Raw genomic sequence first — 110,616 nt, 5'->3', positions numbered from 1 at the left:
CAGTGGACCCATGCCCGCCGATCCCGCCCGCCGCAGCCAGGAGTCCTGGCGGGCGATCCTCGACGCCGCGTACGCCCTGTTCGTGGAGGGCGGCTACCAGTCGGTCACCATGGGCGGCATCGCCGCCAGGGCGGGCGTGGGCAGGCAGACGCTCTACCGGTGGTGGCCTTCGAAGGCGGCGATCGTCTTCGAGGCGTTCCTCGACAAGGTGAGCATCGGCCCGCTCCCCGCCGACGGCCCCCTTCCCGCCGACGGCCCTCTCCCCGCCGACGGCGACCTCGCCACCGGCGACCTCGCCACGCTCCTGCGCGCCTACGCGCACGGATTCCTCACCCTGTACGTGGACGGGGCCGGGGGAAGCCGGCTACGGGAACTGATCGGCGCCGCGCAGACCGACCCCGACCTGGCCCGCGCCATGGCGGAGCAGTGGTTCGAGCCCCGGCGGGCACCCGTGCGAGAGGCGCTGCGCGAGGCGCAGCGGGCCGGGGCCGTCCGCGCCGACGTCGATCCGGACACGGCTCTCGACCTCGTCTTCGCGCCGCTCCACTATCGGCTGCTGGTGTCGGGGCAGCCCCTCGACGCCGCGTACGCCGATGCCGTCGTCGACCTCTGCCTCCACGCGCTGCGCTATATCGCGTCGGACACCACGGCCAGCAGGCCCTCGAAATCGTCGTTGCAGGGGCCGCAGGCGCGCAGGTGAACGGCGATCCCCGGGTAGCGCCGCCGCGCGTCGTCCGGGTCCCGGGCCACTAGTTCGACGTACACGTGGAGCAGGTCCAGCGCCTTGTCGCAGCCCACGTCGCGCGGGTCGGTACGCAGGAACCGGTCCAGCTCGTCCAAACCGTTCATGACCGCCTCGCAGTGCCGATGTCCAGGAAGCCTTGGGCGACGAGCGCGGCGCGCAGCTTGCGCCTGACGTCGAACATCGCCTTGTAGATCGCGTTGCGGTTCGTGCCCAGTTCGACGGCCACAGCGTCCGACGGGACGCCCTGCAGCACGATCGTGACGAAGATGTGGCGCTGCCGTTCGGTGAGCTCCTCATCCACGGCCCGGCGCAGCGCGTCGACCAGGTCACGCCACTCGGAGCGTTCGGCCGGGTCGAACTCGAACCGGTCGGGCAGGCGCTCCCAGTCCTCGCCCTCCAGCGGCACCCCCGGATCACGCCAGAAGTGGCGGCCGAGCTTGGCCGACACCTCCAGGACGGCGAACTTGTAGGCCCAGGTGGTGAACCGGCTCTCACCGCGGAACTGACCGAGCTTCGCGATGACGGCCAGCAGGGCGTCGGCTGCGGCCTGGTGCGCCATGTCGTCCAGCTCGGGTCCGGACAGGCGCAGTCGCGGGGCACGCCTGCGCACCTCGTTGCCCGCCACGCGCAGCAGGATCGCGTGCAGCCGTTCCACGGCCGCCTCCCGCTCCGCTCCGGCGCCGCCGAGCGTACGCAGCCACTCGGCCGACTCGGCATCGGCAGAGGCGAGGGTGGCCTGGTGTTGCCCGAGGCCGTGATCGGCCGCCATACGTCCGATGCTATTCGCCCGAACTCGTGAGGTAAGACCTCGCCCCGTGGTGACGCGAAGACAGTGACAACCCGAAATCGATACGACAGGGGGATCGAACATGACGCTGCTCAACCCTGGTGACCGTTTTCCCGATCTGGACGTGACCCTTATCGACGGCGAGACCCTGCGCCTGCCCGACGCGCTGGCCGGAAGCTTCGGCGTCGTGCTCTTCTACCGGGGTTCGTGGTGCCCCTACTGCAAGGCGCAGCTGCGCGCCTTCCAGCGGTCGCTGGACGCCCTGGGCGGTGTCGAGGCCAAGGTGGTGGCCCTGTCGGTGGACGACGAGGCCACGACGAAGGACCTGGTCACCACGCTCCGGCTGGACTTCCCGGTCGGCCACAGCGCCGACCCGGACCTGCTGGCCCGCACGACCGGCGCCTTCGTCAACGACGACCCCCGGTACGTCCAGTCGACCGGCTTCGTGCTCGACCCCGCCGGGCGGGTCGTCGTCAGCGTCTACTCCAGCGGCGCGATCGGCCGCCTCGTGCCCGACGACGTCGTCGGCCTGATCCGCTACATCAAGGAGCACTCGCCCGCCGCCTGACCTGCCACCCATGGCGGCAGGAGAGACAGAGACCCGGGCAGGCCGGACCGCCACCGGCCTGCCCGGCCGGGCCTCTCAACCGATCGTGACGTCCGAGATGTCGATCGTGATGGGAGCCCAGGAGAGGTCCGCCGTGCGGTCCTCGTTGCGCCGGTGGATGTGCCGCTTGACCGGAACGGGAATGCCGTCCACCACCTCGTGCGCCCGGATGTAGTGCGCCGTCTCCGACCCGCCGGTCACGTCGGGCTGGTAGTCCATCCGCCGCAGCAGCCCGGAGTCGTCGTAGTAGTAGAGCTGCGTCGCGTTGTGCGTGTGGATCGACGGCGGATAGGTGACGCTCAGCACCCGCCACTTCTCGCCGTTCTCGGTCCACGGCTCCACCTCGTGCGCCTCGACCCCCGGCCAGGTGAAGACGTACGGCTCGACGAGGTAGTGCCAGAGGGCGTAGCTGCGGAAATACGCGACCTGACCCACGTTCCACTGCGTGTCCCGCGTGTGGCCGTCGAAGGTGGACCTCGGCTCGGGCAGATCGGCCAGCACCTCGCCGTCCGGGCCGGTGACGGTCACCCGGTCCGCCTCGCGGTCGTACACGACCGTACGGCCGGTCTCGGGGCGGCGATGGACGATGCGCTCCTTCTGGAGGCTCACCTCCACCAGGTCGTCGCCGGCGAAGCCGGGCTGACCCTTGAACTCCCAGAAGGGACCACCGGCGGTGATGCGCGCGGTGAGAATCGACAGGTTCTTCCAGCGTTCGAGTCCGCCGTGCGCCTCCATGACGCGGGCGAGCAGTGCGTCCATCTCTAACTCCTAACTTCACACTGATTGCTCCTAAAGTAGGACCAGTTGCTCCTAGAGTAAAGTTGACCTGTGTCACAGCGAAGCTATGGGGACGGATGCGGCGCCGCCCTGGCGCTCGACGTCGTCGGCGAGCGTTGGGCCCTGCACATCGTGCGGGAGCTGGTCTTCGGCCCGAAGAGGTTTCGCGACCTGCGCAACGCCCTCCCCAACGCCAGCCAGAACGTGCTCAGCCAGCGCCTGCGCGAGCTGGAGAACGAAGGGGTGGTCCGCCGGGTGGAGCTCGGGCCGCCGGTCAGCGCCCGGGGCTACGAACTGACCGACAGCGGCCGGGAGCTCGAACCGGTGCTGATCGAGCTGGCCCGCTGGGGCGCGCGCCGGGCGACACTGGGCGGCGCCGAGATGAGCACCGACGCGTTCATGCTGCTGCTCAAGGTTTTCTACCGGCCGCCCGCCCCGGACACACCGTCCCTGACGGTCCGGCTGGTCGCGGGCGTCGACGCGTTCGACATCATGGCCACGCCGTCCGGGGTGAGCGTGGCCCGCGGCGGACACTCGCAGGCGCACGCGACGGTGCGCGCCGACGTCCGTACGCTGCGGGCCCTGATCTTCACCGGCCTCACGGTGGCGGAGGCGGCCGACGCCGGCGACGTGCTGGTGACCGGTGACACCGACGCGGCCCAGCGGTTCTTCCGGCTTTTCGACAAGGGCCGCTAACGGAGCTGCCGGACCGGGGCGGCGGTTTCCACGGCAGTGCCGTCGGCGGTGGCGGTCACCCGGTGGACAGCGGCGCCGGGCACCCGCGAGACGGCCTCGGTGAGGACTCCGTCGGTGAAGAGGGCGGCCACTCCGTCATCGAGAGCCCAGCCGCCCGGCAGGCTGCCGTCGGCCACCGCGTTCAGGAAGGCAGGCCGCCGGTCGGCCTCCCCGTCGTAGTGGGGGCAGAAGCTTCCGCCGATGAGTCCCAGACCGTCCAGCAGAGGGCTCACCGGGCCGAACGAGTCGGTGAGGCAGGCGTCGAACCAGCAGGCCGCACCCGCGCTGATTCCGCAGAGCAGCACCCCGGCCTCGTACGCCTCGCGCAGCACCTCGTCCAACCCGTGCAGGCGCCAGACGGCGATCAGGTTGGCGGTGTTGCCGCCCCCGACGTACACCACGTCCTGCGACAGGATCAGGGCGCGCAGGTCGCGGTGCTCGCGGCGGAACAGCGAGAGGTGAGTGGGCAGGCAGTCACGGGAGGAGAAAGCGGCGTAGAAGCGGTCGACGTAACCCGCCGAGTCGCCACTGGCCGTCGGAACAAAACAGACCTTCGGGCGCTGCTTGCCCGTGGTCGCGAGGACGAAGTCGTCCAGCAGGGTGTCGGGGTCGTCGGAGAAGCCGCCGCCGAGCAGGACGATTCTTCGGGGGTGAGGCATGAGGCAGTGCTCCTTGTCCTCATCGAGAGCTGACCGGCGGCAACGCCCGCACCTGCGAGCCGAGAGGCGTGGCAGGGGGTGGTATTTCGATTGACACCCGCGCGGGCCCGTGTGGAGGGTGGTGGGGTGTCCGATGATCTCCCGCTGGACGTACGCGCGGCATTCGGGGTTCCGTCCGGCCCCGCGCGGCTGTTGCCCGGAGGTGGCGGCACCTGCTGGCAGGCGGGTGAGCTGGTGCTCAAGCCCGCCCCGCGTCCGGCGGTGGCGTCATGGCTGGCCGAGGTGTTCGCCGATCTGCGCGGTCCGGGTTTCCGGGTGCCCCGGCCCGTACGCGCGGCCGACGGCTCATGGGTCGCCGGCGGATGGGCGGCGTGGACCGTTGTCGAGGGCGAACCCGATCCCGTGACGCGCTGGCCGGAGCTCGTCGCGGCCGGCCGGGCCTTCCACGCGGCCCTCGCCGGCGTCCCCGCCCCGAGCTGGCTGGGGCGCGGCAGAAACCGCTGGGCGGTGGCCGAGCGGGTGGCATGGGACCAGGCCGAGGTCGAGCCGGCGCCGGAACTGTCGGATCTGGTGGAGGCCCTGCGCGCCGCCACCCGGCCGGTACGGCTGCCCAGCCAGCTCGTGCACTGTGACATCGCGGGCAACGTGCTGTTCGCGGATGGGCAGCCGCCCGCGGTCATCGACTTCTCACCCAGCTGGCGACCAACGGGCTACGCCTTGGCGGTCGCCGCCGTGGACCTGCTGGCCTGGTCGGCCGCACCGCCCGGCATCCTCGACGAACTGGACGGCGAGGACGACATCGACCAACTGCTGCTGCGCGCCCTGATATGGCGCCTGGTCACCGAGTCGCTCGGCCGGCCGGACCCGGACAGCAGGCAGGCGGTCCGCCGCGCCAACGAACCGGTGGTCGAACTGCTGCTGTCACGCGTGTCCGGCCGGCCCATGACCACCGGACCGGCAACCGACGCCGACATCGCCGCCTCGGTCGGCCGCGCGCTGGGCTGCGAGATCACTGGTCTGCGACCGGTCACGGGCGGGCATTCCGTGGCGCGAATCGCCGACCGTGCCGATGACGGTTCCGTATTCGTCAAAGCCGCCGCACCCGCCGAACTTGTCGTGGAGTCGGCGGTGTACGAGGCCCTCGGTGACCACCCGTTCCTGCCGCGGCTGCTGGCGAGCACCCGCGAGCCGATGCCGATGCTCGTGCTGGAAATGCTGGAGCAGGACCACTGGGTCCGCGAGTGGACCGCACCCCTGGTCGCGGCCACCAGGAAGCTGCTCCACGAGGTGCACACGCTGCCCGCGCCGTCCGGCGTACCGGTGTTGCGGGAGATGGCCAATCCCTGGGAGGCCATCGCCGCCGACCCGGCCCGCCTGCTGCGCATGGGCGTATGTTCACGCCGGTGGCTGGCCGAACACCTGGACACGCTCCATGCCGCCGCCGCCGAGGCACCCGTCGAGGGGGACAGCCTGATCCACCGTGACGTACGCGCGGCCAACCTCTGGTGGCATGACGGCCGCTTGGTGCTGGCCGACTGGGCGTCGGCGGCGATCAGCGATCCCTGGCTCGACCACCATCTGTGGCTCGTCGCCCTGCACGCCGAAGGCGGCCCCGCACCGGACACCGACCAGGGCCCGCACGCCACGGCCCACGCCGCGCTGATCGCCGGGCAACAACCCCTGCTCTCCCCGGCGCGCGACGCCAACCCGGCCCTGTTCGACCAACGCCGGCGCCACCTCACCGTCGCCCTCTCCTGGGCCGCCCGCCTCCTGCACATCCCACCCCCACAACCACCGGCCTGACACGCAATGCCGAACCGGGCCGGGTTGGCCGGCTGAGGTCAGGCCGGCCGGGCCGATCTGTCCCACCTACACATCGGAAGGACATCCGCAATGCTCGACTTCGAGGCGACCTCCGGCGGCGTGCCGCTTGACGCGCTCGCCGTCCCCCGCAGGTCGGGCACCGAGCCCTTCACACAGGCCGGGGCTGCGGCAGGTGCCGTCCTGACCGACTTCTGGGCGTGGGCATGCTCCGACCTGATGAGCAATCGACTGCGCGGGGTCCTCGCCGAGTACATCGTTGCGTTGGCCATGGGTGCCGGCGATGGTGTTCGCACGGAGTGGGATGCGGTCGACCTGCGGCTGCCCGGCGGGCTGGACATCGAGGTCAAATCGGCGGCTTACGTACAGTCGTGGAGTCAGCAGCGGCTGTCGCGCATCGAGTTCAATGTCGCCCCCGCCAAGGGATGGGATGCCCGGACGAACACTGCGGCGACGGTGCCACACCGTCCAAGCCGGGTCTACGTCTTCTGCCTCCTGCACCACACCGATAAGGCGACGGTCAACCCGCTCGACCTGGACCAGTGGGAGTTCTACGTCACCCCGACCACGATGCTGGACGCCGCGTTGGGCACCCAGGCACGGGTGTCACTGGCGCGGCTGCAGACCATCACCCCGAGTTCCGTGACGTTCGGCGAGCTCGCAGCCCGCATCACGGAGTGCATGGAGGGTTGAAACGCGACGGGCCGGCCTGTCCCGTATCTAGTCGTCTATCTCGTTGGATGGACTGACGATTGAGCCCTTGCCCGGCTTGGTCGTGATCAAGCCTCTCTGCCCCTACCTTTTTGAATACGTCTGATCGAGATGTGAGGCGAAGGTGGCGCCTCGCCTTCAGGCCCCAGCCGTCGCAGGCTGTCCACCAAAGCTGATGCTCGTGGAACGGACGGCAGGCCAGCGGTCCCTGGGCGGGGAACTGACCCAAGCTGATCGTCCGCCATGGCAGACCATAGGCCAGTACGTGTCAGAGGGGAAGATCTTGGCTCTACCGAAAGTGAGCCACCACTACTGATCATTGGTGCTCCAGGGTTGTCGATCGTCCGACGGCACGCTGAAGCCGACGCCGGAGCTGGAGGCGGGCTCGTCAGCCGGCAGAGGTCTATTCTGACGACGAGGCGCAACCGAATCCGCCAGCCGCGGTCGTAGGAAGTCGGCCCCACCCATGTCGGACCTTTGACCTGCGGTTTCAGGGTGCGAAGGGTTCCGTCATGGCGGTAGCGTGCAGGCGTAACAGCTTGGAGGTCAACGATGCCCACCCCGCATCAAGACAACGAGGCACTGATTCCCCGCCCGCCACTTACCACCGCCGCCCTCAGGGCAGCAGTCGCCCAGATCGCTCCCGCATATCTCAACCAGTTCGTCGACCACCTCGATCAGGCGACAGAGCAGGCGGCGCGCCAGAGCACCGTGGCACCTCTGCAGAACTTCATACAGCAGTGGGGTGAGTTCGTGGCGATACACCGTCGTCCCGCCCTAGCGGCCCGCCTCCGCGCGTTGGAGACGGAAGTCGCCGCCGCGACCGACAGGACCAAACTGGACAGAGCCCTGGCCGAGATCAACGAGATCACAGCGTCCGCACGCCAAGAGGCAGTTGGTGACTGACGCCTGGACCTGGGAGTACAACCCCGACGCCGAGCATGTCATTGCCGGGTTTCCCCCGACCGTCATCCTCGAGGTCGAGCGGCTTGCCGACCAACTCGCAATCCTCGGAAGGGATGCGGTCCATGCCGGTAGAGGCCCGTTGCATGGTGGAGGCCTTCGGACACTCGATCTGTACGGGAGCAATCGTCAAGACCTGTGGATCACGAGTTCCTAAGCAGCTGCTGGTGAGGGCTGATCGTCGGGGCGTTCGACGAGCTTGCCGTTGACGAAGGTGGCCCCGGCGCGGACCAGGGCGACGAGGTGGGGGGCGTTGACCGCGCGCCAGCGGGCCTGGGCTGACTCGATCAGCTTGAACGCCATGGCCAGCCCGGCCGCCCGTGAACCGGGGCCTTTGGTGACCTTGGTGCGGTGCCGCACGGTGGCGAACGTCGACTCGATGGGGTTGGTCGTGCGCAGATGCACCCAATGCTCGGCTGGGAAGTCGTAGAACGCTAGCAACTCGTCCACGTCGTCGACGACCTTGGCCACGGCCTTGCCGTACTTGGCCCCGTAAGCGGCCTGGAACGCCTTCACCGCCGCCAGGGCGTGGTCTTTGTCCTCGGCGTTCCAGATCTCCGCCAACGCCTTCTTCGCGCCGCTCTGTGCGGACTTCGGCATGGCTCCCAGCACGTTGGCGATTTTGTGAAACCAGCACCTTTGAGCCCTGGCCTGCGGGAACACCTCACCGAGGGCGGCCCAGAACCCCAGTGCGCCGTCCCCGACGGCCAGCACCGGCGCGCGCATTCCCCGCCGTTTGCAGTCGCGCAGCAGGTCGGCCCACGACTCGGTCGACTCGCGGTAGCCGTCGGACAGCGCGATGAGCTCCTTGCGGCCGTCGGCGCGCACGCCGATCATCACCAGCAGGCACAAACGGTGCTCCTCCAGGCGGACGTTGACGTGCACCCCGTCGGCCCACAGGTAGACGTAGTCCACGCCCGACAGGTCACGGTCGGCGAAGGCGCGCTGTTCGGCCTTCCACTGCTCGGTCAGCTTCGTGATGACCGGCGCCGACAGGCCGGCGGCCGAGCCGAGGAACTGCCCCAGCGCTGGGACGAAGTCACCGGAGGACAGGCCGTGCAGGTAGAGCAAGGGCAGCACTTCGGTGATCTTCGGTGTCTTGCGCGCCCAGGGCGGCAGGATCGCCGAGGAGAAGCGCTTGCGCTCGCCGGTGACCTCATCGACGCGCCTGTCGTTGACCCTGGGCGCCTTGACCTCGATCGCGCCGGCCGCGGTGAGCACCTCGCGCGCCTGGTGGTAGCCGTTACGCACGACCAGACGGCGCCCATCGTCGTCACGCTGATCGGCGAACTGGGCGATATAGGCGTCGACTTCGGCTTTGAGCGCTTCGGCGAGCATCCTGCGGGCGCCTTCCCGGACGATCTCGTCGATCAGGGAGGAGGAGACCGGGGCGTCTGCGGTACGGCGGTCGCCGTCAGCGGGGTCAGGGACTACGGTGAGCACGGGTGTGCCTTCCCGACCGACGTTGGCGCGTCGGTCATGCATGAGACCTACATGATCATCGGGAAGGTACACCCCTTCCCTGAAGATCCACAGGTTCTAAGCATTGCTCCTTGCGACATCACGAGAGCGGAGAGCGTGGGATTCGAACCCACGAGACCGGTCACCCGGCCTAGCGGTTTTCAAGACCGCCGCCATCGTCCACTAGGCGAGCTCTCCCCTGCGCTCCGTGCTGGAACGCCACGCAGCAGCCTAGTCTCTCACTCCCTCGTACGTGACCGCGACCGTGAAAGAGATCATCCGTGCTCGCTCACAGGTGGTCCGGGATCTCCGAGAACCTGGGCGCGGCCAGCGCGTGTGGCCCGGCGAAGCCGTCGCCCACGGAGGCCGCGAGGCGGAGGTAGGCGTCCCTGGTGGCCTGCTGCAGGCGGTCCAGGTCGATCTCCGCGCCCTCCTCCAGGTGGGCGTCGTACGGCACCCGCACCACGGTGCGACAGCGGGCGGCGAAGTGGGCCTCCAGCTTGTCGAGGTCCACTGTGGACTTCGACCGCGGCCGTACGCTGCAGAGCACCACGGTGGCGGCCCGCACGAGGTCGCCGTAGTGGTGCGCCTCCAGCCAGTCCAGTGTGGCCGAGGCCGCCCTGGCGCCGTCCACGGACGGCGAGCTGACGAGCACGATCTGGTCGGCCATGCCGAGCACACCCGACATTGCGGAGTGCAGGAGGCCGGTGCCGCAGTCGGTGATGCAGATGGAGTAGAAGTTCTCCAGCACGTTCGCCACCGCGTGGTAGTCCTTGGCGCTGAACGCCTCCGACACCGACGGGTCGCGGTCCGACGCCAGGATCTCCAGCCGCGAGGGCGTCTGCGAGGTGAAGGCCCGGATGTCCACGTATCGCTTGATCTGCGCCCGCTCGTTCAGCAGGTCGCGTACGGTGGCCGCGGTCTCCAGCTCGACCTTGTCGGAGAGCGTTCCACGGTCGGGGTTGGCGTCGACCGCGATGACCCGGTCGCCGCGCACCTGCGCGAGCGTGGCGCCGAGCCCGACGGTCGTCGTGGTCTTGCCCACCCCGCCCTTGAGGCTGAGCACGGCGACCCGGTGGTGACCGGTGGCGACGGGCGTGCGGGCGCGCTGCACGAGTTCACGACGCCGCCGCACCTCCGGGGCCTCACCCGGCTTGATCAGCCCGGCGGACGCCTTGTAGACCAGCCGCCGCCAGCCCGTCGCGGGAGCGTTCCGCCGCCCCCGCAGCAGGGTGACCGGGTCGAGGCTGTCGGCGGTCGGCTTCGAGCCGGCCGACTTCCCCGTCGTACGCGCGGGCGAGCTGAAGGCGGAGACGGGAGCCGGCCGGCGCGGGGCCTGGTACGCCTCCCGCTCCGCCACCGCGTCGCGTTCCACGGGCGGCGTCTCCACCGGCGCGGAGGCGCGCTCGGGCGCGGGCTGCGGCGCCGGTGCGGGCTGCGGTGACGGCATCTGCGCCGGTGCGGGCGGGGGCGGAGGTGCCGCCGCCGCGACCGGCCCCGGCTCGTACGGCTTTCGCTCCTCGGCGGCCAACTCCTCCCGCAGCGAGCCGGTGAAGCGGTCGTCGGCGAAGTCCGGCACGGCCTCGGCCCGTGGGGGGCCGAACGGAGACGGGATCTCCGGCGGCGCGGGCGGCTCCTCCGGCTCGTCGGAAACGGCGGGATCCTGCTGGGCCGCCGGCACCGGCACGGCCGGCTCCAGCCAGCCCCGCAGCGGCTCCTTGGTGGACGACGTGCCGGAGACGGACTCGCCGCCAGTGAACGCACCGAGATTCTTGTAGGCGTCGGTGTCCGCCGGGGAGCCCGGGAAGGAACCACTGAAGAGAGGTGTGGTGAAGGACGATGCACCACCCGGCTGGGAGTGGCCGTCGTCCTCCGCCTGCGGCTGGTCGTCGCCCGGCGTCTCGTTCGAGATCTCCTCTGAGGACTCCGATTCCGAGCCCGGAGAAGCGTCGGAAGACCTCGGCGAGGACGACTCCGCAGACCGGTCCGGCACCTGCTCGGAGTCCGACGCCGCCCCGAAACCGGCCGCCCCGGAACCGAAGGACGGGGCCTTCACCGGTCCCGTCGAGGTGGCGGACTCCTCGGCCCTCGTCCCCGGCGGCGTGCCGAACGCGGTGGACGACTCGGCCGGGGCGCTCTCACGCGTGTCCGCAGGCGAGGACGTAGGGGACGCAGCCGAGGACGCGGGCCTGGTCACGAAGGCCGTCGTGTCACTCAGATTCGTCGTCTCACCGAAGCCCGGGTCGCGGAAGCCCGGGTCGCGGAAGCCCGCGTCACCGAAGCCCGCGTCACCGAAGCCAGGGGTGCCCACGCCAGGGTCGCGCAGGCCCGCGTCACCGAACTTCGTGTCGCCGAAGCGCGCAGTGTCGCCGAACCCCGAGTCACCAAACCCCGGCTCGCCAAACCCCGGCTCGCCAAAGCCCAGGTCGCGGAAGCTGGTCTCGCTTCCATACCCGACCCCAAATTCGGACTTTTTGCCGCTTTCATACCCAAAGCGGTCCGAATAGTCAGGATCGAAGAGGGGGTCTCGGACGGGACCGGTGGACGACGACTCGGACGTCTGCACGTCCTCCTGCGCCGGAGCGCCATAGCCGGAGCCGGCAGCGCTGTCGGCCGCGCCGCGGAGCAGGCCGCCGGACGCGGGCTCGGCCGGTACGAGACTCCACGGGTCGGCCGGGTACGGCGAGGCGGGCTCGGGCTCGGCGGCCGGTGGCGGCGTTGGAGAGGCGAGCGTGGCCGAGGTGACCGCGCTGACCGCTATCTCCACCTCGTCGGGCATTTCCTTGATCGCGTCAAGCCATGCCAGCTGGTCTTCGAGAGAATGGGGATCCTCACGATCATGTCTCGCCACCGTGTACCCCCTCGGGCTGGGCTAATGGGGTAGCAAACACATTGCAGATTAGCGCCACGTAATACGGTGAATGCGGGCAACCGCCGAGTTCTCCGCCACGCTACTTTAGGTCACATGCGTGCGATCGTGATTTCCGAACCCGGCGGACCCGAGGTTTTGGCCTGGCAGGAAGTGCCCGACCCGCGTCCCGGCCCAGGTGAGGTGCTCATCGAGGTCGCCGCCTCGGCCGTCAACCGGGCGGATCTGCTCCAGCGGCGCGGTCTCTACCCGCCGCCGCCCGGAGCCTCCGAGATCCCGGGGCTCGAGTGCTCCGGCACGATCATCGAGGTCGGCGAGAACGTCCCGCATCTCGCGCCCGGCGACCGCGTCTGCGCCCTGCTGGCCGGCGGCGGGTACGCCGAACGGGTGGCGGTGCCCTGGCAGCAGGTGATGCCGGTGCCGGAGGGCGTCACGCTGGACGAGGCCGCCGGTCTCCCCGAGGTCGCCTGCACGGTCTGGTCGAACGTCTTCATGACCGCCCGCCTCCGGAAGGGCGAGACCCTGCTCGTCCACGGCGGCGCGAGCGGCATCGGCACGATGGCCATCCAGCTCGCCAAGGCGTTCGGCTCCCGCGTGCTCGTGACGGCCGGCTCCGCGGACAAGCTCGCGCGCTGCCGCGAGCTCGGCGCGGACGACGGCGTCAACTATCGCGAGGAGGACTTCGCCGAGCGGTTCAAGGGGCAGGCCGACGTCATCCTCGACATCATCGGCGCGAAGTATCTGGCCGGGAACCTGCGCGCCCTCGCGACCGGCGGCCGCCTGGTCGTGATCGGCCTGCAGGGCGGCGCGAAGGGCGAGCTCGACCTCGGCACGCTGCTCGCCAAGCGGGCCTCGATCCACGCGACCGGGCTGCGCACCCGCCCGGTGGACGACAAGGGCGCGATCTGCCGGGGCGTGGTCGACAACGTGTGGCCGCTCGTCGCCGCCGGTGCCGTACGGCCCGTGGTGCACGAGCGGATCCCGCTCGACCAGGCGGCCCGCGCTCACCAGATGCTCGAAGAGGGTGAACACATCGGAAAGCTGCTGCTGGTCAGGTGAGTTAAGTTGATGGGGTGAGCACGGTGTGCCCCGGCGAATCAGGAGTTGTAAACGATCGATGAACGCAGACGAGAGCACGCCGCAGATCGTGGTCGTTGGGCCGCAGGGCCTTTCGGTCTCCGGCGGCAACGGTAAGGGCGAGCACGAGGAGCGGTCCGTCGCCGATCTGGTGGAGCAGCCCGCCAAGGTGATGCGGATCGGCAGCATGATCCGCCAGCTGCTGGAGGAGGTGCGGGCGGCTCCCCTCGACGACGCCAGCCGCAAGCGGCTCAAGGACATCCACCAGAGTTCGATCAAGGAGCTTGAGGAGGGCCTGGCCCCCGAGCTGGTGGAGGAGCTGGAACGGCTGTCCCTGCCGTTCAGCGACGAGAACGAGACCCCGCCGAGCGACGCGGAGCTGAGGGTCGCGCACGCCCAGCTCGTCGGCTGGCTTGAGGGCCTGTTCCACGGCATCCAGACCACGCTGTTCGCGCAGCAGATGGCCGCTCGCGCGCAGCTGGAGCAGATGCGCCGCGCGCTCCCCGGCGGCATGACCCAGGGCGGGCAGGACGACCAGGGCCACCGCGCGGGCGGCCCCTACCTGTAAACCCCGAAACCCGTAGAACCCGGAAAGCCCCGGAGACCCCGCAAAACCCCGAACACGGACCCCGGCACCAACCCCAGGCGCCAAGCGACTCAGAACAGGGTCTCCAGCACGACCGCCACACCGTCGTCGTTGTTGGCCGCCGTCACGTGATCGACGGCGGCCAGCACGTCGCGGTGGGCGTTCGCCACGGCGTACGACGTGCCGGCCCAGGTCAGCATCGGCAGGTCGTTCGGCATGTCGCCGAAGGCGACCACCTCCGCGGGCTTGATCCCCATCTCCTCGGCCAGCGTGGCCAGCGCCGTGGCCTTGGTCACACCGCGCGCGCTCATCTCGATCAGCGCACGGCCGCTGGAGTGGGTCGGGGTCACGAGGTCGCCGACGATCTCCAGCACCCCCTGGTGCAGCTCGTCGGGGTCCATCGAGGGGTGCTGCGCGAGCAGCTTGACGCACGGCTGGGACGTCAGCGCCGCGACGGCCACGATCTGCCTGTACGACAGCTCCCGGGCGTCCCAGCGCCCCAGCACGTAGGCGGCCTCGTGCGCGAAGCCCCCTTCGTACTCGACGGAGAACCTGAGGCCGGGCACCTGCCGCCGCAGCCGGGCGACGCACTCTTCGAGCACGTCGGCGGCGATCAGACGCGACTCGATGATCTCCTCGGTGTGGAGGTCGTACACGAGCGCGCCGTTCGCGCAGATCGCCAGCCCCCGGTGCCGTACGGCTCCCGCGACGTTGTACATCCAGCGGGGCGGCCGGCCGGTCACGAAGACGAGGGCCCCACCGGCCTCTTCCACGCGGGCGAAAGCGGCGGCGGTACGCGGAGAGATCGTTCCGTCGGTGCGCAGCGCGGTGCCGTCGAGGTCCGTGGCGACGAGGCGGGGGCAGGTCATGACAGGTTCCAGTGTGCACCGAAACATGCCGTGCCATGCCCTCTGCCACACGCGGGGCGAGAAACTTCGCCCGGACGTGGAACACCAACGGGCTACATAGTGTTAGATGTGAAGGCGTTGTATTAGCTGTTCCCGTAGCGAAAACCAGTTTGACTGTATGAGCCACCCGGGGAGCTGTGCGACACACCCGGGGTCCACGAGGTGTGGTCCCCAAGATTCACTTCCTTAGGGAGAGCAGTAATGGCTCAGGGAACCGTCAAGTGGTTCAACGCTGAGAAGGGCTTCGGCTTCATCGCACCGGACGGCGGCGAGCCCGACGTGTTCGTGCACTTCTCCGCGATCACTGGCAGCGGCTACCGCAACCTCGAGGACGGCCAGCGGGTCGAGTTCGAGGTCATCGCTGGTCCGAAGGGTCCGCAGGCGTCGAACGTCCGGGGCATCTGACCTGACTTGACGAAGGCGGGGTTCGCGTCGGCGAGCCCCGCCTTTCGCATGCCCGGGGTCTACGGCCATTAGGACGTGAGCAGACCCCCTGAAGACCGGGCGCATGAAAGTTTCACGCCGGGGCTCTTCTCGGCACCTGGACGTCGTCCGAACCGGGAGATTTACATCACATCTAACGGTCCTGCCGTCAAAAGTTGCAGATTGTACTTTTGCCGGACAACAGTCCGCTGCCCGGTCGCCGCGTGAACCCGCCGCAGAACGTCGTCATGAGACACGAAGACCTCCGCACGTGACACGTACGGAGGCCCTCGATCGAAGGGTCTAGCGGGAGAGCGGCTCCAGGACGTCGAGCCCCACGTAGGGCCGCAACGCCTTGGGGACGACCACCGAACCGTCGGCCTGCTGGTGGTTCTCCAGGATCGCCACGATCCAGCGGGTGGTCGCCAGCGTGCCGTTGAGGGTGGCCACGTGCTGCGGCTTGCCCTCCTCGTCGCGGTAGCGCACCTTCAGCCGGCGGGCCTGGTAGTCGGTGCAGTTGGAGGTCGAGGTGAGCTCGCGGTAGCGGCCCTGCGTGGGCACCCAGCCCTCGCAGTCATACTTGCGCGCCGCCGACGAGCCGAGGTCGCCGCCCGCCACGTCGATCACGCGGTAGGGGATCTCGACCTTCTCCAGCATCTCCTTCTCCCAGGCGAGGAGCCGCAGGTGCTCCTCGTGCGCCTCCTCGGGACGGCAGTAGGAGAACATCTCCACCTTGTCGAACTGGTGGACGCGGATGATGCCCCGGGTGTCCTTGCCGTACGACCCGGCCTCGCGGCGGAAGCAGGACGACCACCCGGCGTAGCGCATCGGCAGCGCCGACCGGTCGAGGATCTCGTCGGAGTGGTAGGCCGCCAGCGGCACCTCGCTGGTGCCGACGAGATAGAGGTCGTCGGCCTCAAGCCGGTAGACCTCGCTCGCGTGGGCGCCGAGGAAGCCGGTGCCGGCCATCGCCTCGGGCTTGACCAGCACGGGCGTGATCATCGGCGTGAAGCCGGCCTCGACGGCCTGCTGGATCGCCATGTTGAGCAGCCCGAGCTGCAGCCGCGCGCCGACGCCCTTGAGGAAGAAGAACCGGGCGCCGGACACCTTGGCCCCGCGCTCGGTGTCGATCGCGCCGAGCAGCTCGCCCAGCTCGACGTGGTCGCGGGGCTCGAAGTCGAAGACCGGCTTCTCGCCGACCTCCTCAAGCACGACGTAGTCGTCCTCGCCGCCGGGGGGCGCGCCCTCTTCGACGATGTTCGGGACGGTCATGAGCAGCTCGTCGAGCTCGCTCGCCAGCGCGGCGGCCTCGGTCTCGGCCGCCTTCACCTGCGCGGCCAGTTCCTTCGCACGGTCGAGCAGCGCCTGGCGCTCGTCCCCGGACGCGCGGGACACCGACTTGCCGATGCTCTTCTGCTCGGCGCGCAGCGACTCGAAGGTGTTGAGCGCGGATCGGCGGCGCTCGTCGAGCGACAGCAGGGTCTCCACGACCGAATCGTCCTCGCCGCGGACGCGCTGCGACGCCCGGAGCCGGTCAGGGTCCTCACGAAGGGTACGCAGGTCAATCACGGCTCACAGGCTACCGGAGCCGGTGCGGCTCCCGCCCGTCAAGCGAGCCCGGCGCGGATCTTTGCGAGCCATTCCGCGGCCTCGGCGAAGTCGGCGTCGGCCGTACCCGCCTTGACCTGCGTCACAACCCGGTCGGCCCGCGGATAGCTGCCGAGGAAACGCAGATCGTCGCAGAGCCGGTGGAGACCGGAGACGGCCTCCCCGACCCGGGCGTCGGCGATGTGACCCTCGAAGTCGAAGTGGAAGAAGTAGCGGCCGATGCCGTCGCCGGTGGGGCGCGACTCGATGCGGGTCAGGTTGACCCCGCGCACCGCGAACTCGCTCAGCATCTCAAGCAGCGCGCCCGGGTGGTCGTCGCGCAGGAAGGCCACGAGCGAGGTGCGGTCGGCGCCGGTCGGCGCGGGCAGATGGCCGGGGCGGTTCACCTTGATGAACCGGGTGACGGTGTCGGAGCGGTCGCCGATGTTCGAGGCGATCGCGTCGAGCCCGTAGTACTCCCCGGCGATGGCCGGGCTGATCGCCGCGTCGTACGGAGACCCGGGAGAGGCGACCTCCTGCGCGGCGGCGGCCGTCGACGAGGCCGCGATCACCACGGCGCCGGGCATCTCGCGCTCGATGAACCCACGGCACTGGGTGTGCGCCGCCGGGTGGGTGAGGACCCGCTTGATCTGGGCCAGCTCCGTGCCGGGCCGTACCAGAAGGGAGAACTCGACCGGAAGCAGCCACTCGCCGGTGATGTGGAGCGGCCTCCCCCCGGCCAGCTCGTCGAGGGTCTGCGTGATCGCCCCCTCCACCGAGTTTTCCAGCGGGACCACCGCGCCGTCCGCCTCGCCGTCGCGGGCGGCGTCGAGCGCGGCTCCCACGTTGGCGCAGGGCAGGCGCTCGGCATCCGGCTCCAGGAGTCGCAGGGCCGCCTCACAGAAGGTGCCCTGAGGCCCCAGGTACGCGAGCTTCGACATGTCCTCAAGGGTATCCACAGGTAGGCGTGGCGGAGATGCGAAGACACCCCTGCGGTTACAGGCTTTCGCCCATGAACCCGCCGTACCGCCTGCTCAGGGGGCGTACGGCCCCTCGTCCGGCCCCACCTCCGGCCCGGCCGCTCAGCGCGGGAGGCGTTGCGGCTCGGCCTCCGGCCCGATGCCGAGCCGGGCGGCCCGCACGGCGTGCTCCTCCTCCGGCGACAGCGGCTGCAGCCCCTTCCCCCCGCGTACGGCACGGGCGTACGTGCGGGTCTCGGTGCGTCCGTTGATGGACGTCAGCACGACGCCGTCGCCGAAGCCGTTGATGAGCGCGAGCGAGAACGACAGCCTGCCGGTCATCTCGTCGAGCGCGTCATAGCGATAGAGCGCCACGTCGCGGATGGCCCTGCTGTCCACCGGGCCGTCGGCGGCCCGCCGGTCGAGGGCGTCCAGGCACACCCCCACGGAACGGCGGGCGGTGCGCAGCGCGATCAGGCCGACGGCCACGCCGGTCACTCCCGCCAGCACAGCCACTATCTCCACAACGGTAACCAGCACGGCACCGAGCGTAATGTTTTGGTCAACTCGCCGCAGCGGGAACGGCGACAGCGGCCCGCCGCCGGGGCAGCCACGAGCCGAGGAGCCAGACCAGGCCGATCGCGCCGAGCCCGAAGGCGTTCTGCACGATCTTGCCCACGACCGGGCTGAGCACGGGGATCTCCAGCGCCTTGAGCGTCACCCCCCACCACGGTATGGGCAGCACGTAGTAGAGCCATACGCCCACCGCGACCAGCAGCCTGACCCGGTCGCGCCCCGACCCGGCGAGGGCCGCGAGCACGACCACGACCCAGGCGATGTGGTGGATCCAGGCCACCGGCGAGAGCAGCACCGCCATCAGCCCGGTGAGCGCCACCGCCGTCATCATGTCGCCGTCCAGGTGTGCCCGGCGGGCGCGGCGGAAGCCGTACCAGCCGATCACGGCGACGGCGGCGAGCCAGATCACGGTGGTCAGCCGGCCGGGCAGGTAGAGCCGCAGCAGCATGCCGCGCAGCGACTGGTTGGTGGTGGCGGCGTTCGCGCCCAGGCGCTCGGAGTCGAGCAGCGCCCCGAACCAGAAGTCCCGGGCGTCGTCGAACATCACCAGGAACGGCAGCAGCGTGAGCAGGGCCGCCGTGAACACCGCCATGCACAGGGCCCGGCGCTGCGCTGTGCTTCCGTGGCGCTGCCTTGTGTCCCCCTCCCGGGCGGGGAAGGCGGTGATCGCCAGATAGACGAGGAACACCCCGGGGGTGAGCTTCACCGCCGTGGCGAGGCCGATCAGCATGCCGCGCGGCCACCACGGTCTGCGCGCCACGCAGTCGAGCAGGCACAACGCCATGAGGAACAGGTCCACCTGACCGAACCTGAACTGGTCCCTGATCGGCATGAGATAGGTGCACGCGGCGGACAGCACCGCGAACACCAGCGGCGCGGCCAGGGGCCCGCGCAGGCGGCCCAAGAAAGAGCCGCCCAGGAAAGAGCCGCTCAGAAAAGAGCCGCCCAGGAAAGAGTCACGCAGGAAGGAGCCGCTCACGCCGCCCGGGGCGGCGTCGCGTACGCCGTCCAGGAAGGCGCGGAAGGCGTGCCGGACCGTCACGGCGAGCACGGTGACGAGAGCGATCGTCCACACCCACTGCGCGACCGGCCACGACATCATGGCGAGCGGCACCGCCAGCATCGCGGCCACCGGCGGATAGGTGAACGGCAGCAGTTGGGGAGCCGGCGTGATCACGTCATAGACGGGCAGGCCCTGCAGCAGTGCCCAGCCACCCGTACGGTAGACGTCCAGGTCCACCAGACGCTGGTCCTCGGGATTGGTCAGCCAGTAGGCGATGAGCGGCGACGCCGCGGCGGCCAGTGCCACCAGGGCGAGCGCCCACGCCCACGCGGGCCGCCGGGCCCCGGCTATCCGGCCAGTCGTCATGACCAGGCAGGCTACCGTGGACCGTGTCCGCACCGTTATCGATCATGAGGGAGCGCGGAACAGTGCGTGGCAGGCCCGCGAGGCTCCTCGCGTCCATCCTGGTGCTCGTCGTGGCGGCCCTCGTCCTGCCCGTCGCCCCCGCGTCGGCCGTACGGCAGGCCGCCCCGGTGACGGGCCGGGTGGTGGTGATCGGGGTGCCCGGCCTGCGCTGGGACGATCTCGACGCGCGGCGGACCCCCGCGCTGTGGGGGCTGGCCGCCCGCGGCTCCAGCGCGTCGCTGTCCACGAGGGCGGTCCCTCCCGAGGGGCTGCCGGTCACCTGCCCGGCCGCCGGCTGGCTGACGGTCTCCGCGGGCCAGCGGGCGGGGACTCCCGGCCCCAGCTGCGCGCCCCTTCCCGAGCCTGTCACCACCGCCGACGGCGGCGCGACGATCCCGGGCTGGTCCGAGCTGGTCGCCGTGCAGCAGGCCGGGCCCTTCAAGGCCAGGCTCGGGCTGCTCGCCGACACCGTGACCACCGCCGGGGGAAAGATCGCGGCCATCGGCCCGGGGGCCGCCCTGGCCGCCGCCGACCGTTCCGGCAGGGTCGCGACGTACGCCGCCTCCCCGGCCGCGCTGCCCGACCTCACGCCGTACGCCCTCGTGGTCGCCGAGGCGGGGGAGATCACCAAGGCCTGGGCCGACGACTCGCGTGGCCAGGCCCGGCGGGAGGCCGTGAGCACGGCCGACAGGACCGTCGCCGAGGTGCTCGCCAAGGTGCCCGCCGGTTCGACCGTGCTCGTGGCGGGGCTGTCCGATTCCGGGTCGATCGCCCACCTGCACGTCGCCATCGCCTCCGGCGGGCCGTACGGGCACGGGTCGCTGACCGCCGCCTCGACCCGCCAGCAGGCGCTCGTCACGATCACCGACGTCACGACGACGGTCACCCACCTGCTCGGCCTCCCCACGCCCGAGGGCGCGGTCGGCCGGGCGTGGTCCGGGGACGGCGGCGCGCCCTCGGTGACCGAGCTCGCCGACGCCGACCTGGCGAGCCAGGTGCTCAGGGAGGTCAGGGAGCCGTTCTTCATCACGCTGGTCGCCGCGCAACTGCTCTTCTACGGCCTGGCCGCGCTCGTGATCAGGCGTTATCGGCGCATGCCGACGACCACGCGGGTCGTCGCGACGGTCAGCGGCGCACTTCCGGTGTCGATCTTCCTGGCGCAGCTCGTGCCGTGGTGGGGCTTCGCCCACCCGATGCCCGCCCTGCTCGGCACGATCCTCGGCTTCGCCGTCCTGGTGGCCGGGCTCGCGTACGCCGGGCCGTGGCGCCGCCACGTGCTGGGGCCGCCCGCCGTGGTCGCCGGGGTCAGCTCGCTCGCGCTGCTCGCCGACGTGGTGACGGGCTCGCGGCTGCAGGTGAACGCGGTGGCCGGCTACGAACCCGTGACCGGCGGCAGGTTCTACGGCTTCGGCAACATGGCCTTCGCCGTCTATTCGACCGGCACGATCCTGCTCCTGGCCGCCGTCGCCTGCGCCCTGCGCCGCCGGCCGAGGCTCGCCGTGGCCGTCTGCGTGGCGTACGGCCTGCTCGCGATCGCCGGGGACGGCTGGCCGACGTGGGGCGCGGACTTCGGCGGGGTGCCGTCGTTCGTCCTGGGCGTGGCGGTGTGCATGCTGATGGTCACGGGCAGGCGGGTGTCGGTCGTCCGGCTCGGGCTGATCGCCGTCGCGGGCGTCGTGCTCATCGCGCTGATCGCGGTGGCCGACTATCTGCGCCCCGCCGACCGGCGCACCCACCTCGGGGCGTTCGTCCAGCAGATCATCGGTGGCGAGGGCGGCTCGGTGGTCGGACGCAAGCTCGGGGCGATGCTCCACACGCTGGGCAACCTCCCGCTGACGCTGCTGTCGCTGGTCGCGGTGGCGTTCCTGTTCCTCGTGCTGGCCCGGCCGTCCCGGTGGGGCGCGCCCGCGCTCAGCCTGGCCTACGAGCGGGCGCCGCAGTTGCGGGCCGGGCTGTTCGGCGCGCTGACCGCGGCGTTCGCCGGGTTCCTGATCAACGACTCGGGGATCGCGATCCCGGCGATGGCCCTGACGGTCGCGGTGCCGCTGGCGCTCGCGGCGTCCGTGCACGCGCTGCAGACCGCGCCGCCCACCACAGCAGCGCGATCGTCAGCGCCAGCAGGAGCGACGGCGCCACCCAGCCCCTGACCACGTCGACGAGCCACCGCAGGTCGCTCGGCTGGTCCGCCTGGCGCGCGGGCAGGTAGGCCAGCGAGAGCACGGCGAGCCGGGCGACCAGGAACGCCTCCAGGCCCGGCCAGGCGACCAGGGCCAGCAGTGCGAAGCCCAGCCCGTCATACCAGGGCAGCGCGTACGGCGTGGCGAACAGCCAGGCCACGGCGACGGCCAGGGCCACCACCGGTCCCTCACGGCCGGCGGCGGGACGGCCGCGCAGCAGGAGGACGACCAGCACGGCCAGCAGGAGCAGCGAACCGGCCTGGATCCACGCCCGATAGGCCCCCGGCCCGAACAGCCCCTGGAGCGCCCTCTGGGCCAGCTTCCACGGCGTGGCGAGCGAGACCGACTTGCTGGCGTTCAGCAACTGGTCGAGCGAGTGCGGCCCGGCCAGCAGATAGGCCACGAGCACGGTCAGCGCCGCCAGCCCGGCGACCAGGGCGAGCCGCCGGGGGCTCCGGCGCAGCTCCCACGCCGTGCCCAGCGCCACCACGCCCACGGTGGCCTTGACCGCGACGCCGAGGCCGAGCAGCACGCCCCGGCGGGCGACCAGGCCCGCCACGACGAACGCGATCGCCACGGTGTCGAGGTGCATCCCGGCCACCAGCTCGTAGACGAGCAGCGGGTTGGCCGTCCACAGCAGGGCCGCGCGGCGCTGCCGTACGGGGTCGCCCGCGGTGTCCCGGTGGAGCAGCAGGCCGGTGGCGACGAAGGCGGCGGCGTTGACCAGGGCCATCACGAAGACCGTCAGCCGGACCGAGTCGCCCCCGACATGGCTCGCGAGCGCTTGCACGGCCGTGGCGACCGGGCCGTACAGGCTGGGGGTGTTCCGCCACTCCTCCACCCTGCCGATGACCGGATCGGCGGGCAGGTCGGCGGGCACGGTCGCGTACGGGTCGTAACCGAGGGCCGCCATCCGGCCGTACGCCGCGTAGTTGAGGTGGTCGGCCGACCCGGAGGGCGGCAGGAAAGCGAGGACCGCGGCGGCGACGCACCCGGCGACGAGCAGCGTGCGCGCCCGAGGCGATCCGCCGGGGTACGCGAGGCCGAGGGCCAGGCCGGCCGTGCCGAGGACGAGCGCGGCGGCGGCCAGCGCGACGACGAGATGACCGCCGGGGGCGAGATCGAGCGAGTAGGGGGGCTGCCACGACGGTCCGGGCAGCCTGGGGACCATCGCCGACGGCCCGAGGACGCCGATTGTGATCGTGAGGACGATCGACAGGCCGCCGGCGGCCGGGGCCAGCCGGGCGGCGATCCCTGCGCGCCCCCGCGAATCCACCCGAGAATTCCACCACACCGCCCCGGCGACGCGTACGGGCTCGCCTCGGCCGCCGGGCGCGGGACACCCACCCCGAGCTCGGCCGATAGCGGGCCTGGTGGCGGGGCCCAGCAGCAGAGGCTCGGCGGAGTCAGGGCCCGGCAGCAGAGCCCGGCGCGCCGCGCGACGGCAACCGCCCGGCAAAGGCACTCAGCGGCGGCGCCCAGCGGCATGGCCCACCAGCAGGGGCCGACAGCCGCGCTCGGTGGCGGGGCTCTGCGGCGAGCTCGGTGGCAGGGCTCAGCGGCGGGGCGGGCGGAGGGCGGAGCGCGCCTGGTCCACGGCGGGCTCGCGGGCGGCGAGGGCCAGGCCGACGTCGCGAAGCTGCTTGGCCCTGTGCAGTTGGGAGCGCCAGTCGGTGCCGGTCGCGCGGTGCGACATCTCGACCTCGGCCTCGACCACCCGGAAGCCCTTCCTGAGCAGGTCGACGGTCATGCCGGTCTCGACGCCGAAGCCGTGCGCGAGCGGCCGGGCCGCCTCGAAGGCCGCCCGGGTGAGACACCGCTGCCCGTTGAGCGGCTGGGTGGCCTCCCAGCCGGTGAGCCTCTTGATCCCGTCACGGGCCACCCGTACGACGATGCCGTGCCCGCCGAGCTTGACCCTGGTCGCGAACTTCGCGATGGTCATGTCGGCCTCACCGGCCCGCACCGGCTCGATCAGGGGGAGGGCGGCCGCAGCCGTCTCGCCCAGGTCGGCGTCGAGGAACAACAGGTGCCGGGGCTGGTCCTCGTCCAGGAGGCGTACGGCCTCGGCGCCGCTCTCCATCGCCGCCGCCTTGCCCCGGTTGCGGCTGTGCCGTACGACCCGGGCGCCCGCCGCCCTGGCCACCCGGCCGGTCTCGTCGGACGAGCCGTCGTCGACCACGACCACGAGATCCACGCCGGGCAGCTTCAGGGCGGCGGTCACGGTGACGCCGATCCGGTCGGCCTCGTCCTTCGCCGGGATCACCACCGCGGTGTCCGGCTCGGGCACTGCCATCTCCCCCATGCGCCTAGCCCTGATGCTCGGCCGTGAGCAGATCGGCGGGCACCGTGTCGTGCACGGTGAACACCGAGTCCAGGCCGGTGACCTGGAGAATCTTGCGTACCGCCGGTCTCGGCGCCGCCACCTCCAGCGTGCCGCCCCGCTCGCGCAGCCGTTTGAGCGCCGACAGCAGCACGTTCATGCCCGTGGAGTCGCAGAACTCGACTCCGGACATGTCGATGACCACCCGGTCGGGCCCGGTCTCCAGCAGGCGGGTGAACTCCGCCTGCAGCCGGGGCGCGGTATATAGGTCGATTTCGCCGAAGACGGCCATGACGGCCTGACCGGCGTGGGATTGCGTCGCGACTTTGAGCTCCACGAGGCGCACACTAGCGTCGTACCGGCCTCGGGTCACGCTCCATCGGATTCATCGAAGAGTCGTCCGCCCTTTGTCCCCGATTCCGGCCCCATGTAAACGCCGAGTGCGCGAAGCTTGACGCTATGCGACACCGGCGTCGCCGGATGGAGGGCCCGGAACCTCCGCGTCTTGGTCGTCACTTCGCAAAGGAGGGCGGGCGCCGAGCACAGCGGGCCCGAGAGCAGATGAACAGTGAGATTCCCGAGGATCCACAGCGGCGCGTGCTGCGCGAGCATCTGGAGACCATCCAGGTGCGCACGGAGAAGGCCTCGTCGTGGCGCGACGCGGCCGAGCCGCTGCGCGGCCTGGTCAACCGCGAGGGGTACGTCCCGGTCAGCGCCCGGCTGGCCGCGGAGGACCTCGACTTCCTCGCCGAAGCGCGCGAGGAGCTGCTGAGCTTCTCCGAGCTCGGCCTCCGGCTGCTCGATCTGCACCAGCCCAGAGACGCGGGCGGCATCTCCAGCGACCCGGCCAATCCGATCCTGCGATGCCGGAGCTGCATGTGGCGCTGGCCATGCCCCACATTCCGGGCCATGGCGGAGGCGTTCACCCCGCGCCAGCGGGAGGCCGCGCCCGACATCCCCTCCTGGCGCGGCCAGCTGGAGCACCAGACCGAGGTGTGACCTGGACGGCGCGGCGCCGGACCTCGCCGTGCCGCGCCCGCGTGAACCGAGCCGCGGCGCGCCGTACCGCGCGCTTCCGAGCTGTGCTGCGCGGCTCCGAGCGGTGCCGCGCCGTCCCGAGCTGCGCTTTCGCGCGCGGAACCGGCGACGCCAAGAGTCACCGAAGTGGTCATTAAGTATTCGCCATGGAGGCGTTCCTACCGTCCTCTGCGTAAGGGCCGGCGCCCCGAGACGGGCGCCGGCCGACACAGGAGAGGACCGCGGTGCCCGGGTGTCGAAGGGCTCGCCGGGTCCCGGATGGGAAGATCGTCATGAAGCTGGTCTACAAGATCCTGGCCTCGCTCGTCGCAGCCGAGGTCGCAGTGCAGGCGATGATGGTCGTGCTCGGCGACGCCGGGCTGTTCAAGTACGTCGAGCAGGGCGGGGTCATCGACAAGGCGAGCGCGGAGAGCGGCGGCATCGAGTTCCCCGAGTTCTTCGCCTTCATGGTCCACGGCATGAACGGGATGATGGTCATCCCCGCGATCGCGCTGTTCCTGCTGGTCGGCTCGTTCTTCACGAAGGTCCCCGGAGCGGTCAGGGGAGCCGCCCTCGTGGTCGTGCTCGTCGCGGTCCAGATCACCCTGGGCCTCCTCGGTCACCAGATCCCCGCCCTGGGCGCCCTGCACGGTCTGAACGCGCTGCTGCTGTTCAGCGCGGCCGTCCACGCCGCACTCCGCGGACGCCGGGCGGCGGCGGACGCGACCACCCGGCCCCACGCCCGTGTCGAGACCGTCGTCTGACGGACATCGCACATGGAAGGCAACCGTCGTCGCGGCGCCCGCCTCCGGCTCGCCCTGGCGGGCGCCGCGGCCATCTCCCTGCTCGGCCCACTGGCCTGGATGTGGCAGGACAGCCTGATGCCCGGCGCGTACTCCGTCATGGACATGGGGTACGCGGACTACGGCGGCGCGCTCACGCACATGGCCGCGGACGCCTCCGCAGAGCACGCCGCGCACGCAGAACAGCACACGCACGCGGAGCACACCGCCCACGCAGAACAGCACACGCACGCGGAGCACACCGCGCACGCAGAACAGCACACGCACGGAGAGCACACCGCGCACGGGGAACATGACGACCAGAGCGCCCATGGGAAGGACGGCGGCCACCCGGAGCACTCGGCGTCGGCGCGCACCCTGACGTCGCTGACGGCCGACCCGGACCGCCCCGCCGACGTCGCCATCACCCTGGTCGCGCGCAAGCAGCGGTTCCGGCTCGCCACCGGCCGCTCCGTGGACGGCTACACGCTGAACGGCACCTCGCCCGGCCCGGTCATCCACGCGACCCTCGGGCAGTTGGTGCAGGTCCGTCTGGTCAACGAGTCGGTGCCGGACGGCATCACGCTGCACTGGCACGGCGTCGACGTGCCCAACGCGGCGGACGGGGTCGCCGGCGTCACCCAGGACGCGGTCGGCGTGGGCCGGTCCTTCACCTACCGGTTCGTCGCCGACCAGGCCGGCACGTTCTGGTATCACTCCCACCAGGTGTCCCACGAGCAGGTGCGCCGCGGCCTGCTCGGCGCCCTCGTGGTGACCCCTGCGGCACGCCCGGCGGCGGGCACGGCCGACGTCGTGGCGTTGCTGCACCTCTACGACGGGGCCCGCACGATCAACGGACAGGAGGGGGACGTCCACGCCGAGGCACGTCCCGGCGAACGGGTGCGCGTACGGGTGATCAACACGGAGAACGGCCAGACGCCCGTATGGGTCGGCGGCGCCCCGTTCCGGCTCGTCGCCGTCGACGGGACGGACCTGCACGAGCCCGCTCCCGTACGGGACACCGCCGTGATGGTCACGGCGGGCGGCCGGGCCGACATCGAGGTGACCATGCCCGAGGACGGCTCGCCGGTGCGGGTGCACATCGGCGGCCCGGCGGGCGTCGTGCTCGGTTCGCGGTCGTACGACCTGCCCGCCGTCCCCCGGCCCGCGACCTCGCTCGACCTGCTCTCGTACGGCACGCGGGCGCCGCTCGGGTTCGACCCGGACCGGCCCGACCGGCGGTTCGGCTACGAGATCGGGCGCCGCCCGGGCTTCCTGGACGGACGCCCCGGCATCTGGTGGACGATCAACGGCCACACGTTCCCCGATGTGCCGATGTTCGTCGTCGCGGAGGGCGACGTGGTGCGCGTACGCATCGTCAACGACAGCGGTGAGCCCCACCCTATGCACCTGCACGGCCACCACGCCGTGGTGCTCGCCCGCGACGGCGTGCGCGCGACGGGCAGCCCGTGGTGGGTGGACTCGCTCGAAGTCGGCTCCGGCGAGTCGTACGACATCGCCTTCGTCGCCGACAACCCGGGCATCTGGATGGACCACTGCCACAACCTGCCGCACGCCACGGAGGGTCTCGTCGCCCACCTCATGTACGAGGGGATCACCACACCCTTCACCATGGGCGGGACTGCCGGAAACGAGCCGGAGTGACTCCCGGCCGGTGCGGGGGCCCGGCCGATGCGAGCACCCCGCTCAAGCGGGCTCCTGCCGACGCGGGGCGCGGCTGAAGCGAATCTGCTCGCAACCGAGCCCGGTTCGCGACTCAGGCGGAGAGGCGCCAGGCCGGCCGGTGTCGAACCGACGCCGGGGGCGGGGCGTCCAGGCTCAAGCGCCGACGTGCGCCAGGCCGCCAGGGCAAAGGCGTCGGCGTGCGGCAGGCCGTCAGGCCGTCAGGCCGTCAGGCCGTCAGGCCGTCAGGCCAGGGGCAGTGTGATCGTGAAGACGCAGCCGGGCCCCTCGTTGACCACGCCGATCTCGCCGTTGTGGGCGTCCACGATGCCGCGCGCGATCGCGAGGCCGAGCCCGGCGCCGCCGTCGGGACCGGGCGTCCGAGCCGCCTCGCCCCGGAACGCCACGTCGAAGACCCTGGGGAGGTCCGCCTCCGGGATGCCGCCGCAACCGTCCAGCACGGACAGGCGGGCGGTCGTCCCCTCCGCGACCGCCCGCACGTCGACCGTCCCCCCGGCGGGCGTGTGGCGGATGGCGTTCACCACGAGGTTGCGTACGGCCCGGCCGAGCTGCCCGGCGTCCGCGTACACCGGGAGGCGCGGGTCCGCCTCGCCGGTCAGGTGTACGCCCTGCGCGCGGGCCAGCGGTTCGACGGCGGCGAGGGTGTCCGCGACGAGGTCGCCGAGCCCCGTGCGGGTGAGCCTGGGTTGCAGCGTGCCCGCGTGGATGCGCGACAGCTCGAACAGGTCCTCCACCATGCCGGCGAGCCGGTCGACCTCCACCCTGATCTGGACGTGGTAGCGCTTGACGGTCTCGGGGTCGTCGGCCACCCCGTCCTCCAGGGCCTCCACCATCGCTCGCATGCCCGCGAGGGGAGTGCGCAGGTCGTGGCTCACCCACGCGACCAGCTCGCGCCGCGCGCTCTCCAGCGCCCGCTCGCGTTCGTGCCCCAGCCGCAGCCGCTCGTACGCCTGCTCAAGCGCGGTGCTGATCTTCTGCAGCTCGGCGGGGAGCGGCGCGGGCGGCGGGGTGAACAGGCCGGAGGGCGGCACGCTCTCCAGCGCGTCGACGAGGCTCCTGCTGGCGCGCACCACTGTGCGGGCGTTCACCAGCGCGACGCCGAGGCCCACCAGGCCGCCGATGGCGACGACGCTGAGCACGATGTCCTTCGGCCCCCCGTCGATGATCATGGCGAGGGTGATGGCGACCACCCCGGCCAGCGTCGCGGCGACCGTCACGGCCGCGACGACCGCGAGCATCACGCCGATGGAGTGGCGGCGCAGCACCCGCAGCAGCGCCAGGCCGAGGGCCGCGATGACGAGGCCGAGCCCGGCGGCGACCGCGACGATCTGGACGATCACGGCAGGGGCTCGTATCGATAGCCGACGCCCCAGACAGTGACGATCCTGCGCGGATCGGTGGGATCGTCCTCGATCTTCTCCCGGAGCCTGCGCACGTGCACCGTCACCGTGGAGGAGTCGCCGAACGACCAGCCCCAGACCTGGTCGAGCAGGGCCGTACGGCTGAACGCCTGACGGGGGTTGCGCAGCAGATAGACGAGCAGGTCGAACTCCCGGGCGGTCAGCGTGATCTCCTTTCCGCCCAGGCGCACCTCGTGGGCGCCGACGTCCACCACGAGGTCGCCGTCGCGCAGCACGCCGGTGCCCGTCGGCACCAGGGCTCCGCGGGCCCGCCGCAGCACGGACTGCACTCGAAGGGCCAGCTCGCGCGGGCTGAACGGCTTGGCCACGTAGTCGTCGGCGCCGGTCTCCAGGCCGACCACCCGGTCCATCTCCTCGCCGAGCGCGGTCAGCATGATCACCGGGACGGGCCACCGCTCGCGCAGCTTGCGGCAGACCTGCAGGCCGTCGAGCTTGGGCAGCATCAGGTCGAGCACCATCAGGTCGGGCGGGTCTGCCAGGGCCCGCCGCAGCGCCTCGGCTCCGTCGCCCACGCACTCGACCTCGTGCCCGTCCCGCTCCAAATAACGGGCCACTACCTCGGCGACGGTGGGGTCGTCGTCCACCACGAGGACACGGGCGGGATTCTGAGGGCTCTTCGGGGCAGGCACGTCATAAACGGTACGTCCGCCGGGCCACCGTGGCCGAGCCACGTCACCGTCTCGTAAGAACCGGCCGCCCGTCACGCCGCAACCCGGCCGACGCCTCGTACGGACCTGCCGCCCGTCTCCCGAGAGCCGGCTGCGCGAGCGCTCGCGCGGTTCGCCGCCGGACCCCGCCGAAAGCCCGGTCGAACGCGATGATTCACGTGAAACCTTACGGATCATGGGGATGCGAACCGATTCTGGATCAAGCTCGCGGTTGTCGGTGGCACCGCGTACCTTGAAGCCATGGCCCGTACCATACTGACCGTACTGGGGATCCTCCTGGCCCTGTGGCTGGTGTTCGGATTCGTGATCCCCGCGCTGTTCGCGACGCTGAAGTTCCTGCTCATCATCGGGATCATCGCCCTCGTCGCCGTCGTCGTGGTCACCGTCGTCGGGAAGCTGTCCCGCTGACGTGAACGCTCTCCAGGCCGTCATCGAATCGCTCGTCTGGCTGCTGGCCGGGTCGGTCGCCGGGTCTTCGGGCCCCGGCGCGCTGACCGCGGCCGGCCTGGCCGGCGTGGCCGTTCTGGTGTTCGCCTGGATGCTCTCCCGGCTGACCGGCGTCCCCGTTCTGTCTCAGGGGCCGGGCAGGCCGTCGTACAACGGTGAGACGGCGATGGTCAGGCTGCGCGATCCCGGCACGCCTGGCCGTCCTCGTCCCCGCGCACCATCAGGAAGCCCAGCGCTCGCCTGACCGGTCTTCTCCGGTCACGAGCGCTTTCGTCATGCCCTCATTCATCGGCAGAAGGCCCCAGACGAAAGGCTTCCCATGTTCGACTTCGTGCTCGACCCCGCCTACCGGCTCATCGAGGCGCTCAGCCACGTCACCGGCGGCGGGCTCGCGATCGTTCTCGTCACCCTCGCCGTACGGCTCTCGCTGCTGCCGCTGAGCATCCGCGTCGCCCGTGCCCAGCGGATCAGGATGCGGCTCGCTCCCCAGGTGGACAAGCTCCGCAAGCGGTGGAAGAACGACCCGCAGCGGCTCCTGCGTGAGGTGAACGCCATATACGCCAAGGAGGGCGTCGGCCAGTTCACCGGTTATCTTCCGGGGTTCGCGCAGTCGCCGTTCTTCATGGTGACCTATCGGCTGTTCACGGCCGCCGTGATCGCGGGACATCCGAACCTGCTGCTGGCGCAGAGCGTGCTCGGCGTGCCGCTGGGGGAGCACCTCGCGGCCGCGGTCGCCGGGGCGGGCCTGGTCAGCCCACCGGTCGCGGTGTTCGCCGGGCTGCTCGCGCTGCTCGTGGTCGTGGCCGTGATCGCCGCCCGCAGGGTCGAGCCCACGGCTCCGATGCGACGCCTTCAGCTCCTCGCGCCGTTCTGGACCGTGGCCGTGGCGGCCTTCCTCCCGCTCGCGGCAGGCGTCTACCTGCTCGTGAGCAGCGCCTGGACGACGGCCGAGCGGGCCGTGCTCTATCCGCGCACGGCATAAAGCCGGGGAACACGGGGTCACGCCGGGGAGCTGGAATGCTCACGGCGTGACCCGTGACGACGCATACATGCCCGGGACGGCCGGGGACGCCGGCGGGGACGGCCTGCGGACGGGATCGCGGCATAACGACGGGAGCCCAGCACAATGCCGGGAGGCACACCGCGTCGGCAGGTGCGCAGTGCAGCGGCCACGGCAGGCAGTAGTGGGCGAGAGGCGCGGCGTAGCCGACCGGGGCCCGTCGTGGCGACGGGGGCAAGCCGTAGCGGGGGGCGGCGACGGGGGCAAGTCGGTAACCGGGGGTGACGGAGGGCGTGGTGGGCGGGGGTGTTTCAGACGACTTCGCGCAGTACGGGGGTTTCGGACATCTCGTGATGTCCGTTTCGGGCGGGCCATGAGGCGGGGACGACGGCCCAGACGGTGGTCGCCTCCTCGTCGTGCCTGACCCCCCAGCGCTCGGCCAGGTATTCGACGATGCCGAGTCCACGGCCGCCGAGGGACGACAGGGTCGGGCGGCCCGCACGGGGTTCCGTACACGCGCCTCCGTCGCTCACGGCCACCTCGACCTGGGTGTCCGAGCAGAGCCACGCCACTTTGAGCTGCCCGGACGGGAGAGGGTGGGCATGGCGCAGCGCGTTGCTCAGCAGTTCGCTCATGATCAGAACGACGTCGTCGACGGCCGAGGCGAGCAACCCCGCGTTCGAAAGATCGGCGCTGAGGCGCTGACGTGCGACGGCGACGCTCGACGGTGCGTACGGCAGCATCACGACGCTCGACGCACTCACCTCCCCGTTCCCCCCGTTTCTGCTGCACAAGCCAGTACGACCGAAATGCCCCGCTAACTCGGCCGGGAAACCGTGCCCCGGATCACAGCTTGTGCACATTGGACAATAGTTCAGTGCTTAAGTGGTGACGCCACGCTCCGATCTGTCTTATCAGGATGAAGATCCTGCGGAGTTCAACACCAGGCGCATCCGGGTTCCCCCACCCGATCGGGGCAGCGCGGCGACGTCTCCCCCCTGGGCGCGGGCGAGGTTGCGCACGATGTAGAGCCCGAGCCCGACCCCGCCGAACCTGCGCCGGTTGCCGCTGTCGGCCTGGACGAACCGCTCGAAGATCCGCTCCCGGTCGCCCTCCGCGATGCCCACTCCCTCGTCGTCCACCACCAGCACGACCCGGTCGTCCTCCGGCCACGCCTCGACCCGGATCAGGCCGCCGTCGGGGGAGTACTTGAACGCGTTCTCCAGCAACTGGGCGAGGAGGATGTCGGTGGCCAGAGCGTCCCCGTACACCAGGGGGAGATCGGGCGGGATGTCCACCTCCAGCCGGTGGCGGTCGGACAGGACCGGCAGTCCGAGCGTCGCCGCGCGCACCCGGGCGGCCAGATCGAAGGGCTCGACCCTGACCTTCAGCTCCTCCGCGCCGGCCCGCGCGCCGAGCAGCAGGTGGTCCATGAGCTGGCCGAGCGAGCGGGCCCGCTCGGCGATCGTGTGGACCGCCGACCGCCGTTCCTCGTCGGACAGGTGGTCCCACCGGGAGTCGAGCGTGCTGGCGAAGCCGTGCACGATCGTGATCGGCGTACGCAGCTCGTGGCTGGTGGTGGCGAGGAACAGGTCCTTGGCCTCCTCCAGCTCCTTGGCCCGGGTCACGTCACGGAAGTCGACGACGGTCTCGCCCGTCTCCCGGATCTCCGCGCACAGCACGTCGAGCCAGCGGCCGGACGGGAGCTGGAAGGTGAGCTTCTCCCCCGGCGCCGGCAGCGGGAAGGGCGGCGGCCCTCCGATGACCTGGTCCGCCGAGTGGCCGGTCAGCTCGGCCGCCGCGGGGTTCCACCGTACGACCGCGCCCGCGCCGTCCAGCACCGCGATGCCGTCGGCGCTGGCGTCGAAGACGGCCCGCTCGTGGGCGCGCTGCCGCACCGCCTCCTGGTACGCCATGGCGTTGGCGACCGCGATCCCGGCGTGCCCGGCGAGGAGTTCGAGAAGTTCGAGCTCCAGATGGCTCGCCTTGCGCCGGGCGAACAACGCGTAGAGCGCTCCATAAGGACGCCCGCCCACGGCGGCGATGCCGACGGCGATCGTGTGCAGGCCGGGCAGCCGCGCCCAGATCAGGTCCTGGAAGCCCTCGGGTCCGGTCTCCAGCAGCACGGTCTTGCCGGTGCGCAGCAGCTTGGCGACCAGGCTGGTGTGCAGCCCCGCGGTGGCCCCGCGCAGCGTCTCCGGCAACTGGTGGACGCCGACCAGGCGCAGCCGCTCCCCTTCGATGGACACGAAACCACCGGCGTCGGCGCCGGTCAGCTCGGTCAGGCTCGCGGCGATGCGGTCGAGCACGACGGGCAGGTCGAGCTCGGCGTTGATGTCGCCGACCACGTCGGTCAGCCGTCGCACCAGGCGGGCGCGGCGCACCATCCTGCCGTGCGCGGCGTCGTCGTCCTCGGCGGCGTGGTAGACGCTCACGTAGCCGAGCAGGGCGCCGGCCGGCGAGCTCAAGGCGCTCGTGTCCACCCGCAGATCGAGCAGCCGTCCGTCGCGGTGGAGGCGCTTGGTGGTCAGCGACACGCGACCGCCCGCGCGTACGCGTTCGAGCACGGCGTTGTGCTCGGCCATCAGCTCGTCGGGCACGATCGGGGCACGCCTGCCCAGCAGATCGGACGCGGGCCAGCCGAACAGCCGCTCGGCCGCCGCGTTCCAGCTCAGCACGGCCAGGTCGCGGTCGAGCGCGACGATCGCGTCGGGGGAGCCGGCCAGGACCGCACGCGCGAGGCCCTCCTCGGCGTCTCCGAGGATCACGTCGCCGAAAGCCGTATCGCCGAGAGCCGCGCCGCCCGACGCCACATCGCGCGACGCCGCGCCGCCCGACATCGCATCGCCCAACGCCACGCCGCCCAACGCCACGTCGCGCGACGCCGGGTCGCCGAGGGCCGCCTCTCCCGGCGTCGCGTCTTCCAGGATCGCGACGTCCGCAGCCACGGTGTCCGGGTCCGCGGCGCCCGCGTTCACCGGGTCCGGGACCGCGGGGGCGAGATCCGCCGCCCGGCCGTCCACGCTGCTGTCACCCACGTCCCCATCGTGCCTTCTTTCACCTTTTGATCTTGGCCTTTTCCGTCACCTCGCGACCGCTCCGATACGCTGCCAGCACGCAGAGAAGAGAAAGTGGGGCGCCCATGTCCACCGAGGACCTCGAGGCCCTGCTCCGCGTGACCTCGCCGGGCTACGTCGGCGTGGCCCCGCCCGAGGTCGCCTTCGGCACCATGGACGCGCCGGTGGGCCGTCTGGTCCTCGCGGTGACCGCCCGTGGCGTGCTGGCCTGCACCTACGAGGACGAGCACGAGGTCTTCGCCCGGGTCTCCCGCGCCGTCGGCTCGTTCATCGGGCCCGACCCGCGCCGCATCGATCCCCTGCGCAGAGAGCTGGACGCCTACTTCACGGGCAGGCTGCGCACCTTCTCCCTGTCCGTGGACCTGCGCCTGGTCACCGGCTTCAGCCGTACGGTGATCCAGCTCATGCCGGCCGTGCCGTACGGCAGCGTCACCACCTACCAGGAGATCGCCGAGCGGATCGGGCGGCCGCAGGCGCCCCGCGCGGTGGCCAACGCCCTGGCGGGCAACCCCGTCTGCGTGCTCCTGCCGTGCCACCGGGCGGTGGAGGGCCCCGGCTCGCTCGGCGGGTACGCCGGCGGCCCGGCGGCCAAGGAACACCTGCTCCGCCTGGAGGGCGCTCTCTAGGCCGAGCCGGGGACGGCCCGGGGTCAGGTGCGCCCGGCGGTCCAGACGGTGCGCTCGGTGCGTACGACGAGGTCATCGCGGTGCAGGACGCTGTGCGCGCTGGTGACGTCCAGGAGTTCGCCGAGGGCGGCGAGGTTCTCGGGGACGAGCGCGGGCACGGCGGCGACGCGGATGCGTCGCAGGCTGAGGTGGGCGTGGCGGCCGATGGCCCCGCTGCTATCACCCGCGATGCCTGCGACGCCTGCGGTGATGGCCACCGTCCACGGACCACGGCCTCGCAAACCTCTCCACGACGACGGGTGTGCGAAATTTTTCCGACGCGCCGTTGGTATGTTACCAACGGCGCGTCGGCAAATCGGGGCGCTCGTCGTCCTTGAATCCCTGCTTCTTAGGAGTGTCATGTTCCTGGCCTGGCGCGAGCTGGTCTTCGCCCGCGCACGCTTCGGCCTGATGGGCGGAGTCGTCGCCCTCATCGCGATCCTCGTCGTGCTGCTGTCAGGCCTGTCCTCCGGGCTCGTCAATGACGGCGTCTCCGGGCTCAAACGGTTGCCCGTCACCGCGTTCGCCTTCGCCGAGGGCACCAAGACCGACTCCGCCTTCTCCCGCAGCACCGTCAACGTGAACCTGGCCGAGCTGTGGAAGAGCCGCGACGACGTCGGCGACGCCGCGCCGTTCGGCACCATGCTGGTCAACGCCAAGGCCACGACCTCCGCCGGCGCGCAGGTGCCGGTCGACCTGGCCCTGTTCGGCGTCGATCCCGGCTCCTTCCTCGCACCCGCCGTCTCCGACGGCGCCGGACTCGGCGACCCCGACGGGATCGTGGTCAGCGAGACCGTCCTGGACGAGGGCGTGGCCATCGGCGACACCGTCGTCATCGACCGCCTGGGCACCCGGCTCAAGGTCGTCGGCACCACGGGCGACCAGCGCACCTTCGGGCACGTCGACGTGGCGTACCTGCCGCTGCGCACCTGGCAGCAGGTGCACGCCGGCGCCGGGCCGGGGGACGAGGTGCGCGACGGGGCGTACGAGGAGGCGACGGCCATCGCCCTGCGCGCCCGGGACGGAGACCGGATCGACCTGCCCGGCGGCGACGCCGCGGCGGGCACCACGAGCATGACGCTCGACGCGTCCTTCAGCGCTTCCCCCGGCTACTCCGCCGAGACCTCCACGCTCACGCTGATCCAGGTCTTCCTGTACGCCATCTCCGCGCTCGTCGTCGGGACGTTCTTCACTGTCTGGACGATCCAGCGCAAGCACGAACTCGCCGTCATACGCGCCATGGGCGCCTCGACCGGCTACCTCATGCGGGACACGCTGATCCAGGCGACCGTCATCCTGACCGTGTCCACCGCCGTGGGCTTCCTGCTGGGGGTGGGCGGCGGCAGCCTGCTCACCACGACCCCCATGCCGTTCCTGCTGGAGGTGGGGCCGCTCGTCCTCGCCGCCCTGCTCCTCATCGGCCTCGGCCTCGCCGGCGCCGTGGCGGCCGTGGGCCGCATCGTCCGCGTCGACCCGCTCGCCGCCCTGGGAGGGCAAAGATGACCACCAGTTCCACGTCCCCACGCCCGGACTCGCTCCGGTCCGGCACCCAGGAACGCGGCGGCCTGCTGATGGAGGGCGTCACCCTGACCCTCGGCGACGGCGACGCCACAGTCACCGCGCTCGACGACGTACACCTTGAGGTGGCGGCCGGCGAGTTCGTCGCCATCGTCGGGCCGTCCGGCTCCGGCAAGTCGAGCCTGCTCGCCGTCGCCGGCGCGCTCACCACACCGGACACCGGCCGGGTCCTGCTCGACGGCGTCGACATCACCCGGGCGAGCGCCCGCGAGAAGGCGCGGCACCGCCGCGAACGGATCGGGTTCGTCTTCCAGTCCGGCAACCTCATCCCGGCCCTCACCACGCTCGACCAGCTCCGCTTCGCGCTCGACGTGGCGGGCGTACGCCCGGCTGACGGTCACGACCCGCGAGAGCTGCTCGGCCGGGTGGGCATGAGGCACCGCGCCAAGCACCGCCCCCACCAGTTGTCCGGCGGCGAACGGCAGCGCGTGGGCATCGCCCGGGCACTCGTCACCCGTCCGGCCGTGCTGCTGGTGGACGAGCCGACGGCCGCGCTCGACCGCGCCCGCAGCGACGACATCGTCACGCTGCTCGCGCACGAGACGCACGAGTCCGGGGTCGCGACGATCATGGTCACCCACGATCACGATGTGCTCGGCCACTGCGATCGCGTCCTGTCGATGGTGGATGGGAGACTGTCGGAATAGGGCCGACCATGGCGGAGGGGAGCAGGTGCCACGCATTCGGGCGTCCACCGTCGCCGAGCATCGGGCCGCCCAGCACCGCGCGCTGCTCGACGCCGCCAGGGAGATCCTCGCGGAGACGGGCCGGCCGCCGACGCTGACCCGGGTCGCGGAGCGCGCCGGGCTGGCCCGGCCCAGTCTCTACCAGTACTTCCGGTCCTCCGAGGACCTGCTCAACGCGCTGGTGGAGGACGTCTTCCCCCGCTGGTCGGCCGAAGTCGCGGCGGCGATGGACGCCGCCGCGACCCCCGCCGACCGTGTGCTCGCCTACGTGCTGGCCAACTTCGAGCTGATCGGCGAGGGTGAGCACGCGCTGGCCACCGTCCTCGCGGAGGTCGCGCCGGGCGACACGGTCGCCGAGCAGAGCCGTGCCATGCACCGGCAGCTCCTGGAGCCGCTCGTGGAGGCGCTGCGCGATCTCGGCGTCTCCGCGGTGCCCGAGACCGCGGAGATGATCAATGCCATCGTGTTCGCCGGGTCCCGGTTGATCGAGTCCGGTACGGATGCGCAGATTGTCGGGGAGTCCGCACGGGCCCTGCTGGAGCCGTTCGTACGCACTGCGGACAGGAGCGGCCACCCGTCCTGAACCACCGGACCACGCCCTCGGACGACTCTCGCGGACGCCGATGAGGCTGTGCGCTCAGCGGCGAGACCGCAGGCGGCGGCCCGGGAGAGACAGCACGACGGTCGCCAGCCCGGCGACGAGGAACGCGGCGAGCGCGGCGTTCATCCAGGGCTGGTGGACGAACCCGATGGCGTCGCGGACCCTGGTCCAGATCCCGTCCCACCAGGCGACGGTCGGGGTGGAGGTCACGATCCAGTACGCCGCGAACCCGAGCACCCACGGCACGACCATGAGCCAGCGCGAGGGGGCGTCCTCGGCCGTGTTCCACCGGCCCCTGCCGCCGAGCAGGAAGTAGTCCACCACGAGCACGGAGAACATCGGCACGAACACCGCGCCGATCACGCTCAGGAACGCGCCGTAGGAGTTCACGTCGGCGAACAGCGCGATCAGCGTGGTGAGCACCCCGATCACGACCGAGATCACCCGGCGGTCCCAGCGCGGCGCGAGGTTCTGGATCGACACCGTCGTCGAGTAGACGTTCGCGAACGACTGGTCGGCCTCGCGCAGCACCAGGATGCCGAAGAACACGACTCCGAGAGGAGCGGCCACGAACGGGTCCCACACCTTGTCGCCGTCGTTGCCGACCAGGGCGAGCGCGGCGATGCCGAGGGCCAGGCAGGCCACCTGGGCGATCGTGTATCCGGCGACCACGCCGGTGAACGCCGCGCCGCTCGACCGCGAGTGCCTGGCGTAGTCGGCGGCCATCGGCACCCACGACACCGACAGCGCGATGACGTAGTCGACGGCGGGGGCGAAGGCGTCCCAGGAGCCACCCCCCACGGACGGCCCCTGCCGGAACAGGGCGATCGACAGCCAGATCATCGCGATCACCACGCCGGCGGTGACGTAGCGCCGCAGCAGCCGCAGCGCGCCGAGCGGCCGGATCGTCAGCGCGATCGTCAGCACGCCCGCCGCCACCGCCCACACCGCGTACGGCACCGCCGTGCCGAACAGCGCCTGCGCGCCGTTGGCGATGACCCACAGCTCGAAGGCGCCCCAGCCGAGCATCTGGATGATGTTCAGCACGGTCGGGATGTACGACAGCCGGGCCCCGAACAGACCCCGCAGCAGCACCATGGCGGGCCGCCCGGTGTGTACGCCGGGGATCGCGGCCAGGCCGACCATCGCCGTGCCGAGCAGGCTGCCGACGACGGCGGCGAGCACCGCCGCGGTGAACGTGAGCGGCTTGCCGCCCAGCGGGTCGAGCAGGAACAACGCCCCCGAGAAGCCGAGAAGGCTGACCCCGAGGTTGGCCCAGAACGCGCCCTGGTCGAGCAGCCCCAGGGTCCTCGGAGCCTCCTCGTCCAGAGTGAGGGGAACCTCCGCGTGCGCGTCGTCGACGACGGCAGAAGTCATCACACGCTCCCTACGCCGGCATTATCCGGACAGGTTCATGCGGTCGGCGGCACGAGTTCGATCCGCCCTCTCAGCCCGGTTTCGCCCGAGCTCCCGCGAGTTATTGATGATGTCTTGGGGATTATGACACTTATTTGACCGTTTTCCTACGCCACCCCCGCCCGTACGCGGTCGACGCCCGCGTCCGTGCACAAGCCACGCCCGCGCTCCCCACGCGACCGCCGCCGCCGTACGCGAGCGATACGCCCCGTGTCCACGCGACCGCAGCGCACCGTGTCCAAGCGACCGCCGCGCACCGTGTCCAAGCGACCGCCGCCCCGTCCGTACGCGATCGCCGCCCAGTCCCCAGACGACCGCCGTTTCCGTCGCTACGCGACGTAGGGCGTCTCTCCCGTCTCGCTCACCATGGGACGCCCGACCGCGGCCCAGGACCGCATGCCGCCGTCCACGTTCACGGCGTCGCGGCCGATGTGGTTGAGCCACATCGCGGCGTGCGCCGACCGGCCGCCGACTCGGCAGACCACGTACACCGGCCGGTCGTGCGGCACCTCATCCACCCGCGCCTGCAGCTCGCCGAGCGGGATGTGGACGGCGCCGGGCGCGTGGCCCGCCACCCACTCGTCTTTTTCGCGGACGTCCAGCAGGTACGCGTCCTCGGGCAGTGCCTCGGGGGCGATTTCCGGCAAAGTCATGCGCCCATTCTGACGGCACACCACCGATGCCCGGGCCCGTGCGGCGAGCTGTGACCCACGGTGATCCGCGGGCGCTACTTGAGCAGGCGCGACAACCGGCGGTCGGCCAGCGGCTTGCCGCCGGTCTGGCAGGTCGGGCAATACTGCAGCGACGAGTCGGCGAACGACACCTCCCTGATCGTGTCGCCGCACACCTCGCACGCCTCGCCCGTGCGGCCGTGCACGCGCAGGCCCGACTTCTTCTCCGACTTGAGGTCCTTGGCCGCCAGCCCCCTGGCCCGCCCGACGGCGTCGCGCAACGTGCTCACGATCGCGTCGTGCAGGTCGGCGACCTGGCCGTCGGTCAGCGTTCCGGCGATCTTGAAGGGGGACATCTTCGCGACGTGCAGCACCTCGTCGGAGTAGGCGTTGCCGATGCCCGCGATCACCTTCTGGTCGCGCAGCAGGCCCTTGATCTGCGTACGGCTGCCGCTCACGATCGTCTTGAGCAGGTCGGGCGTGAAGTCCTCCGACAGCGGGTCGGGTCCGAGGCCGGCGATGCCGGGAACGTCCTGGGGATCGCGCACCACGTAGACGGCCAGGCGTTTCTGTGTGCCCGCCTCGGTCAGCTCGAACCCGGGGGCGCGGCCGTCCTCGCCTGGTGACAGCCGCACCCGGACGGCGAGCGGGCCCTTGCCCGGCCGCACCGGTTTGGCGCCGGTGAGGTCGTCACGCCAGCGCAGCCAGCCGCCGCGGGCCAGATGGGTGACGAAGTGCAGGCCGTCGCAGTCGACGTCGAGGAACTTGCCGTGCCGCGCCACGCCGGTGACGAGCAGCCCGGCGAGCGCGGTGACAGGGGGATCGACGGTCTTGAGCGCCTGGAAGGCGGTCACGTCGACCCCGATGACGGCACGGCCGACGGAGTGCTCGCGGAGGAACTCGGCGAGCGCCTCGACCTCGGGCAGCTCCGGCATGCCCTCACACTAACCCCGCCCCTCAGGGCACGTCCCAGAACGCGAGCTCGTGCTCCATCCCGCGGACGAACAGCTCCCGGGCGCGCGCCGGGTCAGGCGCCGCCTCGTCGATCATCGTCCCGATGCGCGCGGCCAGGGCCGCGAACCCGGGATCGGCGTAGGTGTCCACCCAGGCGCGGTAGCGCGGCTCGGCCGGCGGGTCGGCGGCCAGGATCTTGCCGAGCGTCGAGTAGCCCCACATGCAGGGATAGAGGGCCGCCAGCCCCTCGCCGTAGTTCGCCGCCGACTCCAGCAGGAACGACGTGTACGCCGCGCAGGCCGGCCCCTTCACCGCGCCGTCGAGGTCGGCGCCGAACCCGGCCGCCAGCGACCGGTGCAGGTCGAGCTCGTCGTGCCAGGTCGCGTACGCCAGGTCGACCAGGTCGCCGAGGTGGGCGTCCGGAGCCTGCCAGGCCAGCCGCGAGAACACCCGGACGTAGTCGAGCAGGAACAGGTAGTCCTGCTCCAGCCATGACCGGAAAACCGTCTCGGGCAGGTCGCCCGCCGCGATGCCGCGTACGGTCGGGTGCGCGAGCTGGGCGTCCAGCATCGGCCGCCCGATGGCGTGCAGGTCAGCAGAGATTCCCATAAGGGCTCATTGTGACCTTAATCCGGAGCTAGGCTCGACTCCGTGACACTGACGATCGCCGAGGAAGTGGTGTTGCTGGCCTACCGGGAGGACACCGGGAAGCCGATCATCGGCTCGGTGGAGCTCGACTGCGCCCTGGCCGGGGCCCTGCTCGCGGAGCTGGCCGTACGCCGCCGGGTGGACCTCGACGGCACGAAGGTCGTGCCCGTCGATCCCACCCCGATGGGCGATGACGAGCTGGACGCCGCGCTCACCCGCATCGCCGAGGAGCGCCGTCCGCACAAGGCCGACTGGTGGGTGGGCAAGCTCCGCGCCGACAGGCTGCGCAAGCGGCTGCTGACCCGCCTGGCCGCCCGGGGCGTGCTGAGCGAGCAGGCGGGCAGGATCTTGGGGATCTTCCCCACCACGCGCTATCCCGAGCTCGACCCGAGCCACGAGCAGGGCGTACGAGATCGCGTCGAGAGCGTGCTGGCCGGCGCCGAGCCGGACGAGCGGACGGCGGTCCTGATCGCGGTCGTCCACGCGGCCAAGCTCGACCGCAAGGCCTTCCCCGGCGCGCCGAAGGGCCGGGTCAAGGAGATCGCCGAGGGCCAGTGGACCGCCGAGGCCGTCCGCAAGACGATCGCCTCGATCCACGCCGCCGTGATCGCGGCCACGACCGCCGCGACGGCCGCCGCCACCGCCTCCGGGAGCTGACCCCCTCGGCCTCCTGACCTCCTGATGCCGGCCCCTGCCGCTCTCGCCGCTCGCGCGAGCGGGGTCCGCTACCGGATTCGCCCGCAGTGCTCCGGCCTTCGGGCCGGGGGTGAAGCGGACCCTCCCGTGTAGCGGGGCAGGGAAAGCTGGAGCGCTCCCGGGCGATCCAGCGTCTGCCCGGCTCAGACCGGGCGGTTCTGCCGCTCGATGTACTGCCGCAGGACACTGACCGGCGTGCCGCCTGCCGATCCGGCGAAGTAGGAACCCGACCACAGCTTGTTCGCCCGATAGTAGTGACGGGCCAGTTCGGGGAACTCCTGTCGCAGCCGCCGAAAGGACACCCCCTTTTTCAGTGAATTGACCAGGCGGGACAGCGCGGCCTTCGGCGGGAAGTTCACCAGCAGGTGGACGTGGGTGGGCTCGCCGTTAGACCCGGCCGGCTCGCACTCGGCGTCCGCGCACACCATCTCCCTGGCGCAACGTCCTCGCCGCCGGACGGGCGGAGAGGCTAAACGCCTGCGGAGGGACCGTAAGACCCGCCGCCCAGCGGAGGGCAGGACCCGGTGAAACAGGAAGCCACAGAGGTGCCGCATGACGCGGCACGGGCTGAATCCCCGGCCTTCAGGCCGGGGAGCGCGTCAATTGGTGATGACGTCCTTGGGCACCTGCTTGTCGGCGGCGAGCGCCTCGAACAGGCGCAGCGCCTTCTGGGTGTCCCACTTGACCACCGCCTGGCCGCCGATCGTCGGCAGCGAGCCGATCGGCACGGCGGTGGCGAGCGGCCCCTCGCGCATGGCCAGGCCGACCGACAGCAGGTCGAACAGGCCGGTGCCGGGGTCGACGGCCACCGAGTCGGCCGCGCTCAGCGCCAGCGGGATCGAGGTGAACGGGTTGATCAGCGTGCCCGGGCTCGCGGCCTTCTGGACGACGGCCGAGAAGAACTGACGCTGCCGCTGGGTGCGCTCGAAGTCCGGGATGGCGCCGGTGGCCCGGGTGCGGACATAGCCGAGCGCGGTGCCGCCGTCCATGTCCTGGCAGCCCTTCTTCAGGTTGATCCCGGCCTTGGGGTCCTTGATGTCCTGCTTCACGCAGATGTTGACCCCGCCGACCGCGTCCACGATGCCGACGAAACCGCCGAAGCCGATCTCCATGTAGTGGTCGATCCGGATGCCGGTCACCCGCTCGACCGTCTTGGTCAGCAGCTTCGGCCCGCCGAAGGCGTACGCCGCGTTCAGCTTGGTGCTGCCGTGCCCCTCGATCGGGACGTACGAGTCGCGGGGCAGGCTGACCAGGGTCGGCCGGCCGCTCTCGGGGATGTGCAGCAGCATCATCGTGTCGGTGCGCTTGCCGACCGCCTTTCCGGTGGCCAGTTTCTTGCGCTGCGCGGCCGTCAGGCCCGCCCGGCTGTCGGATCCGACCAGCAGCCAGTCCTGGCCCGGCGTCTCTGCGGGCCGTCCGTCGTAGTCGGTCAGCGACTCGACCGGCTTCAGCCGGGAGCCGATCCAGAAATATCCGGCGACGGCGGCGACGAGCAGGAGCACGACCACGATGACGATGACCCGCAGGACGATCCTGCCGGTCCGGCGCGGCCCGCGTCCGCCGCCGCGTACGGAACCGTCGCGGCCCGTCGGACCGCCGCCACCGCCGTGCGGCGAGCCCACCTGGTCCGCGGCCTCGTGCCTGCTCCCGCCGAGCGGACGGACCGGACTGCTGCCGGAGCGCGGCTTGCCGTACACCTTGGACCGCACGCGGGGGACCGTGTCCTCCCTGCCGGAGCCGGAGCCCGCCGATGCGGCCGGCTGAGGACGGCCGGGAGAGGGCTGCGCTGCCGGCTGGGCCGCCGGCTGGGCCGCGGGTGGTCCGGCCGGACGCCGGTACGCACGGGTCGCCTCGTTCTCGTCGGCCACGTGAACCCCCAGCCCTCAACATGCTTGCGACTGCTTTGTCGGCATCGGCGGAAGTCTTTGCCGATGCGCCCCCATCTTCACGGTACCCAGACGGCTTCTAAGCAGTCGGTAAAGGCTGCCGGGAAACACAGGAGAGATTCCAGCCGTTACGGTGGTATACCACTACACGAAAGGATCGTCGTGTCCGTTCCGGACCCCTGGAGTACCTGCCCGTGCACAGGCACGGGATCTCATGATCGCATGGCGAGCGCCCGATGAGCGCCGCTTTGGGCCTCCTGGCCGTTCTCCTTCTGACCCTGGCCACCGGATTCTTCGTGGCGCAGGAGTTCGCATTCGTCGCCGCGGACCGCGGCACTCTCCGTGAGCAGGCGTCGGCCGGTGACGCCGCGGCGCGCCGGGCGCTCGACATCACCGGACGCCTGTCGTTCATGCTCTCCGGCGCACAGCTCGGGATCACCGTCACCACCCTGCTGGTGGGCTTCATCGCCCAGCCGGCGATCGCCGACCTGCTACGCGGCCCCCTGGAGGCCGCCGGGCTGCCCGGCTCGGCCGTTCCGGGTGTGGCGGTGGCCCTCGGGGTCGCGATCGCCACGGTCGTGCAGATGATCCTCGGCGAGCTGGCCCCCAAGAACCTCGGCATCGCGCGGCCCAACGACGTCGCGAAGTTCCTCTCCCGCCCGACGCACGTCTATCTCGTGGTCGCCGGGCCGCTGATCCGCCTGTTCGACGCCGCCGCCACCCGGCTCGTGCGCCTGTTCGGCATCGAGCCCGTCGAGGAGCTCGAACACGGCGCGACCCCCGAGGAGCTGTCGCGCATCGTGACCGAGTCGGCCGCGGCCGGCGAACTGCCGCCCCGGCTCGCCGACATGCTGGAGCGGGCGCTGGAGTTCGGCGACCGCACCGCCGAGGACGTCATGGTCCCCCGTCCGCGTGTGGTCTCGCTGCGCGCCGAGTGGCCGATCGGCGAGTTCCTCGACGCCCTGCGCACCCACGGCCACTCCCGCTATCCGGTGCTGGGCACCGACGCCGACGACGTCGTCGGGGTGGCCGGGCTGCCCGAATATCTGAAGGCGGGCTGTCCCTCCGACGGGCTCGTCGGCGGCATCACCCACGCGCCGCTGCTCGTCCCCGCGACGCTGCCGCTGCCCGAGCTGCTGCGGCGGATGACCTCCTCGGGTGAGACGTTCACCTGCGTGATCGACGAGTACGGCGGCCTGGCCGGCGTCGTGACGCTGGAGGACCTGGCCGAGGAGCTCGTCGGCGAGCTGGTGGACGAGAACGACCCCGAACCCCTCGGCGTCGTACGGCAGGGCGAGGGCGTCTGGGACGTGCCGGGCACCCTCCGCCTCGACGAGGTCGAGCGCGCCACCCACATCCGGCTGCCCGAGAGCGAGGACTACGAGACCGTGGCCGGGCTCGTCCTCGCGCTCCTCGGCCGGATGGCCGAGCCGGGCGACCGGGTCGTCTCCCCGCTCGTCCCCGAGCCCCATCTCTTCGACGACGAGGGCGACGAGGCCGAGCGGGCCGTGCTCACGGTCCTGAGCGTGCGCCGCCGCGTCCCCGAGTGGGTGCGGGTGTCGACGGAGACGTCGGCGGACGCGCAGGCCCAGGAGTCCGCGGACGCGGATGCGGACGCCGGTGAGCCGCCCGGCCGGGAGAAGACCCGCGCTGCGGCCCGCGGCTCGGGCGGCGTCGACTACGCCACCGAGCTGTTCTCCGCGCTGTTCCAGGGCAGGCCCGCATGAGCGCTCTCACCGGTGTTCTGCTCGGCGTCGTCCTGCTCGCCGTCAACGGGTTCTTCGTCGCGGCCGAGTTCGCCCTGGTCTCCGCCCGCCGCCACCGGCTGGAGGAGATCGCCGTCAGCGGCGGCCGGATGGCCAAAATCACGGCCCGCGCCGCGGTCAGGGGCGGGCGCGAGCTGTCGCTCATGCTCGCCGGGGCTCAGCTCGGCATCACGCTGGCCTCCCTGGGCCTCGGCATGGTCGCCGAGCCCGCCATCGAGCACCTCCTGGAGCCCGTCCTCACGCTGCTGCCCGAGTCGCTGCGCACCCCCGTGGCGTACGTCGTGGCGCTCGCCCTGGTGACGTTCCTCCACATGGTCGTCGGCGAGATGGCGCCCAAGTCGCTGGCGCTCACGCACCCCGAGCGCGCCGCGATGGGGCTGGCGCTGCCGTTCCGCGGCTTCGCCTGGGTCGTCCGCCCGATCCTGGCCCTGCTGAACGCGATGACCAACGGCATCCTGCGGCTGGCCGGCGTGCGGCCCCGCGACGAGCTGGCCACCACCCGCACCCCCCGCCAGCTCGCCATGCTGGTCGCGGAGTCGGGCCGGATGGGCATGCTCGACCGCGACGAGCACGACCTGCTCATCCGCGCGCTGCGGGTCCACTCCCAGCCGGTCGAGCGGCTGATGGTGCCCGTCGGCGAGGCGCTCTCAGTGCCCGAGAACGCCGATGACGTGCTCGTCCGCTGTACGGCCGCGCGCGGGGGCGGCCTGCGCATGCTGGTCGTCACCCCCGACGACGTGGTCGGCGTGCTCCACGTGCGCGACGCTGTCCTCCAGCCGGGGCGCAGGGCCGGCGAGCTGGCGATCCCCGTCCCCCGCATGGCGAAGGACACCACGATCTCCGACGCCGTGACCCTGCTGCAGGAGGCCCGCGCGCAGCTCGGGCTCGTCACCGACGCCGAGGGCACGCCCGTCGGTGTGATCGATCTCACCACTCTGGTCGGCGAGCTGCTCGCCGCCTGATTCGTGATTCGGCGCGGCGCGCCCACTCGTGTGAGCGGGCGCGCCGGGCCGGGACGGCACGCCCGTCGCGTGCTCGTCGGTGTCGGGCCGCTCGCGCACCAGGCGCAGCCCGGCCAGGTCGTCGGTTCGGCACGGCGCGGCCCGCTTCGTTGCGGCACGACCCGCTCTTGTGCGGCTCGGTCCCGCTTGTGGCGGCACGGGCGCTTTTGTGGCGGCACGGCCCTGCCCCCGCGCCCGCGACGTCGCCCGGCATCTCCCACCGCGAGACGTCCGCGCCCACGAACTGGGACAGAAGGTAAAGGTCGCTCCCTGCAAGCGCGGGGAAAGTGGTTTGAAAGCCGGTCTCCTGAGAATGTGCAGTGCGCGACGGAGGGGCCCCGATCTTCGGGGCCCTCGCCGCGACATCGCCAGGAGGGCCCGCGCCGTACGGGCCGGGACGGGAGGCCGGACGTGGACGCTTCGCTCGCGATCAGGCGAGGTGGCCCGTCCGCCCCGGGATCGCGGGGGGTGATCCCCTCCGGCGGTGCAAAGAAAAAGCCCCGCCGGGCGGAAGATTCTCCTCCTGCCGAGCGAGGTTGCTCACGTGTCCGAAGGTCCCAGGGAGCCGCCCGTCGGAGTGACATTCAGAAGAAGCCCCGCTGGGCTGCTGACACCCGAGGTGGCCCGTCTGGCCGGGGGTTCCAGGGGGTTGTCCCCCTGGGCGGCACAAAGAGAAAGCCTCGCGGGAAGGAAGCTTCGCTTCCGACCAGACGAGGCTGCTTTCTCGTGGGCAAGGGGGGAGTTGAACCCCCACGTCCTCTCGGACACACGGACCTGAACCGTGCGCGTCTGCCATTCCGCCACTTGCCCTTGCGGTTGGCCCCCATCTCTGGGTGCCTGGAAAGGTTAGCACGTATCCGCCCGTGCTTACGAACCCGGATACGATCCTTCTAAACGACGATGCGAAGGAGCTCAGTGCAGCACCGGAGCGATCGCGACCGTAGTGGCATTGGAAGGGAGGGATCCGGTGGGAGTCCTTCAGCGCTTCGAGCGCCGGCTCGAAGGGTTGGTTGAAGGGGCCTTCGCGCGGGCGTTCAAGTCTGATCTCCAGCCGGTCGAGGTTGCCAGCGCCGTGCAGAGGGAGATGGACGAGCGCGCCGCGATCGTCGCTCAGGGTCGCACGCTCGTGCCGAACGACTTCGTGGTGGAGCTGTCGACGACCGACAGCGAACGGCTGGAGGTGTACGCCGACAGCATCAGCCACGAGCTCGCCACTCTCGCCCGTGAGTACGCCAAGGAACAGGGCTACTCGTTCGTCGGGCCGGTGCGGGTGCGTTTCGAGACCGCAGACGACCTCGCCGTCGGGCTCTTCCGCATCCGTTCGGGTGTGATCAGGGGCGCGACGGTGGAGCAGGACGAGATCCGTCAGCCCCCGAGCGACCTGCCCGCCAGCCGTCCCAGCGCGTTCCAGGGCCGCCCCCGGCTGCTCGTCTCCACCCAGGACGACCCCCAGGGCCAGCGGTCGTACGAACTGACCACACCGGTCACTTTGCTGGGCCGCGGGACCGATTGTGATCTTCGGCTGGTGGATCCGGGCGTATCACGGCATCATGCCGAGCTAAGAGTGGAAGGACCACAGGTCGTGCTCGTGGACCTGGGGTCGACCAACGGCACCTTCGTCAACGGCCAGCCGGTCCGCAGGATCGAGATGCAGGACGGGACGAGGGTGACGCTCGGCCGCACGACACTGGTGTTCAGGCGCGATTAGAGGTAGACAAACGGTCCATGTCCGAGCTAACGCTGCTGCTGATCCGGCTCGCCTTCCTGGCGGTGCTGTGGTTCTTCGTGATCGCCGCGGTCGGCGTCATCCGGACAGACCTGTTCGGTCCGCGTACGGCTCCCGCGCCCGCACGCAAACCGGTCAAGCAACCCCGATCGGTTTCCAAGCCCAAAAAGGGCGAACCCCGCCAGCTGATCGTCACCGGTGGCCCCCTGCAAGGGACCATCATCAACCTCACGGAGACGCCAATCACCATCGGCCGGGCGAACGACGCCACGCTGGTTCTCAGCGACGACTACGCTTCGAGCCGGCACGCCCGGCTCTTTCCTCAGGACGGCCAGTGGATCGTGGAGGATCTCGGCTCCACGAACGGCACGTACCTCGAACGCTCGAAAGTGACCCGCCCGACCCCGGTGCCCCTCGGAGTTCCGATCCGCATCGGCAAGACCGTCATCGAATTGCGCAAATGACCATCGCACTCCGCTACGCCGCTCGCTCGGACGTCGGGCTCCTCCGTGAAGGCAACGAGGACTCGGCGTACGCCAGCGGCCGCCTGCTGGCCGTCGCAGACGGCATGGGCGGGCATGCTCACGGCGAGGTGGCCAGTTCGGTCGCCATCGCCGCACTGTCGTCCCTCGACCGGGACGCCTTCGGCAGTGATCTGCTCAGCGCCATCGAGGCGGCGGTCCGGGACGCCAACCACCAGTTGCACGCGATGGTGGCCCGGGACCCCAGCCTCAAGGGCATGGGCACCACGCTCACCGCGATGCTCTGGAGCGGCTCGCGCTTCGCCCTGGTCCATGTGGGCGACTCCCGGGCGTACCTGCTCAGGAACGGCGAGCTGTACCAGATCACGCACGACCACACGCTGGTGCAGTCGCTGGTGGACGATGGGCGGATCACCCAGGAGGAGGCCGCCAACCATCCCCAGCGTTCGATACTGCTGCGCGCGCTGGACGGCAGCGGCGAGGTCGATCCCGACCTGCAGGACCGGGAGGCCCAGGTGGGCGACCGTTACCTGCTGTGCTCGGACGGTCTCTCCACCGTGGTCAGCGCCGAGACCCTGCACCACACCCTGAGCACGATCGACGATCCCGAGGATGTCGTCCGGCAGCTCATCGACCTCGCCAACCGGGGCGGCGGGCCGGACAACATCACCTGTGTGGTCGCCGACGTGATCGAGGTGGACGACGTGCAGCCGCCCGCGGGAACGGCGGCGGTCGTCGGCGCGGCCGGCTCCGGCCGGATCCGCTCGGCGCCGCCCGACACCCCCGCGGGCCGGGCCACGACCGTGACCGCGCCCCAACCCGTGATCATCGACGACGACCTGGACGACGAACCCGCGCGTGAGGCCCAGGCCTCCGCGCGGCGTTCGCGCAAGGGCCGATCGGGCCCGAAGGTGGCCGTCGGGGTGCTGGTCGTCGCCGCCGCGCTCGGGGCCGGGGGCTATTTCGGCTACCAGTGGACCCAGAGCCAGTTCTACATAGGCGCCAAGGGGGACGAGCTCGTCGTGTTCCAGGGCGTCGACGCGGAGGTCGGGCCGGTGTCCTTCAAGAAGGTCGCCTACACCGACCACGTACGCGTCTCGTCGCTGCCTGCGGTGCAACAGGACCAGGTCCGCAGCGGCATCCCGGTCGACGACCTGCAGGCAGGGATATCCAAGATCAAGAGCTTCGGCGACTCGGCGGCCCCCAAGGCGGACGCCGAGTCGACGCCGACCCCCACGAGGTCCAGTAAGTGACTGCTGTCGAAGCCACGCCCGTACCGATGACCGCGAAGAGGCGCGGCGCCCAGCTGGGCATGCTCGCCTTCGCCGTGCTGATCGTGATGGGCGCGTACGCCAGCGTCGGGCTCGGGATCAACGGCAAGGTCCCGTCCGGCATGCTCGGCTACGGCCTCGGCCTCGGCGGTCTGATGCTCGCGGCCTACCTGGTGCTGGCCAAGTGGGCACCCTGGGCCGATCCCCTTCTGCTTCCCCTCGTGACGCTGGTGAACGGCATCGGTCTGGTGATGATCTACCGGATCGAGCTGGCCGGGGAGCATCTCGCCTCGGCGGCGAACCAGCTCATGTGGACGGCGCTCGGCGTGGTGATGTTCTCCGCGACACTGATCGCGTTGAGGGACCACCGCGTCTTGCAGCGCTTCACCTACACCGCCGGCTTCGCCGGCATCGCGCTGCTGGTGCTGCCGATGCTGCCCTTCATCGGCAGGGAGATCAACGGCGCGCGCATCTGGGTCGGCATCGGCCCCTTCAGCATCCAGCCCGCCGAGTTCGCCAAGCTGGCCCTGGTCGTCTTCTTCGCGGGATATCTGGTCGCCAAGCGCGACGTGCTGGCTCTGGCGGGCCGCCGCCTGCTGTTCATCGACCTGCCCCGCGCCCGCGACCTCGGTCCCGTCCTCATCACCTGGGGAATCAGCCTCGGCGTCCTGGTGATGCAGAAGGACCTCGGCAGCTCGCTGCTGCTGTTCGGCGCGTTCGTCGCGATGCTCTACGTCGCGACCCAGCGCACCTCGTGGGTGCTCATCGGCATCCTGCTGTTCGTCGGCGGCGCCTTCCTCGCCGGGCAGATCTTCAGTCACGTCGAGGCCCGCTTCAACATCTGGCTGCACGCCGAGGACCCCGCGCTGTACGACGCGGGCGGCGGCAGTTTCCAGCTCATGCAGGGCATGTTCGCCATGGGCTCGGGCGGCATCCTCGGCACCGGCCTCGGGCAGGGGTACCCGTACAAGGTCCCGCTGTCGTTCTCCGACTTCATCTTCACGGCGACGGGCGAGGAACTCGGTCTCACCGGCCTGATGGCCATCCTCATGGTTTACGCGCTCATCGTCGAGCGGGGGCTGCGCACCGCGCTGGCCGCCCGCGACCCGTTCACCAAGCTGCTCGCGGGCGGCCTGTCGTTCATCCTCGCCTGGCAGATCTTCATCATCGTCGGCGGCGTGACCCGGCTGATCCCGCTGACCGGTCTCGTGACGCCGTTCATGTCCGCCGGAGGCTCGGCGCTGCTGGCCAACTGGATGCTCATCGCCCTGCTCGTACGGATGTCCGACGCGGCCCGCCGGCCGCCGCCGCAGGCGATCCAGGACGAGGGACTGACCCAGGTGATGCAGCGATGAACAGCCCGCTCAAGCGTGTCGCCGTGGCCTGCCTGCTCATGTTCGGCCTGCTCATGGCCAACGTGACCTACTTGGGCTCGGTGAAGGCCGAGGGCCTGCGCAACGACTCGCGCAACGTGCGCATGTTGTTCAACCGCTACAACATCGACCGGGGCTGGATCACGGCCGACAACGGCAAGACGACGCTGGCCAAGACGGTGGACACCGGCGACAAGCAGTTCCGGTTCGAGCGGGAGTATCCGCTCGGCAAGCCGTTCACGCACGTGGTCGGCTGGTTCGCGCCGGAGAGCGCCTCGGGCATCGAGGCCGCCATGAACCGCTACCTCGACGGCAGCCACCCCGACCTGGTGGTCCGCCGGGCCATCGACCTGGTCAGCGGCAAGCCGGCCAAGGGCGCGAGCGTCGACCTCACCCTGAACACCAAGGCCCAGGAGGTCGCGTACAAGGACCTGGCCGGCACCGGCAAGCGCGGCGCGGTCGTCGCGCTCGAACCGAAGACCGGCAAGATCCTGGCGATGGTGTCGGTGCCGTCGTACGACCCGAACCCGCTGGCCAAGGCGAACAAGGACACCGTCAACAAGGCCTACAACAAGCTGAACAAGGACGACAACAAGCCGCTGCTCAACCGGGCCATCAACCTGACGTTCGCCCCGGGGTCCACGTTCAAGACGGTCACCTCGGCGGCCTACCTCAGCGAGGACACCTCGCGCGACGAGAACACGCAGGTCGACGCGCCCGACGCGCTGCCGCTGCCGGGCACGAACATCTCGCTGCCCAACTATCACGGCGAGTCGTGCGGCGGCCGGGCGACGCTGGTGCAGGCGCTCACCATCTCCTGCAACACGCCGTTCGCGATCATGGGCATGGACGTCGGCTACGACAAGCTCAAGGAGCAGGCCGAGAAGTTCGGGGTCGGCCAGCCGCTGAAGATCCCCATGGAGGTCGCGCCCAGCGACATCGGCCCCGACGAGGGCAAGGCGGCTCTCGCCAAGACCGCGATCGGCCAGCAGAGCAACCAGATGACCCCGCTGCAGATGGCGATGGTCGCGGCCGGCATCGCCAACCAGGGCACGGTCATGAAGCCGTACCTGGTCAACAAGATCATGGGGCCGGACGGCGCGGAGATCGACGGGACCGACCCCGAGGAGCTGGACGAGGCCGTCACGCCCGAGGTGGCCGGCGAGCTGACCAAGATGATGATCAGCGTCGTGGAGCACGGCACCGGCGGCGCGGCCAGGATCCCCGGCATCACCGTGGCGGGCAAGACCGGCACGGCGGAGACCCTGCCGGGCAAGCCGTCGCACGCGTGGTTCATCTCCTTCGCCCCGGTGGGTGACGACCCGAAGGTCGCCGTGGCGGTCTTCGTGGAGTCGGGCAGCGCAGGCAACGACGCGACCGGCGGCGCGGTGGCCGCGCCGATCGCGCACGACGTCATGCAGGCGGTGCTCGGGCGGTGACCGACACATGACCGACACCGTGCTCGGTGGCCGATATCGGCTGATCTCCCCCATCGCCGCGGGCGGCATGGGCGAGGTCTGGCGGGCCGAGGACGAGCTGCTCGGCCGGGAGGTGGCGATCAAGCTGCTCGGCCGCCACGTCGCGGGCGACGCCACCTTCCGCGACCGGTTCCGCTCCGAGGCCAGGATCACCGCCGGCCTGACCGATCCGGGCATCGCCCAGGTCTTCGACTACGGCGAGAGCGACGGCCTGGCCTACCTCGTGATGGAGCTGGTGCGGGGCGAGCCGCTGTCGGCCATCCTCGCCCGCAACGGCGCGCTCGGCCCCGACGTCACGCTCGACGTCGTCGAGCAGACCGCCCGGGGCCTGTACGCGGCCCACCGGGCCGGTGTGATCCACCGCGACGTCAAGCCGGGCAACCTGCTCGTCACCGGGACCGGCCAGGTCAAGATCACCGACTTCGGCATCGCCCGTGCGCTGGAGGCCGCGCCGCTGACCGCGACCGGCACCATCCTCGGCACCGCCCAGTATGTGAGCCCGGAGCAGGCGTCCGGCACCACGCTCACCCCGGCGAGCGACATCTATTCGCTCGGGGTGGTGGCCTACGAGTGCCTCGCGGGCCGGCCGCCGTTCACGGCGGAGACCGCGGTGGCGCTCGCGCTGCGGCACCTCAACGACACGCCTCCGCCGCTGCCAGGAACGGTGCCCGCTCCGGTGGCGGCTCTCGTGACGGCCATGCTCGCCAAGGACCCCGCCACGCGGCCGGAGACGGGGCCGGTGCTCCTCGACAGGGTGCGGACGCTGCGCGACGCCCTCGCGGGCACGGGCCCCTCGACGGCGGCCCTCGGCTCGCTGACCGACCCCCAGGGCTTCCCGGCGGCGGGCGGCGCGGGCCGTACGACGCCTCCGGCCACGCCCGGCCTGACGGCGCCCCTGGGCGAGCCCGAGGGCGCCGGCACACCGCGTCCTGGAGCCACGGGCTCGCGTCCGGGCTCCGCCGCTCCGCGTTCCGGCTCCACCGCGCCGCTGGGCCCGGTCACGCCCGTGACGCGGAGGGCGCCCGCGGGCGCCCCCGCCGCCCGTACGCGACGCCCCGGCGGCCCCGAGGGAACCATGGGACCCACGGGACCCGTGGGCGGACGGCGCCGCCGGACGACCCTGCTTCTCGTGACGGCGGGCTGCGCCGCCGCGGTCGGCATCGGCGTTCTGGCCTTCACCGCGGCCCACACCGGCGAACCGCCGCAGGACCCCGGTCAGACGGTCGCGCCGCCCGCCTCACCGGCCCCCTCGCCGTCGCCGAAGCCGTCGTCGGCACGTTCGTACAGGTCAGAGATTCCACGGTCGCAAACGCCGACCACTCCGGCGGCGTCGGACGAGCCGAGCGCCGTTCCGTCGGCTACCGTAAGCACGTCGGCATCAACCCAGACGCCCACACCGGCTTCGTCCCCGACCTCGACCTCGACCCCTACTCCGACGTCCACCCCGGCCACGGAACCCAGTGAGACTCCGCCCCCTACGGAGGCCCCACCCGACACGAACCCTCCGGATGAGGGGGAGTGATGAGCACAGGGGTCGATGATGGAGACCGGTGGCACCCCACGATGAACGGCAAGGGACAGTGCAGGAAATGACTCAGCCACGACTTCTCGGCGGACGCTACGAGCTGGATGGCGTCGTGGGGCGTGGCGGCATGGCCGAGGTGTATCGCGCCCGGGACATCCGGCTGGACCGTGTCGTCGCCATCAAGACGCTCCGCTCCGATCTCGCCAGGGACCACACGTTCCAGGCGCGCTTCCGGCGTGAGGCGCAGTCGGCCGCCTCGCTCAACCACCCGTCGATCATCGCCGTGTACGACACCGGCGAGGACATGATGGACGGCACGCCGGTGCCGTACATCGTGATGGAGTTCGTGGACGGGCGGACGCTGCGCGACCTGCTGCGCGCGGACCGGCGGCTGCTGCCCGAGCGGGCCATGGAGCTGGTGGACGGCATCCTGCGGGCGCTCGACTACAGCCACCGGGGCGGCATCGTCCACCGGGACATCAAGCCGGCCAACATCATGTTGACGGTCAACGGCGAGGTCAAGGTCATGGACTTCGGCATCGCCCGGGCGATGGCCGACTCCGCCGCCACGATGACCCAGACCGCGCAGGTGATCGGCACCGCGCAGTACCTGTCCCCCGAGCAGGCCCGCGGCGAGCGCGTGGACGCCCGCAGCGACATCTACTCGACCGGCTGTGTGCTGTACGAGCTGCTCACCGGCCAGCCGCCCTTCACCGGGGACTCCCCCGTGGCGATCGCCTACCAGCACGTGCGGGAGGACCCCATCCCGCCGTCGCGGATCGACCCCGAGATCCCGCAGTGGGCCGACGCGATCGTGCTCAAGGCGATGGCCAAGGACCCGGTCCAGCGCTACCAGAGCGCCGCGGAGATGCGCGGCGACATCCAGCGGGCGCTGTCGGGCATGCCGGTCGACCCGCAGACGATGGCGATGGCCACCCAGCAGTACAACGGGTATGGCGGGGCCGACCGCACGCGGACGATGACCACGGCCGGCGGCGCGCCCATGACGCAGAGCACCCGCGCCATCCCCGACTACGAGTACGCCCGCGAGGAGCGCGGCGGCGGCCGATACGACGGGCGGCGGCGCAGCGGCGGCGGCAACACCGCGCTGAAGACCGCCCTGTGGATCCTCATCCCGCTGGTGGTGATCGGCGCCATGATCGGCGTCGGCTACGCCTTCCTCGGGTCCGGCGGCTCCTCCGCCGCCGACCAGGTCCAGGTGCCGTCGGTGACGAACCAGACGAAGGCGGCGGCCAAGCAGGCGTTGGAGGCGGCCGGGTTCAAGGTCGCGTTCGGGCCGGAGGAGTTCAACGGCGACGTGCCCAAGGGCGCCGTCGTGAGCACCGACCCCGCCGGAGGTGAGCAGGCCGACCGCGGGGCCACGGTCACCGTCATCGTGTCCAAGGGCGAGGAGAAGGTCACCGTCCCGGACGACCTGATCGGCAAGTCGCCCGAGGAGGCCAGGGCCGAGCTGGAGGCGCTGGAGCTGAAGGTCAGCATCGTGCCGAAGGCCTCCGCCAAGGAGCAGGGCAAGGTCTTCGACAGCAACCCCAAGCCGGGCGAGAAGGTCGCGAAGGGCGCCCTGGTGCGGCTGTACGTGCCTCTGGAGATGACCGAGGTCCCGAGCGTCGTCGGCTACACGCTCGAGGACGCGACGCAGATGCTGAAGAGCGCCGGCTTCAAGGTCAAGACGTCGCCGCAACCGAGCGACGTGGTGGCCAAGGGCAACGTGATCGACCAGTCGCCGCAGGCGGGGGCCAAGGCTAACCCCAACACCACGATCACGCTGACGGTCTCCACCGGCCCGTCGCAGGAGCAGCCGCCGACCAACGACCAGCCCAACAGCGACCCGCCGTCGGACGACACCGGCGACGGCGGCGACACCGGGGACGGCGGCGGCGACCCCAACGACCCCAACAACGGGGACGGCGGCGGCGTCCAGATCGGCCCGCCCGGCGACGGCGGCGACAACCCGTTCGGCAACTAGCACGAGACGAGCGGACGGCGGTCACTGCGAGGCGGTGGCCGCCGTCGGCGTTTCGGCCAATGTGGCCCGGAAAGCGGCCCGGTGAGCGGCTGCCCGGCGTCGCTCAGCGGCCGGGGTCTTCCGCAGGACCATCGTTTCGGCGAGCGGCCCGGATCAGGCGCCGGCTCGGCGACCGGGGACCTTTCGCACGGGGATCAACGGCCCTGCGAGCGGCCTGGATGGGGCGTCGGCGTGGACGGGACCGCGGCCTCCCGGCGAGCGCGACCTCCCGGCGTCTCCGGTCACCTGGCCGACCTCTGCCGACGCCTGCCGACCCCTGCAGACCCTTGCCGGCCGTGGGAGAGGTGCCGGACACGAGGAAGGGCTTCCGCCACTCGGGGGCAATGGCGGAAGCCCTCACTCTTCTAGTCGTAACGAGAGCGGAAAGCGTTACACAATCTGCGCGAGCCAATTTTCGAGCAACCGATGACCATGCTCGGACACCACCGACTCGGGGTGGAACTGCACGCCCTCGATGGGGGCGTCGCGGTGGCGCAGGCCCATGATGACGCCGTCCGGGGTGGTGGCCGTCACCTCCAGCGTGTCCGGCACGGTGCCGGGGACCACGGCGAGCGAGTGGTAGCGCGTCATCGTGACCGGCGACGGCAGCTCCCGGAACACGCCCCGCCCGTCGTGGGAGATCAGGCTGGTGCGGCCGTGCATGAGCTCGGGCGCGCGGTCCACCGAGGCGCCGTACGCCACGGCGATGGCCTGATGACCGAGGCAGACCCCGAGCAGCGGCAGGCCGCGCCCGGCGCAGTGCCGTACGAGGGGCACGGACACCCCGGCGGCCTCCGGCGTGCCGGGTCCCGGCGACACGAGCACGGCGTCGAAGGCGTCGGCGTCGCCCACGGTGACGTGGTCGCGCGGCCGTACGTCGCAGTCCGCGCCCAGGCCGCGCAGGTACTGCACGATCGTGTGCACGAAGCTGTCGTGATTGTCGACCACGAGCACCCGGATCGGGCTCATAGCTGTCTCCCGCTTCGCCGGGGTGGCTGGGTGTGCCAAGCGGAAATCGGACTTTCAGCGTACGGCAATCCCGCATGGGGGATCGCCCGGCGGGGCCCGCGCCGACTATCCTTGCTCGGGACTTCACCGCCACAGCGATTACGCTATTGACACCAGCCCGCACGACCGCGCGGGTACCCACCAGGAGAAGCTCCCGTGCCCAAGTCGAAGACCCGCAAGAAGGCCGTATACACGCCGCCGCAGAAGGCGCAGACGGTGAAGGTCAGCCCCCGCTGGCTCGCCCCCGTCATGGTGGCCTGCTGGATCATCGGTATCGCCTGGATCGCGATCTACTACATCGCGCCGAGCGTTCCCGGTATCTCCGCTCTGGCGAACTGGAACCTGCTGATCGGTTTCGGACTCATCATCGTCGGCGTCGTACTGTCGACGAAGTGGCGTTAGGCCGCTTTCTTAAAATTCTTTCCACAGCCTTTATCCACAGCCTGTGGGCAGCAGAATGAGCGGCCCTCTGACGGGTTTGCGCCGGGCTCGGGCCGGGCGGTGAATTGCCCGGCCCGGCGCGGGAATCGTCAGCTCCGGCCGAGCATCTCGGCGGTGAGGATGTTCCCGCCGAGGCCCCAGCCGCCGTCAGGCACCTCTTCGAGCAGGACCAGGGTGGTCGCCCGGTGTTCTCGGACCGGAATGCGGCGGCGAGGTACGGCGGAGGACTGCGGCCGGGGTCAGACGATGCCGCCGTTCGCGCGCACGACCTGCCCGTTGACCCAGTGCCCCGCGGGGCTCGCCAGGAAGGCGACGACCTCCGCGATGTCCTCGGGGGTGCCGAGCCGTTCGAGCGGGGGCTGCTTGGCCATCCGCTCGATCGTGGCTTCGTCCTTGCCCTCGAAGAACAGCTCGGTGGCGGTCGGGCCGGGCGCCACCGCGTTGACCGTGATCTGCCGCCCTCGCAGCTCACGGGCGAGCACTAATGTCATCGCCTCGACAGCGCCCTTGCTGGCGACGTACGCCCCGTAGGCAGGCAGTTGCAGGCCGACGACGGACGTGGACATCGTGATGATCGTGCCGCCGTCGCGCACGCGGCGCGCCGCCTCCCGCGCGATGACGAAGGTGCCGCGGATGTTGGTGCGGTGCAGGGCGTCCAGATCGTCGAGATCGAGGTCGGCGATCGGGGACAGGGTCAGACGCCCCGCCGAGTTGACGACGACGTCGATCCCGCCGAACTCCTTCTCCGCCGCGTCGAACATCGCCGCGACCGCGTTCTCGTCCGCGACGTCGGCCTGGGCGGCGATCGCCCGGCCGCCGGCCGACGTGACGGCGTCGACCACCTCGGCCGCGGCCGAGGCCGCTCCCTGGTATCCCACGACGACGGCGAAGTCGCGCGCCGCCAGCGTCGTCGCGATCGCCCGGCCGATGCCGCGGGAGCCGCCGGTGACGACGGCCACGCGCTGAGCACTCATTGGAGACCCCCCCTTGGCTTCCAATATCATTGATAGGAGGTAGCCATATCGGCGTTACGAAGGCGACGTTAGCACGACCGCAATATCGGCGCTAGTAAAATTTCGTATCATCGATTACATGACAGGCGCGGACACCCTACATGCGGCGATGATCGAGGCCGCCGAGAAGCAACTGGCGACGTCCCCGGACAGCGACATCGCCACGCGGGCGGTCTGCGAGGCGGTCGGCGTGACCCAGCCCGTGCTCTACCGGCTGTTCGGCGACAAGCGAGGGCTCCTCGACGCCGTCGCCGACCACGGATACGAGCGCTACGCCGCGATCAAGGCCGCGCAGGAGCAGACGGCCGACCCGGTCGACGACCTCCGGGCCGGCTGGGACGGTCACATGGCGTTCGCACGGGAGAACCCCGCCCTCTATCGGCTCATGTTCACGCCCCGGCCATGGTCCCGGTCCACGGCTCGCGACCGGGTGTTCGAGCTGCTGGAGGCGACGCTCGTGCGGTGCGCGGCGATCGGCGCGCTGCGGGTGGATCCACCGGTCGCCGCCCGGCTGATCATGTCCGCGTGCGTCGGGACCGCCCTCGACCACCTCGCGAATCCGGAGCTCTTCGACGACCCCGCGCTGTCTCACCGCATGCGCGACGCCGTGTTCGCGCATGTGCTCACCGAGACGACCACGCGGGAGGACGCCGATCCCCTCCGCGAGGCCGCGCTGCGCCTGCGCGCGCAGCTCGACCTCGCCGGCACCGACGCCCTTGAGCCGGCCGAAACCGCCCTGCTGCGGCGCTGGCTCGACCGCATCACGCGGCCCGGCGCGGGAAGCGTCAGGTGAACGCGCCCTGCAGCAGCCCGTACGGCGGGAGCGTGGTGACGGTCAGGACCAGCGCCACCAGCACCGCGGCGGCGACCCCGGCCTGCACGAGGGTGCGGTTGCGCTGTGGCGCGTAGGCGAAGCCGGCGGCGATGATCGTGCCGGTCACGAGCCCGCCGAGATGGCCCTGCCAGCTGACGCCCGGCACGACGAACGTGATGACCACGTTGATGCCGATCAGCCACAGGACGCCGCGGGCGTCGTAGCCGAGCCTGCGGGCGACGACGAACAACGCGCCGAACAGGCCGTAGATGGCGCCGGAGGCGCCGACGGCCGACGTGCCGAACAGATAGATGGCGACCGAGCCGCCCAGCGCCGACAGCAGGTAGAGCGCCGCGAACCGGCCCGAGCCGAGCCTGCGCTCCAGCTCCGGGCCCAGCGCGTAGAGCGCCCACATGTTGAACAGGATGTGCCAGAACGACGGCGGCGGGGAGTGCAGGAAGGCGCTGGTGATCAGCCGCCACCACTCGCCCATGTGGACCCCGAGCGACCACATCGCGAACCGCTGGATGACCTCGTCCGGGCGCACGACCTCGGCCGCGTACGCGAGCACGTTGAGGATCAGCAGGGTCCACGTGACGCGGGGCGCGGCCACGGCGGCGCCGCCGAACGTCGCCTGGGCCTGCCGCACCTCGCGGTTGCCCTCGCGGACGCACTCGGGGCACTGGTGACCGACCGCCGCGTCGTGCATGCAGTCGGGGCAGATCGGGCGCTCGCAGCGCTGACAGCGGACGTAGGTCTCGCGGTCGGGGTGCCGATAGCAGGTGGGCACGGCTTGCGCCCCCGGCTGCGGGGGCGGCGGAGGCAGGGAGGTCATGGGGTCCTTCCTTGGCGGGTCCCTTGGTGGGGGCGCATCCACCAGCCAGCCTATAAGCCGGAGACGCCCCGGCCGCGTGTTCGCGGGGGCCGGGGCGTCTCCAGAGCGCCGGACGGAGCGGCGTCAGGACCGCTCGATGGTGACCTCTTCGAGGACCACGTCGTTCACGGGCCTGTCGTTGCGGCCGGTGGGGGTCTTGGCGATCGCGTCGACCACCTCGGTGCCCTCGATCACCTCACCGAAGATCGTGTGGCCCTGGTTGAGGTGCGGCTGCGGGCTCACCGTGATGAAGAACTGGGAGCCGTTGGTGCCCTTGCCGAACCGCTTGCCCGCGTTCGCCATGGCGAGCAGGTAGGGCCGGTTGAACTGGTTCTCCGGGTGGATCTCGTCGTCGAAGCTGTAGCCGGGGCCGCCGACGCCCTGCCCGAGCGGGTCGCCGCCCTGGATCATGAAGCCGTTGATGACACGGTGGAAGATCGTGCCGTCGTAGAGCTTGGTGTTGGTCTGCTTCTCACCGGTCTCCGGGTGGGTCCACTCCCGGGTGCCCTCGGCGAGCTCGACGAAGTTGCGCACGGTCTTCGGCGCCTTGTTGGGGAAAAGCTGGACGCGGATCGTGCCGTGGTTCGTGCGCAGATTCGCGATGAGGTTGTCAGCCACGAGGGCCGCCCCCTTTGGTTGCTCGTGTTAGTTGTCCGGTGAACAGGGTATCGAGCATGCCTTCAAGCACCGTTCGTGATTGAGCCACAACCATCCGGGAAGGGGTCGTTCCGGGGCCCCGTCGATTGGGGAGGTTGATCGTGTCCCTGACAATGAACAGAAGGCGTCGCGCCGAGGTGGTCATCCCGCAGACGTGGCTGACCAGGATGAAAGACCAGGCGATGAAGGCCAGTGGGCGGATGAGTCCGGTGGCGGAGAGCGCACGCGATCTCGCGTCGCACCGGCTCGAGGACGCCAGGGTCTGGGCGGCGCCGAAGCTCGACCAGGCGGCGCAGTCGGTCGAGGAGCAGATCGCTCCGATCGTGAGCGCGTTCCTGGCCGAGTTGGCCCGCAGGATCGACGTGACCAGCACCAGGAAGCCCCGCCGGCGCTGGCCCGTCGTCGCGCTGCTCGGCGGCGTCGCCATCGGCGCGGTCGGTGTGGCGATGTATCGGAACAACGCCCAGCGCTGGACCGAGACCATGCGGGAGAGCATGCGGCACACCGGCTCCGACGCCAGCAAGTGGGTCGGAGACAAGGCCGAGGACGCCGGTGAGAAGGCCGACAAGGCCGCCGACGAGATCTCGGGAAAAATGCCTTAGCACGTCCCTCACAGCCACCCGGCACGGCCGGCGTTCCCCCAACGCCGGCCGTGCTGTGTCTCCCGCGTCGCTCATCGGGGCGCTGTGATCGGCCGGGGTCGCGCCGGGGGCGCGTGATGAACGCCTCCCTCGTCGCGCCTGGTCGGCGTGTTCGTTCGCCTCGCTTTGCTCGGCTGCCCGGGACGCCCTCAGGCCGGGTCTTCCCTCGTCGCGTGTCTAGGGGGCCGGGGCCTCCAGGCGGTGCAGTACGGCGGGGAGGCGGTCCTCGTAGACCACGGTGAGCCGCCGGGTCGCCCGGGTGATGGCGACATAGAGGTCCTGGCCGCCCTGCGGCGACTGACGCAGGATGCCCTCGGGGTCCACGACCACCACGGCGTCGAACTCCAGGCCCTTCGAGCCGCGTACGGTGAGGACGGCCACGGGGCTGTCCAGGGGATCGACCGCCTCGGGGAACAGCGCGGCGACCTCCGCGTGCCGGGCGTCCGGCGCGACGACGCCGACCCGCCCCTCCCCGATCTCGCGCAGCTCCGACTCCACCAGCAGCCGCAGGTCGGTGCCGTCCGCGGGCACGGCGCGGGGGCGGGCGCCGCCGGACCTGACCGACTCGGGCGGCTCCTCCCCGGGCGCGACGGCCCGCAGCACGTCGGCGGCGACCTCCATGATCTCGGCCGGTGTCCGGTAGTTGACCAGCAGGCGCTCCTCCCGCCAGCGTCCCTTCACGTACGGGTCGAGCATCTCGCCCCACGACCGCGCGCCCGCCGCCGAGCCGGTCTGGGCGATGTCGCCGACGACCGTCAGGGAGCGGGCCGGGACCCGCCGCATCACCGTCCGCCAGGCCATCGCCGACAGCTCCTGCGCCTCGTCCACGATCACGTGCCCGTACGCCCAGGTGCGGTCGCGGCCGGCCCGGTCGGCCGTCGTCACGTACGGCCCGTCGTCGCGGTTGCGGCCGGCCAGCAGGGCCGCGTCGAGCACCGGATCGACGTCGGTGATCGTCAGGACTTCCCGCGCGTACAGTTCCTCCTCGCGGCGCTCGTCCTCCGCGCGGCGACGCCGGGCCCCCGCCCCGTAGTCGTACGCGCCGAGCAGCTCGGCGGCCTCGTCGAGCAGGGGGACGTCGCCGACCGTCCACGGCGCCTCGCGGGGCCGCAGCAGGAGCGCCAGCTCCTCCTCCGTGAGGTGGGGCACGGCCGCCGCGCGCAGCCGTTCCTCGTCCGACAGGAGCTCGCGGACGAGCCGCTCGGGAGTGATCTCCGTCCACAGGGCGTCTAGCGCGTCGCGCACCGACCGGTGCTCCCACAGGGTGGTGGCGGCATACTCCAGGTCGCCGTCCTCAAGCGGCCGGTCGAGCCGCTCCGCCTCGTCCCACGCGAGCGCCCGCAGCATCTCGTCCACGAACGTCCAGCGGGCGATGTTGTGCTGCCGCCGCAGGCCGCGGGCGCGGTCGCGGGCCCGCAGGCACGTGGCGTGGTCGACCCGCAGCGTCATCTCCTCGACCACGACCTCCACGCCGCCGCGCACCGACGTGCGGACGGGGATCTTCACCTCCAGGTCGCCCTCGGGCACCCGCTCGCGGTCGCGGACCGCCCCCTCGATCACCTCGGCCATGCGCGGGTCGCCCTTGACGACCGCGACGGCCGGCTCGTCCTCGGCGGTGGCCCGCACCCCGGGGTGGAGCCCGCCCATGCTCGTCAGCACCACCTGCGTCTCGCCCAGCGCGGGCAGCACCTGGCTGATGTAGCGGGAGAACGTCGCGTTGGGGCCGATGACGAGCACGCCGCGCCGTTCCAGCGTGTCGCGGTAGGTGTAGAGCAGGTACGCCGCCCGGTGCAGCGCGGCGACGGTCTTGCCCGTGCCCGGCCCGCCCTGCACGACGAGCGCCCCCGCCAGGCCCGAGCGGATCACCCGGTCCTGCTCGCGCTGGATGGTGGCGACGACCTCGCCCATGCGTCCGGTGCGGCCACGGCGCAGCGCCGCGAGCAGCGCGGCCTCGCCGACGAGCGTACGGCGGTCTCCGTCGGCCATCCGGTCGAGGTCGAAGACCTCGTCGTCGATGCCCACGACCTCGCGATATCGGGTGTGCAGGTGGCGGCGGCGTACGAGCGGGCCCGGGTCGCCGGGGGTGGCGACGTAGAAGGGGCGGGCGGCGGGGGCCCGCCAGTCGACGAGCACGGACGTGTGATCGTCGTCGCGCAGCCCGATGCGGCCGACGTAGAGGGTCTCGCCCTCGGCGTCGTCGACGCGCCCGAAGCACAGGCCGCGTTCGACGGCCGACAGTTGCGCGAGGCGGCGGGCATGTTCGGCCGCCGCCGCCTCCCGTTCCACGACGGCCTGCCGGGTGCCCGTGCCGCCCCGGGCCAGGACTTCCCGCATGCCGCGCTCGGCCCGTTCCCGGGCGACGTCGAGGCGGCCGTACAGCATGGAGACGTAGGACTGTTCGATCCGCAGGGCCTCGGCGCGAGCGGACTCGGATTGACGGTCACCCATTCCTGTGATAAACTCCTAGTGAGAGCGTCTGACTTTCAGATGATCGGGAATCTCTCACTATACGGCACTCGCGCTTCTGTGGCGTGTTCATGCCTGCGTCCGCTCCGGTCGGAGTGGACTTTTTGTTTTTCACGGGACCTTTGTGGCTGAAGTGAGTGAAGTCGCGTCTTTCCTGGGTAACCGGGAAGCGGCGCGATCGGCGGGACGCATTGCCACATTCCATCCGAATCCGCATCGCGCCATGGTCAACCGTCGCGCGGCGCGGGACGTCTTTGGAAACAAGGAGGCCCGGATGGACGTCCTCGAGAGCCTCGTGGACGACGAGCTCCGCCTGGAGCTCGTCCTCATCGAGGCACTGCATCACGAGGCGGAACGGCTGGCCGCCCCGGCCGTCCGCTGAGATCAGCGCCCGCCGCCTCACAGGGAGGCGGCGGGCGCCCTCTCACGCGTCAGGCCGACGGCGCGTCAGGCCCAGGGGCGGAAGACGGCGCGGACGCAGCCGTCCTTCTTGTGCTTGAACAGCTCGTAGCCCTTGGGCCCCTCGTCGAGCGTCATGACGTGCGTCGCGAGGTAGGAGGTCTTCAGGTCCCCCTTCGCGATGCGGTCGAGAAGCTTCGGGATGAACCGCTGGCCGTGCTGCTGCGCGCCGCGCAGCGTGAGGCCCTTGTTCATCAGCGCGCCGAGCGGGAACTTGTCCACGAAGCCGGCGAAGACCCCCAGCACGAACACCGAGCCGCCCGTGCGGCAGGCGTGGATCGCCTCCCGCACCGCGATCGGGCGGTCCTGCTCCAGGCGGAGCTGCTGCTTGATCCCGTCGTAGACGCGCTGGATCCCGGTGCTGTCGGCTTCCATGCCGACGGCCTCGACGCACACGTCCGGGCCCCGGCCGCCGGTGCGTTCGCGCAGCTCGGCCGTGACGTCGGTGCTCGTGTAGTCGATCACCTCGCAGCCGACGTGGCGGGCGGTCATGGCCAGCCGTTCCGGATAGCGGTCGATCGCGATGACCCGCTCGGCGCCGAGGAGCATGGCGGCCCGGGCGGCCATCTGACCGACACCGCCGCACCCCCACACCGCGACCACGTCTCCCGGCTTCACGCCGCCGAGCTCCGCGCCCATCCAGCCCGTCGGGGCCGCGTCGGAGGCGAACAGGGCGTCGAGGTCCGAGACGCCCTCGGGGATGGTGAACGCGTTGTAGTCCACGAAGGGCACCCGGATGTACTCGGCGTGGCTGCCCCGGAAGCCGCCCATCGCATGGGAGTAGCCGTAGATGCCGGCGGTCGTGCCGCCCCACATGAGGTCCGTGATGCCCGGCGAGGGGTTGCTGTTCTCGCACAGCGACCACTCGTCGTGACGACAGGCCCAGCAGCGGCCGCATCCGATGATCGAGCAGACCACCACCCGGTCGCCCGGCCGGTGCCGGCTCACCTCGGGGCCGACATCGACGATCTCGCCGATGAACTCGTGCCCGATGACGTCGCCGGCCCGCATGGCCGGGATGTAGCCGCCGAGCAGGTGAAGGTCGGAGCCGCAGGTGGTGCTCGCCGTGACCTTCACGATCGCGTCCTGGGCGTTGAGGATCGCGGGGTCGGGCACCTGCTCGACCGACAGCTCGTTCACGCCCTGCCAGCACAGCGCCTTCACAGCCGCCCTCCTTCCGCCGCGCGTCCCAGCGCCATGTCGAGGACCTTGCCCGGCAGGGTCGGCCGGGTCGTCTCCATCTCCTCGTCCGAACGCAGCACGTCGCCGGTCTCCAGCAGCGACTTCGTCTCGCGCAACGCCGTACGGATCTCGGTGCGGGGGTCCTCCCCGCCACGCAGCCGGGCGAGGGTGCCGGGCCGCTGTGCCCTGGGCCGGGCGTAGAGTTCGGTCCCCCGGTCGCCGGGTGCCCGGTTCATCCGCACCTCGGCGTCCATCCGGCCCAGCGGCTCGGGCAGATGCCCGCCCGGTGCGACCTCGTCCGGCGGGCGGTTGATCGTGATGCCCAGCCAGCGGCTGGACTCCAGCGGGTCCTTCGCCGCGCCCGGCACCCGGCCACGCGAGGCCGCCCATCGCGCCATCCCCAGGCCGGCGGCCGCGAGCGCCGCCGCTCCGGCAACGAGACGTTTCATGGCTTCGCCCCTTCCACGGCCGACTTCCTCGGGTGCTACCCCCGCTCATGGGCTCTATCCCGCCCACGGCGGGCATGTGATGAGGAGTTGGACGCCAGGTGACGATCCACGACAAAGCGGCTATTCGGCGTCGCGGGCCGGCGCGGCGGCGAGGGCGTCCACGACGGTGGGGAAGACCGGGATGTGGGACGCCAGCCCGGTGATCCACAACGCGCGGGCCGCGCCGCGCTCGACCGCGACGAGGCCCAGCCAGCCTCCCTCGTCCAGCGCCCGCTTCCAGCGGGTGACCAGCAGCCCTGTCGCCCTGGAGTCGAGGAAGCCCAGTTCGAGCAGGTTCACCACCAGGTATGGCCCGAACTGGGCGAACGCCTTGTCGAAGAACTCGGTGGCCTGTTCGTGCGTGGTGAAGTCGAGCGTCCCCCGCACCGTCAGCACCCCGATGCTTCCGCTGCTCTCGGCGGCGAACGTGGTCTCGGCTGTCGAGAGGTCAGGAAGATCGGACATCAGAACACTTCCAAGGAGTTCGGCAGAATGCGCGCGACCAGGATGCAGGTGTCGTCGCCGGTGTTGCTCGGGGCCAGGGCCTCCATGACCGCCGCCACACGAGCCTGCGGTGGCACCCTTGACACGGTCTCGGCGACCGCCGCGCTGAGGATGTCGAGGCCTTCGAACAGGTCGCGGCCCGGACGTTCGATGAGGCCGTCGGTGAACATGAGGAGCAGGTCCTCGGGCTCAAGCCGCATCTCGGCGCAGCTGTAGCTCACGTCCTCGAAGACGCCGAGCAGCACGCCGGGGTGCAGCAGCCGGTGCACCCCGTTTCCTCTGACGAGCAGCATGGGCGGGTGGCCCGCGTGGGTCCACGTCAGTGTGCGGTCCTTCGTGCGGTAGTGGGCCACGACGGACGTCGCCAGCACGTCGGGCCGCATCCGCCTGAGCAGCCGGTTCAGCGCCACGAGGATCTGCGCCGGATCGTGGTCGGCGAAGGCCAGCCCCGTTATCGCGTGCCGCAGCTTGGCCATGGCGGAGGCGGCGGCCAGGCCGTGCCCGGCGACGTCGCCCACGGCCAGCAGTGCCTCGCCGTGATCGAGATGGATCGCCTGATACCAGTCGCCGCCCAGCGGCGCCGTCTCGGCGGGGAAGTAGCGCACGCCGATCTGCAGGCCGGGCACGGCGTCCTGCATCGGCAGGATGATGCTCTGCAGCCGCGCGGTGACCTGCGACTCCTCCTCCAGCCGCTGGGTGACCTCGGCGAGCTCGTCGGCCGTACGGCGCCAGTCGGTCACGTCCTGCACGACGCCGTGGATCTCGACGGGCTGTCCGCTCACATCCCTGGTGACCTCGGCCGTGGCCCTGATGTGCCGATATTCGCCGTCGACGTCGATGCGGATCTCGAACTCGTGCGGCCCGCCGCTGCCGCTCAGCGTCGTCAGCGCGTGCTCCACGATCGGGACGTCGTCGGGGTGGGCGATCTCGCGGTAGTGCTCCAGCGCGAACGGCCCGTCGGCCGGGTCACGGCCGTGGATGACGTAGAGCTGGTCGGACCATTCGGCCTCGCCGGTGATCAGGCTCCAGTGCCCCCAGCCGAGGTGTCCCAGGCGCTCGGTGTGGAGCAGCCGGGCCGACAGGCGCTCCTCCCTGTCTCGGCGGATCCAGGAGACGAGAAGGCCGCCGTGCAGCCGGGCCAGGCGCACACCGTAGGCGGACAGATGAGGCACGCCGTCCTCGTCCTCGCGGTGCACGTAGGGATCGATGTCCTCGGGCTCCCCGGTCTCCATGACGCGGAGGTAGGCGTCCCACAGCGGAGAGCCTGCGACGCTCGGATACGCCTCGAGCACGCGCAGGCCGACGAGCTCCTTGCCGGTCCTGTCGTGGATGTCCCTGGCGTCGGGACTGGCCGCGCACACCTCGAAGTCGAGGGTCGCCCCGGCCTCCTGATCGCCGATGGGGACCAGCCACACGCCCTGGAGCGCGATCGCGTCGAGCACGCCCTGCACCAGCCCGATCATGGTTGCGAGGGCCGTTTCGTCTCCCTCGAGGCCGCTCACAGGGCCGAGCCGCGTCACGCGATCACCTCCGCCCATGGGCCACCTTTCGCGAGGTATCCGCAAGAGCGGACGGTCGGGAGGATCGCTCTTGCGCTGCCGACGAGGCTACCCTCCGCCCTTCAGGATAGGCACCGGATGCCCCGCGGTCTCCCTCGCGAGGCGCTGCCCGTCCCTGGGCACATCCACCTTCGACTTCTAGGATATTTACGGGCTTTTTACCCTTCTCGGGTTCGTGGTCGAGCACAGCCCGGCCTGGCTGCTCCCGCTGGTCACCGCGAACGTCATCGACGCGCTCGTCCGGCACGCGCCCGTCGCCGACCTGCTGACACTGCGCTCCGCGCTGTGCCGCAGGATGCAGCACCTGTCGATCGGCTCCAGGCCGCCCAGCTCGTCTGAGCCGTTCCCTGTAGTCGTCAAGAATCCCCATAGCCGTCCAGAAAGGATCACCGTCCGCGCGGCATGAGCAGCATGATCCCCGGAGGGCCGCTCACAATGCGCTCGTCGGCCGTGGTCCAGCACGGCGCGGGCGGGCACGGCGCGGGCGGGCGCACGACGCGGGCGGGCACGGCGCGGGCGGCGAGCGGGCATAGGAGCGGGCGGCGAGTGGGCAGGGAGGGCGAGCGATGACCAGGGCAACGCTGAAAGCCACGCCTGCCCTCGTGGTCGCACGGGCCCGCACAGCCGCACGGGCCCTCGTAGAGGCGATGGGTGTACTCGTGGTCCCCACGGCGCTCGTCGTCACCCGGGCCTTCGTGGTCGCAGCGGGTGTACTCGTGGTCGCCGCGGCGCTCGTCGTCACCCGGGCCTCCGTGGTCGCGGTGCGGGTATTCGTGATCGCGATGGCGCTCGTGGTCGCGATGACCGCCACGCCCGCACTCGCGCAGGCGGAGGAGCCGCCGCCGTGTCCGCTGGTGATCGGCCACGGCGGCTACCCGAAGAGCACCGGCGCCAAGGCCAAGGACCTGATCCGCCAGCCCAACGTGCTGCGGGCGGTCGACGACCAGGCCTCGTGGGGCGCCGACGGCGTAGAGTCCGACGTACAGCTCACCCGGCGCGGCACGAAGGCCGTCATGTGGCACAACAGGACGACCAACGGGCTGACCGGCCCCCTGCAGGAGATCCGCGAGATCGGGTGGGCCGAGGGACCCGGCAACCTGCGCGACCGCCGGATCGCCCGCGGGCCGTACGCGGGTGAGCGGGTGCCGACCCTGCGGGAGTGGCTCGATCACGTCCGCGCCCGAGGGCTGCTCGCGCTGCTGGAGATCAAGAAGTCCGTCGCGCCCGTGCTCGCCGACCCGGTGCACGGCGCCGCCGCCTGGCGGGAGATCATCGATCCCATCGTCGAACGGCAGGACGCGCAGCCGATCCTCGTCTACTCACGTGACAAGTGGATCAAGGCGGAGCTCGCCGAACGGCTGCCGGACCACCTGCGTGGTTCGGCGGCGAAGTGGACCGACGGCGTCAAGTGGGACGAGCCGCCGCCTCCCTGGCAGCTCAACGAACCGCGATGGCAGGCCGTGCTCGACGAGGCTGCCAACAGCGTGATGACCAGCCACACCGCGGACTACCGCGCCTGGCTCGACGGCAGGTGCCACCGCTATACCAAAGACGTCTGACCGGGAACGGCGACGCCGGGCGCGCTCACTACGGCCGGGCGGGGACGCGCTGCGGGCGGGGACGGTCACGCACGCTGGCCGTCCAGCGAGGCCCCAGGCCCAGCCGATGTGCCGCGCTCGTCGTCCAGCGACCCGGGATCGCCACACCCGTACGGCGAGATCCCGGGGCTGACCGAAGCGCCGCGCCCGGGCGTAAATGAGGTGACGGGCGCGGGCGGGGACGGCACGATGAAGTGTCGGCCTTTCTGGGTCGCTTTCTTTTGTCGCCTTCCTTTCCACGCTCCACGTAATTCCACGTCCTCCGGAGTTGTCCCCATGCCTGGCCTCAACCGTGATCTCGGCCTGCTCAGGGATCGGCGGTTCGCCCTGCTGCTGGTCGCCCGGACGATCTCCGTACTCGGCACGGCCTTCGCGCCGGTCGCCCTCGCCTTCGGCGTGCTCGGCCTGCCGGGCGCGACCGCCAAGACACTGTCCGCCGTGCTCACCGCCGAGGCGCTGCCGATGGTGCTGTTCATGCTCGTCGGCGGGGTGATCGCGGACCGGCTGCCGCGCAACCGGGTCATGATGGCGGGGGAGTCGCTCAACGCGGCGGCGTACTTCTGCCTGGGCGCGATGATGCTCACGGGCTGGACGCCGCTTCCCGCCCTCGTGACGGCGAGCGCGGTGAGCGGGGTCGCCTCCGCGGTCCTGTTCCCCGCCCTCACCGGGATCATCCCGGACGTGGTGCCGGCCGACCGGTTGCAGACCGCGAACGCGCTGCTTGGCCTGGGACAGAACATCTCCCGCGTCGCCGGCCTCGTGCTGAGCGGCGCGGCCGTGGTCCTGCTGGGAGGCGGGTGGGCGCTGGCGGCCAGCGGGGCGATGTTCGCCGTGGCCGCCGTGCTGATCGCGCTGCTGCGCCTCACGCCCGCCGAGCGCGCGGCCGGCGGCGGGCACTCGGTGCTGGCCGACCTGCGGGACGGCTGGCGCGAGTTCGTCTCGCGGCAGTGGCTGTGGGTGGTCGTCGCCCAGTTCTCGATTCTGGTCATGGCGCTGCAGGCCGCCCACGGCGTGCTCGGGCCGCTGGTCGCCAAGCAGTCGCTGGGCGGGGCGCCCGCCTGGTCGGCCGTCCTCGCGGGCGAGGCCGTCGGCACGATCGTCGGGGTGGTCGTCACGCTGCGCCTGCGACCCCGGCGGCCCATCCTGCTCGGCACGCTCTTCACGCTGCCCACGGCTTTGCCGTACGTGCTGCTGGGCATCGACGCGCCGTTGTGGACGGTCGTGGGCGGGGCGTTCGTGATGGGGGTGTGCTTCGACATCTTCGGCGTGCTGTGGCAGACCACGATGCAGCGCGAGATCCCGCCCGAGTCGCTGTCGCGTGTGAGCTCCTACGACGCGCTCGGGTCCCTGATGTTCGGGCCGCTCGGCCTGCTGCTGGCCGGGCCGGTGGCCATCGCGGTGGGGCCTCGGCCGGCGCTGGTCGCCTGCGGGGCGATCATCATCCTGGTCACGCTGGCCGCGCTGCTCGCCCCGGGCGTACGCGGTCTGCGGGTCACCGGCGACGAGCCCGCGAGCGTGCCGGCCGCGTCGCACTGACGGCCGCTCGCCGGCCCGGACGCCGCGCGGCGGGCCGCAGGCGTACCGGCCGGGGCCGTCCATGCCGTGAACCCGGAACGCGGCGAGTGGCGAGACATGGCTGTCCGTTCCCCCACGAAGGGTCAGGCCGGCTCGATGCCATGGTGTCGTCGATGATTCCCCTTGCCACTCCACGCCTGGACTCGGATCTGATCGCCGAGTCCAGGGCGCGGCCCGAGGCGTTCGCGGCGCTGTTCGACCGCTACGCCTCGATGCTCTACCGCTACGTGTCCCGCCGCCTCGGCCCCGAGGTCGCCGAGGACCTGGTGGGCGAGACGTTCCTGGTGGCGTTCCGGCGCCGGGACCGTTACGACCTGACCCGCCCCGACGCCCGTCCCTGGTTGTTCGGCATCGTCAGCAAGCTGGTCTCCCGGCACCACCGTGACGAGGCCGCCCGCTATCGGGCGCTCACCCGCAGCCCGCTCGACGACGTCGCGGAGTCCCCCGCCGAGCGCGTCGAGGACGGCGTGCGCGCGACGGCCGTACGCCCGCTGCTGGCCGCCGCGCTGGCGCGCCTGCCGAAGGGCGACCGCGACGTCCTGCTGCTCATCGCGTGGGCCGACCTGACGTACGAGGAGGTGGCGCAGGCCCTCGGCATCCCCGTGGGCACCGTGCGTTCACGTCTCAACCGGGCGCGTCGCAAGGTGCGCGAGGCGCTCGGCCACACCAATCCGCTGCGGGACGAGGAGTAGCCATGGACGACCTCACGATGCTCCGCGACCTCGGCCGCGACCTCGACCTCGAACATGAGCCCCCGGCAGGGCTCGCGCGCCAGCGGAGCCGCCTGCTCGACGAGGCGGCGGGCGGGCGCCGCCGGCGCCCGACGTGGTTCACCGGCGGACGCCGGGCGGGCTGGATCGCCCTGGCGGCGGTCGCCGTGGTCACCGCCGCGCTGGTCGTGGTGCCGACCGTGCTGCTGCGCGGGACGACCGGCGCGCACACCGTGGCGCCGCCCGCGGGAGACCGTCCTCCCAAGAAGGGCGAGGCCCTGACCGTGCTGCTCCTCGGCTCCGACCGGCGCCCGACGTCCGCACGCGTCGGCGACCTGGGCGAGCGCAGCGACCTCATGGTCCTCCTGCGGCTGTCCGCCGACCGGAAGCAGGCGACGGCCGTCAGCCTGCCCCGCGACTCCATGGTCCGGATCCCGCAGTGCCGGTCGGCCGACGGCCGGACCATCGCCGCACATGAGGACATGATCAACCAGGCGTATGCGATCGGCGGCCTGACCTGCGCGTGGAAGACCGTGGAGACCGCCACGGGCGTGCGCGTCGACCACGCCGTCGCCGTCCGTTACGACGGGCTGGCGAAGCTGGTCGACGCGCTCGGCGGCGTCGAGGTCACCCTCCCCCGTGCCGTGGACGACCCCAGGTCGAAGCTCAGGCTGCCGGCCGGCCGCTCGGTGGTCGACGGCGAGACCGCCGTGGCGTACGCGCGCCTGCGCTATGTGGGCGACGGCTCCGACATCGCCCGCATCAAGCGGAACATGGCCCTGATGCAGGCGATGCTCAAGAAGGTCTCGCGTATCGACACCCCCGCCGCCCTGTCCGCTCTCGTCCGCGTGGCCGCGACGTCCGTCACCACGGACGCGGGTCTGGACCTGGACACCATGCTCGCGCTGGCGGAGGACGTGCGACGGGCCGGCACCCGGGTCACGGCCCTGACCGTGCCCTGGCGGCCCTACGAGAAGGACCCGAACCGGATCGAGTGGAAGCAGCCCGACGCCGCGCGCCTGTTCGCCCGGCTCACCGGCGACGGAGGCTGACCGCACCGGCGTCGTCAGCCTCGCCGGTGCACGTCAGGCCCGCTGGACGGCCGGCTCCCACAGGGCGGTGGTGCGGGCCGCGACGAGGTCGCCGATGCGGGCCAGCGCCTCGGCGGCGGGCATCGCGTCGAGGGCACGGCCGTCGCGCAGGCGCAGCGCGATCTCGTCGCCCGCGGCCTCCTTCGCACCGATCACGGCCTGGTAGGGCGCCAGCCGGGCGGCCCGGACGCGGGCGCCCAGGCTGCCGTGCTCGGGCCCGGAGACCTCCGCCCGCAGGCCCAGCTCGGCGCAGCGCCGTACGAGCGCCTCGGCCCGGGGCAGCTCGGCCTCGGTCACCGGCAGGACCACCACCTGGGTGGGGGCGAGCCAGGCCGGGAAGGCGCCGCCGTACACCTCGATGAGGTGCGCCACGGCCCGCTCGACGCTGCCGATGATGCTGCGGTGGACCATGACCGGTCGGTGCCTGCCGCCGTCCGGGCCGATGTAGTGCAGGTCGAACTGCTCGGGCTGGTGGAAGTCGACCTGCACGGTGGACAGGGTGGCCTCCCGTCCCGCACCGTCGGCGATCTGCACGTCGATCTTCGGGCCGTAGAACGCCGCCTCGCCCTCGACCGCCTCGTACGGCAGGCCGGAGCGGTCGAGGACGTCGGTCAGCATGGCGGTCGCCCGCCGCCACATCTCGGGGGCGGCGACGTACTTGCCGCCGGCCCCGGGCAGGGACAGCCGGTAGCGGACCGGGCGGATGCCGAGGGCGGCGTAGGCGCGCCCGATCATCTCCAGTGCCCCGGCGGCCTCGGCGGCGACCTGGTCGAGGGTGCAGAAGATGTGCGCGTCGTTGAGCTGGATCGCCCGCACGCGGGTGAGCCCGCCGAGCACGCCCGACAGCTCGGAGCGGTACATGCCGCCCAGCTCGGCGACGCGCAGCGGCAGCTCGCGATAGCTGTGCGAGCGCGAGCGGTAGATCAGCGCGTGGTGGGGGCACAGGCTCGGCCGCAGCACGACCTGCTCTCCCCCGAGGTCCATGGGCGGGAACATGTCGTCGCTGTAGTGCGACCAGTGCCCGGAGATCTCGTACAGCTCCCGTTTGCCGAGCACGGGGGAGTACACGTGCCGGTAGCCCGCGCGCCGTTCGGCGTCGCGGATGTACTCCTCCAGGGTGTGGCGGATCACGGCTCCGTCGGGCAGCCAATAAGGCAGCCCCGAGCCGATCAGCGGGTCGGTGTCGAACAGGCCGAGCTCGCGGCCCAGCTTGCGGTGGTCGTGCATCGGGTGGTCGTGCATCGCGGTCTCCTCGCGGTTCGTGTGCGGCGAGGCGAGTGACCGGACGACGAAGCCCCGGGGCACTCGCCCCGGGGCTTCGTCGAAAGTACGTGTCAGCGCGCCGGGACGGTCTCCGGCGTCGTCGTCAGGCAGGCGCGCTTCATGCCGCGAACGCTAGCACAGCCGTTGATCGTCTCTGAACCACTTTCTCACCGCTTTCTCACCGCGCGGCGGACCGCGTTCCCGTCGCCGCTCTCACAGCGAGATGGGGCCGAGGTCGGCGGCGGTCTGCGCCAGCACGTGGATCGCGGGGTTGTCGGCGGTGGAGCGCCATGTCAGGGCCCAGTGGAGGGCGGGGGCGTCGTGGATGGGCAGGAACACGACTCCGGGAGGTCTGTTGTAGCGGGCGGCGATCTCGCCCAGCGGGTGGACGCACTGCCCGGAGGCCACCAGGGAAAGGATCTCGTGGAAAGTCCGCGCCGCGGGCCCGCGCGGGATACGGCGGCCGAGCGGTGTACGCGTGGGGACCATGGACTCGACCCAATACTCGGGGGCGCCGGGGCCGAGGTCGACGACATGGTTGTCGGCGAGGTCCTCCAGGGACGCGGTGCCGCGCCCGGCGAGCGGATGGTCCGCCGGCACGGCCAGCACGCGGCCCCCGGTGAGCACGGTCGGGCCGACCGTGAGGTCCGGTTCGGCGATGGGCAACCACAGCACGTTCACGTCGTGCTCTCCGGTGCGCAGGGCGGTGAACGGGTCGCTGCCGTAGATCTCGCCGAACTGGACGTCGCCGCCCGGGCAGCGGGCGCGGAACGCGTCGACGAGGGGGCGCAGTTCGTGCGCGGCATGACCGAACACGCCCAGCCGCAAGGTCTGACCCGTGCGCAGACCGGCCGCCTCGGCGCGGGCGAGCCCCGCCTTGATCAGGTCGAGGGCCTGCTGGAGGTCTTCCCGGAGGCGCCGGCCCACAGGGGTCAGGGCCACCCGCCGGCTGGTGCGATCGAACAGGGCCACGCCGAGGCGCCGTTCCTGCTTGCTGATGGCCTGGCTGACGCGGGCCTGGGACACGTGAAGCCGTTCCGCCGTGCGGCCGAAGTGCAACTCCTCCGCCAGCGTGAGGAAGATCTCGATGTCGCGCAGCTCCACTGATAACCCCACTGTTATGGATCGCCCCGCGAATCGTACATTGTTCCGCCGCTGACGTGCCTTGATGCTGGACACACCACACCACCGGAGAGGCGGCAGGCGAAGGATCACCGCCTCCCCTTTTCCCCAGGAGCGACCAGCGTGACAACCGCGGCTCTGACCGGCGACTACACCCTCGACATCGCCCGCACCCGGATCGGCTTCGTCGCCCGGCACACGATCGGTCCCAAGGTGCGCGGGTGGTTCGAGGAGTTCGAGGGCCGCGCGCACCTGGACGGCGACGACCCGGCCAAGTCGAACGTCGAGCTCACGATCCAGGCCGGCAGCATCCATACCCGCAATGCGCGACGCGACGAGATGCTGCGCGGCAGGTTTCTGAACCTGGCCGCCCACCCGACCATCACCTTCGTCTCGACCGCGGCACGGCAGACCGGCGCGACCACCTTCGAAGTCACCGGTGACCTGACCATCCGCGGCGTGACCAAGCCGGTCACCGTGGTCCTCGAACGGATCGGCGCCGAGCACGACCCGCAGGGCGGTGTCCGGGTTCGTTTCACGGGCGGCGCCACGATCAACCGCAAGGACTGGGGTGTCGCCTCGATCGCCGCCGCGGGCCTGGTCGGCAAGAAGGTGGTGCTGGAGTTCGATGTCGCCGCGGTCCGGCGGATCTCTGACCCATCGCGATCCGAATAGGTTGCATTCCTAACTAGCTCGCCTTATCGTCTAGATCGCCAACATGGCTAAGAAGGGCGGCGATCCATGGACATCTCTGCGAGCTTCTCGACCCCGGGCCTGCTCCTGGCGGGCGCGCTGGCCGCCTATCTGGCCTTCGCCGCCCCCGTGCTGGGCAAGCGTCAGTACGACCGGCTGGCGCGACTCCGCGACCACGACCCCGGGGCGCTGGTGCGGGCGTACCGGCAGTGGATCGCCGAGGAGTGGGCCTGGGTCGCCGTGACGGCGCTGGTCCTGGTGCTGTCGCCGGGGGTCGGCCTCGCGGATCTGGGCTTCGCGATGCCGAGCCACTTCGGCACGGTCGCCCCGGCGGTCGCCGGCATGGCGGGGGCCTTCGTGATCAGCATCGTGACGGCGCGCCGGCTGGCCGGTTCCGGCCGGACCATGCCCGGCCTGGAGGGTGTGCGGGAGCTGCTGCCGCGCACGTCCGCCGAGCGGTGGCACGCCCTCGCGATGTCGGTGACCGCCGGTGTCTGCGAAGAGATCGTCTACCGTGGCCTGCTCATCGCGCTCGGCGTCGGCGCGCTGGGTCTGAACACCACCGTGGCCGCCGCCCTGGCCCTGGCGGTCTTCGTGGTGGGCCACCTCTACCAGGGATGGACGAGCATGCTCGGGGTGGCCATCGCCGGTTGCGTGTTCACCGCCCTCTACCTCACCACCGGCAGCGTCCTGCTGCCGATCCTGATGCACGCCCTGATGGACATCAGGGGCCTCGTGTTCACGCCACGGCCCGCCCCGAAGACGGTCGGTCACGCGGTCTAGATAGTGGTCCTACCGTGCGAGGATGAAGCACATGGCGACCGACCGCCGCGCGAGCTGGCTCAAGGGCGTCCTCGACCTGCTGGTGCTGGCCAGCCTGACGGAGGGCGAGAACTACGGCTACGAGATCGCCAAGATGCTCGCCGGTTCGGGGCTCGGGCAGATCCGGGGAGGCACGCTCTATCCCGTGCTCAACCGCCTGGAGGAGGCGGGCCTGGTGTCGGCCGAGTTCCGGGTGACCGAGCGCGGGCCGGGCCGGCGTTACTACCGGCTGACCGAGCAGGGCAGGCGGACGCTGGCCGAGCAGGGCCGCCTGTGGCTGGCGTTCGACGAGTCCGTACGCACGATGCTGGCCTCGGGAGGGCTGGCCACGGGAGGGCTGAAGTGAGCGCCTACCTCGACGAGCTGCGGGCCCTGTTACGCGAGGGCGGCGTGCCCGCCGATCAGGTCGAGGCCACCATCGCCGACCTGGCGTCGTACGTCGCGGAGACCGGCGGCGACCCGGAGGAGGAGTTCGGGCCGGTGGGCGAGTTCGCCGGGCAGTTGCTGGCGGCGCGAGCGCCCGAGGCCGACGCGACGGACGCCACCGAGTGGCGGTGGACCGCCGACATCTTCACCGACCGTCAGATGCTGGCCCGGCTCGGCGACCAGGGCTGGGAGATCGACCGGGTCGACCACATCGGCAGGTTCGTCAGCCACCGCGACCCGGAACGGCCGCAGCGGTGGGAGTATCGCCGGGAACTGTCGATCGGCGGCTCCGCACTGGCCGCCCGCCTGGCGCCCGAGGGCTGGGAGCCCTGCGGCACCTGGGTGTACTACCGGTATTTCAAGCGGCCCAAAGCCGCCAGCGTGGGACCTGCCGCGCAGCTCGACTCCCCGCCCGCGGCGCCCACCCGCAGCGTCTTCTTCAGCCGGCGGTTCTATCTCGTGCTGGCCGTGGCCCTGCTCGCCGTGATCGTGCCCGCGATCCTGTGGGAGCCGTCGGACGGCGACGAGCCGGGCTTCCTCGCCGGCATGGCCGTCGGGGGCGTCGTCGCGATCGCCGCCCTGACGGCGATGTGGCTCTGGACGGCCCGCCGCCGTCCCTGAGCCCACCGCCGGGCCCTCCGCCCCGGGTGCTCAGCGCGTCTGCCGGGCCGGCTCGGCCGCCTCGGCCGATCCGGCCCGCCCGTCGCCGAACACCTCGGCGACGAGGCGCTGCGTCGCCTGCTGGAACGCCACTCCCATGGACATCGTGGCGTCGTCCACATAGTTCAGGGCGGCGGTCAGGGTCGTGCTGCCGTCGGGCGTGCTGTACATCAGCGCCGCGTGACCCGCCATGCCGCCGTTGTGCGTGATGACGGTTCCGCCGCCCGGCCTCTCCTGGACGAACACCCCCAGGCCGTACCCGGCCTTCGTCTCGGGCGTGCACATCTCGGCCAGCAGCCCGGCCGGCAGCAGCCTGCCGCCCAGCAGTGCGGAGATGAACGTGTGCAGGTCGCAGGTAGTGGAGATCATGTCGCCGCCGGAGGAGATCCAGGACGGGTTGTGGCGGGTGACGTCGACCGTCCGGGTCTGGCCGTCCTCCTCATATCGGTAGTAGGCGTGGGCGTGCGGCTCGGGGATCCCGGTCTCGACGGCCGGCTGAATGGTGCCGGTCAGGTCGAGCGGTCCCAGGATCAGCCGCTGCATCTCCTCGGCGACCGAGCAGCCGGTGACCTTCTCGATCAGCAGTCTGGCCAGCACGTAGTTGGTGTTGGAGTAGCTCCAATCGGTGCCCGGCTCGAACCGTGCGGGCTTGGACAACGCCAGCCGGACCAGTTCCTCCGGCCGGTAGGTGCGGAACCGGTTGTCCACCCATTCCCTGCCCGCGGGGGTGGCGGGGATCCCCGGAACGAACGTGCCGTCCTCGAAGTACTCGCCGGTGAAGTTGAACACCCCGCTGGTGTGCTGCAGCAGCATCCGCACCGTGATCCGCCGGTCCAGCCCGAACTCGGGCAGATAGTCGTCCACCGCGGTGTCCAGCCCGAGTTTGCCCTCGGCCACCAGTTGCAGCACCACCGTGGCGGTGAAGGTCTTGGTGTTGCTGCCGATCCGGACGTGCCCGTCGATCGGCGGCTCTTCGATCCCGCCCAGCTCGCGCAGCCCGGCGCTGCCGGTCCACTCGCCGTGCTCGTCGTGCACCCGCAGCGTCACCCCGACGAAACCGGAATCGACCATCTCCTCGATGATCTTCTGCAGCTCCGGGCGGCCCTGGCCGGTGAGAGTGACGGACATGGTGGGGCTCCTTCAGGTCGGCGATGAGTCGGACGCTCGTTTCGTACACCGGAAACGCTACGTTGCGTTTCCAACTACTGCAACTTGATTCTTGCGTTGTAGACCAATAATCGCAGTTCACAGCCATAGAATCGTTGCAATGGTTCTGAAGTCAACGCAACATAGCTTCGCTCGTTCGTTGCAACCGATAGAAAGTGAACGCTATGGTGGAGGGGCCACAGACCACGGAGGAGACCGCGATGCCGGGAGGCAGGCTCACCCAGCAGGACCGCCAGCAGATCGCGCTGGGACTGGCCGACGGCCTCGCCTACGCGGAGATCGCCAGAGGACTCGGCCGCCCCACTTCGACGATCACGCGTGAGGTGATGCGAAACGGCGGCCCCACCGCCTACCGCGCCGACCTGGCCCACCGCGCGACCGAACACCGCACCCACCGCCGCAGGAAGACCGCGCCCCGGGAGCCCGGCGCCCCCTCCCAGGCCCACGGACGCGATGCCGAGGCGGTGCGCGAGTACGAGGAGGTGTTGGCCACGGTCTTCATGCAATCGGGCCTGCCCAAGATGACGGCACGGGTGCTGGCCGGCCTCTACACCACCGACGCCGGCAGCCTCAGCGCCTCCCAACTCGCCGGACGCCTTCAGGTCAGCCCGGCGTCCGTCTCCAAGGCGACCACGTTCCTGGAGAGCCAGGGCCTGATCCGCCGGGAACGCGACGAACGCCGCCGCGAGCGCTACGTCGTCGACGACGACGTCTTGTATCAGTCGATGATGGCCAGCGCCCGTGCCACCGCCCACCTCGGCGAGGTCGCACGACAGGGCGTCGGCGTCCTCGGCCCCGGAACCGCGGCCGCCGCCCGTCTGGAGAACATCGCACGCTTCGTCGCCTTCGTCTCCGAGAGCATCGTCCGGGCCGCTGACCAGGCCCGCGAGATCCTCCACACGAAAGTCGAGACGACTTCGGACAGCGCTCCCTGAGCACGCCCGGGTCACGGGTGGACGGCCTCTGCCACCACCGCCGGGACGCCTGTCCCGAGACGTCACGCGCGGCTGATGGGGACTCATCGCACGGACCCGGGCGGAGGGCCCACTAGCCTGAGCGGCGATGGACCGTATGACGACGGCGCGGGGGGATCTCGACCTCGCCCGCTTTCCCGAGGATCCCCGCGACCCGCTCCGCGCGTGGGACGCGGCCGACGCCTACCTGCTGCGGCACCTCGACGAGCGCGAGGGCGGGCCGGTGGACCTGTCCGGGAGCCTGGTCGTGGTGGGCGACCGGTGGGGCGCCCTGTCCACCGCACTGGCCACTGCACTGTCCACCTCACTGGCCACCGCGCTCGCCGCGCAGCGCCCCGTCCACCGTCCCACGCAGATCAGCGACTCGTTCCTCGGGCAGCAGGCCACCCGCGCCAACCTGGAGCGCAACGGCCTCGGCGCGGACGCCGTACGGCTGCGCACGACCAGGGACGCGCCGCCGGACCGGATCGACGTGCTGCTGGTGCGGGTGCCCAAGAGCCTGGCCCTCCTGGAGGACCAGTTGCACCGGCTCGCCCCGCACGTGCACGAGGACACGGTGGTCGTCGGCGCGGGGATGGTCACCGAGATCCACACCTCGACGCTGAAGCTGTTCGAGCGCGTCCTCGGGCCGACGCGGACCTCGCTGGCGGTCAGGAAGGCGCGGCTGATCTTCTGCTCGCCCGATCCCGGGCTGTCGCGCGGCGCGAATCCGTGGCCGCGCAGCTACGCGTTGCCCGCCGATATCGGCGTGCTCTCCGGCCTGACCGTCGTCAACCACGCGGGCGTCTTCTCCGCCGAGCGCCTCGACGCGGGCACCCGCCTCCTGCTCAGCGCCCTGCCCGCGCGTACGGGGCCCGAGCACGTGGTCGACCTCGGCTGCGGCAACGGGGTGATCGGGCTCGCCGCGGCGCTGTCGAACCACGAGGCCGAGGTGACGTTCATCGACGAGTCCTACCAGGCGCTCGCCTCCGCCGAGGCGACCTTCCGGGCGAACGCACCGGACGACGCCGCCGCGCGCTTCGAGGCGGCCGACGGCCTCGCGGGCTTCCCGCCGGGCACCGCCGACCTGGTGCTGAACAACCCGCCGTTCCACACCCATCGGGGCAGGACCGACGCGACCGCCTGGCGCATGTTCAACGGCTCGCGTGCCGCGCTGCGGCGGGGCGGCGAGCTGTGGGTGGTGGGCAACCGCCACCTCGGCTATCACGTGAAGCTGCGCCGGCTCTTCGGCAACTGCACGGTCGTCGCGAGCGACCCCAAGTTCGTCGTGCTCCGCGCCGTCAAGCGCTGACCCCTGCTGTCCGACCCGGCTGCTCCGAACCGGCAGCTCCGAACCGGCAGCTCCGAACCGGCTCAGAACAGAGTCAGCGGCTCGTCCGGCGTCTCCGGCGCCATGGGCTCGGGCAGCGGCTCCAGGCCGGGCACCTCGGCGCGTACGTCGTCGTGGAAGCGCCGGGCGAGCGTCGGCGCGTCGGCGTTGTCCGGGGTGTGCACGAACACGGTCGGCGAGCGTCCCTCGCGCAGCCATCCGGCGACGGTCTCCACCCAGTGCCGCCAGCCCTCGGCCGTACGCTCCGGGTCGTCGCGGCCGATGTAGCGGACGATCGGGCGGTCGGTGAGGGCGGCGGTCCGCAGCGGCACGCGCGGCTTCTTCGACCAGGCGTCCCGTTCGGCGTCGCTGGTCGGCGGGGTGCGGAACAGCACGGTCGTGTCGAACGGCACCCACTCGGCGCCGGCCACGGCCAGCACCCGCTCAAGCAGCCGCGCGGCCCGGGTGTCCTCGAAGAACGCGCGGTGCCGCACCTCGACGGCGTAGCGGTGGTCGCGGGGAAGCCGGCCGAGGAAGGCCGCGAGCGCCCCGGCGTCCGCCGGGCCGAACGAGCCGGGAAGCTGGATCCACAGCGCGTGGGCGCGCGGGCCCAGCGGCTCGATCGCGTCGAGGAAGGCCCGCAGGTCGTCGTCGGCCCCGGTCAGGCGGCGCTCATGGGTGATCGGCCTGGGCAGCTTGACCACGAAGCGGAAGCCGGGATCGGTCTGCCCCGCCCACGACTCCACCGTGCTCCGCGAGGGCGTGGCGTAGAACGTCGTGTTGCCCTCGACCGCGTTGCACCAGGTGGCGTAGGCGCGCAGCCGCTCCCCCGGAGGAAGCGGGTGCGGCAGGAGACGCCCCTGCCACGGCGCGTGCGTCCACATCGCGCATCCCACATGAAGCCGCATGGCCCCGACGTTATCCGGTCGGGATCACTCAGACGTGCGGGGGCGTCGGCGTCACGGACCAGGTCACGCGGTGGCGCAACACCTCTCCGGGGGCGAGCGAGGTCAGGGGCGACATGGTCTCGGCCTCGACCAGCCGTGCCGTGGGGCGCAGGCCCTCCAGCCCCTCAAGCTCCTCGTCCTTGGGGTACTGCATCCAGATCGCGACCTCGGAGCCCTGGTCGGGGTAGGGCGCGCCCGGCCGCACGTCGAACCGCTGCGTCAGCGTCGCCCCGCCGGGGGCGACCACGGCGAGCCATCCGGCCGTGCCGCCGATGCCGATCTTGCCGACGACGTCGCGGACCGGCACCCGGCCCGCCGAGGGGGAGACCCGCTCCAGGACCGGCGCGCCGTCGGGCGCGAACAGCGTCACCGGCGCCCGGTGGCGGTCGGTCAGCCCGACCCACACCCCGCATCGGGGATCGTCGTGCCCGCGGAACGACTCGGTCTCGAACTGGGTCACCGTCCAGGCCGCCCACCGCACCGGGTGATCGGTGACGTTCTCCAGCTCGCTGTCGACCACGAGGACCGCCTGGTCGGCCTGCATCGTCACCGTGCGGGTGACGGCCAGCCCGGTGCGCGGGTCGTCACCGCTGCGCAGCCGTACGCGCAGGTCGTCGCGCTCCAGCACCGCGTACGCACCGGCGTCGAGCACCGGGTCGGGCGGCCCCGCCCACTCCTCGGGCGACGACCATCCCTGCGGGGCGGGCCAGGTCTTGTCGCCGCCCCAGTTGGCCCAGCTCGCGAACCCGGTGGGGGCGGGCAGCCGCCGCGCGGCGGGGGTGAGCGCGAGCGACGCGTCGAGCAGGTCGGGGTTGCGCCACAGCCACTCGCGGCCCGCGGCGCGCAGCGAGATGATCCGCCCGCCGCGCCCCGGCAGGACGACCGCCTCTCCCCAGGGCGCGGCCAGCGTGATCAGCGGCTCCTCGCTCATCACGCGCGCTGCGCGGGGACCAGGCAGACCTTGCCGGTGCGCCCGGAGTCGGCCAGCCGGTATGCCTCGTCGGCCTGCTCCAGCGGCAGCACGTCGGTCACCAGCCGCTGCGGGCTCGCGCCCCACCGCACCAGGCGGAAGGCCAGCTCCTCCATCGCCTGCAGCGAGGTGACCCAGGAGGCGTACAGGGTGAGCTGGCGGTGCAGCAGCAGGTCGGAGACCTCCGTCTCCAACCGGCCGCCCTCGCCCACCAGGGAGACCCGGCCCCACTCGGCCGCGCCCCGGATCGCGACGCTGCGGCCCGCGGCCGAGCCCGAGCAGTCCATCGTCACCGAGCAGCCGCGTCCTTCGGTCGCCTCGTCGAGGGCCTCGGCGACCCCGTCGTCGGCGATCAGGACCTCGTCGAACAGGCCGAGCGACCGGGCGTGCGCGGCGCGCTCGGGCGAGCGCTCCACGCCGAGCACCCGGGTCGCACCGAGCCCTCGGGAGATCATGGCGGCGGCCAGCCCGACCGGCCCGAGACCGACCACGAGCAGGTCGTCGCGCCCGCCGACCCCGGTGCGCAGCAGGCCCTCGTACGCCGTGCCGAACCCGCAGGCGATCAGGGCGCCGTCCACGTAGGACAGCTCGTCGGGCAGCGGCACGGCCGTGCTCTCCTCGACCAGGATGTATTCGGCGTGGCCGCCGTCGCGCTGCCAGCCGTACGCCGACCTGCGCTCGGGGTCGGAGCAGCTGATCATGTGGCCGCGGCGGCAGTTCGGGCACAGCCCGCAGCCGGAGATGTGGTAGACGATCACGCGGTCGCCCACCCCGAACCGGCGGCAGCCCGGCCCGGCCTCCACGACCTGGCCGCTGGGCTCGTGCCCGGCCACGACCCCCTTGTACGCCGCGCCCTCCTGGCCGACGTGGGTCTTGTGCCCCCGGTAGATGTACGACAGGTCGCTGCCGCAGATGCCGGACGCGCCCACGCGTACGAGCAGCTGGCCGGGGCCGGGCGTGGGCACCTCCACGTCGCGGAGCACGGCGGTGAAGTCGCCGGGCAGGTAGACGCCTTTCATGGTGGTCATGCGCTACGGGCTCCGTTCCGCTTGGAGAGCAACACGTTGATCAGCACGGCGCCGACGATGATCACGCCGCGCACCACGTCCTGGAAGAAGGCGTTGACCCCGAGCAGCACGAGGCCGTTGCCGATGACGGTGATGAAGGCGACGCCCAGCAGGGTGCCGAGCAGCGATCCCTTGCCGCCGGCGAGGGAGGTGCCGCCGATCACGACCGCGGCGATCACGTCGAATTCGAGGCCCACCGACGCGCCGCCGTTGCCGGATCCGAGGCGCGCGGCCAGCAGCAGGCCGCTGACCGCGGCGAGCAGGCCGGTCGTGGCGAACAGGATCACCCGGATCCGCGAGACGTTGATGCCCGCGAGGCGGGCGGCCTCGGCGTTGCCGCCGACCGCGAAGACCGAGCGGCCGTACGCCGTGCGGTTGGCCACGAAGAGGAACACGACGAACAGGACGGCCATGATGATGGCCGGGGTCGGGATGCCGAGGATGCTCCCGGCCAGCACGTCGAGGAACCCGTTGGCGTCCAGCGGCACCGGCAGGCCGTCGGTCATGTACTGCGCCAGCCCGCGCAGCGCGCTCCACAGGCCGAGCGTGGCGACGAACGACGGGATGCCCCAGCGGGCGCGCAGGAATCCGGCCCCGGCCCCGAGCAGCAGGCCCACCGCGAGGCAGACCAGTACGGCGAGGGCGAACGGGATGTGCCACTCCCCGGTGGCCTTGGCCAGCAGGACCGACGAGAACGCCACGGCGGGGCCGATGCTGATGTCGATCTCACCGGCCACGATGACGAGGGTCATCGCCCAGGCCACGACGCCGATCGTCGCCGCGTCGCGCAGGATGGCCAGCTGGTTCGTCACGGACAGGAAGCCCGGCGCGGTGGCGGACAGCACCACGAACAGCACCACGATGGCCCCGATGAGCCCGATTTCGTTCAGCCGTTGGGTGTTGCGTTGCCCGCCCCGGGCGTCCGCCTTGGTCGCGGGCGGGCCGGTGGGCGTGGTCGTGCTCATGTTCTCCCTCACTCCTCGGCAATGGCCAGGGCCATGACCCGGTTCAGCTCGATCTCGTCGCCGCTCAGCTCGGCGACGGCGCGCCCGCCGCGCAGGACGACGATCCGGTCGCAGACGTCGGCCAGCTCCTCCACCTCGCTCGACACGAAGACCACGGCGCGCCCGTCGTCGGCCAGCAGGCGCATCTGGTCGTAGATCTGGCGCTTGGCCTCCACGTCCACGCCGCGGGTGGGCTCGTCGAGGAGCAGCACGTCGCTTCCCGCGTGCAGCCATCGGGCGAGCACGGCCTTCTGCTGGTTGCCGCCGCTGAGCGTGCCGATCGGCGTCCCCGGGCGGGCCGTCTTGATCGCCAGGCGGTCGATGAGCGCCCGGGCGGCCTGCCGGATCGCCCGGCGGTCCAGCACGCCCGACCTGCTCACCTTGCGCAGGTCGCTGATGACGATGTTCTCGTCGACGCCCATCAGCGGCACGATCCCCTCGCGCCGCCGGTTCTCCGGCGTCATGCCGAGCCCCTTGGCGAGCATCGCGGCGAACGCGCCGGGCCGTACGGGCTCGCCGCGCAGACGGATCTCGCCGGACGCCGGGCGGTCGAGCCCGACCAGGGCGCGCAGCGTCTCGGTGCGGCCCGAGCCGAGCACCCCGGCGATGCCCAGGATCTCGCCGGGCCGCACGTCGATGTCGAGGCCGTTCAGCCGGTCGCTGACCAGGCCGCGCGCCGACAGCACGGGCGGCTCGGCGCTGGGGCGGCGGGTCCGGCCCGCGACGGCCTCGGGCGCCGCGCCGAGCATCATCGCCACGATCTCGTGCGTCGAGGCCGTGCGCACCGGCAGCGTCTCGACGATCCTGCCGTCGCGGACGACCGTGGCGGTGTCGGCCACCTGCCGGATCTCGTCCATGCGGTGGCTGACGTAGATGACCGCCACGCCCTGCTCCGCGACGGTCCGTACGACGTCGATGACCTGCCGGACCTCGGCGGCGGCCAGCGAACTGGTCGGCTCGTCGAGGATGAGCAGGGTGGGCCGCTGGGCGACGGCGCGGGCGATCTCCACGAGCTGCTGCCCGGCGGAGCCCAGCGCGCCGACCGGGCTGTCGACGTCGATGTCCACGCCGATGCGCGCCATCGCCTCCTTCGCGTCGGCGCGCATCCTGCGCAGGTCGAGCGCGCCGCGCGAGCGCGGCCAGGCCCCCAGGAACAGGTTCTCCGCGACCGTCATCTCCGGCACCAGGCTCAGCTCCTGGTAGACGGTCGCGACCCCCAGCGCGGCGACGTCGCGCGTGCCGAGGCCCGCCAGCGACGTGCCGCGTACGAGCGCCTCGCCCGAGTCGAGGTGCTCGGCGCCGGACAGGACCTTGATCAGGGTGGACTTGCCGGCGCCGTTCTTGCCCAGCAGCGCGCGGACCTCGCCGCGCCGCACCGCGAAGTCGACGTCGCTGAGAGCGGTGACGCCGGGGTAGCGCTTGGTGCCGGCGCGCACCTCCGCGACGACGTCGGTGTTCGACATGGGAGCCTTCCTGGGAGCCTTCAATGGGGACGAGTCGCCTGGACGGTTTACGGGATGCCGTCGGCGTGCTCGGTCAGCCACTTCTCGTTGGTGGCCTTGTCGTCGGCGGTGTAGAGGATCGGGTCGACCGGGATGACGAACGAGTCGTTCTTGGCGCCGCTCGACGCCTTGCGTGCGGCCTCGTACGCGAGCTTGCCCACGGTCTGCGCGGGGACGTCGATCTCGGCCTTGAGGATGCTGCCGTCGACCAGGGCCTTGGCGATGTCGACGGTCATGTCGCTGCCGAAGACGACGGTCTTGCCCACGCGGGAGCGGGTGGTGACGGCCTTGATGCCGGCCAGGGTGCCGCCGCCCGCCACGGCGTAGAACGCGTCGAGCTCGGGGTTGGCGGTGATGATGTTCTCGGCGACCGGGGTGGCCTTGTCGACGACCGCGCCCTCCTGGTCGGCGACGTACTGGGCGCCGGGCACCGACTCGGCCAGGCCGTCCTTGAAGCCGCGCTTGCGCTCCTTGCAGACCTCGACGAAGTCGCAGTTGAGGATGGCGATCTTCGGCTTGTCGATCTTCTGGGAGGTGAAGTACTTCCCGGCCTGCTCACCCAGCTTCTTGCCGAAGACGTACGGATCGGACAGGACGTAGCCCCACACGTACTTCTTGGCGTCCGCGTCGTTGATGCAGGTGTTGTAGCAGACGACCGGAATGCCGGCCTTGCTCGCCGCCGCGATCGCCGGGGTGGACGCCGTGGCGGAGACGGCCGAGGTGATGATCGCGTCCACGTTGGAGGCGACCAGGGTCGACATGAACGAGGACTCCTTGGCCGCGTCACCCTGCGCGTTGTTGCCCAGCAGTTTGAGCTCGGAGTCCTGGGCGGCGGCGGTCTCGATGCCCTTCTTCACGCCGGCGTAGAAGCCCTGCGAGTCCAGGTAGATCACCCCGACGCGGAGCTGTTGTTTCCCGCCCGATGCGCCGCCGGAACCGGCGGACTGACCGCAGGCGGCGAGCACGGCGCCGACGGCCAGCAGAGCGATGCAGCGCATCGCCGTGAGTCGAACTGATGCCACGAATGGCCTCCCATGAGTCTGTCTTCGGTTGGCGACGCCACCGGGTAGGGCGCGCTGCGCCACGTCCAGATGATGAGGCGGTCGTAACGTGCCTGTCAATAAATTGTCATAAAAAAACACTTATCGTAGAGTGACGGTGTGAACCTCCCCGGACCTTCCACGGAGGCCGGATGCTGCGCGGTCGTGACCGGCGCCGCCTCCGGCATCGGCGCGGCTACCGCCAGGCGCCTCGGCGCGACGGGCATGCCCGTCCTGCTGTGCGACATCTCCCCGGCGGGGGAGGAGGTCGCCGCGGCTGTCGTCGAGGCGGGCGGCACGGCAAGATTCGTGCGCATGGACGTCAGCGACGAGAGCGCGTGGGGGGAGCTCCGCCGCGTCGCCCACCGGGAGTTCGGCCCGGTGCGGCAGCTCGTCAGCAACGCCTACGTCGTGGACGTCAGACCTGTCCACGACCTGGGCGCGGCATCGTGGAACCGCCAGCTGGAAGTGAACCTCACCGCCTCCTACCTGGCCTTTCGCACGCTACACGAGGATCTGCGGGCGACGTCGGGGGCGGTCGTCCTCGTCTCGTCGGTGCACGCCCTCGTCGGCCTGCCCGGCCACCCGGCGTACGCGGCGACGAAGGCGGCGCTGGTGGGTCTCGGCCGCCAGCTCGCGGTGGACTACGGCCCCGACGTGCGCGTCAACACCGTGCTGCCCGGGCCGATCATGTCCCCCGCGTGGGACCGCGTGGCGGAGGAGGACCGGCGCCTGAGCGTGGAGGCCACCATCGCCAAGCGGTTCGGCGACCCCGCCGAGGTCGCCGCGGCGATCGCCTTCCTGCTGTCGGACGAGGCGTCCTACATCACCGCCACCACCCTCGTCGTCGACGGCGGCTGGAGCGCGACGAAGAACTCCTCCTGAGAGGTATGACCGCAGAGCATGAGCACCTACAAAGGGCGTGGCATCCACGGCCAGGTCGTCGAGATCATCGGCCGCCGCCTCGTCACCGGGCAGTTCGCCGAGAACGGGCGCATCGACCTGGTCGAGCTGGAGGCCGAGCTGCAGGTGTCCCGCACCGTGGTGCGTGAAGCGCTGAAGGTGCTGGCCGGCAAGGGCCTGGTCGACTCGCGGCAGAAGCGGGGCACGGTGGTGCGCCCCCGCAGCGAGTGGAACCTGCTCGATCCCGACGTGATCAGCTGGGAGTTCGAGAACCGGGGCAGCGAGATGCTCGGGCAGCTCGCCGAGGTGCGGCAGATGTTCGAACCGGCCGCAGCCGCGCTGGCCGCCGGCCGGCGCACCGACGCCGACCTCGCCGAGCTCGAAGCGGCCCTTGAGGACATGACCGCGGCCACGACACCGGCCGAGGCGGCCTCCGCCGACCTGCGTTTCCACCGCGCCGTCCTGGCCGCGACGGGCAACGAGCTCCTGGTCCGCATGGAGGTCGTCATCGAGTCGGTGCTCGCCGAACGCGACCGCATCGTCCACGACGTCGTCACCACCGACGACCCGGTGCCGAGCCACCGGGCCCTGCTCGACGCCATCCGGGCGGGGGACGGCGAGGCCGCCAGAACCTGCGCGCTCGCGCTGCTCGACAAGTCCATGGCCGACGTCGACCGCGCGGCCCGCCTCCAGGGAGACCGGTGAAGATCACGCGCATCGAAACGTTCCTGGTGCCGCCCCGGTGGCTGTTCTGCCGGGTCGAGACCGACGAGGGACACGTCGGCTGGGGCGAGCCCGTCGTCGAGGGGCGGGCCGGCTCGGTCAGGGCGGCGGTCGGCGAGATCGCCGAGCTGCTCATCGGCGCCGACCCGCTGCGCATCGAGGACCACTGGCAGGTCATGACCAAGGGCGGCTTCTACCGCGGCGGGCCGGTGCTCGCCAGCGCCGTCGCCGGTCTCGACCAGGCCCTGTGGGACATCGCCGGCAAGGCGCGCGGCGTTCCCGTCCACGAGCTGCTCGGCGGTCCCGTACGCGACCACGTCCGGGCGTACGCCTGGATCGGCGGCGACGAGCCCGGCGAGATCGAGGAGGAGGCCCGGCGTCAGGTGGAGGCGGGCTTCACCGCGGTGAAGATGAACGCCAGCGGCCGCATGTCCCCCATCGCGGGCCCGGGCGAGATCGACGAGGTCATCGCGCGCGTCACGGCGGTCCGCGAGGTGCTCGGCCCGGGCCGCGACATCGCGGTCGACTTCCACGGCCGGGTCTCCTATCCGAACGCCCGGCGGCTGCTGCCGCTGCTCGAACCGCTCACGCCCCTGTTCGTCGAGGAACCGGTCGTGCCGGAGTCGCTGCCCCAGGTGCGCAGCCTCGTGGAGGCGTCGAACATCCCCATCGCCCTGGGCGAGCGGCTCTACTCCCGCTGGGACTTCCTGCCGGCCTTCCAGGCGGGCGTCGCCGTGGCGCAGCCCGACCTGTCCCACGCCGGCGGCATCTCGGAGGTCCGCCGCATCGCCGCCCAGGCCGAGGTGTTCGGCGCGCTGCTCGCGCCCCACTGCCCGCTGGGACCGATCTCCCTGGCCTCCAGCCTCCAGGTGGCGTTCGCGACCCCCAACTTCCTGATCCAGGAACAGAGCATCGGCATCCACTACAACGACGGCAACGAACTGCTCGACTACCTGGTCGATCCGTCCGTCTTCGCGTTCAGCGAGGGCCGCCTCTCCCGGCCGACCGGGCCGGGCCTCGGCATCGTGGTCGACGAGGCGGCCGTACGTGAGGCCGACAAGCGGGGTCACGCCTGGCGCTCCCCGGTCTGGCGCTACCCCGACCACTCCTTCGCAGAATGGTGACCGGCGTGCAACCACACGATCTGCTCGATCTCCTCACGACCCGGCGGCTCCTGGCCATCGTCCGCGGCGACGACCCGGCGGCGGCGCTGCGCAGCGTCGAGGTCCTCGCCGAGGAGGGCGTGACCCTGATGGAGGTCTCGCTCAGCGGCGCCGACGCGCTGTCGGTCATCCGGCAGGCCGCCTCCAGCCTGGGCGCGGGCGTGCACCTCGGCGCGGGCACCGTGCTGACCGCGCGCGACGCCGTCGCGGCCCGGGACGCGGGCGCGACGTTCGCCGTCACCCCCGGCCTCGGCGAAGGGGTGGACGAGGCGCTGCGCCTCGGCATGCCCGTGCTCGCCGGGGCGATGACACCCACCGAGGTCATCGCCGCGACCGCGCGGGGCGCCGCCGCAGTCAAGCTCTTCCCCGCTTCCACGGGCGGGGTCTCCTATCTGCGCGCGCTGCGGGACCCGTTCCCCCGCGTGCCGTTCGTGCCGGTCGGCGGCGTCGGGCTCGACAGCGTGCGCGACTATCTTGAGGCCGGTGCCGTCGCGGTCGGGCTCGGCTCGCCGCTGCTCGGCGACGCCCCGCGCGGCGGCGACCTGGACGGCCTGCGCCGCCGGGTGAGAACGGCGCTCGACCTGGTGGGCGCGCGATGAGGGCGGACGTCCTGACGATCGGCGAGGCGATGGTCACGGTCCGCTGCGCCGGGCCGCTGCGCCTCGGCGGCGACTCGCGGATGTCCACCGCCGGCGCGGAGGCCAACGTCGCGATCGCCCTGTCGCGCCTCGGGCACACGGCCCGCTGGGCCGGCGCGCTCGGCGACGACGAGCCCGGCGAGCTGGTCCTGCGCACGCTGCGGGCCGAGGGCGTGCTGACCGACCACGTCGTGCGGCGCACGGACGCCCCGACCGGCCTGCTGCTGCGGGACGTGGCCGCCGGGGGCCGGGCCCGGGTGCACTACTACCGCAGGGACTCGGCCGCCTCGACGCTGTCGTGGGACGAGGTGCGCCCCGCCGTCGAGGCCGGGCAGACGGGCCTGCACCTCACCGGCATCACGCCGGCGCTCGGGCCCGCGCCGCTGGAGGCCGTCGCCGCCGCCGCCGGACACGCCCGCGCGGCGGGCGCCTGGGTGAGCCTCGACGTCAACCACCGGTGCCTGCTGTGGAGCAGGGAGGCGGCCGCGCGGGCGCTGCGCCCGCTGCTGCCGTACGTCACGGTGCTGATCGCGTCCGACGACGAGCTCGGCCTCGTGGCGGACGGCGACGGCGAACGCGAGCGTGTGACGGCCCTGCTGGACGCCGGTGTGGAGGAGGTCGTCGTCAAGCGCGGCGCGGCGGGCGCGAGCTACCACGACGCGCGGACCTCGTTCGACGTCCCGGCTCGGCGGGTGCCCGTGGTGGACGTCGTCGGCGCGGGCGACGCGTTCACCGCCGGATATCTGTCCGGGCGGCTCGACGGGCTCGACGCGTACGGCCGGCTCGAACGGGCGACCCTGCTGGGAGCCGCCAGCGTGGCCTGCGCCGGAGACTGGGAGGGGCTGCCCACCCGGGCGGAGCTGCCCGCGCTGGCCCTGCCCGACGGCGAGACGCTGCGCTGACCTGCGGGCCCGCTCTCCGACGTCGCCTTCCCCGGACCTACGTGATCTGATCGAGCCGGAACATCGCGGCCAGGTCCGCGGCCAGGTCCGCGGCCAGGTCCGCGACGCTCCGGGAGCCGTCGACGTGCACGACCGGCAGCCCGAGCTCACGGGCCTGGCGTCGCACCTCCTCGTCCCAGAGCAGGTCGCGGGCCAGCCGCTTGGCCAGGGCGTCCGCGTGGTCACCGTCTCCCCAGTTGGCCCGCGCCCGGGCGGGGTCGGCGAACCGGGCGCCCAGCGCACGGGCCCGGAACTCGGGCGCGGGCAGGAGGAAGACGGCCTGCTGCGGCCGGGTGACCAGCGGCGCGACCTCGCTCGGCAGCGTGCGGAAGTCGTCGACGAGGACGGGCCGGTCGGCGGGCAGGGCGAGCAGGTCGTCGAGGACGAACCCGAAGGTCTCGCCGTGCAGGCTGGGCATGGCGTGGAAGATCTCCTCGGCGGTGCGGCCCGCCCATCTGTCCTCGGTGGGCGTTCGCAGCAACGCCCACAGGTGGGGCTGCCGCCGCGGATCGCACCTCTTGACGTAGCCGAGCTCGGCTCGGTCGCCGTCGTAGACGTGCACGTCGTGCCGTTCGGCCAGGGCCTGGGTGACGGTGCTCTTGCCGGCTCCCGTGCCGCCGGCGATCCAGCGGACGTGCGCGAGCCTGCGGCGGAGATCGGCGAGGGAAGACCGGCGTGTCATGTCCGGCAGTCTGGCAAACGCGAGCGGAGACCGGACGATGGCGGTCAGCAGGTGCGCCGAACCATGATCGTGCGGTCGTCTCCCGCGGACGCGAGCGAACGCCCGTCCCTGCTGAACGCGAGAGCCTGCACCGGTGCGGTGTGCCCGGTCGGCGTGGCGTACGACGCCCAGGTGCGCGTGTCCCAGAGCTTCACGGTGCGGTCGGCGCCCGCCGTGGCGACCGTCCCGCCGTCCGGGCTGACGGCGACGGCCCTGACGTGCGCCCGTCGTCCTCCTCAGGGCGAGCGGGCGGATCACCAGGCGGGATATCGGCAGGGGCATATCCCGCCCGGCGTCCGCCGCACCACCGACAAAAAGAATTGTCTTGACAGTAGAAGTGGTCGGCTGCGAGTCTGGGGTCACGCAAGCGCGAGACCGAGGAGACCCAGATGCGCAAGATCGTCGCCAGCTTCTTCATGTCCCTCGACGGCGTCGTCGAGGCGCCCGACCAGTGGCACTTCCCCTACTTCAGCGAGGAGATGGGCGCGGCCGTCGGCGCGCTGATGTCCGAGTCGGACGCGATGATGATGGGCCGGGTCATGTACGAGAGCTGGGCGGCCTACTGGCCCGGCAAGGCCGGCGAAGACGACCCCTTCGCCGACTTCATCAACAACGTCCCCAAGTACGTCGTCTCCACGACCCTCGACACGGTCGAATGGCACAACTCCGCCCTCGTCACCGGCGACTTCGCCGAGGAGATCACCAAGCTGAAGCGGCAGCCCGGCAGGACGATCGGCATCAGCGGCAGCACCAACCTCGTCCGCTCGCTGATGCGCCACAACCTGCTCGACGAGCTCCGGCTGCTGGTCCACCCGATCGTCGTGGGCAAGGGCCAGCACCTGTTCGAGGAGGGCCTGGAGATCCCGATGACGCTCGCGTCCTCGGAGACCTTCCCGACCGGCGTGCTGTCCGTCGCCTACCGGCCCGCCGCCGACCAGACCACGGAGAAGTGACGGAGAAGTGACCGCCGGGCCGAGCGCGCACGGACGTACGGCCCCGGGCGTGGGTAGGATCCGGCCACGTGACCGAAGCGCAGCCCGTGATCCGGCAGGTGTCCTCCCGCGTCGTCTACAGCAACCCGTGGATGACGGTCCGCGAGGACGCGATCGAGCACCCCGACGGCTCTCCCGGCCTGTACGGATATGTGGTCAGGCCCGACTTCGTGCTGATCGTGCCGGAGGAGGGCGACGGCTTCCACATCGTGGAGGAATACCGCTATCCGATCGGCCGCCGCTCGTGGAGCTTCCCGCAGGGCGGCGCCGAGGCCGACGACCGTGAGGCCGAGGCCCGGCGCGAGCTGGTGGAGGAGACCGGGCTCCGGGCCGACCGGATGCGCTACCTGGGACGCATGGACAGCGCCCACGGGATGACCGACCAGGGGCTGCACGTCTACGTGGCCACCGGCCTCACCAAGGGCGAACCCCGGCGCGAGCACACGGAGCAGGACATGCGCCAGCGGTGGGTGCATCACACCGAGTTCGAGCAGATGATCCTCGATGGCGTCGTCAGCGACTCGTCGTCCGTCGCCGCCTACCTGCTGTGGCGGCTGCGCCGGCCGTAGCCGCGGGCCATGTCGTTTCCGTACAAGAACCGCGCGGGCGTGCCCGCCTAGTGTCGCTCCGCAGCCACCGTCATACGACCAGAGGAGCGGAGCACATGGCCAGGATCGTCGCCAACTTCTTCATCTCGCTCGACGGCGTCGTCGAGTCGCCCGACCAGTGGCACTTCCCCTACTGGAACGACGAGATGGGCGCCGTGATCCAGGCGGGCATGCAGACCTCGGCCGGGATGCTGATGGGCCGCAGGCTCTACGACGAGTGGTCCGCCTACTGGACGACGACGGACCAGGACCCGGAGATCGCCGCGGCCTTCAACAGCGCACCCAAGTACGTCGTGTCGACCACCCTGGAGAAGGCGGACTGGAACAACACCACCGTCGTCGACGGCGACGTCGCCGCCCGCCTGCGCGAGCTCAAGGAGCGGATCCAGGGCGGCGACCTGCAGATGTCGGGCAGCGCGACGACCGTGCGGTGGCTTCTCGCCAACGGGCTGCTCGACGAGCTGAACCTGCTCGTCCACCCGATCGTCGTCGGCCGGGGGCAGCGGCTGTTCGAGGACACCCCGACTCACAAGCTGAAGCTCGTGAAGTCGGAGACGTTCACGACCGGCGTGCTCAACCTGAGCTACGTCCCGGACGCAGGCTGAGAGCGGCGCGTCAGAGGTAGTACCCCTCGACCGGCACGCGCGCCTCGTCGAAGAGCGCCGGCCCCTCCTGCCGGAAGGCCGACGGGCCGGCCGGCGGCTTGAGCGTGCCGAGCTGCTCGGTGGAGAGCGCGAAGACGACACGGCCGAGCCCGGAGCGTTCGATGGCGCCCGCGCACATGCCGCACGGCTGGCAGCTCGTATACATGGTGGTGCCGGCCGCGACGGCCGGGTCGAGCTCGCGGGCGGCCCAGCGCGCGAGCTTCAGCTCGGGATGCGCGGTGATGTCGGCCTCCGTGATCGAGGTGTTGCGCTCCTCGACAAGCACGTCGCCGTCCGGGCCCACCAGCAGCGAGCCGAACGGCGGGTTGCCGCCCGCCCGCGCCTCGGCGGCCAGCTCGATCGCCCTGCGGAGGAACTTCTCGTCGGCGGATGTCATGAATGCTCCTTCGTGTAGGCGGCGGCCACGGTTTCGAGCAGGTGCCACGCCGTCTCCGGATGGTTCGTCTCTTCGGGGTCCCCATAGAAGGGGTCGAGCAGCACGGTCTCGGCGCCCAGGAGGCGCAGCCGGTCCAGGTCGTCCATGACCTGGTCGAGGGTGCCCTCGCCGGCCCGGCGGCCCTCGCCCGTCACCGGGGTGGTGGTGAGCCGCAGCAGAATGCGCGGGGCGAGCACGGGTGTCGCGCGCCGGAGGCGTTCCGCGACGGCGGCCAGCCGGTCCATCCGCTCGTCCAGCCACGGAAGGGTGAAGCGCAGCGGATGCCATGCGTCGCCGAGCAGCACCGCCCTGCGCAGAGCGGCGTCGCTGCCGCCGCCGACCCAGATCGGAATGTGCCCGGCGCGGTAGTCCTCCTCGTCCTGCCAGGCCAGGCGCATCACGCGCAGGTGCTCGTCGGTCAGCGCGCCGCGCCGCTCGTACGGCACGCCCAGCGCCTCGAACTCCTGCCTGGCCCAGCCGACCCCCACGCCGAGGACGAGCCGTCCCCCGCTCAGATCCTGGAGGTTGGCCGCCATCCGGGCGGTCAGCAGCGGGTGGCGGTAGGGCACGATCAGCACGGTGGTGCCCAGCCTGATCCTGGTGGTGATCCCGGCGAGCCACGACAGCGTGGTGAAGGGCTCGTAGAACGGCGCGGGATACTGCCCGGCCACGTCGGGGGTGACCACGACGTGATCGGAGACCATGAGCAGATCGAACCCGAGCCCCTCCACCGTCTCGGCCCAGCCGCGCAGCACGCCGGGCCGCGTGCCCGGCCCGAAGTTCGGGACGTTGACGCCTAGTTTCACCGCACCAGACTATTGACGCGATCACGCTGCCCGGAAGAAGGAACTCCCTGGTTATCGGCGGTTCCGCCGTGGATTTCCCGGTATATTCGGCCGATGGCCGAGAGTCTTGACGCGACCGACTGGTCCATCCTGGCCGAGCTGCAACGCGACGGCCGCGTTCCCCTCACCGAGCTGGCCCGGCGGGTCAGCCTCAGTCCCTCCGCGGCGACAGAGCGCGTACGGCGGCTGGAGGCGGCCGGCGTCATCAGCGGCTATCGGGCGGTCGTCGACCTGGGGAAGGTCGGATATGCCGTGCTCGCCGTGGTGCGGCTGAAATATCCGGGCAATCGACACGAGCCGCTGCACCGGCTGCTCAGCGAGCGTACGGAGATCCTGGAGTGCCTGCGCACCACCGGTGACGACTGCTACACGCTGAAGGTCGCCGCGACCTCCATGGCCCACCTGGAAAAGGTGATGGACGAGCTCGCCCGGTTCGGCAGCACCACCACCAACATCGTCTACAGCGAGACACTCCCCTACCGAGGACCGCAGGCTCCCGCGCCGCCGGGCGGGTAGGCGAGGTCCCCGGCCACGCTCAGGACGAGACCGCGGCGGGCCTGGTGGCGGGCCGGGCCCTGAACGAGACGGCCTCGATGAGGGCCCTGTGCTTGGTGTTCTGGAAGGCGGCCACCTTCCAGCCGCCGTCCGCCTGACGGACCAGGGTGTAGGTCTGGATCTTGCCGAGCTTGCCGGGCCTGCCCTTGTGCACGTCGCCGCGCGTCACGACCAGGGCGGTGTCCGGGCCGGAGAAGCGGACGCCGACGATCTCACTGGCGAGCCGGGTGCCCTTGAGGAAGCTTTCGAACAGGGCCTGGTGGGCACGGCCGATCTCGGCGCCGCCGACGTAGAGGGTGCCGACATAGGTGACGTAGGTGGCGTCGGCGGTGAACTCCGCGCCGTACGCGGCGCCGTCCCCCGCGTTCCAGGCGGCGGTGAGGCGGTCCAGAACGGCGGTGACGGCGGCGACCTCGGGGGTGGTGGAGACGTTCATGGCGCATGCCCTCTCGTGATAACTTCTTCGAAGCAGTTACTTCTCCAAAGATTTCTCTTCTCTGAGGAAGAGATTAGGAAGGGGGTCGGCACGTGTCAACACCAGACGACCCGGGAGCGGTCTACCGGCGCTACCTCAGCGCCGTGATGCTGCATGGTCACGCCGGCGCGAAGGCCGTCGGCCTGGGCGCGACCGACCTGTACGCGCTGAACATCCTCGGGCTGGGCGGCGCGATGACCCCCGGCGAGCTCGGCCGGCGCACCGGCCTGACCACCGGGCCCACGACGAGGTTGATCGACCGCCTGGAGCAGGCGGGGTACGTGCGCCGGGCGCCCGACCCGGACGACCGCCGCAAGGTCATCATCGAACTCGTCGCCAGCCCCGGCGGCCTCGACGAGGCCCTGGCCCCGGCCCGCCGGAAGATCGGCGCCATCGTGCAGGGCTACTCGCCCGAGCAGCAGGCCGTCCTGTTCGACTACTTCGCCCGCGCCGCCGACGCGTACGTGGAAGCCACGGCGGAGCTCAACGACAAGCCGACCGGCTGACCGACGCCGGCCGGGTCACGCCTCCCGGGTCAGCACGGCCGTACGCGCGACGGCCGAGCAGCGGTCCTCTCCCGCCGGAGCCGCACCGGTGGCGGCATGCTCCAGCAGGGCCAGGAGGACCCGCCGGTCCTCGGGCGGGAGGGTGGACAGCAGTTCGTCCTCGGCCTGGGCGACCCGCGCGTCCACTTCGGCGAGGAGCCGCCGGCCCTGCTCGGTCGGCACGATGCGCCGCGCCCGGCGGTCGGACGGGTCCTGCTTGCGCTCCAGGAGATCGCATCCCTCGAACTTGTCGAGCAGATAGGTCATGACCGTACGGTCGATGCCGAGGCGGGCGGCGAGCGCGGCCTGCGTGGGCGGGGCATCGTGCACGACCGCGGAGAGCACCTGATAGCCGCGCACGCCCTGCGGCAGGTCGCGCGAAGCCTCCTCGACGCGCGCGCTCCACTCGCGCAGCAGCACGGCGAGGGACCACCCGAGCACAGAACCGTGTGACGAGCCCTGCGGGGAGAGTGTCGCGGTTTCGGCTGCTTCGTGTGTGGTCACCTCTCCACTCTAACGCGGAATACGATGACTTCTCGATGAGTTGTGCCGCATATAGTCTGTTGGACAGATTAGTTCTCGAGAGGTCGGCATGACGGACTACGGCCACGAACTGGCCTTCGGCACGTTCCTCACCCCCCAGAACCGCGACCCGCAGGGGCCGGTCCGGCTCGCCCAGGTCTCCGAGGCCGCCGGGCTGGATCTCGTGACGTTCCAGGACCACCCCTACCAGCCGGGTTTCCTGGACACCTGGACGCTGCTGTCCTGGGTCGCCGCGCGCACCGAGCGGGTCACGCTGTCGGGCAACGTCATCAACCTGCCACTGCGCCCGCCGTCCGTGCTGGCCCGCGCCGCGGCGTCGCTCGACCTGCTGTCGGGCGGCCGGTTCGCCCTCGGCATCGGCGCGGGCGGCTTCTGGGACGCGATCGAGTCGATGGGCGGCACCCGCCTGACGCCGGCCGAGTCGGTGACCGCGCTGGAGGAGGCCATCGAGATCTTCCGCGGCATCTGGGACGCGGGCGAGCGCCGCATCCTCCGCGTCGACGGCAAGCACCACCGCGTCGCGGGCGCCAAGCGCGGCCCGGCCCCCGCGCACGACATCCCCATCTGGCTCGGCGCCTACAAGCCGCGGATGCTGCGCCTGGTGGCACGCGAGGCCGACGGCTGGCTGCCCTCGCTCTTCTACCTCAAGGACGGCGACCTGCGGCGCGGCAACCAGATCATCGACGAGACCGCCGCGGAGGCCGGGCGCGATCCGGCGCAGATACGTCGCCTGCTGAACATCGGCGGCGCGGTCACCGAGACCCGCCAGGGTTTCCTCGAGGGGCCGGTCGAGCAGTGGGTGGAGGAGCTGACCGCCCTGGCGCTGGAGGACGGCATCGGCACGTTCATCCTGGCCTCCGACGACCCGCGGCTCATCCAGGTGTACGGCGAGGAGATCGCCCCCGCCGTACGGGACGCGGTGGCGCGCGAGCGGACGGCCAGCGGCACCGTCCCCGCGACCGCCCGCCGCGGCGCCGCCGCCATCGCGCTGCGCCGCGAGGGGATCGACTACGACAAGGTCCCGGCGAGCCTCGCGGCCGACGCCGTCGAGCCCGGCGACCGCGCGTACGAGTCGGTGCGGCACAACTACCTGCGCACCGGATCCCCCGGCCTGGTGCTGCGCCCCCGGACGGCCGGCCAGGTCGTCGAGGGGCTCGCGTACGCCCGATCCCAGGACGTCCCGCTCGGCGTACGCTCCGGCGGGCACGGCATCAGCGGCCGTTCCACGAACAACGGCGGCATCGTGCTCGACGTCGGCGCGCTCGACACCGTCGAGGTCGTGGACCCGGCCACCCGCCGCGTACGGCTGGGCGCGGGCGCGACGTGGGGCAAGGTCGCCGAGGCGCTGGTGCCGTACGGCTGGGCGATCAGCTCGGGCGACTTCGGCGGCGTGGGCGTGGGCGGCCTCGCGACGACGGGCGGCATCGGCCTGCTCGGACGCAAGTTCGGCCTGACGATCGACCACGTCGTCGCCGCGGAGGTCGTGACCGCCGACGGGCGGGTGCTGCACGCCTCACCGGAGGAGAACCCGGACCTGTTCTGGGGCCTGCGCGGCGCCGGGGGCAACCTCGGCGTGGTCACCTGGGTCGAGATCGAGGCGATGGAGCTCGGCGACATCGTCTTCTCCCAGATGACACTGGACGCCCGTGACACGGCCGGGCTCCTGGAGCGCTGGGGCGCCGCGGTCGAGAAGGCGCCGCGTGAGCTGACGAGCTTCCTCATCCTCTCCCCGCCGCGCCGCGGCCAGGACTCGGTCGCCCAGCTCATGACCGTGTACGCCGGCGCGGACACCGAGGCCGCGGTGCGCGAGCTCGAACGGCTCGCCGAGGCCGGTCCGCTGCTGGGGCACGAGGGATACGTGCTGCCCTATTCGGCGGTGGTGCAGCCGGCCGAGAAACACCACACCGGCGGCGGCAACCCCGCCGTACGGTCCGGCCTGGTCAGCCATCTCGACGGTGACGTGAGCCGCGCCTTCGAGCGGGTGGCGCGCTCCGGGGTGTCCTACTTCCTGCAGATACGCGCCACCGGCGGGGCCTCGCACGACCTGGCCCCCGACGCGACCGCCTATCCGCACCGGCACCAGAACTTCGCGCTCACCGCGATGGGCGCCTCGCAGTCGGCCATGAACGCCGCGTGGGACGCCGAGGTCGCGCCGTACACCGACGGCCTCTATCTGTCCTTCGACACCGACAGCCGGCCCGAACGGCTGCTCGACGCGTTCGGCGAGGCCAACCTCGCCCGGCTGCGGCAGGTCAAGCGCGCCTACGACCCGGACAACGTGTTCCGGGCGAACTTCCCCATCCCCCCGGCGGAGGAGTGAACGTCAGGCGCGCTGGAACCGGGCCGCCCATTCGTGGACGCGGTCGAGCAGTTCGGGCGGGTGGACGACGTTGAAGTCCGCGCCGAGCACGCCCAGCGACATGATCGGCCAATCCAGGGAGTGCGTGGTCATCCGGATGCGGCAGCGCCCGGCGTCGACCTCCTCGACGGTGCACCACCGGCCGATCCGTTCGCGCGCGACGGAGGCCGGGACGTCGGCGAGCACTTCCACCCGTTCGGCCAGCTCACCGCCATGCCAGTAGCGGTGGGTCTGGAGCAGGGAGAGCAACCGCAGCGTCCGCGAGCTGGTGTTCGCCATGTCTCCGATTGTCGCGTCGATTCAGGTCAGAAAGTGACCGCTATGGCTCCTAGCGTGGTCACCGACCGACGAACGGAACAACGGAAGGCGGAGCTTGTGACCACCACCGAGACGAGCATCGACGCCCCGGCCATCAGCGGCGAGCGCGCCGACCTGCTGGCGGCGCTGGCCCAGAGCCGGCACTTCCTGCGCTTCACCACCCGCGGCCTGACCGATGAGCAGGCCGCGCAGCGGACCACGGCCAGCGAGCTGTGCCTGGGCGGCCTGATCAAGCACGTCGCCCTGGTCGAGCGCAACTGGGTGGACTTCATCCTGAACGGCCCGTCGGCGATGGGCGACGCCTCGACCATGACCGAGGCCGAGCAGGCCTGGTGGGCCGACCAGTTCCACATGCGGCCCGGCGAGACGCTCTCCGACGTGCTGGCCGCCTACGCCGAGGTGGCCCGCCGTACGGACGAAGTGGTGGCCACGCTGCCCGACCTCGGCGCGACCTGGCCGCTGCCGAAGGCCCCGTGGTTCGAGCCCGGTGCGCGCTGGTCGGCCCGCCGCGTGCTCGCGCACATCATCGCCGAGACCGCCCAGCACGCCGGTCACGCCGACATCATCCGCGAGTCCCTGGACGGCGCCAAGAGCATGGGCTGAGCCGCGGTCAGCTGCCCGCCTTTGCGGATCATCGCGAGGTTCATCGCGTGGACGCGATCCATCTCCTCGGCCGACTCGTGTGCTTTGGCGACCTCGGCCGCGATGTCCGGATCAGCCAGGAGTCGCTCCAGGCGGTCATTGCCGCGGACGAAGGTCCGCTCCGGCTCGGTCATGGCTTCTCCTCGTACGAGGTGGCGTCCACCCGGGAGGCGACGCTGTTGTGGAAGAAATCCCCTGCCCGGGCCTTCTCCGGCTGTGCCGATCACTGCTCGGGTGTCTCGGTCAGCCGGGCCGCCGCCTTCCTCGCCGCGTGCAGGATCTCTTCGGAGACAGGGGTGCCCGCCGTCGCCCGGGCGAGCAGGAGAGCACCCACGAGGGTGGACAGGGCAGCCAGCCCGGTGTCCCCCGGAGCGATCCACCCGGCCATGTCGCGAATCCCGGCGGCGTAGGTGTCGCGCCATTCGGGATCCCGGGCGAAGTCGCCGGCGAACCCGGCCGCCGGGCATCCGTTGCCGGGGTCGTCACGTGCTTCGGGTGACAGGTAGGCGTCGATCAGCGACGACCACGCGGCATCGTGACCGGCATGGTCGCCGTCCAGGGCCGCCAGACGCCGCAGCATGTCGGAGAACGCCTCGGCCGTGGCCTCGTCGACGAGCGCCGCCTTGGAGGCGAACTGCTTGTAGAAGCCGCCCTGCGTCATGCCGACCGACTGCATGACGTCGGCGACGCTCACATCGCGCACCCCCTTCTCGCGGAAGAGCCGCGAGGCGGATTTCACCACACGCTGTCGATTGGCCCGTGCCTCGGCCTGTGATGCTCGGCTCATCTTCGATCCCTCGTCGCTCCGATCGAGAACGTGTCGGAGGCTTGCTGCCAGGTGTCCGGGGGGGCGGCGTACCGCGGAAAACCGGATTACAAGCGCAATCTATACCGGGCCGGCCGGCCAGAAGATTCACCGTGAGGTGCGTCACGAGACCCGGACGCGCGTACGGCCCACTTAGATTATGACTGTAATCTAAAGGCGCTGCGGCGAACCCGCGTGCGCAGCCACTCGACGGGAGGGTCGACATGAGCACCTACCTGATCAACCATCTCCGCATCCCCGGGGACGTCCCCAACGAAGCGGGCCTGTCCTACCTCGAACAGGTCGAGGCCACCGTGAAGCCCTACGGCGGCAGGTGGCTCGCCAACGGCGAGGTCAGCGTCGTGGAGGGAGCCTGGCCCGGCCTGGTCGTCCTCATGGAGTTCCCCGACCGCGCCGCCGTCGACCGGTGGTACAACTCGCCGGAGTACCGGAAGATCCTGCCCCTGCGCGTCGACAACGCCATCTCCGATCTCGTGCTGATCGACAGCCTTCCCGCGGACTACAGCGTGCGGGGATTCGCCCAGCAGATCCGGGCGGCCGTCCAGGCGGCATCCGGCTCCGGCAGCTGAGCGGGGGATGACGAATGAGCTCCACCATCTCCCGCTCCCTCGCGCAGGGCAGGCATGAGATCACCATCGAGGGCACACGGCAGGTCTTCCACATCGCGGGCACCGGCCCGGTGTGCCTGGTGCATTCGGGCGGCCCCGGCATCGCCTGGGAGTACCTGCGGATGCCGGCCCTGGAAGAGCACCTGACCATGGTCTATCTGGAGCCGATCGGCACCGGGTCGTCCGGCCGCCTCGACGACATCCGTGACTACCGGATCGACACCTACGCCCGGTTCGTCCATGGCGTGGTCGAGCACCTGGCCGCGCCCAAGGTCTACCTGCTCGGTCACTCGCACGGCGGATTCGTCGTCCAGCGCTACGCGCTCGATCACCCAGATCGTGTCGCCGGGGCGATCCTCTACGGCACCTCGCCGGTCACGGGAGAGGAGTTCTGGGCCGACGCGATGGAGAACATCGGCAGGTTTCCGCAGCGTCTCCCGCACCGGCCCGCGGCCGGTGAGCTCCCGGCCGCGTTCCAGCGCGCGCTGGCGGCCCAGGACGACGAGGCGTACACCACGTCCCTGAAGGAGATCCTCCCGCTGTACTTCGGCGACTACTGGGCGAACGAGCAGGACCTGGAGCCGCTGCGCGCCGGCCTGAACGCCTGGATCGACCCGATGCGCGGCGAGGAGCCCGCGCCGTTCGACGTACGGGACGAGCTCCGCTCGCTCGACGTCCCCACGCTGATCATCGCCGGTGTCCACGACTTCTTCGGCGGCACGCGCTGGGCACGCCTCGCCCACGAGATCATCACGGGTTCCCGCCTGAAGGTGCTCGAGAACAGCGGGCACATGGGCCATCTCGAACAGCCCCGGGAGTTCGCCGGCGCGATCCTCGAATTCGCGCGCGACTGAGCCGCGTACGTCGTCCGGCTTGAGTTTCGAGCGCTCGAAGGTGCGGGCTCGTGGTGTGACTGACGGAACAGAGCTGTGAACCGTAGGCCAGATCGCTTCTGGTCCGACAGCGGCCTGATCGCACCCACCGGCCGCTCGGCCGGTGGATACCGCCGGCTGAGCCCGCGAGGGCTTCCTATAGAGAGGTGAGCGGTTCGGCCTCGTAGGCCTGGTGCAGCATCCGTACGAACGACGGCGCCTCGGGCACGGACACGGAGTCGATCCGGTGCACCGGCACTCCCGGGGTCCACGAGTTCATCACCACGGCCCCCTGCAGAGCCGGCAGGTCCGCGAGCGTGATCTCCTGTACGCGCTGGGGCACGCCCAGGCGGTCCAGTTGCCTGCGGACGATCCCCATCGTGGTGCCGATCAGCATCTCGGCCTCGGGCCACACGACCGCGGCGCCGTCCCAGAAGGCCAGATTCCAGATCGACCCCTCGCTGAGCCGGCCCCGGCGGTCGGCGAACGCGACGTCGTCGAAGCCCTGCCGGACGGCCTGACGCGGAAAGTACGTCTTGGCCATCTCGCCGACGTGCTTCACGGCCGGGCGGACCCGTTCGTACTCGACCACCGCCAGCGCGAGCGGCCCGTGCGGCGGGGACGCGGCCGGTCCGGTACGCACCAGCAGCTCGGGCTCCCCATGAGCCCGGGTCACCGGGAACTCGCCCGGCGGGGGATACATGGTGGCCGTCAGCGAAAGGTCGTCCGGACCGGCCTGCACCGCCGCCCGCAGGCAGGCCCGGACGCGATCATCGGGCATCGCCCGGCCGAACAGTTCCTCGGAGGCGGATCGCAGCCGCTCCAGATGGAGGTCGAGCCCCCGGACCCGGCCTCCACGCACCTGCATGGCGGTGAAGTGCGCATAGCCCCAGAAGGCGAGGGGAGCCAGGTCCTCGGCGCTCGCCTCCCGGCCATTACGTTGCGCAACATAGGGCATACATCGCTCCAGACGTACGAAATGGCGTGGACTGCGGACAACCGCGCGAGATGTCCGGCCACGGAGCGACGTTAGCGCCTCACATCGATCGAGCTTCCGCTACCCGGCCTATGCGGCCCGCAGCCGTACGGGCAGGCCGGGAGACGTCGGCATCGCGAGAACGGCCTGTCCGCCTCGCCGTTCGGAAACAGCGCGAGGGGTGACCTGACGACAGGCTCAGCCCTTGAAGGCGCCGTTCATGATCCCGGCCACCATGCGCCGCCCGACGAAGACGAACAGGACGAGCAGCGGGAGGGTGGCGAGGAACGACCCGGACATGGCGAGGCCGAGGTCGATGTTGAAGCTGTTCTGCAGCGCCTTGATCGCGATCTGGACGGTGTACATCTCCGGCGACTTCAGCACCACGAACGGCCACAGGAAGTCGTTCCACGCGGTGACGAAGCCCAGCAGACCGAGCACGAAGGCGGCGGGACGCACCAGCGGGAACGCGACGCGCCAGAAGACCTGCCAGGTCGAAGCCCCGTCGATGCGGGCCGCCTGAAGGATCTCGTCACTGATCGCGGACGCGATGTGCTGGCGCATCCAGAAGATGCCGAAGGCGTTGGCCAGCCCGGGGACGATCAGCGCCTGGAGCGTGTCAACCCAGCCCAGCGACGAGATGATCATGTACTGGGGGACGATGGCGAGCTGGGTCGGCACGGTCATCGTCAGGACGACGAACAGGAACAGCGCGTTGCGGCCGCGGAAGCGCATCTTGGCGAACGCGAAGCCCGCCAGCGCGCACAGCACCGCCTGGCCCACGCCGATCGACCCGGCCACGATCAGGCTGTTGACGATCGACCGGACGAACGGCACGGTCGAGAACACCAGCCCGGCGAGGTGGAAGAAGTTGCCGCCCGGCACGATCTCGGGCGGCAGCTTGATCGCCGTCGCGGTGTCGGTGGTGGCGACGATGAACATCCAGTACAGGGGGAACAGGCAGGCGAAGGCGGCGAGCGCCAGCAGCGCGTAGACCCACCATCGGACCCGATCACCCGAGCGCGGCCTCGTCGTGCGCATGATCGCCCCCTCAGCCCTTGACCGGGCGGATCCGGGTGGACAGGAAGTAGTTGAGGCCGGCGAGCGCGACGACCATCACGAAAAGCGCCACGCCGATCGCCGCGGCGTAGCCGAACTTGAACTGGGTGAACCCCTGCTCGAACAGGAAGAGCGTGAGCGTCTGGCACTGGCGGATCGGCCCGCAGGTGTTGGGCGCGCCGCGGTTGATGAGCAGGGCCTCGGTGAAGATCTGCAGCCCGCCGATCGTCGAGGTCACGATCGTGAACACGATGACCGGGCGCAACGCGGGGAGGGAGATGTGCCGGAACTGCCGCACGCCTCCCGCTCCGTCGACGGCGGCCGCCTCGTAGATCGCCCGGGGAACGGCCTGCAGGGAGGCCAGATAGAGCAGCGCCGTGTAGCCGAACCACCGCCACGTCACCATGACGGCGATCAGCACATGGCTCCCCACCACCGACTGGGTGAAGTCGATGTGCTCGAAGCCCATCAGGCCGAGCAGCCAGTTCAGCAACCCGTAGTCACGGTCGAACATCTGGGCGAACACGATGGCGGTGGCGGCCACCGAGGTGATGTACGGCACGAGCATCGTCATGCGGAAGAACAGAGCCAGGCGCAGCCGTACGTGGTTGAGCAGGTGCGCGAGCACCAGCGCGATCAGCAACTGCGGCACGGTGGACAGCAGCCAGATGCTCACGGTGTTGCGCGCCGCGTTCCAGAACCGCACGTCCCCGGCCAGCCGGCTGAAGTTGTCCAGGCCGACGAACACGTGCTCGCCGATCGGGTTCCAGTCGAACAGCGCCACGTAGAAGGTGAACAGCAGCGGGATGAGGCCGAACACCGCGAAGAGCACGAAGAACGGGGCGATGTAGGCGTAGGGGGCGACGATCTCGGTGAAACGACGCCGCGCCGTCTCCTCCGGCGGGGCCGGGGGCAGGCCCACCTCGGTGGCACTGATGCTCGTCGTCACGGTTGCTCACTTCCTCGCCGCCGGCGCGGGCCGGGGGGACGGCCCGCGCCGGCGGCGTATGCGAAAGGTCCTGGGTCGTGATCTCCCTAGCCGCCGATCGCGTTCTTGATATTGGTCACCGCCGCGTCCCACGCCTTCGCGGGATCACCCTTGCCCTGCTCGACGTTGGCGATGGCGTTCGTGAACTCGATGCCGATCGTGGTGCTGTCCGGCCCGATGACGAACGGCTTCAGGCCGAGCAGCGAGTTGGTGTAGATCGTGCCGATGGGCGCGCCGGAGAAGAACGGGTCCTTGACCGAGGTGAGCTTCGGGTCCTGGTAGACCGACGGGGTCGAGGGCAGTGACCTGGCCTGAGCGAAGTGATCGAGCTGGCCCTGCGGCGACTGCGTGGCGGCGATGTAGTCCCAGGCGGCCTGCGGGTTCTTGGCGCCCTTGGGAATGGCGAGGAAGCTGCCGCCCCAGTTGCCCGAGCCGCCGGGGATCGTGGCGATGTCCCACTTGCCCGCGGTGTCGGGGGCGTTGTCGCGGATGGAGCCGAGCAACCAGACCGGTGCCGACACGACGGCGAAGTCCCCCCTCTTCATCGCGGCGCTCCAGCCTTCGGTGAACGTGCTCTGCTTGGCGGTGATCCCGGCGGCCACTGCCTTGAGCGCCAGATCGAAGGCGGTCTTGGCCTGGGGGCTCTGTTCGTACACCAGGTTGCCCGCGGGGTCGTAGTACTTCTGATCCCCCTGGTTGACCACCTGCGAGTAGATGCTCCCGCCGGCGTTGTCGATGAACGCCTTGCCGGTGGCCGCCGTGTACTTCTTGCCGGTCTCGATGAAGGCGTCCCAGGTGGGCCAGAGCTTGCCGACCTCCTCGCGGTCCGTCGGCAGCCCGGCTTCCTTGAACAGGTCGGCCCGGTAGGCGATGGCCATGCCGCCGACGTCGGTCGGGATGCCGATGATCGCGCCGTCCTTGGTCGTGGACTGGCTGATCACCCAGTCGAGGTAGTCGCCCTTGATCTTGTCGGCGCCCATCGTGCGCAGGTCGACGAAGTTCTGCGGCTGCTGGACGAACTTGGGCAGGTCGTCGCCCTGGATCAGCACCAGGTCGGGCACTTTGCCGCCGGCGAGTGCGGTGGTGAGCGCCTGCGCCGTCTCCTGCGCGTTCCCCACCTCCGTCAGCTTGATCTCGACGTCCGGCCTGATCTTCTTGTACTCCTCGGCGGACCCCTTCGCGTTGATCCCGGTGAACGACCAGAACTCGAACGACTTGCTGTCCGACCCGCCGGAGGAAGTCTCGGACGACGAGCCTGAGCACGCTGCCATGCTGAGGGCCGCGGTAGCGGCGAGCGCGACCGCTGAGACTTTGCGGAGCTTCACGGCGACCTCTTTTCGCTTGCTGGTGGTCAGGGATGTGATGCGCGGCCCGGCAGCGGGAGTGCGCTGCGCTCGCCGGACACCTCCTACGCGTGCAGAACGGTGACGGCGCCGTGCCGCTTCAGGCTTCGGTTCGCACGTGCCCGACAGGTTCGGCACCGCCATGCCGACCTGGTCTTTCGGTTACAAGCCCTCTGACATCACCCTTGAGTATGAAACTTTCGGAGTTGTCATGCGGATCGTTGATCCAGGACACTAGGCTGCTGCCAACCGGAGCGTCAAGATTTTCCGGGCAATGTTCCTGAAACAATCGGCCCGGCGGCTTTATGTTTTCGGGCTCGCCCTGTACGGCGCAGGGCACCGGCGGCTCGGCCGTCGGATCGCCCTCCACCTGGGGACCGAGCCGCCCCGCGATCACGTACCCGTACGGCAGGGGCGTCGTCGTGAGGCAAGCTGATGGCGTGAGTGACCACGCACCTCGCGGCGATGCCGGAGCCCCACGCGCGCAGGTCGGCCCCAACCCGCAGCACCTGCTGACGACCCTGCTCGGCGAGTACCTCGACTCCGACGACGCGAGCCTTCCCTCGATGGCGGTGGTCGCGATACTCAGGGAGTTCGGCATCAGCGAGCCCAGCGCGCGGGCCGCGCTGTCCCGGCTGACCAAGCGGGGATTGATCGCCGTACGGGGTTCCGGGCGGCCGCCCGTCTATCACCTCACTCCTCAGGCGATCGCCAGGCATCGTGCCAGGATGGATCATTTCCTGAGCTTCGGCGCTCGCCCGCGGCAATGGACCGGCGAGTGGGTGACGGTCTCCTTCTCGATCCCCCAATCAGCGCAGCCACAATCCGGGCAGACACAATCCGGGCAGGCACAATCAGGGCAGGCACAGACCGGGCAGGCCCCTCGGCACGCGGTCCGCAAGGCTCTGGGCGCGCTGGGTTTCGCACGGCTGTACGACAGCGTGTGGATCCGGCCGGGATCCGACCCGGCCCCGGTGAGTCAGGCGCTGCGCGACATCCTCGACGACGTCGACGGCGCTCGATGGTCGGTGATGATCACGCGGTTCGCCGAGGAGACCGGCCCGCACGGCCCGGCCGCCGCGTACGATCTGGCCGGCCTCGCCTCGGCCTACGAGGCTTTCATCGC

115 protein-coding genes, 2 tRNA genes, 1 pseudogene and 1 riboswitch (1 of these 119 cut by a window edge) are annotated in these 110,616 nt (G+C 71.2%); of the genes and pseudogenes, 59 read left to right on the top strand and 59 right to left on the bottom strand.

From position 1 onward, the window contains the following. Positions 1-10: 10 nt before the first annotated feature. Complete coding sequence (locus tag OHB01_RS11350) at positions 11-700, top strand: TetR/AcrR family transcriptional regulator (protein ID WP_328855313.1); 690 nt, start codon at positions 11-13, stop codon at positions 698-700. On the opposite strand, the gene OHB01_RS11345 is transcribed toward OHB01_RS11350, so the two are convergent. After that, entirely contained in the window at positions 628-849 is a 222-nt protein-coding gene (locus OHB01_RS11345) for a hypothetical protein (RefSeq protein WP_142650194.1), read from the bottom strand. The genes OHB01_RS11350 and OHB01_RS11345 overlap by 73 nt on opposite strands. Continuing rightward, complete coding sequence (locus tag OHB01_RS11340) at positions 846-1,514, bottom strand: sigma-70 family RNA polymerase sigma factor (RefSeq protein ID WP_328855312.1); 669 nt, start codon at positions 1,512-1,514, stop codon at positions 846-848. Before OHB01_RS11340 ends, OHB01_RS11345 begins: the two co-directional genes overlap by 4 nt. Before the next feature lie 100 nt (positions 1,515-1,614). On the opposite strand from OHB01_RS11340, the gene OHB01_RS11335 reads away from it, so the two are divergent. After that, positions 1,615-2,100: a peroxiredoxin family protein gene (locus OHB01_RS11335; RefSeq protein WP_142650192.1), complete on the top strand. Its 486-nt coding sequence runs from the start codon at positions 1,615-1,617 to the stop codon at positions 2,098-2,100. 75 nt (positions 2,101-2,175) lie between these two features. On the opposite strand, the gene OHB01_RS11330 is transcribed toward OHB01_RS11335, so the two are convergent. After that, entirely contained in the window at positions 2,176-2,898 is a 723-nt protein-coding gene (locus OHB01_RS11330; protein WP_147945041.1) for a hypothetical protein, read from the bottom strand. A 69-nt stretch (positions 2,899-2,967) separates the two neighbouring features. On the opposite strand from OHB01_RS11330, the gene OHB01_RS11325 reads away from it, so the two are divergent. Then, positions 2,968-3,612, top strand: coding sequence for a winged helix-turn-helix transcriptional regulator (locus OHB01_RS11325; protein ID WP_328855311.1), 645 nt, complete (start codon positions 2,968-2,970; stop codon positions 3,610-3,612). Here OHB01_RS11325 and OHB01_RS11320 read toward each other — a convergent pair. Continuing rightward, positions 3,609-4,310: a peptidase E gene (locus OHB01_RS11320; RefSeq protein ID WP_142650189.1), complete on the bottom strand. Its 702-nt coding sequence runs from the start codon at positions 4,308-4,310 to the stop codon at positions 3,609-3,611. The two genes, OHB01_RS11325 and OHB01_RS11320, sit on opposite strands and share 4 nt — an antisense overlap. Before the next feature lie 126 nt (positions 4,311-4,436). Between OHB01_RS11320 and OHB01_RS11315 the strand changes: the two genes are divergently transcribed. The 3 genes from OHB01_RS11315 to OHB01_RS11305 all read left to right on the top strand — a co-directional run bounded on the left by OHB01_RS11315 (position 4,437) and on the right by OHB01_RS11305 (position 7,748). After that, entirely contained in the window at positions 4,437-6,113 is a 1,677-nt protein-coding gene (locus tag OHB01_RS11315) for a TIGR02569 family protein (RefSeq protein WP_328855310.1), read from the top strand. Positions 6,114-6,203: 90 nt separating this feature from the next. After that, entirely contained in the window at positions 6,204-6,824 is a 621-nt protein-coding gene (locus OHB01_RS11310) for a hypothetical protein (protein ID WP_328855309.1), read from the top strand. Positions 6,825-7,394: 570 nt separating this feature from the next. Then, positions 7,395-7,748 carry a hypothetical protein gene (locus OHB01_RS11305; protein ID WP_328708666.1) on the top strand — a complete coding sequence of 118 codons (354 nt, stop codon included), beginning with the start codon at positions 7,395-7,397 and terminating at the stop codon, positions 7,746-7,748. 210 nt (positions 7,749-7,958) lie between these two features. On the opposite strand, the gene OHB01_RS11300 is transcribed toward OHB01_RS11305, so the two are convergent. The 3 genes from OHB01_RS11300 to OHB01_RS11290 all read right to left on the bottom strand — a co-directional run bounded on the left by OHB01_RS11300 (position 7,959) and on the right by OHB01_RS11290 (position 11,259). Continuing rightward, positions 7,959-9,248, bottom strand: coding sequence for an IS256 family transposase (locus tag OHB01_RS11300; RefSeq protein ID WP_328855308.1), 1,290 nt, complete (start codon positions 9,246-9,248; stop codon positions 7,959-7,961). Positions 9,249-9,375: 127 nt separating this feature from the next. Beyond that, a tRNA-Ser gene (locus tag OHB01_RS11295) sits at positions 9,376-9,464 on the bottom strand. Between the two features lie 91 nt (positions 9,465-9,555). Next, positions 9,556-11,259, bottom strand: a complete 1,704-nt coding sequence (locus OHB01_RS11290; RefSeq protein ID WP_328855839.1) for a MinD/ParA family protein — start codon at positions 11,257-11,259, stop codon at positions 9,556-9,558. A 972-nt stretch (positions 11,260-12,231) separates the two neighbouring features. Here OHB01_RS11290 and OHB01_RS11285 point away from each other — a divergent pair. Both OHB01_RS11285 and OHB01_RS11280 read left to right on the top strand, forming a co-directional pair. Next, positions 12,232-13,194: an NAD(P)H-quinone oxidoreductase gene (locus tag OHB01_RS11285; protein WP_328855307.1), complete on the top strand. Its 963-nt coding sequence runs from the start codon at positions 12,232-12,234 to the stop codon at positions 13,192-13,194. A 58-nt stretch (positions 13,195-13,252) separates the two neighbouring features. Continuing rightward, complete coding sequence (locus OHB01_RS11280; RefSeq protein WP_142619167.1) at positions 13,253-13,780, top strand: bacterial proteasome activator family protein; 528 nt, start codon at positions 13,253-13,255, stop codon at positions 13,778-13,780. An 89-nt stretch (positions 13,781-13,869) separates the two neighbouring features. Here the strand turns inward: OHB01_RS11280 and OHB01_RS11275 are convergent, their stop codons facing one another. After that, positions 13,870-14,667: an HAD family hydrolase gene (locus OHB01_RS11275; RefSeq protein WP_328708699.1), complete on the bottom strand. Its 798-nt coding sequence runs from the start codon at positions 14,665-14,667 to the stop codon at positions 13,870-13,872. A 240-nt stretch (positions 14,668-14,907) separates the two neighbouring features. On the opposite strand from OHB01_RS11275, the gene OHB01_RS11270 reads away from it, so the two are divergent. After that, a complete protein-coding gene (locus tag OHB01_RS11270) occupies positions 14,908-15,111 on the top strand; it encodes a cold-shock protein (RefSeq protein ID WP_030511000.1) in 204 nt (67 codons plus the stop codon). 321 nt (positions 15,112-15,432) lie between these two features. Here the strand turns inward: OHB01_RS11270 and serS are convergent, their stop codons facing one another. The 7 genes from serS to OHB01_RS11235 form a co-directional block, all read right to left on the bottom strand. Next, positions 15,433-16,698, bottom strand: coding sequence for a serine--tRNA ligase (serS, locus tag OHB01_RS11265; RefSeq protein WP_142649195.1), 1,266 nt, complete (start codon positions 16,696-16,698; stop codon positions 15,433-15,435). A 38-nt stretch (positions 16,699-16,736) separates the two neighbouring features. Further along, entirely contained in the window at positions 16,737-17,657 is a 921-nt protein-coding gene (pheA, locus tag OHB01_RS11260) for a prephenate dehydratase (protein WP_142649194.1), read from the bottom strand. A gap of 141 nt (positions 17,658-17,798) precedes the next feature. Continuing rightward, positions 17,799-18,215 (bottom strand): DUF4446 family protein, encoded by a 417-nt coding sequence (locus tag OHB01_RS11255; RefSeq protein WP_185949009.1) that lies wholly within the window; start codon positions 18,213-18,215, stop codon positions 17,799-17,801. 22 nt (positions 18,216-18,237) lie between these two features. After that, the gene (locus OHB01_RS11250; RefSeq protein WP_328855306.1) at positions 18,238-19,620 is read right to left on the bottom strand and encodes a glycosyltransferase 87 family protein; all 1,383 of its coding nucleotides are present in this window, start codon (positions 19,618-19,620) and stop codon (positions 18,238-18,240) included. A gap of 2,031 nt (positions 19,621-21,651) precedes the next feature. Further along, positions 21,652-23,112, bottom strand: coding sequence for a polyprenol phosphomannose-dependent alpha 1,6 mannosyltransferase MptB (gene mptB / locus OHB01_RS11245; protein WP_328855305.1), 1,461 nt, complete (start codon positions 23,110-23,112; stop codon positions 21,652-21,654). 279 nt (positions 23,113-23,391) lie between these two features. After that, positions 23,392-24,138 (bottom strand): glycosyltransferase, encoded by a 747-nt coding sequence (locus OHB01_RS11240; protein ID WP_142649192.1) that lies wholly within the window; start codon positions 24,136-24,138, stop codon positions 23,392-23,394. Between the two features lie 4 nt (positions 24,139-24,142). Then, a complete protein-coding gene (locus OHB01_RS11235) occupies positions 24,143-24,493 on the bottom strand; it encodes an STAS domain-containing protein (protein WP_030511009.1) in 351 nt (116 codons plus the stop codon). A gap of 224 nt (positions 24,494-24,717) precedes the next feature. On the opposite strand from OHB01_RS11235, the gene OHB01_RS11230 reads away from it, so the two are divergent. From OHB01_RS11230 to OHB01_RS11220, 3 genes are all read left to right on the top strand, one after another. Continuing rightward, a complete protein-coding gene (locus OHB01_RS11230; RefSeq protein WP_240971657.1) occupies positions 24,718-25,155 on the top strand; it encodes a hypothetical protein in 438 nt (145 codons plus the stop codon). Positions 25,156-25,466: 311 nt separating this feature from the next. After that, entirely contained in the window at positions 25,467-25,937 is a 471-nt protein-coding gene (locus OHB01_RS11225) for a hypothetical protein (RefSeq protein WP_142649191.1), read from the top strand. Between the two features lie 12 nt (positions 25,938-25,949). After that, positions 25,950-27,620 (top strand): multicopper oxidase domain-containing protein, encoded by a 1,671-nt coding sequence (locus OHB01_RS11220; protein WP_328855304.1) that lies wholly within the window; start codon positions 25,950-25,952, stop codon positions 27,618-27,620. 263 nt (positions 27,621-27,883) lie between these two features. Here the strand turns inward: OHB01_RS11220 and OHB01_RS11215 are convergent, their stop codons facing one another. Together OHB01_RS11215 and OHB01_RS11210 are read right to left on the bottom strand one after the other, a co-directional pair. Continuing rightward, the gene (locus tag OHB01_RS11215) at positions 27,884-28,999 is read right to left on the bottom strand and encodes a sensor histidine kinase (protein WP_260617362.1); all 1,116 of its coding nucleotides are present in this window, start codon (positions 28,997-28,999) and stop codon (positions 27,884-27,886) included. Then, positions 28,996-29,709: a response regulator transcription factor gene (locus tag OHB01_RS11210; protein ID WP_142649190.1), complete on the bottom strand. Its 714-nt coding sequence runs from the start codon at positions 29,707-29,709 to the stop codon at positions 28,996-28,998. The genes OHB01_RS11215 and OHB01_RS11210 overlap by 4 nt, the downstream gene beginning before the upstream one ends. A gap of 279 nt (positions 29,710-29,988) precedes the next feature. Here OHB01_RS11210 and OHB01_RS11205 point away from each other — a divergent pair, with 279 nt between their 5' ends. From OHB01_RS11205 to OHB01_RS11195, 3 genes are all read left to right on the top strand, one after another. Continuing rightward, complete coding sequence (locus tag OHB01_RS11205; protein ID WP_168066144.1) at positions 29,989-30,156, top strand: hypothetical protein; 168 nt, start codon at positions 29,989-29,991, stop codon at positions 30,154-30,156. A gap of 1 nt (position 30,157) precedes the next feature. After that, complete coding sequence (locus tag OHB01_RS11200) at positions 30,158-30,439, top strand: DUF6412 domain-containing protein (RefSeq protein WP_142649189.1); 282 nt, start codon at positions 30,158-30,160, stop codon at positions 30,437-30,439. Positions 30,440-30,514: 75 nt separating this feature from the next. After that, positions 30,515-31,177 carry a YidC/Oxa1 family membrane protein insertase gene (locus OHB01_RS11195; RefSeq protein ID WP_142649188.1) on the top strand — a complete coding sequence of 221 codons (663 nt, stop codon included), beginning with the start codon at positions 30,515-30,517 and terminating at the stop codon, positions 31,175-31,177. A gap of 329 nt (positions 31,178-31,506) precedes the next feature. Here OHB01_RS11195 and OHB01_RS11190 read toward each other — a convergent pair whose 3' ends face one another. Together OHB01_RS11190 and OHB01_RS11185 are read right to left on the bottom strand one after the other, a co-directional pair. Further along, entirely contained in the window at positions 31,507-31,959 is a 453-nt protein-coding gene (locus tag OHB01_RS11190) for an ATP-binding protein (protein WP_312845758.1), read from the bottom strand. Between the two features lie 150 nt (positions 31,960-32,109). Next, positions 32,110-34,233 carry a PAS domain S-box protein gene (locus tag OHB01_RS11185; RefSeq protein WP_260617361.1) on the bottom strand — a complete coding sequence of 708 codons (2,124 nt, stop codon included), beginning with the start codon at positions 34,231-34,233 and terminating at the stop codon, positions 32,110-32,112. A 104-nt stretch (positions 34,234-34,337) separates the two neighbouring features. Here OHB01_RS11185 and OHB01_RS11180 point away from each other — a divergent pair, with 104 nt between their 5' ends. Further along, complete coding sequence (locus OHB01_RS11180; protein ID WP_142649187.1) at positions 34,338-34,898, top strand: methylated-DNA--[protein]-cysteine S-methyltransferase; 561 nt, start codon at positions 34,338-34,340, stop codon at positions 34,896-34,898. Between the two features lie 23 nt (positions 34,899-34,921). Here OHB01_RS11180 and OHB01_RS11175 read toward each other — a convergent pair whose 3' ends face one another. Next, positions 34,922-35,155, bottom strand: a complete 234-nt coding sequence (locus OHB01_RS11175) for a hypothetical protein (protein WP_142649186.1) — start codon at positions 35,153-35,155, stop codon at positions 34,922-34,924. Between the two features lie 142 nt (positions 35,156-35,297). On the opposite strand from OHB01_RS11175, the gene OHB01_RS11170 reads away from it, so the two are divergent. Genes OHB01_RS11170 through OHB01_RS11160 form a run of 3 tightly spaced genes read left to right on the top strand, consistent with a single transcriptional unit; the run spans position 35,298 to position 37,784 of the window. Further along, positions 35,298-36,440, top strand: coding sequence for an ABC transporter permease (locus OHB01_RS11170; protein ID WP_142649185.1), 1,143 nt, complete (start codon positions 35,298-35,300; stop codon positions 36,438-36,440). Next, positions 36,437-37,162: an ABC transporter ATP-binding protein gene (locus OHB01_RS11165; protein ID WP_142649184.1), complete on the top strand. Its 726-nt coding sequence runs from the start codon at positions 36,437-36,439 to the stop codon at positions 37,160-37,162. The genes OHB01_RS11170 and OHB01_RS11165 overlap by 4 nt, the downstream gene beginning before the upstream one ends. 25 nt (positions 37,163-37,187) lie before the next feature. After that, positions 37,188-37,784, top strand: a complete 597-nt coding sequence (locus tag OHB01_RS11160; RefSeq protein WP_142649183.1) for a TetR/AcrR family transcriptional regulator — start codon at positions 37,188-37,190, stop codon at positions 37,782-37,784. 54 nt (positions 37,785-37,838) lie between these two features. Here the strand turns inward: OHB01_RS11160 and OHB01_RS11155 are convergent, their stop codons facing one another. The 4 genes from OHB01_RS11155 to OHB01_RS11140 form a co-directional block, all read right to left on the bottom strand. After that, positions 37,839-39,179 carry a purine-cytosine permease family protein gene (locus OHB01_RS11155; protein WP_142649182.1) on the bottom strand — a complete coding sequence of 447 codons (1,341 nt, stop codon included), beginning with the start codon at positions 39,177-39,179 and terminating at the stop codon, positions 37,839-37,841. Next, positions 39,170-39,286, bottom strand: a riboswitch (TPP riboswitch). Its footprint overlaps the gene before it by 10 nt. Positions 39,287-39,547: 261 nt before the next feature. Continuing rightward, on the bottom strand, positions 39,548-39,871 hold the full coding sequence (locus tag OHB01_RS11150) for a rhodanese-like domain-containing protein (protein WP_142649181.1): 324 nt from the start codon (positions 39,869-39,871) through the stop codon (positions 39,548-39,550). Positions 39,872-39,945: 74 nt separating this feature from the next. Further along, the gene (locus OHB01_RS11145) at positions 39,946-40,824 is read right to left on the bottom strand and encodes an Fpg/Nei family DNA glycosylase (RefSeq protein WP_142649180.1); all 879 of its coding nucleotides are present in this window, start codon (positions 40,822-40,824) and stop codon (positions 39,946-39,948) included. 22 nt (positions 40,825-40,846) lie between these two features. Beyond that, complete coding sequence (locus tag OHB01_RS11140; protein ID WP_142649179.1) at positions 40,847-41,452, bottom strand: TenA family protein; 606 nt, start codon at positions 41,450-41,452, stop codon at positions 40,847-40,849. A 42-nt stretch (positions 41,453-41,494) separates the two neighbouring features. Here OHB01_RS11140 and OHB01_RS11135 point away from each other — a divergent pair, with 42 nt between their 5' ends. Further along, positions 41,495-42,148, top strand: a complete 654-nt coding sequence (locus OHB01_RS11135) for a GOLPH3/VPS74 family protein (protein ID WP_142649178.1) — start codon at positions 41,495-41,497, stop codon at positions 42,146-42,148. A 182-nt stretch (positions 42,149-42,330) separates the two neighbouring features. Here the strand turns inward: OHB01_RS11135 and tnpA are convergent, their stop codons facing one another. After that, positions 42,331-42,741 (bottom strand): IS200/IS605 family transposase, encoded by a 411-nt coding sequence (gene tnpA, locus OHB01_RS11130; RefSeq protein WP_419197571.1) that lies wholly within the window; start codon positions 42,739-42,741, stop codon positions 42,331-42,333. 45 nt (positions 42,742-42,786) lie between these two features. Continuing rightward, on the bottom strand, positions 42,787-43,896 hold the full coding sequence (locus OHB01_RS11125) for an LCP family protein (protein WP_260617360.1): 1,110 nt from the start codon (positions 43,894-43,896) through the stop codon (positions 42,787-42,789). A gap of 413 nt (positions 43,897-44,309) precedes the next feature. Between OHB01_RS11125 and OHB01_RS11120 the strand changes: the two genes are divergently transcribed. Together OHB01_RS11120 and OHB01_RS11115 are read left to right on the top strand one after the other, a co-directional pair. Next, positions 44,310-45,800, top strand: coding sequence for a hemolysin family protein (locus OHB01_RS11120; protein WP_142649177.1), 1,491 nt, complete (start codon positions 44,310-44,312; stop codon positions 45,798-45,800). Further along, a complete protein-coding gene (locus OHB01_RS11115; protein ID WP_142649176.1) occupies positions 45,797-46,801 on the top strand; it encodes a hemolysin family protein in 1,005 nt (334 codons plus the stop codon). Before OHB01_RS11120 ends, OHB01_RS11115 begins: the two co-directional genes overlap by 4 nt. Before the next feature lie 766 nt (positions 46,802-47,567). Here the strand turns inward: OHB01_RS11115 and OHB01_RS11110 are convergent. Next, a tRNA-Leu gene (locus tag OHB01_RS11110) sits at positions 47,568-47,650 on the bottom strand. Between the two features lie 157 nt (positions 47,651-47,807). On the opposite strand from OHB01_RS11110, the gene OHB01_RS11105 reads away from it, so the two are divergent. The 7 genes from OHB01_RS11105 (at position 47,808) to pknB (ending at position 56,682) form a co-directional block, all read left to right on the top strand. Continuing rightward, positions 47,808-48,548, top strand: a complete 741-nt coding sequence (locus OHB01_RS11105) for an FhaA domain-containing protein (protein WP_079313435.1) — start codon at positions 47,808-47,810, stop codon at positions 48,546-48,548. Positions 48,549-48,565: 17 nt separating this feature from the next. Beyond that, on the top strand, positions 48,566-49,030 hold the full coding sequence (locus OHB01_RS11100) for an FHA domain-containing protein FhaB/FipA (protein ID WP_142619148.1): 465 nt from the start codon (positions 48,566-48,568) through the stop codon (positions 49,028-49,030). Continuing rightward, positions 49,027-50,301: a Stp1/IreP family PP2C-type Ser/Thr phosphatase gene (locus OHB01_RS11095; RefSeq protein ID WP_142649175.1), complete on the top strand. Its 1,275-nt coding sequence runs from the start codon at positions 49,027-49,029 to the stop codon at positions 50,299-50,301. Before OHB01_RS11100 ends, OHB01_RS11095 begins: the two co-directional genes overlap by 4 nt. A 26-nt stretch (positions 50,302-50,327) precedes the next feature. Next, positions 50,328-51,674 carry an FtsW/RodA/SpoVE family cell cycle protein gene (locus tag OHB01_RS11090; protein ID WP_142649174.1) on the top strand — a complete coding sequence of 449 codons (1,347 nt, stop codon included), beginning with the start codon at positions 50,328-50,330 and terminating at the stop codon, positions 51,672-51,674. Then, positions 51,671-53,131 carry a peptidoglycan D,D-transpeptidase FtsI family protein gene (locus OHB01_RS11085; RefSeq protein ID WP_142649173.1) on the top strand — a complete coding sequence of 487 codons (1,461 nt, stop codon included), beginning with the start codon at positions 51,671-51,673 and terminating at the stop codon, positions 53,129-53,131. The genes OHB01_RS11090 and OHB01_RS11085 overlap by 4 nt, the downstream gene beginning before the upstream one ends. A 7-nt stretch (positions 53,132-53,138) precedes the next feature. Beyond that, entirely contained in the window at positions 53,139-54,692 is a 1,554-nt protein-coding gene (locus OHB01_RS11080) for a serine/threonine-protein kinase (RefSeq protein ID WP_142649172.1), read from the top strand. Positions 54,693-54,759: 67 nt separating this feature from the next. Further along, positions 54,760-56,682 (top strand): Stk1 family PASTA domain-containing Ser/Thr kinase, encoded by a 1,923-nt coding sequence (gene pknB / locus OHB01_RS11075; RefSeq protein ID WP_142649171.1) that lies wholly within the window; start codon positions 54,760-54,762, stop codon positions 56,680-56,682. 429 nt (positions 56,683-57,111) lie between these two features. On the opposite strand, the gene OHB01_RS11070 is transcribed toward pknB, so the two are convergent. After that, positions 57,112-57,690, bottom strand: coding sequence for an anthranilate synthase component II (locus OHB01_RS11070; protein WP_142649170.1), 579 nt, complete (start codon positions 57,688-57,690; stop codon positions 57,112-57,114). A 195-nt stretch (positions 57,691-57,885) separates the two neighbouring features. Here OHB01_RS11070 and OHB01_RS11065 point away from each other — a divergent pair, with 195 nt between their 5' ends. Next, on the top strand, positions 57,886-58,131 hold the full coding sequence (locus OHB01_RS11065; RefSeq protein WP_142619141.1) for a cell division protein CrgA: 246 nt from the start codon (positions 57,886-57,888) through the stop codon (positions 58,129-58,131). A gap of 278 nt (positions 58,132-58,409) precedes the next feature. On the opposite strand, the gene OHB01_RS11060 is transcribed toward OHB01_RS11065, so the two are convergent. Continuing rightward, on the bottom strand, positions 58,410-59,144 hold the full coding sequence (locus tag OHB01_RS11060) for an SDR family oxidoreductase (protein ID WP_142649169.1): 735 nt from the start codon (positions 59,142-59,144) through the stop codon (positions 58,410-58,412). A 118-nt stretch (positions 59,145-59,262) separates the two neighbouring features. On the opposite strand from OHB01_RS11060, the gene OHB01_RS11055 reads away from it, so the two are divergent. After that, positions 59,263-59,976, top strand: coding sequence for a TetR/AcrR family transcriptional regulator (locus tag OHB01_RS11055; RefSeq protein WP_142649168.1), 714 nt, complete (start codon positions 59,263-59,265; stop codon positions 59,974-59,976). On the opposite strand, the gene OHB01_RS11050 is transcribed toward OHB01_RS11055, so the two are convergent. After that, the gene (locus OHB01_RS11050; RefSeq protein WP_142649167.1) at positions 59,969-60,832 is read right to left on the bottom strand and encodes a rhomboid family intramembrane serine protease; all 864 of its coding nucleotides are present in this window, start codon (positions 60,830-60,832) and stop codon (positions 59,969-59,971) included. The genes OHB01_RS11055 and OHB01_RS11050 overlap by 8 nt on opposite strands. A gap of 123 nt (positions 60,833-60,955) precedes the next feature. Continuing rightward, positions 60,956-61,489 carry a peptidylprolyl isomerase gene (locus OHB01_RS11045; protein WP_142649166.1) on the bottom strand — a complete coding sequence of 178 codons (534 nt, stop codon included), beginning with the start codon at positions 61,487-61,489 and terminating at the stop codon, positions 60,956-60,958. Positions 61,490-61,641: 152 nt separating this feature from the next. On the opposite strand from OHB01_RS11045, the gene OHB01_RS11040 reads away from it, so the two are divergent. Then, positions 61,642-62,130, top strand: a complete 489-nt coding sequence (locus OHB01_RS11040; RefSeq protein WP_142649165.1) for a hypothetical protein — start codon at positions 61,642-61,644, stop codon at positions 62,128-62,130. Positions 62,131-62,346: 216 nt separating this feature from the next. Here OHB01_RS11040 and OHB01_RS11035 read toward each other — a convergent pair whose 3' ends face one another. The 5 genes from OHB01_RS11035 to OHB01_RS11015 all read right to left on the bottom strand — a co-directional run bounded on the left by OHB01_RS11035 (position 62,347) and on the right by OHB01_RS11015 (position 68,731). Beyond that, on the bottom strand, positions 62,347-64,617 hold the full coding sequence (locus tag OHB01_RS11035; RefSeq protein ID WP_328855303.1) for a HelD family protein: 2,271 nt from the start codon (positions 64,615-64,617) through the stop codon (positions 62,347-62,349). Between the two features lie 465 nt (positions 64,618-65,082). Beyond that, a complete protein-coding gene (locus tag OHB01_RS11030) occupies positions 65,083-66,258 on the bottom strand; it encodes a zinc-dependent alcohol dehydrogenase (RefSeq protein ID WP_142649163.1) in 1,176 nt (391 codons plus the stop codon). Further along, complete coding sequence (locus OHB01_RS11025; RefSeq protein ID WP_142649162.1) at positions 66,255-66,725, bottom strand: hypothetical protein; 471 nt, start codon at positions 66,723-66,725, stop codon at positions 66,255-66,257. Before OHB01_RS11025 ends, OHB01_RS11030 begins: the two co-directional genes overlap by 4 nt. Positions 66,726-66,845: 120 nt before the next feature. Next, on the bottom strand, positions 66,846-67,229 hold the full coding sequence (locus OHB01_RS11020) for an STAS domain-containing protein (RefSeq protein WP_142649161.1): 384 nt from the start codon (positions 67,227-67,229) through the stop codon (positions 66,846-66,848). Next, entirely contained in the window at positions 67,229-68,731 is a 1,503-nt protein-coding gene (locus OHB01_RS11015; protein WP_328855302.1) for a PP2C family protein-serine/threonine phosphatase, read from the bottom strand. Before OHB01_RS11015 ends, OHB01_RS11020 begins: the two co-directional genes overlap by 1 nt. 271 nt (positions 68,732-69,002) lie before the next feature. Between OHB01_RS11015 and OHB01_RS11010 the strand changes: the two genes are divergently transcribed. The 6 genes from OHB01_RS11010 (at position 69,003) to OHB01_RS10985 (ending at position 73,762) form a co-directional block, all read left to right on the top strand. Next, positions 69,003-69,233 carry a hypothetical protein gene (locus tag OHB01_RS11010; protein WP_142649159.1) on the top strand — a complete coding sequence of 77 codons (231 nt, stop codon included), beginning with the start codon at positions 69,003-69,005 and terminating at the stop codon, positions 69,231-69,233. Beyond that, positions 69,230-69,397 (top strand): hypothetical protein, encoded by a 168-nt coding sequence (locus tag OHB01_RS11005; protein WP_328855301.1) that lies wholly within the window; start codon positions 69,230-69,232, stop codon positions 69,395-69,397. The genes OHB01_RS11010 and OHB01_RS11005 overlap by 4 nt, the downstream gene beginning before the upstream one ends. Continuing rightward, positions 69,394-70,386 carry a glycerophosphodiester phosphodiesterase gene (locus OHB01_RS11000; protein WP_328855300.1) on the top strand — a complete coding sequence of 331 codons (993 nt, stop codon included), beginning with the start codon at positions 69,394-69,396 and terminating at the stop codon, positions 70,384-70,386. The genes OHB01_RS11005 and OHB01_RS11000 overlap by 4 nt, the downstream gene beginning before the upstream one ends. A gap of 315 nt (positions 70,387-70,701) precedes the next feature. Next, positions 70,702-71,961: an MFS transporter gene (locus OHB01_RS10995; RefSeq protein ID WP_142649158.1), complete on the top strand. Its 1,260-nt coding sequence runs from the start codon at positions 70,702-70,704 to the stop codon at positions 71,959-71,961. A gap of 152 nt (positions 71,962-72,113) precedes the next feature. Continuing rightward, positions 72,114-72,692 carry an RNA polymerase sigma factor gene (locus tag OHB01_RS10990; protein ID WP_185949008.1) on the top strand — a complete coding sequence of 193 codons (579 nt, stop codon included), beginning with the start codon at positions 72,114-72,116 and terminating at the stop codon, positions 72,690-72,692. A gap of 2 nt (positions 72,693-72,694) precedes the next feature. Further along, on the top strand, positions 72,695-73,762 hold the full coding sequence (locus OHB01_RS10985) for an LCP family protein (RefSeq protein ID WP_328855299.1): 1,068 nt from the start codon (positions 72,695-72,697) through the stop codon (positions 73,760-73,762). 33 nt (positions 73,763-73,795) lie between these two features. On the opposite strand, the gene thrS is transcribed toward OHB01_RS10985, so the two are convergent. Together thrS and OHB01_RS10975 are read right to left on the bottom strand one after the other, a co-directional pair. Further along, positions 73,796-75,043 (bottom strand): threonine--tRNA ligase, encoded by a 1,248-nt coding sequence (gene thrS, locus OHB01_RS10980; RefSeq protein ID WP_142649155.1) that lies wholly within the window; start codon positions 75,041-75,043, stop codon positions 73,796-73,798. A gap of 234 nt (positions 75,044-75,277) precedes the next feature. Next, positions 75,278-76,168 carry a LysR family transcriptional regulator gene (locus OHB01_RS10975; RefSeq protein ID WP_142649154.1) on the bottom strand — a complete coding sequence of 297 codons (891 nt, stop codon included), beginning with the start codon at positions 76,166-76,168 and terminating at the stop codon, positions 75,278-75,280. Between the two features lie 141 nt (positions 76,169-76,309). Here OHB01_RS10975 and OHB01_RS10970 point away from each other — a divergent pair, with 141 nt between their 5' ends. From OHB01_RS10970 to OHB01_RS10955, 4 genes are all read left to right on the top strand, one after another. Then, positions 76,310-76,861, top strand: coding sequence for a YceI family protein (locus tag OHB01_RS10970; RefSeq protein ID WP_147943298.1), 552 nt, complete (start codon positions 76,310-76,312; stop codon positions 76,859-76,861). Between the two features lie 66 nt (positions 76,862-76,927). Beyond that, a complete protein-coding gene (locus OHB01_RS10965) occupies positions 76,928-77,662 on the top strand; it encodes a CPBP family intramembrane glutamic endopeptidase (protein ID WP_328855298.1) in 735 nt (244 codons plus the stop codon). Positions 77,663-77,693: 31 nt separating this feature from the next. Beyond that, positions 77,694-78,047, top strand: coding sequence for a PadR family transcriptional regulator (locus tag OHB01_RS10960; RefSeq protein WP_142649234.1), 354 nt, complete (start codon positions 77,694-77,696; stop codon positions 78,045-78,047). Next, positions 78,044-78,748, top strand: a complete 705-nt coding sequence (locus tag OHB01_RS10955; protein WP_142649151.1) for a hypothetical protein — start codon at positions 78,044-78,046, stop codon at positions 78,746-78,748. The genes OHB01_RS10960 and OHB01_RS10955 overlap by 4 nt, the downstream gene beginning before the upstream one ends. Positions 78,749-78,778: 30 nt before the next feature. Here the strand turns inward: OHB01_RS10955 and OHB01_RS10950 are convergent, their stop codons facing one another. Continuing rightward, on the bottom strand, positions 78,779-79,915 hold the full coding sequence (locus tag OHB01_RS10950) for a serine hydrolase domain-containing protein (RefSeq protein WP_328855297.1): 1,137 nt from the start codon (positions 79,913-79,915) through the stop codon (positions 78,779-78,781). A gap of 239 nt (positions 79,916-80,154) precedes the next feature. Between OHB01_RS10950 and OHB01_RS10945 the strand changes: the two genes are divergently transcribed. Continuing rightward, the gene (locus OHB01_RS10945) at positions 80,155-80,889 is read left to right on the top strand and encodes a helix-turn-helix domain-containing protein (RefSeq protein ID WP_142649233.1); all 735 of its coding nucleotides are present in this window, start codon (positions 80,155-80,157) and stop codon (positions 80,887-80,889) included. 127 nt (positions 80,890-81,016) lie between these two features. After that, positions 81,017-82,219, top strand: coding sequence for a methyltransferase (locus OHB01_RS10940; RefSeq protein WP_142649149.1), 1,203 nt, complete (start codon positions 81,017-81,019; stop codon positions 82,217-82,219). A gap of 62 nt (positions 82,220-82,281) precedes the next feature. Here the strand turns inward: OHB01_RS10940 and OHB01_RS10935 are convergent, their stop codons facing one another. From OHB01_RS10935 to OHB01_RS10910, 6 genes are read right to left on the bottom strand one after another with little or no spacing between them, the layout of a single operon-like run. Next, entirely contained in the window at positions 82,282-83,145 is an 864-nt protein-coding gene (locus tag OHB01_RS10935; protein ID WP_142649148.1) for a DUF72 domain-containing protein, read from the bottom strand. A gap of 28 nt (positions 83,146-83,173) precedes the next feature. Continuing rightward, the gene (locus tag OHB01_RS10930) at positions 83,174-84,115 is read right to left on the bottom strand and encodes a DUF4380 domain-containing protein (protein WP_328855296.1); all 942 of its coding nucleotides are present in this window, start codon (positions 84,113-84,115) and stop codon (positions 83,174-83,176) included. Beyond that, the gene (locus OHB01_RS10925) at positions 84,115-85,182 is read right to left on the bottom strand and encodes a zinc-dependent alcohol dehydrogenase family protein (protein ID WP_205830536.1); all 1,068 of its coding nucleotides are present in this window, start codon (positions 85,180-85,182) and stop codon (positions 84,115-84,117) included. Before OHB01_RS10925 ends, OHB01_RS10930 begins: the two co-directional genes overlap by 1 nt. Then, positions 85,179-86,186 carry an ABC transporter permease gene (locus OHB01_RS10920; RefSeq protein ID WP_142649146.1) on the bottom strand — a complete coding sequence of 336 codons (1,008 nt, stop codon included), beginning with the start codon at positions 86,184-86,186 and terminating at the stop codon, positions 85,179-85,181. Before OHB01_RS10920 ends, OHB01_RS10925 begins: the two co-directional genes overlap by 4 nt. A gap of 8 nt (positions 86,187-86,194) precedes the next feature. After that, a complete protein-coding gene (locus OHB01_RS10915) occupies positions 86,195-87,688 on the bottom strand; it encodes a sugar ABC transporter ATP-binding protein (protein ID WP_147943291.1) in 1,494 nt (497 codons plus the stop codon). Positions 87,689-87,735: 47 nt separating this feature from the next. Beyond that, complete coding sequence (locus tag OHB01_RS10910; protein ID WP_142649144.1) at positions 87,736-88,725, bottom strand: substrate-binding domain-containing protein; 990 nt, start codon at positions 88,723-88,725, stop codon at positions 87,736-87,738. 162 nt (positions 88,726-88,887) lie between these two features. On the opposite strand from OHB01_RS10910, the gene OHB01_RS10905 reads away from it, so the two are divergent. From OHB01_RS10905 to OHB01_RS10885, 5 genes are read left to right on the top strand one after another with little or no spacing between them, the layout of a single operon-like run. Continuing rightward, a complete protein-coding gene (locus OHB01_RS10905) occupies positions 88,888-89,652 on the top strand; it encodes an SDR family NAD(P)-dependent oxidoreductase (RefSeq protein WP_142649143.1) in 765 nt (254 codons plus the stop codon). A gap of 18 nt (positions 89,653-89,670) precedes the next feature. After that, positions 89,671-90,375 carry a FadR/GntR family transcriptional regulator gene (locus OHB01_RS10900; protein ID WP_142649142.1) on the top strand — a complete coding sequence of 235 codons (705 nt, stop codon included), beginning with the start codon at positions 89,671-89,673 and terminating at the stop codon, positions 90,373-90,375. Further along, the gene (dgoD, locus tag OHB01_RS10895; protein WP_142649141.1) at positions 90,372-91,517 is read left to right on the top strand and encodes a galactonate dehydratase; all 1,146 of its coding nucleotides are present in this window, start codon (positions 90,372-90,374) and stop codon (positions 91,515-91,517) included. The genes OHB01_RS10900 and dgoD overlap by 4 nt, the downstream gene beginning before the upstream one ends. A 5-nt stretch (positions 91,518-91,522) precedes the next feature. Next, entirely contained in the window at positions 91,523-92,155 is a 633-nt protein-coding gene (locus OHB01_RS10890) for a bifunctional 4-hydroxy-2-oxoglutarate aldolase/2-dehydro-3-deoxy-phosphogluconate aldolase (RefSeq protein ID WP_222709501.1), read from the top strand. Further along, entirely contained in the window at positions 92,152-93,096 is a 945-nt protein-coding gene (locus OHB01_RS10885) for a sugar kinase (protein ID WP_328855295.1), read from the top strand. The genes OHB01_RS10890 and OHB01_RS10885 overlap by 4 nt, the downstream gene beginning before the upstream one ends. A gap of 37 nt (positions 93,097-93,133) precedes the next feature. Here the strand turns inward: OHB01_RS10885 and OHB01_RS10880 are convergent, their stop codons facing one another. The 3 genes and pseudogenes from OHB01_RS10880 to OHB01_RS10870 all read right to left on the bottom strand — a co-directional run. After that, on the bottom strand, positions 93,134-93,817 hold the full coding sequence (locus OHB01_RS10880; RefSeq protein WP_328855294.1) for a hypothetical protein: 684 nt from the start codon (positions 93,815-93,817) through the stop codon (positions 93,134-93,136). A gap of 44 nt (positions 93,818-93,861) precedes the next feature. Next, complete coding sequence (locus OHB01_RS10875) at positions 93,862-94,011, bottom strand: WD40 repeat domain-containing protein (RefSeq protein ID WP_260617365.1); 150 nt, start codon at positions 94,009-94,011, stop codon at positions 93,862-93,864. Beyond that, positions 94,009-94,068, bottom strand: a pseudogene (locus tag OHB01_RS10870) (WD40 repeat domain-containing protein); the annotation flags it as partial. The pseudogene OHB01_RS10870 and the gene OHB01_RS10875, both read right to left, overlap by 3 nt. Positions 94,069-94,245: 177 nt before the next feature. On the opposite strand from OHB01_RS10870, the gene OHB01_RS10865 reads away from it, so the two are divergent. The 3 genes from OHB01_RS10865 (at position 94,246) to OHB01_RS10855 (ending at position 96,061) form a co-directional block, all read left to right on the top strand. Next, positions 94,246-94,809, top strand: coding sequence for a dihydrofolate reductase family protein (locus OHB01_RS10865; protein WP_328855293.1), 564 nt, complete (start codon positions 94,246-94,248; stop codon positions 94,807-94,809). Between the two features lie 68 nt (positions 94,810-94,877). After that, on the top strand, positions 94,878-95,417 hold the full coding sequence (locus tag OHB01_RS10860) for an NUDIX domain-containing protein (RefSeq protein ID WP_260617359.1): 540 nt from the start codon (positions 94,878-94,880) through the stop codon (positions 95,415-95,417). Between the two features lie 95 nt (positions 95,418-95,512). Then, complete coding sequence (locus OHB01_RS10855; RefSeq protein WP_142649136.1) at positions 95,513-96,061, top strand: dihydrofolate reductase family protein; 549 nt, start codon at positions 95,513-95,515, stop codon at positions 96,059-96,061. Positions 96,062-96,071: 10 nt separating this feature from the next. Here the strand turns inward: OHB01_RS10855 and OHB01_RS10850 are convergent, their stop codons facing one another. Both OHB01_RS10850 and OHB01_RS10845 read right to left on the bottom strand, forming a co-directional pair. Further along, positions 96,072-96,497, bottom strand: coding sequence for a nucleoside deaminase (locus OHB01_RS10850; protein WP_142649135.1), 426 nt, complete (start codon positions 96,495-96,497; stop codon positions 96,072-96,074). Then, the gene (locus OHB01_RS10845) at positions 96,494-97,342 is read right to left on the bottom strand and encodes an LLM class flavin-dependent oxidoreductase (protein ID WP_328855292.1); all 849 of its coding nucleotides are present in this window, start codon (positions 97,340-97,342) and stop codon (positions 96,494-96,496) included. The genes OHB01_RS10850 and OHB01_RS10845 overlap by 4 nt, the downstream gene beginning before the upstream one ends. 93 nt (positions 97,343-97,435) lie before the next feature. Here OHB01_RS10845 and OHB01_RS10840 point away from each other — a divergent pair, with 93 nt between their 5' ends. Continuing rightward, entirely contained in the window at positions 97,436-97,897 is a 462-nt protein-coding gene (locus tag OHB01_RS10840) for an Lrp/AsnC family transcriptional regulator (protein WP_328855291.1), read from the top strand. A gap of 19 nt (positions 97,898-97,916) precedes the next feature. On the opposite strand, the gene OHB01_RS10835 is transcribed toward OHB01_RS10840, so the two are convergent. Further along, a complete protein-coding gene (locus OHB01_RS10835) occupies positions 97,917-98,372 on the bottom strand; it encodes an SgcJ/EcaC family oxidoreductase (protein WP_147943287.1) in 456 nt (151 codons plus the stop codon). Positions 98,373-98,464: 92 nt separating this feature from the next. Here OHB01_RS10835 and OHB01_RS10830 point away from each other — a divergent pair, with 92 nt between their 5' ends. After that, positions 98,465-98,917, top strand: coding sequence for a MarR family winged helix-turn-helix transcriptional regulator (locus OHB01_RS10830; protein ID WP_261985772.1), 453 nt, complete (start codon positions 98,465-98,467; stop codon positions 98,915-98,917). Between the two features lie 15 nt (positions 98,918-98,932). Here OHB01_RS10830 and OHB01_RS10825 read toward each other — a convergent pair whose 3' ends face one another. Further along, the gene (locus OHB01_RS10825) at positions 98,933-99,460 is read right to left on the bottom strand and encodes a MarR family winged helix-turn-helix transcriptional regulator (protein WP_142649132.1); all 528 of its coding nucleotides are present in this window, start codon (positions 99,458-99,460) and stop codon (positions 98,933-98,935) included. Positions 99,461-99,548: 88 nt separating this feature from the next. Here OHB01_RS10825 and OHB01_RS10820 point away from each other — a divergent pair, with 88 nt between their 5' ends. Next, a complete protein-coding gene (locus OHB01_RS10820; RefSeq protein ID WP_147943286.1) occupies positions 99,549-101,819 on the top strand; it encodes an LLM class flavin-dependent oxidoreductase in 2,271 nt (756 codons plus the stop codon). Between the two features lie 3 nt (positions 101,820-101,822). Here OHB01_RS10820 and OHB01_RS10815 read toward each other — a convergent pair whose 3' ends face one another. Further along, the gene (locus OHB01_RS10815; protein WP_147943285.1) at positions 101,823-102,137 is read right to left on the bottom strand and encodes a WYL domain-containing protein; all 315 of its coding nucleotides are present in this window, start codon (positions 102,135-102,137) and stop codon (positions 101,823-101,825) included. Positions 102,138-102,233: 96 nt separating this feature from the next. On the opposite strand from OHB01_RS10815, the gene OHB01_RS10810 reads away from it, so the two are divergent. Further along, positions 102,234-102,779, top strand: coding sequence for a DinB family protein (locus OHB01_RS10810; RefSeq protein WP_261985771.1), 546 nt, complete (start codon positions 102,234-102,236; stop codon positions 102,777-102,779). Here the strand turns inward: OHB01_RS10810 and OHB01_RS10805 are convergent. Together OHB01_RS10805 and OHB01_RS10800 are read right to left on the bottom strand one after the other, a co-directional pair. Continuing rightward, complete coding sequence (locus tag OHB01_RS10805) at positions 102,728-102,952, bottom strand: hypothetical protein (protein WP_187280634.1); 225 nt, start codon at positions 102,950-102,952, stop codon at positions 102,728-102,730. The two genes, OHB01_RS10810 and OHB01_RS10805, sit on opposite strands and share 52 nt — an antisense overlap. Positions 102,953-103,041: 89 nt before the next feature. After that, positions 103,042-103,605: a TetR/AcrR family transcriptional regulator gene (locus OHB01_RS10800; RefSeq protein ID WP_147943283.1), complete on the bottom strand. Its 564-nt coding sequence runs from the start codon at positions 103,603-103,605 to the stop codon at positions 103,042-103,044. 242 nt (positions 103,606-103,847) lie between these two features. On the opposite strand from OHB01_RS10800, the gene OHB01_RS10795 reads away from it, so the two are divergent. Both OHB01_RS10795 and OHB01_RS10790 read left to right on the top strand, forming a co-directional pair. Beyond that, entirely contained in the window at positions 103,848-104,213 is a 366-nt protein-coding gene (locus tag OHB01_RS10795; protein WP_147943282.1) for a DUF1330 domain-containing protein, read from the top strand. 14 nt (positions 104,214-104,227) lie between these two features. Then, positions 104,228-105,106, top strand: a complete 879-nt coding sequence (locus OHB01_RS10790; protein WP_147943281.1) for an alpha/beta fold hydrolase — start codon at positions 104,228-104,230, stop codon at positions 105,104-105,106. A 175-nt stretch (positions 105,107-105,281) separates the two neighbouring features. Here the strand turns inward: OHB01_RS10790 and OHB01_RS10785 are convergent, their stop codons facing one another. From OHB01_RS10785 to OHB01_RS10770, 4 genes are all read right to left on the bottom strand, one after another. Next, positions 105,282-106,082 (bottom strand): aminotransferase class IV family protein, encoded by an 801-nt coding sequence (locus OHB01_RS10785; protein WP_147943280.1) that lies wholly within the window; start codon positions 106,080-106,082, stop codon positions 105,282-105,284. Positions 106,083-106,298: 216 nt separating this feature from the next. Beyond that, complete coding sequence (locus OHB01_RS10780; protein ID WP_142649121.1) at positions 106,299-107,141, bottom strand: carbohydrate ABC transporter permease; 843 nt, start codon at positions 107,139-107,141, stop codon at positions 106,299-106,301. 10 nt (positions 107,142-107,151) lie between these two features. Then, entirely contained in the window at positions 107,152-108,108 is a 957-nt protein-coding gene (locus tag OHB01_RS10775) for a carbohydrate ABC transporter permease (RefSeq protein ID WP_260617357.1), read from the bottom strand. Positions 108,109-108,194: 86 nt separating this feature from the next. Further along, entirely contained in the window at positions 108,195-109,418 is a 1,224-nt protein-coding gene (locus OHB01_RS10770; RefSeq protein WP_205830547.1) for an ABC transporter substrate-binding protein, read from the bottom strand. 512 nt (positions 109,419-109,930) lie between these two features. On the opposite strand from OHB01_RS10770, the gene OHB01_RS10765 reads away from it, so the two are divergent. Further along, a protein-coding gene (locus OHB01_RS10765; protein ID WP_328855290.1) for a PaaX family transcriptional regulator C-terminal domain-containing protein crosses the window boundary here: on the top strand, positions 109,931-110,616 show its 5' portion. It continues 361 nt past the right edge of the window; the window shows 686 of its 1,047 coding nt (coding positions 1-686); its start codon is at positions 109,931-109,933; its stop codon lies off the right edge, out of view.

This window comes from Microbispora hainanensis, assembly GCF_036186745.1.
Lineage (GTDB): Bacteria > Actinomycetota > Actinomycetes > Streptosporangiales > Streptosporangiaceae > Microbispora.
The sequence above is the reverse complement of the archived record's forward strand: the minus strand, read 5'-3'. Positions and strand labels throughout refer to the sequence as shown.

Bases quoted from the DNA above. Each gene is read 5' to 3' on its own strand.
- OHB01_RS11350 (WP_328855313.1), top strand. From the start codon at position 11: ATGCCCGCCGATCCCGCCCGCCGCAGCCAGGAGTCCTGGCGGGCGATC.
- OHB01_RS11345 (WP_142650194.1), bottom strand. From the start codon at position 849: ATGAACGGTTTGGACGAGCTGGACCGGTTCCTGCGTACCGACCCGCGC.
- OHB01_RS11340 (WP_328855312.1), bottom strand. From the start codon at position 1,514: ATGGCGGCCGATCACGGCCTCGGGCAACACCAGGCCACCCTCGCCTCT.
- OHB01_RS11335 (WP_142650192.1), top strand. From the start codon at position 1,615: ATGACGCTGCTCAACCCTGGTGACCGTTTTCCCGATCTGGACGTGACC.
- OHB01_RS11330 (WP_147945041.1), bottom strand. From the start codon at position 2,898: ATGGACGCACTGCTCGCCCGCGTCATGGAGGCGCACGGCGGACTCGAA.
- OHB01_RS11320 (WP_142650189.1), bottom strand. From the start codon at position 4,310: ATGCCTCACCCCCGAAGAATCGTCCTGCTCGGCGGCGGCTTCTCCGAC.
- OHB01_RS11310 (WP_328855309.1), top strand. From the start codon at position 6,204: ATGCTCGACTTCGAGGCGACCTCCGGCGGCGTGCCGCTTGACGCGCTC.
- OHB01_RS11305 (WP_328708666.1), top strand. From the start codon at position 7,395: ATGCCCACCCCGCATCAAGACAACGAGGCACTGATTCCCCGCCCGCCA.
- OHB01_RS11285 (WP_328855307.1), top strand. From the start codon at position 12,232: ATGCGTGCGATCGTGATTTCCGAACCCGGCGGACCCGAGGTTTTGGCC.
- OHB01_RS11280 (WP_142619167.1), top strand. From the start codon at position 13,253: ATGAACGCAGACGAGAGCACGCCGCAGATCGTGGTCGTTGGGCCGCAG.
- OHB01_RS11275 (WP_328708699.1), bottom strand. From the start codon at position 14,667: ATGACCTGCCCCCGCCTCGTCGCCACGGACCTCGACGGCACCGCGCTG.
- OHB01_RS11270 (WP_030511000.1), top strand. From the start codon at position 14,908: ATGGCTCAGGGAACCGTCAAGTGGTTCAACGCTGAGAAGGGCTTCGGC.
- pheA (WP_142649194.1), bottom strand. From the start codon at position 17,657: ATGTCGAAGCTCGCGTACCTGGGGCCTCAGGGCACCTTCTGTGAGGCG.
- OHB01_RS11250 (WP_328855306.1), bottom strand. From the start codon at position 19,620: ATGACGACTGGCCGGATAGCCGGGGCCCGGCGGCCCGCGTGGGCGTGG.
- OHB01_RS11240 (WP_142649192.1), bottom strand. From the start codon at position 24,138: ATGGGGGAGATGGCAGTGCCCGAGCCGGACACCGCGGTGGTGATCCCG.
- OHB01_RS11230 (WP_240971657.1), top strand. From the start codon at position 24,718: ATGAACAGTGAGATTCCCGAGGATCCACAGCGGCGCGTGCTGCGCGAG.
- OHB01_RS11225 (WP_142649191.1), top strand. From the start codon at position 25,467: ATGAAGCTGGTCTACAAGATCCTGGCCTCGCTCGTCGCAGCCGAGGTC.
- OHB01_RS11220 (WP_328855304.1), top strand. From the start codon at position 25,950: ATGGAAGGCAACCGTCGTCGCGGCGCCCGCCTCCGGCTCGCCCTGGCG.
- OHB01_RS11205 (WP_168066144.1), top strand. From the start codon at position 29,989: ATGGCCCGTACCATACTGACCGTACTGGGGATCCTCCTGGCCCTGTGG.
- OHB01_RS11195 (WP_142649188.1), top strand. From the start codon at position 30,515: ATGTTCGACTTCGTGCTCGACCCCGCCTACCGGCTCATCGAGGCGCTC.
- OHB01_RS11180 (WP_142649187.1), top strand. From the start codon at position 34,338: ATGTCCACCGAGGACCTCGAGGCCCTGCTCCGCGTGACCTCGCCGGGC.
- OHB01_RS11170 (WP_142649185.1), top strand. From the start codon at position 35,298: ATGTTCCTGGCCTGGCGCGAGCTGGTCTTCGCCCGCGCACGCTTCGGC.
- OHB01_RS11165 (WP_142649184.1), top strand. From the start codon at position 36,437: ATGACCACCAGTTCCACGTCCCCACGCCCGGACTCGCTCCGGTCCGGC.
- OHB01_RS11155 (WP_142649182.1), bottom strand. From the start codon at position 39,179: ATGACTTCTGCCGTCGTCGACGACGCGCACGCGGAGGTTCCCCTCACT.
- OHB01_RS11150 (WP_142649181.1), bottom strand. From the start codon at position 39,871: ATGACTTTGCCGGAAATCGCCCCCGAGGCACTGCCCGAGGACGCGTAC.
- OHB01_RS11145 (WP_142649180.1), bottom strand. From the start codon at position 40,824: ATGCCGGAGCTGCCCGAGGTCGAGGCGCTCGCCGAGTTCCTCCGCGAG.
- OHB01_RS11140 (WP_142649179.1), bottom strand. From the start codon at position 41,452: ATGGGAATCTCTGCTGACCTGCACGCCATCGGGCGGCCGATGCTGGAC.
- tnpA (WP_419197571.1), bottom strand. From the start codon at position 42,741: ATGCGGCACCTCTGTGGCTTCCTGTTTCACCGGGTCCTGCCCTCCGCT.
- OHB01_RS11120 (WP_142649177.1), top strand. From the start codon at position 44,310: ATGAGCGCCGCTTTGGGCCTCCTGGCCGTTCTCCTTCTGACCCTGGCC.
- OHB01_RS11115 (WP_142649176.1), top strand. From the start codon at position 45,797: ATGAGCGCTCTCACCGGTGTTCTGCTCGGCGTCGTCCTGCTCGCCGTC.
- OHB01_RS11100 (WP_142619148.1), top strand. From the start codon at position 48,566: ATGTCCGAGCTAACGCTGCTGCTGATCCGGCTCGCCTTCCTGGCGGTG.
- OHB01_RS11095 (WP_142649175.1), top strand. From the start codon at position 49,027: ATGACCATCGCACTCCGCTACGCCGCTCGCTCGGACGTCGGGCTCCTC.
- OHB01_RS11090 (WP_142649174.1), top strand. From the start codon at position 50,328: ATGACCGCGAAGAGGCGCGGCGCCCAGCTGGGCATGCTCGCCTTCGCC.
- OHB01_RS11085 (WP_142649173.1), top strand. From the start codon at position 51,671: ATGAACAGCCCGCTCAAGCGTGTCGCCGTGGCCTGCCTGCTCATGTTC.
- OHB01_RS11080 (WP_142649172.1), top strand. From the start codon at position 53,139: ATGACCGACACCGTGCTCGGTGGCCGATATCGGCTGATCTCCCCCATC.
- pknB (WP_142649171.1), top strand. From the start codon at position 54,760: ATGACTCAGCCACGACTTCTCGGCGGACGCTACGAGCTGGATGGCGTC.
- OHB01_RS11070 (WP_142649170.1), bottom strand. From the start codon at position 57,690: ATGAGCCCGATCCGGGTGCTCGTGGTCGACAATCACGACAGCTTCGTG.
- OHB01_RS11060 (WP_142649169.1), bottom strand. From the start codon at position 59,144: ATGAGTGCTCAGCGCGTGGCCGTCGTCACCGGCGGCTCCCGCGGCATC.
- OHB01_RS11055 (WP_142649168.1), top strand. From the start codon at position 59,263: ATGACAGGCGCGGACACCCTACATGCGGCGATGATCGAGGCCGCCGAG.
- OHB01_RS11050 (WP_142649167.1), bottom strand. From the start codon at position 60,832: ATGACCTCCCTGCCTCCGCCGCCCCCGCAGCCGGGGGCGCAAGCCGTG.
- OHB01_RS11040 (WP_142649165.1), top strand. From the start codon at position 61,642: ATGAACAGAAGGCGTCGCGCCGAGGTGGTCATCCCGCAGACGTGGCTG.
- OHB01_RS11035 (WP_328855303.1), bottom strand. From the start codon at position 64,617: ATGGGTGACCGTCAATCCGAGTCCGCTCGCGCCGAGGCCCTGCGGATC.
- OHB01_RS11025 (WP_142649162.1), bottom strand. From the start codon at position 66,725: ATGAAACGTCTCGTTGCCGGAGCGGCGGCGCTCGCGGCCGCCGGCCTG.
- OHB01_RS11020 (WP_142649161.1), bottom strand. From the start codon at position 67,229: ATGTCCGATCTTCCTGACCTCTCGACAGCCGAGACCACGTTCGCCGCC.
- OHB01_RS11015 (WP_328855302.1), bottom strand. From the start codon at position 68,731: ATGATCGGGCTGGTGCAGGGCGTGCTCGACGCGATCGCGCTCCAGGGC.
- OHB01_RS11005 (WP_328855301.1), top strand. From the start codon at position 69,230: ATGAGCAGCATGATCCCCGGAGGGCCGCTCACAATGCGCTCGTCGGCC.
- OHB01_RS11000 (WP_328855300.1), top strand. From the start codon at position 69,394: ATGACCAGGGCAACGCTGAAAGCCACGCCTGCCCTCGTGGTCGCACGG.
- OHB01_RS10995 (WP_142649158.1), top strand. From the start codon at position 70,702: ATGCCTGGCCTCAACCGTGATCTCGGCCTGCTCAGGGATCGGCGGTTC.
- OHB01_RS10990 (WP_185949008.1), top strand. From the start codon at position 72,114: ATGATTCCCCTTGCCACTCCACGCCTGGACTCGGATCTGATCGCCGAG.
- OHB01_RS10985 (WP_328855299.1), top strand. From the start codon at position 72,695: ATGGACGACCTCACGATGCTCCGCGACCTCGGCCGCGACCTCGACCTC.
- thrS (WP_142649155.1), bottom strand. From the start codon at position 75,043: ATGCACGACCACCCGATGCACGACCACCGCAAGCTGGGCCGCGAGCTC.
- OHB01_RS10965 (WP_328855298.1), top strand. From the start codon at position 76,928: ATGGACATCTCTGCGAGCTTCTCGACCCCGGGCCTGCTCCTGGCGGGC.
- OHB01_RS10960 (WP_142649234.1), top strand. From the start codon at position 77,694: ATGGCGACCGACCGCCGCGCGAGCTGGCTCAAGGGCGTCCTCGACCTG.
- OHB01_RS10950 (WP_328855297.1), bottom strand. From the start codon at position 79,915: ATGTCCGTCACTCTCACCGGCCAGGGCCGCCCGGAGCTGCAGAAGATC.
- OHB01_RS10945 (WP_142649233.1), top strand. From the start codon at position 80,155: ATGCCGGGAGGCAGGCTCACCCAGCAGGACCGCCAGCAGATCGCGCTG.
- OHB01_RS10940 (WP_142649149.1), top strand. From the start codon at position 81,017: ATGGACCGTATGACGACGGCGCGGGGGGATCTCGACCTCGCCCGCTTT.
- OHB01_RS10935 (WP_142649148.1), bottom strand. From the start codon at position 83,145: ATGCGGCTTCATGTGGGATGCGCGATGTGGACGCACGCGCCGTGGCAG.
- OHB01_RS10930 (WP_328855296.1), bottom strand. From the start codon at position 84,115: ATGAGCGAGGAGCCGCTGATCACGCTGGCCGCGCCCTGGGGAGAGGCG.
- OHB01_RS10925 (WP_205830536.1), bottom strand. From the start codon at position 85,182: ATGACCACCATGAAAGGCGTCTACCTGCCCGGCGACTTCACCGCCGTG.
- OHB01_RS10920 (WP_142649146.1), bottom strand. From the start codon at position 86,186: ATGAGCACGACCACGCCCACCGGCCCGCCCGCGACCAAGGCGGACGCC.
- OHB01_RS10915 (WP_147943291.1), bottom strand. From the start codon at position 87,688: ATGTCGAACACCGACGTCGTCGCGGAGGTGCGCGCCGGCACCAAGCGC.
- OHB01_RS10910 (WP_142649144.1), bottom strand. From the start codon at position 88,725: ATGCGCTGCATCGCTCTGCTGGCCGTCGGCGCCGTGCTCGCCGCCTGC.
- OHB01_RS10900 (WP_142649142.1), top strand. From the start codon at position 89,671: ATGAGCACCTACAAAGGGCGTGGCATCCACGGCCAGGTCGTCGAGATC.
- OHB01_RS10885 (WP_328855295.1), top strand. From the start codon at position 92,152: ATGAGGGCGGACGTCCTGACGATCGGCGAGGCGATGGTCACGGTCCGC.
- OHB01_RS10880 (WP_328855294.1), bottom strand. From the start codon at position 93,817: ATGACACGCCGGTCTTCCCTCGCCGATCTCCGCCGCAGGCTCGCGCAC.
- OHB01_RS10865 (WP_328855293.1), top strand. From the start codon at position 94,246: ATGCGCAAGATCGTCGCCAGCTTCTTCATGTCCCTCGACGGCGTCGTC.
- OHB01_RS10855 (WP_142649136.1), top strand. From the start codon at position 95,513: ATGGCCAGGATCGTCGCCAACTTCTTCATCTCGCTCGACGGCGTCGTC.
- OHB01_RS10850 (WP_142649135.1), bottom strand. From the start codon at position 96,497: ATGACATCCGCCGACGAGAAGTTCCTCCGCAGGGCGATCGAGCTGGCC.
- OHB01_RS10840 (WP_328855291.1), top strand. From the start codon at position 97,436: ATGGCCGAGAGTCTTGACGCGACCGACTGGTCCATCCTGGCCGAGCTG.
- OHB01_RS10835 (WP_147943287.1), bottom strand. From the start codon at position 98,372: ATGAACGTCTCCACCACCCCCGAGGTCGCCGCCGTCACCGCCGTTCTG.
- OHB01_RS10820 (WP_147943286.1), top strand. From the start codon at position 99,549: ATGACGGACTACGGCCACGAACTGGCCTTCGGCACGTTCCTCACCCCC.
- OHB01_RS10815 (WP_147943285.1), bottom strand. From the start codon at position 102,137: ATGGCGAACACCAGCTCGCGGACGCTGCGGTTGCTCTCCCTGCTCCAG.
- OHB01_RS10805 (WP_187280634.1), bottom strand. From the start codon at position 102,952: ATGACCGAGCCGGAGCGGACCTTCGTCCGCGGCAATGACCGCCTGGAG.
- OHB01_RS10800 (WP_147943283.1), bottom strand. From the start codon at position 103,605: ATGAGCCGAGCATCACAGGCCGAGGCACGGGCCAATCGACAGCGTGTG.
- OHB01_RS10795 (WP_147943282.1), top strand. From the start codon at position 103,848: ATGAGCACCTACCTGATCAACCATCTCCGCATCCCCGGGGACGTCCCC.
- OHB01_RS10790 (WP_147943281.1), top strand. From the start codon at position 104,228: ATGAGCTCCACCATCTCCCGCTCCCTCGCGCAGGGCAGGCATGAGATC.
- OHB01_RS10785 (WP_147943280.1), bottom strand. From the start codon at position 106,082: ATGCCCTATGTTGCGCAACGTAATGGCCGGGAGGCGAGCGCCGAGGAC.
- OHB01_RS10780 (WP_142649121.1), bottom strand. From the start codon at position 107,141: ATGCGCACGACGAGGCCGCGCTCGGGTGATCGGGTCCGATGGTGGGTC.
- OHB01_RS10770 (WP_205830547.1), bottom strand. From the start codon at position 109,418: ATGGCAGCGTGCTCAGGCTCGTCGTCCGAGACTTCCTCCGGCGGGTCG.